The organism is Bacteroides sp. CACC 737, from assembly GCF_013874375.1.
GTDB lineage: Bacteria > Bacteroidota > Bacteroidia > Bacteroidales > Bacteroidaceae > Bacteroides > Bacteroides uniformis.
Map to the genome: position 1 here is coordinate 1,266,165 of NZ_CP059408.1, position 115,343 is coordinate 1,381,507.

Annotated in this window: 104 protein-coding genes and 2 pseudogenes (2 of these 106 cut by a window edge); 68 read left to right on the forward strand and 38 right to left on the reverse strand. The window is 46.0% G+C overall.

Annotated elements, in window-relative coordinates; all coding sequences use genetic code 11:
• Both H1A11_RS05475 and H1A11_RS05480 read right to left on the reverse strand, forming a co-directional pair.
• Nucleotides 1–1,142 carry the 5' portion of a hypothetical protein gene (locus H1A11_RS05475; RefSeq protein WP_181757851.1) on the reverse strand. 427 nt of this gene lie to the left of the window's left edge, so only the first 1,142 of its 1,569 coding nucleotides appear in the window; it begins with the start codon at nucleotides 1,140–1,142; the stop codon falls past the left edge of the window.
• 254 nt (nucleotides 1,143–1,396) lie between these two features.
• The gene (locus H1A11_RS05480) at nucleotides 1,397–2,752 is read right to left on the reverse strand and encodes a site-specific integrase (RefSeq protein WP_181757852.1); all 1,356 of its coding nucleotides are present in this window, start codon (nucleotides 2,750–2,752) and stop codon (nucleotides 1,397–1,399) included.
• Between the two features lie 581 nt (nucleotides 2,753–3,333).
• On the opposite strand from H1A11_RS05480, the gene H1A11_RS05485 reads away from it, so the two are divergent.
• The 5 genes from H1A11_RS05485 to H1A11_RS05505 are packed head-to-tail and all read left to right on the forward strand — an operon-like array spanning nucleotide 3,334 to nucleotide 7,777.
• Entirely contained in the window at nucleotides 3,334–4,329 is a 996-nt protein-coding gene (locus H1A11_RS05485) for a flavin reductase (protein WP_181757853.1), read from the forward strand.
• Between the two features lie 11 nt (nucleotides 4,330–4,340).
• A complete protein-coding gene (locus tag H1A11_RS05490; RefSeq protein WP_117599480.1) occupies nucleotides 4,341–5,156 on the forward strand; it encodes a carboxymuconolactone decarboxylase family protein in 816 nt (271 codons plus the stop codon).
• Nucleotides 5,157–5,164: 8 nt separating this feature from the next.
• Nucleotides 5,165–5,728 carry a sugar O-acetyltransferase gene (locus H1A11_RS05495; RefSeq protein ID WP_181757854.1) on the forward strand — a complete coding sequence of 188 codons (564 nt, stop codon included), beginning with the start codon at nucleotides 5,165–5,167 and terminating at the stop codon, nucleotides 5,726–5,728.
• 16 nt (nucleotides 5,729–5,744) lie between these two features.
• Nucleotides 5,745–6,611 (forward strand): DUF3737 family protein, encoded by an 867-nt coding sequence (locus tag H1A11_RS05500; protein ID WP_117964406.1) that lies wholly within the window; start codon nucleotides 5,745–5,747, stop codon nucleotides 6,609–6,611.
• Nucleotides 6,608–7,777: a MalY/PatB family protein gene (locus tag H1A11_RS05505; RefSeq protein WP_117599483.1), complete on the forward strand. Its 1,170-nt coding sequence runs from the start codon at nucleotides 6,608–6,610 to the stop codon at nucleotides 7,775–7,777. The genes H1A11_RS05500 and H1A11_RS05505 overlap by 4 nt, the downstream gene beginning before the upstream one ends.
• On the opposite strand, the gene H1A11_RS05510 is transcribed toward H1A11_RS05505, so the two are convergent.
• Entirely contained in the window at nucleotides 7,754–8,173 is a 420-nt protein-coding gene (locus H1A11_RS05510; protein WP_117599484.1) for a pyridoxamine 5'-phosphate oxidase family protein, read from the reverse strand. The two genes, H1A11_RS05505 and H1A11_RS05510, sit on opposite strands and share 24 nt — an antisense overlap.
• Nucleotides 8,174–8,266: 93 nt before the next feature.
• The gene (locus H1A11_RS05515) at nucleotides 8,267–9,151 is read right to left on the reverse strand and encodes an AraC family transcriptional regulator (protein ID WP_181757855.1); all 885 of its coding nucleotides are present in this window, start codon (nucleotides 9,149–9,151) and stop codon (nucleotides 8,267–8,269) included.
• A gap of 153 nt (nucleotides 9,152–9,304) precedes the next feature.
• Here H1A11_RS05515 and H1A11_RS05520 point away from each other — a divergent pair, with 153 nt between their 5' ends.
• A complete protein-coding gene (locus H1A11_RS05520; protein WP_117599486.1) occupies nucleotides 9,305–10,522 on the forward strand; it encodes a sugar MFS transporter in 1,218 nt (405 codons plus the stop codon).
• On the opposite strand, the gene H1A11_RS05525 is transcribed toward H1A11_RS05520, so the two are convergent.
• Together H1A11_RS05525 and H1A11_RS05530 are read right to left on the reverse strand one after the other, a co-directional pair.
• Nucleotides 10,514–11,038, reverse strand: coding sequence for a chromate transporter (locus H1A11_RS05525; RefSeq protein ID WP_117599487.1), 525 nt, complete (start codon nucleotides 11,036–11,038; stop codon nucleotides 10,514–10,516). The genes H1A11_RS05520 and H1A11_RS05525 overlap by 9 nt on opposite strands.
• Nucleotides 11,035–11,586: a chromate transporter gene (locus tag H1A11_RS05530; protein ID WP_119961885.1), complete on the reverse strand. Its 552-nt coding sequence runs from the start codon at nucleotides 11,584–11,586 to the stop codon at nucleotides 11,035–11,037. Before H1A11_RS05530 ends, H1A11_RS05525 begins: the two co-directional genes overlap by 4 nt.
• Nucleotides 11,587–11,779: 193 nt before the next feature.
• On the opposite strand from H1A11_RS05530, the gene H1A11_RS05535 reads away from it, so the two are divergent.
• The 5 genes from H1A11_RS05535 to H1A11_RS05555 all read left to right on the forward strand — a co-directional run bounded on the left by H1A11_RS05535 (nucleotide 11,780) and on the right by H1A11_RS05555 (nucleotide 16,264).
• On the forward strand, nucleotides 11,780–12,175 hold the full coding sequence (locus tag H1A11_RS05535; protein WP_117599489.1) for a hypothetical protein: 396 nt from the start codon (nucleotides 11,780–11,782) through the stop codon (nucleotides 12,173–12,175).
• A 2-nt stretch (nucleotides 12,176–12,177) separates the two neighbouring features.
• Nucleotides 12,178–13,467 carry a DUF3440 domain-containing protein gene (locus H1A11_RS05540; RefSeq protein WP_087332529.1) on the forward strand — a complete coding sequence of 430 codons (1,290 nt, stop codon included), beginning with the start codon at nucleotides 12,178–12,180 and terminating at the stop codon, nucleotides 13,465–13,467.
• Complete coding sequence (locus H1A11_RS05545; RefSeq protein ID WP_117599490.1) at nucleotides 13,464–13,997, forward strand: ParB/RepB/Spo0J family partition protein; 534 nt, start codon at nucleotides 13,464–13,466, stop codon at nucleotides 13,995–13,997. The genes H1A11_RS05540 and H1A11_RS05545 overlap by 4 nt, the downstream gene beginning before the upstream one ends.
• A 165-nt stretch (nucleotides 13,998–14,162) precedes the next feature.
• Nucleotides 14,163–15,098, forward strand: a complete 936-nt coding sequence (locus H1A11_RS05550) for a UDP-glucuronic acid decarboxylase family protein (RefSeq protein ID WP_117964401.1) — start codon at nucleotides 14,163–14,165, stop codon at nucleotides 15,096–15,098.
• A gap of 41 nt (nucleotides 15,099–15,139) precedes the next feature.
• Nucleotides 15,140–16,264, forward strand: coding sequence for a response regulator (locus tag H1A11_RS05555; protein ID WP_117599492.1), 1,125 nt, complete (start codon nucleotides 15,140–15,142; stop codon nucleotides 16,262–16,264).
• Nucleotides 16,265–16,366: 102 nt separating this feature from the next.
• Here the strand turns inward: H1A11_RS05555 and H1A11_RS05560 are convergent, their stop codons facing one another.
• From H1A11_RS05560 to uvrB, 4 genes are all read right to left on the reverse strand, one after another.
• Complete coding sequence (locus H1A11_RS05560; protein WP_138346063.1) at nucleotides 16,367–19,261, reverse strand: PD-(D/E)XK nuclease family protein; 2,895 nt, start codon at nucleotides 19,259–19,261, stop codon at nucleotides 16,367–16,369.
• A gap of 44 nt (nucleotides 19,262–19,305) precedes the next feature.
• Nucleotides 19,306–22,647: an exodeoxyribonuclease V subunit beta gene (locus tag H1A11_RS05565; protein ID WP_181757856.1), complete on the reverse strand. Its 3,342-nt coding sequence runs from the start codon at nucleotides 22,645–22,647 to the stop codon at nucleotides 19,306–19,308.
• A gap of 133 nt (nucleotides 22,648–22,780) precedes the next feature.
• Nucleotides 22,781–23,836 (reverse strand): linear amide C-N hydrolase, encoded by a 1,056-nt coding sequence (locus H1A11_RS05570; protein ID WP_117599726.1) that lies wholly within the window; start codon nucleotides 23,834–23,836, stop codon nucleotides 22,781–22,783.
• Nucleotides 23,837–23,922: 86 nt separating this feature from the next.
• A complete protein-coding gene (gene uvrB / locus H1A11_RS05575; RefSeq protein ID WP_117964397.1) occupies nucleotides 23,923–25,983 on the reverse strand; it encodes an excinuclease ABC subunit UvrB in 2,061 nt (686 codons plus the stop codon).
• A 116-nt stretch (nucleotides 25,984–26,099) separates the two neighbouring features.
• Here uvrB and H1A11_RS05580 point away from each other — a divergent pair, with 116 nt between their 5' ends.
• The 5 genes from H1A11_RS05580 to H1A11_RS05600 all read left to right on the forward strand — a co-directional run bounded on the left by H1A11_RS05580 (nucleotide 26,100) and on the right by H1A11_RS05600 (nucleotide 29,704).
• Entirely contained in the window at nucleotides 26,100–27,398 is a 1,299-nt protein-coding gene (locus tag H1A11_RS05580; protein ID WP_174646025.1) for a phenylacetate--CoA ligase family protein, read from the forward strand.
• A gap of 44 nt (nucleotides 27,399–27,442) precedes the next feature.
• Nucleotides 27,443–27,868 carry an amino acid-binding protein gene (locus H1A11_RS05585; RefSeq protein ID WP_057098070.1) on the forward strand — a complete coding sequence of 142 codons (426 nt, stop codon included), beginning with the start codon at nucleotides 27,443–27,445 and terminating at the stop codon, nucleotides 27,866–27,868.
• A 196-nt stretch (nucleotides 27,869–28,064) separates the two neighbouring features.
• Entirely contained in the window at nucleotides 28,065–28,883 is an 819-nt protein-coding gene (locus tag H1A11_RS05590; RefSeq protein ID WP_009038614.1) for an outer membrane protein assembly factor BamD, read from the forward strand.
• Between the two features lie 24 nt (nucleotides 28,884–28,907).
• Complete coding sequence (locus H1A11_RS05595; protein ID WP_005825356.1) at nucleotides 28,908–29,243, forward strand: DNA-directed RNA polymerase subunit omega; 336 nt, start codon at nucleotides 28,908–28,910, stop codon at nucleotides 29,241–29,243.
• On the forward strand, nucleotides 29,243–29,704 hold the full coding sequence (locus tag H1A11_RS05600; RefSeq protein WP_005825355.1) for a DUF4293 domain-containing protein: 462 nt from the start codon (nucleotides 29,243–29,245) through the stop codon (nucleotides 29,702–29,704). The genes H1A11_RS05595 and H1A11_RS05600 overlap by 1 nt, the downstream gene beginning before the upstream one ends.
• Nucleotides 29,705–29,873: 169 nt before the next feature.
• On the opposite strand, the gene H1A11_RS05605 is transcribed toward H1A11_RS05600, so the two are convergent.
• Complete coding sequence (locus tag H1A11_RS05605; RefSeq protein WP_008663316.1) at nucleotides 29,874–30,575, reverse strand: porin family protein; 702 nt, start codon at nucleotides 30,573–30,575, stop codon at nucleotides 29,874–29,876.
• 73 nt (nucleotides 30,576–30,648) lie between these two features.
• The gene (locus H1A11_RS05610) at nucleotides 30,649–32,439 is read right to left on the reverse strand and encodes a LysM peptidoglycan-binding domain-containing protein (RefSeq protein ID WP_117599497.1); all 1,791 of its coding nucleotides are present in this window, start codon (nucleotides 32,437–32,439) and stop codon (nucleotides 30,649–30,651) included.
• A gap of 189 nt (nucleotides 32,440–32,628) precedes the next feature.
• On the opposite strand from H1A11_RS05610, the gene uvrA reads away from it, so the two are divergent.
• The 3 genes from uvrA to H1A11_RS05625 all read left to right on the forward strand — a co-directional run bounded on the left by uvrA (nucleotide 32,629) and on the right by H1A11_RS05625 (nucleotide 37,603).
• Nucleotides 32,629–35,460, forward strand: a complete 2,832-nt coding sequence (uvrA, locus tag H1A11_RS05615; RefSeq protein ID WP_117599498.1) for an excinuclease ABC subunit UvrA — start codon at nucleotides 32,629–32,631, stop codon at nucleotides 35,458–35,460.
• 25 nt (nucleotides 35,461–35,485) lie between these two features.
• Nucleotides 35,486–35,965 (forward strand): Cys-tRNA(Pro) deacylase, encoded by a 480-nt coding sequence (gene ybaK, locus H1A11_RS05620; RefSeq protein ID WP_005825350.1) that lies wholly within the window; start codon nucleotides 35,486–35,488, stop codon nucleotides 35,963–35,965.
• Nucleotides 35,966–36,082: 117 nt separating this feature from the next.
• Nucleotides 36,083–37,603, forward strand: a complete 1,521-nt coding sequence (locus H1A11_RS05625) for a peptide MFS transporter (RefSeq protein WP_005825349.1) — start codon at nucleotides 36,083–36,085, stop codon at nucleotides 37,601–37,603.
• An 89-nt stretch (nucleotides 37,604–37,692) separates the two neighbouring features.
• Here the strand turns inward: H1A11_RS05625 and H1A11_RS05630 are convergent, their stop codons facing one another.
• Nucleotides 37,693–38,190: a GNAT family N-acetyltransferase gene (locus H1A11_RS05630; RefSeq protein WP_005825348.1), complete on the reverse strand. Its 498-nt coding sequence runs from the start codon at nucleotides 38,188–38,190 to the stop codon at nucleotides 37,693–37,695.
• 107 nt (nucleotides 38,191–38,297) lie between these two features.
• Between H1A11_RS05630 and H1A11_RS05635 the strand changes: the two genes are divergently transcribed.
• The 20 genes from H1A11_RS05635 to H1A11_RS05730 all read left to right on the forward strand — a co-directional run bounded on the left by H1A11_RS05635 (nucleotide 38,298) and on the right by H1A11_RS05730 (nucleotide 57,750).
• The gene (locus tag H1A11_RS05635; protein ID WP_181757857.1) at nucleotides 38,298–39,758 is read left to right on the forward strand and encodes a monomeric [FeFe] hydrogenase; all 1,461 of its coding nucleotides are present in this window, start codon (nucleotides 38,298–38,300) and stop codon (nucleotides 39,756–39,758) included.
• 16 nt (nucleotides 39,759–39,774) lie between these two features.
• Complete coding sequence (hydE, locus tag H1A11_RS05640; protein WP_181757858.1) at nucleotides 39,775–40,833, forward strand: [FeFe] hydrogenase H-cluster radical SAM maturase HydE; 1,059 nt, start codon at nucleotides 39,775–39,777, stop codon at nucleotides 40,831–40,833.
• 52 nt (nucleotides 40,834–40,885) lie between these two features.
• Nucleotides 40,886–42,304: a [FeFe] hydrogenase H-cluster radical SAM maturase HydG gene (gene hydG / locus H1A11_RS05645; RefSeq protein WP_117588774.1), complete on the forward strand. Its 1,419-nt coding sequence runs from the start codon at nucleotides 40,886–40,888 to the stop codon at nucleotides 42,302–42,304.
• Between the two features lie 11 nt (nucleotides 42,305–42,315).
• Nucleotides 42,316–43,506 carry a [FeFe] hydrogenase H-cluster maturation GTPase HydF gene (gene hydF / locus H1A11_RS05650; RefSeq protein WP_181757859.1) on the forward strand — a complete coding sequence of 397 codons (1,191 nt, stop codon included), beginning with the start codon at nucleotides 42,316–42,318 and terminating at the stop codon, nucleotides 43,504–43,506.
• 222 nt (nucleotides 43,507–43,728) lie between these two features.
• Nucleotides 43,729–44,055, forward strand: a complete 327-nt coding sequence (locus tag H1A11_RS05655; protein ID WP_005825341.1) for a PadR family transcriptional regulator — start codon at nucleotides 43,729–43,731, stop codon at nucleotides 44,053–44,055.
• A gap of 76 nt (nucleotides 44,056–44,131) precedes the next feature.
• Nucleotides 44,132–45,241, forward strand: a complete 1,110-nt coding sequence (locus tag H1A11_RS05660) for a PspC domain-containing protein (protein ID WP_057281191.1) — start codon at nucleotides 44,132–44,134, stop codon at nucleotides 45,239–45,241.
• Nucleotides 45,242–45,783: 542 nt separating this feature from the next.
• Nucleotides 45,784–46,320, forward strand: coding sequence for a UpxY family transcription antiterminator (locus H1A11_RS05665; protein WP_005825336.1), 537 nt, complete (start codon nucleotides 45,784–45,786; stop codon nucleotides 46,318–46,320).
• A gap of 35 nt (nucleotides 46,321–46,355) precedes the next feature.
• Nucleotides 46,356–46,844, forward strand: a complete 489-nt coding sequence (locus H1A11_RS05670) for a UpxZ family transcription anti-terminator antagonist (protein ID WP_005829506.1) — start codon at nucleotides 46,356–46,358, stop codon at nucleotides 46,842–46,844.
• A gap of 13 nt (nucleotides 46,845–46,857) precedes the next feature.
• Nucleotides 46,858–47,880, forward strand: coding sequence for a UDP-N-acetylglucosamine 4,6-dehydratase (inverting) (gene pseB / locus H1A11_RS05675; RefSeq protein ID WP_005836599.1), 1,023 nt, complete (start codon nucleotides 46,858–46,860; stop codon nucleotides 47,878–47,880).
• Complete coding sequence (gene pseC, locus H1A11_RS05680) at nucleotides 47,877–49,040, forward strand: UDP-4-amino-4,6-dideoxy-N-acetyl-beta-L-altrosamine transaminase (RefSeq protein ID WP_181757860.1); 1,164 nt, start codon at nucleotides 47,877–47,879, stop codon at nucleotides 49,038–49,040. The genes pseB and pseC overlap by 4 nt, the downstream gene beginning before the upstream one ends.
• Nucleotides 49,037–49,894, forward strand: coding sequence for an aldo/keto reductase (locus H1A11_RS05685; protein WP_016273584.1), 858 nt, complete (start codon nucleotides 49,037–49,039; stop codon nucleotides 49,892–49,894). The genes pseC and H1A11_RS05685 overlap by 4 nt, the downstream gene beginning before the upstream one ends.
• 1 nt (nucleotide 49,895) lies before the next feature.
• Entirely contained in the window at nucleotides 49,896–50,678 is a 783-nt protein-coding gene (locus H1A11_RS05690) for an SDR family oxidoreductase (RefSeq protein ID WP_016273585.1), read from the forward strand.
• The gene (locus H1A11_RS05695) at nucleotides 50,672–51,379 is read left to right on the forward strand and encodes a cytidylyltransferase domain-containing protein (protein ID WP_016273586.1); all 708 of its coding nucleotides are present in this window, start codon (nucleotides 50,672–50,674) and stop codon (nucleotides 51,377–51,379) included. The genes H1A11_RS05690 and H1A11_RS05695 overlap by 7 nt, the downstream gene beginning before the upstream one ends.
• Nucleotides 51,380–51,461: 82 nt before the next feature.
• Entirely contained in the window at nucleotides 51,462–51,755 is a 294-nt protein-coding gene (locus H1A11_RS05700; RefSeq protein WP_178498601.1) for a nucleotidyltransferase family protein, read from the forward strand.
• 63 nt (nucleotides 51,756–51,818) lie between these two features.
• Nucleotides 51,819–52,130 (forward strand): hypothetical protein, encoded by a 312-nt coding sequence (locus H1A11_RS05705; protein WP_080650795.1) that lies wholly within the window; start codon nucleotides 51,819–51,821, stop codon nucleotides 52,128–52,130.
• A gap of 47 nt (nucleotides 52,131–52,177) precedes the next feature.
• Nucleotides 52,178–53,599: a bifunctional UDP-2,4-diacetamido-2,4,6-trideoxy-beta-L-altropyranose hydrolase/GNAT family N-acetyltransferase gene (locus tag H1A11_RS19030; RefSeq protein WP_255461540.1), complete on the forward strand. Its 1,422-nt coding sequence runs from the start codon at nucleotides 52,178–52,180 to the stop codon at nucleotides 53,597–53,599.
• Nucleotides 53,600–53,616: 17 nt separating this feature from the next.
• Nucleotides 53,617–54,909: a hypothetical protein gene (locus H1A11_RS05715; protein ID WP_081030666.1), complete on the forward strand. Its 1,293-nt coding sequence runs from the start codon at nucleotides 53,617–53,619 to the stop codon at nucleotides 54,907–54,909.
• Nucleotides 54,906–55,970: an ATP-grasp domain-containing protein gene (locus H1A11_RS05720; RefSeq protein WP_181757861.1), complete on the forward strand. Its 1,065-nt coding sequence runs from the start codon at nucleotides 54,906–54,908 to the stop codon at nucleotides 55,968–55,970. Before H1A11_RS05715 ends, H1A11_RS05720 begins: the two co-directional genes overlap by 4 nt.
• Nucleotides 55,971–55,997: 27 nt before the next feature.
• Nucleotides 55,998–57,035, forward strand: coding sequence for a pseudaminic acid synthase (gene pseI / locus H1A11_RS05725; RefSeq protein ID WP_016273592.1), 1,038 nt, complete (start codon nucleotides 55,998–56,000; stop codon nucleotides 57,033–57,035).
• Between the two features lie 7 nt (nucleotides 57,036–57,042).
• Nucleotides 57,043–57,750 carry a PIG-L deacetylase family protein gene (locus tag H1A11_RS05730; RefSeq protein ID WP_220186791.1) on the forward strand — a complete coding sequence of 236 codons (708 nt, stop codon included), beginning with the start codon at nucleotides 57,043–57,045 and terminating at the stop codon, nucleotides 57,748–57,750.
• 13 nt (nucleotides 57,751–57,763) lie between these two features.
• Here the strand turns inward: H1A11_RS05730 and H1A11_RS05735 are convergent, their stop codons facing one another.
• From H1A11_RS05735 to H1A11_RS05745, 3 genes are read right to left on the reverse strand one after another with little or no spacing between them, the layout of a single operon-like run.
• The gene (locus tag H1A11_RS05735) at nucleotides 57,764–58,177 is read right to left on the reverse strand and encodes an N-acetylmuramoyl-L-alanine amidase (protein ID WP_035448365.1); all 414 of its coding nucleotides are present in this window, start codon (nucleotides 58,175–58,177) and stop codon (nucleotides 57,764–57,766) included.
• A 2-nt stretch (nucleotides 58,178–58,179) separates the two neighbouring features.
• Nucleotides 58,180–58,287 carry a smalltalk protein gene (locus H1A11_RS19715; protein WP_005829485.1) on the reverse strand — a complete coding sequence of 36 codons (108 nt, stop codon included), beginning with the start codon at nucleotides 58,285–58,287 and terminating at the stop codon, nucleotides 58,180–58,182.
• Between the two features lie 39 nt (nucleotides 58,288–58,326).
• Nucleotides 58,327–58,812 carry a DNA-binding protein gene (locus H1A11_RS05745; RefSeq protein ID WP_005829481.1) on the reverse strand — a complete coding sequence of 162 codons (486 nt, stop codon included), beginning with the start codon at nucleotides 58,810–58,812 and terminating at the stop codon, nucleotides 58,327–58,329.
• A gap of 208 nt (nucleotides 58,813–59,020) precedes the next feature.
• Between H1A11_RS05745 and H1A11_RS05750 the strand changes: the two genes are divergently transcribed.
• Complete coding sequence (locus H1A11_RS05750; RefSeq protein ID WP_005829478.1) at nucleotides 59,021–59,239, forward strand: DUF4248 domain-containing protein; 219 nt, start codon at nucleotides 59,021–59,023, stop codon at nucleotides 59,237–59,239.
• 124 nt (nucleotides 59,240–59,363) lie between these two features.
• Here H1A11_RS05750 and H1A11_RS05755 read toward each other — a convergent pair whose 3' ends face one another.
• Nucleotides 59,364–61,139 (reverse strand): DUF3987 domain-containing protein, encoded by a 1,776-nt coding sequence (locus H1A11_RS05755; RefSeq protein ID WP_181757862.1) that lies wholly within the window; start codon nucleotides 61,137–61,139, stop codon nucleotides 59,364–59,366.
• Nucleotides 61,140–61,190: 51 nt separating this feature from the next.
• Complete coding sequence (locus tag H1A11_RS05760) at nucleotides 61,191–61,823, reverse strand: BT4734/BF3469 family protein (protein WP_181757863.1); 633 nt, start codon at nucleotides 61,821–61,823, stop codon at nucleotides 61,191–61,193.
• Between the two features lie 149 nt (nucleotides 61,824–61,972).
• On the opposite strand from H1A11_RS05760, the gene H1A11_RS05765 reads away from it, so the two are divergent.
• On the forward strand, nucleotides 61,973–62,116 hold the full coding sequence (locus tag H1A11_RS05765; RefSeq protein ID WP_016273597.1) for a hypothetical protein: 144 nt from the start codon (nucleotides 61,973–61,975) through the stop codon (nucleotides 62,114–62,116).
• Nucleotides 62,113–62,235 (forward strand): hypothetical protein, encoded by a 123-nt coding sequence (locus tag H1A11_RS19040; protein WP_255343536.1) that lies wholly within the window; start codon nucleotides 62,113–62,115, stop codon nucleotides 62,233–62,235. Before H1A11_RS05765 ends, H1A11_RS19040 begins: the two co-directional genes overlap by 4 nt.
• Nucleotides 62,236–62,734: 499 nt before the next feature.
• On the opposite strand, the gene H1A11_RS19720 is transcribed toward H1A11_RS19040, so the two are convergent.
• On the reverse strand, nucleotides 62,735–62,905 hold the full coding sequence (locus H1A11_RS19720) for a hypothetical protein (protein ID WP_370528718.1): 171 nt from the start codon (nucleotides 62,903–62,905) through the stop codon (nucleotides 62,735–62,737).
• 293 nt (nucleotides 62,906–63,198) lie between these two features.
• Between H1A11_RS19720 and H1A11_RS05775 the strand changes: the two genes are divergently transcribed.
• From H1A11_RS05775 to H1A11_RS05865, 20 genes and pseudogenes are all read left to right on the forward strand, one after another.
• Nucleotides 63,199–64,251, forward strand: coding sequence for an NAD-dependent epimerase (locus H1A11_RS05775; RefSeq protein ID WP_181757864.1), 1,053 nt, complete (start codon nucleotides 63,199–63,201; stop codon nucleotides 64,249–64,251).
• A 21-nt stretch (nucleotides 64,252–64,272) separates the two neighbouring features.
• Entirely contained in the window at nucleotides 64,273–65,583 is a 1,311-nt protein-coding gene (locus H1A11_RS05780; RefSeq protein ID WP_181757865.1) for a UDP-glucose/GDP-mannose dehydrogenase family protein, read from the forward strand.
• A gap of 194 nt (nucleotides 65,584–65,777) precedes the next feature.
• Nucleotides 65,778–66,443, forward strand: coding sequence for a CatB-related O-acetyltransferase (locus tag H1A11_RS19045; protein WP_255461541.1), 666 nt, complete (start codon nucleotides 65,778–65,780; stop codon nucleotides 66,441–66,443).
• Entirely contained in the window at nucleotides 66,433–67,863 is a 1,431-nt protein-coding gene (locus H1A11_RS05790) for a lipopolysaccharide biosynthesis protein (protein WP_181757866.1), read from the forward strand. Before H1A11_RS19045 ends, H1A11_RS05790 begins: the two co-directional genes overlap by 11 nt.
• Complete coding sequence (locus H1A11_RS05795; protein WP_181757867.1) at nucleotides 67,853–69,427, forward strand: hypothetical protein; 1,575 nt, start codon at nucleotides 67,853–67,855, stop codon at nucleotides 69,425–69,427. The genes H1A11_RS05790 and H1A11_RS05795 overlap by 11 nt, the downstream gene beginning before the upstream one ends.
• A 1-nt stretch (nucleotide 69,428) precedes the next feature.
• Nucleotides 69,429–70,406: a glycosyltransferase family 2 protein gene (locus H1A11_RS05800; RefSeq protein WP_181757868.1), complete on the forward strand. Its 978-nt coding sequence runs from the start codon at nucleotides 69,429–69,431 to the stop codon at nucleotides 70,404–70,406.
• A gap of 451 nt (nucleotides 70,407–70,857) precedes the next feature.
• Nucleotides 70,858–71,748, forward strand: a complete 891-nt coding sequence (locus H1A11_RS05805) for an O-antigen ligase (protein ID WP_181757869.1) — start codon at nucleotides 70,858–70,860, stop codon at nucleotides 71,746–71,748.
• A 24-nt stretch (nucleotides 71,749–71,772) separates the two neighbouring features.
• Nucleotides 71,773–72,861: a glycoside hydrolase family 99-like domain-containing protein gene (locus H1A11_RS05810; protein WP_181757870.1), complete on the forward strand. Its 1,089-nt coding sequence runs from the start codon at nucleotides 71,773–71,775 to the stop codon at nucleotides 72,859–72,861.
• A 9-nt stretch (nucleotides 72,862–72,870) separates the two neighbouring features.
• Nucleotides 72,871–73,671, forward strand: coding sequence for a glycosyltransferase family 2 protein (locus H1A11_RS05815; RefSeq protein WP_181757871.1), 801 nt, complete (start codon nucleotides 72,871–72,873; stop codon nucleotides 73,669–73,671).
• Nucleotides 73,664–74,920 carry a hypothetical protein gene (locus H1A11_RS05820; protein WP_181757872.1) on the forward strand — a complete coding sequence of 419 codons (1,257 nt, stop codon included), beginning with the start codon at nucleotides 73,664–73,666 and terminating at the stop codon, nucleotides 74,918–74,920. Before H1A11_RS05815 ends, H1A11_RS05820 begins: the two co-directional genes overlap by 8 nt.
• Before the next feature lie 128 nt (nucleotides 74,921–75,048).
• Nucleotides 75,049–75,825, forward strand: a complete 777-nt coding sequence (locus tag H1A11_RS05825; RefSeq protein WP_181757873.1) for a glycosyltransferase — start codon at nucleotides 75,049–75,051, stop codon at nucleotides 75,823–75,825.
• Nucleotides 75,825–76,717, forward strand: a pseudogene (locus H1A11_RS05830) (NAD-dependent epimerase/dehydratase family protein). The gene H1A11_RS05825 and the pseudogene H1A11_RS05830 overlap by 1 nt, the downstream one beginning before the upstream one ends.
• Before the next feature lie 286 nt (nucleotides 76,718–77,003).
• Nucleotides 77,004–77,666, forward strand: coding sequence for a transposase (locus tag H1A11_RS05835; RefSeq protein ID WP_181757874.1), 663 nt, complete (start codon nucleotides 77,004–77,006; stop codon nucleotides 77,664–77,666).
• Nucleotides 77,667–77,726: 60 nt separating this feature from the next.
• Nucleotides 77,727–78,110, forward strand: a pseudogene (locus H1A11_RS19050) (hypothetical protein).
• Complete coding sequence (locus H1A11_RS05840; protein WP_181757875.1) at nucleotides 78,104–78,424, forward strand: hypothetical protein; 321 nt, start codon at nucleotides 78,104–78,106, stop codon at nucleotides 78,422–78,424. The pseudogene H1A11_RS19050 and the gene H1A11_RS05840 overlap by 7 nt, the downstream one beginning before the upstream one ends.
• A 51-nt stretch (nucleotides 78,425–78,475) precedes the next feature.
• Entirely contained in the window at nucleotides 78,476–78,667 is a 192-nt protein-coding gene (locus H1A11_RS05845) for a hypothetical protein (protein WP_181757876.1), read from the forward strand.
• Complete coding sequence (locus tag H1A11_RS05850; RefSeq protein WP_181757877.1) at nucleotides 78,664–78,996, forward strand: hypothetical protein; 333 nt, start codon at nucleotides 78,664–78,666, stop codon at nucleotides 78,994–78,996. The genes H1A11_RS05845 and H1A11_RS05850 overlap by 4 nt, the downstream gene beginning before the upstream one ends.
• Nucleotides 78,997–79,108: 112 nt before the next feature.
• Nucleotides 79,109–80,005 carry an NAD(P)-dependent oxidoreductase gene (locus H1A11_RS05855; protein WP_181757878.1) on the forward strand — a complete coding sequence of 299 codons (897 nt, stop codon included), beginning with the start codon at nucleotides 79,109–79,111 and terminating at the stop codon, nucleotides 80,003–80,005.
• Nucleotides 80,006–80,102: 97 nt separating this feature from the next.
• Nucleotides 80,103–81,053 (forward strand): glycosyltransferase family 4 protein, encoded by a 951-nt coding sequence (locus H1A11_RS05860; protein ID WP_181758078.1) that lies wholly within the window; start codon nucleotides 80,103–80,105, stop codon nucleotides 81,051–81,053.
• Nucleotides 81,054–81,177: 124 nt separating this feature from the next.
• Nucleotides 81,178–82,740, forward strand: coding sequence for an ATP-binding protein (locus H1A11_RS05865; protein ID WP_035457980.1), 1,563 nt, complete (start codon nucleotides 81,178–81,180; stop codon nucleotides 82,738–82,740).
• Between the two features lie 78 nt (nucleotides 82,741–82,818).
• On the opposite strand, the gene H1A11_RS05870 is transcribed toward H1A11_RS05865, so the two are convergent.
• The 6 genes from H1A11_RS05870 to H1A11_RS05895 form a co-directional block, all read right to left on the reverse strand.
• Nucleotides 82,819–83,607 carry an N-acetylmuramoyl-L-alanine amidase-like domain-containing protein gene (locus tag H1A11_RS05870; RefSeq protein ID WP_035457982.1) on the reverse strand — a complete coding sequence of 263 codons (789 nt, stop codon included), beginning with the start codon at nucleotides 83,605–83,607 and terminating at the stop codon, nucleotides 82,819–82,821.
• A gap of 97 nt (nucleotides 83,608–83,704) precedes the next feature.
• Nucleotides 83,705–86,926, reverse strand: coding sequence for a glycoside hydrolase family 2 TIM barrel-domain containing protein (locus tag H1A11_RS05875; RefSeq protein WP_181757879.1), 3,222 nt, complete (start codon nucleotides 86,924–86,926; stop codon nucleotides 83,705–83,707).
• A gap of 8 nt (nucleotides 86,927–86,934) precedes the next feature.
• Complete coding sequence (locus H1A11_RS05880; protein WP_119961900.1) at nucleotides 86,935–87,822, reverse strand: alpha/beta hydrolase; 888 nt, start codon at nucleotides 87,820–87,822, stop codon at nucleotides 86,935–86,937.
• A gap of 18 nt (nucleotides 87,823–87,840) precedes the next feature.
• Nucleotides 87,841–89,832 carry an OPT family oligopeptide transporter gene (locus H1A11_RS05885; protein ID WP_117599522.1) on the reverse strand — a complete coding sequence of 664 codons (1,992 nt, stop codon included), beginning with the start codon at nucleotides 89,830–89,832 and terminating at the stop codon, nucleotides 87,841–87,843.
• Between the two features lie 182 nt (nucleotides 89,833–90,014).
• Nucleotides 90,015–90,410, reverse strand: coding sequence for a DUF1573 domain-containing protein (locus tag H1A11_RS05890; protein WP_117599729.1), 396 nt, complete (start codon nucleotides 90,408–90,410; stop codon nucleotides 90,015–90,017).
• 91 nt (nucleotides 90,411–90,501) lie between these two features.
• Nucleotides 90,502–91,209: a precorrin-2 C(20)-methyltransferase gene (locus H1A11_RS05895; RefSeq protein WP_171030463.1), complete on the reverse strand. Its 708-nt coding sequence runs from the start codon at nucleotides 91,207–91,209 to the stop codon at nucleotides 90,502–90,504.
• Nucleotides 91,210–91,332: 123 nt separating this feature from the next.
• Between H1A11_RS05895 and H1A11_RS05900 the strand changes: the two genes are divergently transcribed.
• The 6 genes from H1A11_RS05900 (at nucleotide 91,333) to H1A11_RS05925 (ending at nucleotide 97,674) form a co-directional block, all read left to right on the forward strand.
• Nucleotides 91,333–92,190 carry a helix-turn-helix domain-containing protein gene (locus tag H1A11_RS05900; protein ID WP_035448396.1) on the forward strand — a complete coding sequence of 286 codons (858 nt, stop codon included), beginning with the start codon at nucleotides 91,333–91,335 and terminating at the stop codon, nucleotides 92,188–92,190.
• Nucleotides 92,191–92,280: 90 nt separating this feature from the next.
• Nucleotides 92,281–92,871, forward strand: coding sequence for a DUF417 family protein (locus H1A11_RS05905; protein ID WP_119961903.1), 591 nt, complete (start codon nucleotides 92,281–92,283; stop codon nucleotides 92,869–92,871).
• A 214-nt stretch (nucleotides 92,872–93,085) separates the two neighbouring features.
• Entirely contained in the window at nucleotides 93,086–94,255 is a 1,170-nt protein-coding gene (locus H1A11_RS05910) for an ABC transporter substrate-binding protein (protein ID WP_119961904.1), read from the forward strand.
• On the forward strand, nucleotides 94,255–95,292 hold the full coding sequence (locus tag H1A11_RS05915; protein ID WP_034529853.1) for an iron ABC transporter permease: 1,038 nt from the start codon (nucleotides 94,255–94,257) through the stop codon (nucleotides 95,290–95,292). Before H1A11_RS05910 ends, H1A11_RS05915 begins: the two co-directional genes overlap by 1 nt.
• Nucleotides 95,285–96,304 carry an ABC transporter ATP-binding protein gene (locus tag H1A11_RS05920; RefSeq protein WP_117599526.1) on the forward strand — a complete coding sequence of 340 codons (1,020 nt, stop codon included), beginning with the start codon at nucleotides 95,285–95,287 and terminating at the stop codon, nucleotides 96,302–96,304. Before H1A11_RS05915 ends, H1A11_RS05920 begins: the two co-directional genes overlap by 8 nt.
• On the forward strand, nucleotides 96,301–97,674 hold the full coding sequence (locus H1A11_RS05925) for an MATE family efflux transporter (RefSeq protein ID WP_117599527.1): 1,374 nt from the start codon (nucleotides 96,301–96,303) through the stop codon (nucleotides 97,672–97,674). Before H1A11_RS05920 ends, H1A11_RS05925 begins: the two co-directional genes overlap by 4 nt.
• Before the next feature lie 81 nt (nucleotides 97,675–97,755).
• Here H1A11_RS05925 and H1A11_RS05930 read toward each other — a convergent pair whose 3' ends face one another.
• The 13 genes from H1A11_RS05930 to H1A11_RS05990 all read right to left on the reverse strand — a co-directional run.
• Nucleotides 97,756–98,436 carry an outer membrane beta-barrel protein gene (locus H1A11_RS05930; protein WP_117599528.1) on the reverse strand — a complete coding sequence of 227 codons (681 nt, stop codon included), beginning with the start codon at nucleotides 98,434–98,436 and terminating at the stop codon, nucleotides 97,756–97,758.
• On the reverse strand, nucleotides 98,433–100,328 hold the full coding sequence (cbiD, locus tag H1A11_RS05935) for a cobalt-precorrin-5B (C(1))-methyltransferase CbiD (RefSeq protein ID WP_181757880.1): 1,896 nt from the start codon (nucleotides 100,326–100,328) through the stop codon (nucleotides 98,433–98,435). Before cbiD ends, H1A11_RS05930 begins: the two co-directional genes overlap by 4 nt.
• 32 nt (nucleotides 100,329–100,360) lie before the next feature.
• Entirely contained in the window at nucleotides 100,361–102,214 is a 1,854-nt protein-coding gene (gene cobM / locus H1A11_RS05940; protein WP_181757881.1) for a precorrin-4 C(11)-methyltransferase, read from the reverse strand.
• 11 nt (nucleotides 102,215–102,225) lie between these two features.
• Nucleotides 102,226–103,494, reverse strand: coding sequence for a precorrin-6y C5,15-methyltransferase (decarboxylating) subunit CbiE (gene cbiE, locus H1A11_RS05945; RefSeq protein WP_181757882.1), 1,269 nt, complete (start codon nucleotides 103,492–103,494; stop codon nucleotides 102,226–102,228).
• Between the two features lie 99 nt (nucleotides 103,495–103,593).
• Nucleotides 103,594–105,003, reverse strand: a complete 1,410-nt coding sequence (gene cobJ, locus H1A11_RS05950; RefSeq protein WP_057098097.1) for a precorrin-3B C(17)-methyltransferase — start codon at nucleotides 105,001–105,003, stop codon at nucleotides 103,594–103,596.
• Between the two features lie 99 nt (nucleotides 105,004–105,102).
• Nucleotides 105,103–106,002, reverse strand: coding sequence for an AraC family transcriptional regulator (locus H1A11_RS05955; RefSeq protein WP_005829381.1), 900 nt, complete (start codon nucleotides 106,000–106,002; stop codon nucleotides 105,103–105,105).
• Between the two features lie 209 nt (nucleotides 106,003–106,211).
• Nucleotides 106,212–107,036 (reverse strand): sirohydrochlorin cobaltochelatase, encoded by an 825-nt coding sequence (locus tag H1A11_RS05960; protein ID WP_181757883.1) that lies wholly within the window; start codon nucleotides 107,034–107,036, stop codon nucleotides 106,212–106,214.
• Between the two features lie 34 nt (nucleotides 107,037–107,070).
• Nucleotides 107,071–109,140: a TonB-dependent siderophore receptor gene (locus tag H1A11_RS05965; protein WP_181757884.1), complete on the reverse strand. Its 2,070-nt coding sequence runs from the start codon at nucleotides 109,138–109,140 to the stop codon at nucleotides 107,071–107,073.
• 115 nt (nucleotides 109,141–109,255) lie between these two features.
• Nucleotides 109,256–109,588: a DUF2149 domain-containing protein gene (locus H1A11_RS05970; RefSeq protein ID WP_005836672.1), complete on the reverse strand. Its 333-nt coding sequence runs from the start codon at nucleotides 109,586–109,588 to the stop codon at nucleotides 109,256–109,258.
• Nucleotides 109,589–109,609: 21 nt separating this feature from the next.
• Complete coding sequence (locus tag H1A11_RS05975; RefSeq protein WP_181757885.1) at nucleotides 109,610–110,215, reverse strand: MotA/TolQ/ExbB proton channel family protein; 606 nt, start codon at nucleotides 110,213–110,215, stop codon at nucleotides 109,610–109,612.
• Nucleotides 110,216–110,248: 33 nt separating this feature from the next.
• A complete protein-coding gene (locus tag H1A11_RS05980; protein ID WP_181757886.1) occupies nucleotides 110,249–110,806 on the reverse strand; it encodes a hypothetical protein in 558 nt (185 codons plus the stop codon).
• 16 nt (nucleotides 110,807–110,822) lie between these two features.
• Entirely contained in the window at nucleotides 110,823–114,734 is a 3,912-nt protein-coding gene (locus H1A11_RS05985) for a cobaltochelatase subunit CobN (protein ID WP_181757887.1), read from the reverse strand.
• 15 nt (nucleotides 114,735–114,749) lie between these two features.
• Nucleotides 114,750–115,343: the 3' portion of a PepSY domain-containing protein gene (locus tag H1A11_RS05990; protein ID WP_181757888.1), read on the reverse strand. The gene runs 921 nt beyond the window's last position; only the last 594 of its 1,515 coding nucleotides appear in the window; its start codon lies beyond the right edge, outside the window; the stop codon is at nucleotides 114,750–114,752.

Here is a 115,343-nt window from a genome sequence, read left to right on the forward strand (position 1 = left end):
TTGAAGAAAACAGACATAGCTTTACTTACTTCTGATACATTCAATAGGAAAGCAAATGGAATATCTCTGCCACGACCTGTTATCCTCCGGTATTCGTCATATCTTTTTTGAACATATTGACCCAAACCTTGTTCTTTTAGCTGAGCAAGTATATGTTTGTATTCATCCATGTTTAAAAAGTCACTATTTATCATTTCAAAAAAACATTCCCAATTTTTATTGTTCAGCCAATAGTAATAAAAAAAGCATATTTCTATATTACTATTATTATCAATATCTATCCTTGCAAATATATTCAGTTGTCTTTCCATTAACACTTTGTTCAGCCATTGGTTGTAATGATCCTTAAACGAATTTGTAATCCAGACAAAGAACACCCAAACAATTCTACGTAGAGATAAAGGGAAAAATGAATTTAGATCCATTCTATCGGTAATGTGATATTTTACATATTCTTTCCACTGTAATTTACTTCCTTGAAATTCCATATCTATGTATTTTTGAATTCTATCATCATATTTATTTATAAACCATTCATAGAAATGAAGATCAGATTTCGATTCTTCATATTTATTAGCCATTAATTTTTTTTCTTTTTGGAAAAATAATTCAGGGAATAAACTCTCAAAAATTTTTTCTATTGAAATTATATCTATAAAGACATATATAACATAGATTATAAAAGCATAAAAATCTTCATCAGATGATTTGAATGTATTTTTCGGAAATTTGGTATAATTATCTGTCAATTTGGTGAATTCGGCTTGAATGACTGCCTTTGGCAAGATATTTTTCAAGTCATTTGGTAATGAATCAAGAAAACATGAAAAACGCCATGTTAATTCTTCATCTTTACTTGGCTCAAAATGGTCATAAGTATATACTTCCGCAAAAGTTCCTAAAAGGTCTCTGACAACTTCTCTTTTTAATGCAGGTTTAATAAATGTCTCTTTTAATTCTGGTGCAAGAAACAGTTCCGTTATCTCATTGCAACGTTGTAAGAAGGATATAAGTTCATCTCTAGTATAAACTTTGTTTTCTATGGTATATTCATTCCAATGTAAATCGTAATCTTCAATATTTATGTAAGGATAACCTAATATATCTTTAACGATTTGCTCAATAACTTCTTGTTTCTCCATTTTTATATTAAATTATTATTGGTTAAAAGTCTTTTAATAACGCCCTAATATTCTGGTAACTATTCAGCGAATATAAAAAAGCGAAATACTGAAAGGCTGCTACAAAAACATAACAAACGGATTTCGCCCCTAAAGCAGACAATTTAGAAAAAATATTGCCACACTTAACTCATAAACTACTGCAAATCAGCAACAATAAATTACTGAATACTAACCATCCCCGATTACTGCTTTAAATATATAAAAAAATTATATTACGCTATACTTTTTACATACTCAAAAAGCTGTTTTAGCTGTGCCGAGTTCATTTTTTCCATACTTTCTATGATTCCCGACTTATATTGATGCGTGTTCCATTTCTCCATTTGCATTTTCTGTGTCTCGTCAGCAACTTCAATGTAAGGTTTCATAGTGGCATAATCCGAATGACCTGTTGCTGACATTACGACACTGGCAGGAATACCAAGAGCCAACGAACAACATACAAAAGTTCTTCTTGCATCATGGCAGCTGATCTGTTCCCAAAACTTATAGGTATCCTCATGTCTGGTATTACCCTTGAAATAAACCTGGGATATTTCACGATCCAGCCCGGCAAGTTTGGCTGCTTCTTTCAGGTAGTCATTTAATTTCTGATTGCTTGGCACTGGAAAAATTGTATCACCTTTATACCATGAATATTTTTCAATGATCTGTTGGGCGTGTTCATTCAGAGCGATATGCAGTTTGTCATCGGTCTTTTCAGTACAGAAATCCAGACACCCATCCACCAAGTTAACTGGTTTGAGTGCGGCCAGGTCTGAATATCGTAAAGAAGTGAAGGCCATGAAGCAGAACATATCCCTTGCTTTTGACAGGTATTCTTTCTCCTTGGGAAATTCAAAATGGAAGAAGTGCATCAATTCCTTATATTTTAGAAAGGTTACGGTTCGAGGTATTACTTTCAGCCTGAGTTTAAATTCCAGTACGCCGGAATTTATTGTATATCCGTGCCTTGAAACCCACCGGAGAAACGATTTCAATATTCTGATTTGTTTCTGTATGGTACGGTTACAATAATCATTCTTTATATACCATCCGACAAGTTCCTGAACTTTTGCCTGATCTAGAGTTTCAAGTGTGATATTGGGGTCACAACTGCTTAACTGAGTCCACATCTGGTCATATTTCTCATGAATCTTATTCCCCCAATTACCTTCTTGTGGTCGAAGCAGTAAGAACTCGGAAAATATATCCTTCAACGTTTTCACCTTCTTGTCTTCATCCACCGTTTCTTGTTTTACCCTACCCAATTTCTCATTCACCAGCTCTTTCAGGTCAGTTGTCGTTGGTATTTTGGAATGAAGGTCATATTTGGCAAACACTTCCTCGATACAAACCAGAAAACTACGGATTGCATTGTTAATCTCACGGGCATAGACAATCTTTCCACCAATTTTATGGGTCGTATTACTTTTTACCAGTTGTTTGCCACTATCCCATTTTAGAGGATCGATAGTATAACCGACGGAAAAACCGACCTCATTCTTCTTGCTGTTCCATCTTACCCGGATCATTACCTGCCCGTTCTTCATTACATAGGCTCTTGTACTAAAATTTGTCTTTTTCATACGTTTTACTTAATTTTACCGCGAATCTAAAGAGAAGATTTTAAAGGAAAAATAGGCTGACATTACATGAATATACATGATAGTACAAACTACTTTCCCTTGTTCTATCCACCTAATTTCAAGAGCGAAGATACGAAGACTAATCAGGGGGAGTAACACCCTTTAACTACTCCCCCGATTTACGAGAGTATATAATATTGGTTGAAGTTATAAAGTTGATGAGATTTTATTATAATGTTGATTACTAATATTTTGTGGCTTCTTTAAAAATCAGACAATATCATTCAGAGACTCCCGTACGCACCGCGAAAGAAAATATCAAATTAAAGCAAAGCTCTGAAATTCAAGGATTTCAGAGCTTTTTTTCTGTATCGGCAAGAATAACGATTAAAAAATCATGCATGGGATTATTCGTGGGATTTCTGCCAGTCTTACTATACTCATCTGATGAACTTGAACTTTCTTGCGGTATAATCGGGAATTCGGGTACAAATATCCGTAAATCATATACACCTTCGCTTGTGCTATCGCGGTACCTTTGTCATCAGAAGTTTAACAAGAAAAATAGAGTAATATAGCGTATGGCAAAAATAATTTTAGGAGTTCTGTCACTGCTTGTCATAATGTCGTGCAGTATCCCAGTGAAGGAGAACACCGTTCAACCCAATATAATGGAAACGAACAAGAAAAATCTCGGAAATCTGTTGGCTCTCTATCCCAAGCCGATGACGGTTGTCGGGGCGGAGGTTGAAGGGAAAGTAAACTGGCTAGTGGTAGGCCATACGGGTGTTATTGGACATGACCGGATACTCATCAGCATGAGTAAAAGCCATTACACTAATCAAGGGATAAAGGCCTCAAAACGACTTTCCGTCAATCTAGTGAGTCGTGAAATATTGCCGAAAGCTGACTATGTGGGAAGTGTAAGCGGTTCGACGGTCGATAAGTCGGAGGTGTTTGCCTACCATATTGGCGAAAACGGTACCCCTGTTATAGACGCATCACCCCTCACCATGGAGTGTGAGGTGGTAGACATCTATGAAACTGAAGGTTTCGACAATTTCATTTGTGCGATAGTCAATACATACGCTGCTCCTGAAGTGCTTGATAATAACGGGAAACTTGACTATACGAAGCTGAAACCCGTATTGTTTGAATTTCCGACCTATTCCTACCTTGCCACGGGAGAGATTATCGGCAAATGCCTGAATCTGGATAAGCAGCCGGGTATGTGCGCTAAAGAGCCGATGAGTGCTGACGGTATCGTGCGGTTGTCGAAAATCGAAGTTTATCCGCAGTATCTCGACGAATATATGAAATACGCAACCGAAGTAGGCGAAATCTCTCTGCGCATCGAATCGGGCGTGCTGACTATGTATGCGGTCGGCGAGAAGGAGAATCCCTGCAAGGTGACTATTCTCGAAACCTATGCGAGCCGTGCGGCTTATGAAAAACATATTGCATCAGAACACTTTCAGAAATACAAGCAAGGAACGTTGCACATGGTCAAATCATTGGTCTTGTCTGACCAGACGCCACTTAATCCGGCTAACAAGCTCAATAACTTCATGCAATAAATAAAACGACTATGAACAAGATTTTTTTAATTTCAGTATTCAGCATTTTAACACTCAATATTATGGCACAAGAAAAGATAGTACAGACAGCAGGACGTACCCAGTTGGGTGAGTTTGCTCCTAAATTTGCGGAACTAAACGACGATGTCCTCTTTGGCGAGGTCTGGAGCCGCACCGACAAACTCGGTCTGCGTGACCGTAGTTTGGTAACTATAACTTCTCTTATCAGTCAAGGAATCACGGATAATTCGCTCGTGTTCCACCTTCAGTCGGCAAAAAAGAACGGCATCACCCGTACGGAGATTGCTGAAATCATCACCCATATCGGTTTCTATGCCGGTTGGCCCAAAGCGTGGGCAGCGTTTAATCTGGCCAAAGGCGTATGGGCAGAGGACACTGCCGGTGAAGATACCAAAGCCGCGTTCCAGCGTGAAATGATTTTCCCCATTGGAGAACCGAACACAGCATACGCACAGTACTTCATAGGTAACAGCTATCTTGCTCCCGTTTCACGTGAGCAGGTTTCCGTCTCTAACGTCACTTTCGAGCCTCGTTGCCGCAATAACTGGCACATACACCGTGCTACTAAAGGCGGTGGACAGATGCTTATCGGTGTTGCCGGTCGTGGGTGGTATCAAGAAGAGGGCAAGCCGGCAGTAGAGATTCTACCCGGTACGGTTATCCATATCCCTGCAAATGTGAAGCATTGGCACGGTGCTGCTTCTGATGGTTGGTTTGCCCATCTTGCTTTCGAAGTTCCCGGTGAGGATACTTCTAATGAATGGCTAGAACCGGTGACGGATGAAGAATACGATAAACTTAAATAGGAGAAACTATGACTACGAACGAATTCAAAGAATATGTAAAGACGCGTCAAGCGCTTAATACGGAGGAGATACACCGTTTTATGGACGAAATGAGCAGTGAAGCCAGGCGTATCACTTTCCGGCTGAACACCGCATACTATACGCCGGACGAAGTACGTGAGTTGCTATCCGAATTGTTCGGTTATCAAGTTCCGTCATCGTTCCGAGTATTTCCGCCGTTTTATGCCGATTTCGGGAAGAATATAACAGTGGGCGAAGGCGTATTTATTAATGCCTGCTGTCATTTTCAAGACCATGGTGGTGTGATAATCGGCGACGGATGCCAAATTGGGTATAATGTAGTCTTTGCAACGCTCAATCATGGTTTGCCTCCGGCTGAACGCCAAACTACCTATCCGGCACCAATTGTACTGGGCAAGAATGTCTGGGTAGGTTCTAATGCAACAATTCTTCAAGGAGTGACAATTGGTGACAATGCTGTGGTGGGAGCTGGAGCGGTCGTGACGAAAGATGTGGAAGCAAATACAATAGTAGGTGGTGTCCCCGCAAAATTGATAAAGAGAATAGAATAATAAAATTGAAAACAAGGTGAAAATAATATCAAATACAGCATTTGGCGGAGAAAGACCTTTGTTCGAATCGCATGACTTACGTTTGGAGAATGTAGTTATCCGTGCTGGAGAATCAGCCATCAAGGAATGCAGCAACATCGAAGCTGTTGATTGTCGGTTCGAAGGAAATTATCCCTTCTGGCATGTTCACGGATTTGTTATCGACCGTTGTTTTTTCGATGTCGGCGGGCGTTCGGCACTGTGGTATTCCGACCATCTGAAAATGACTGATACGCGTATCGATGCACCCAAAATGTTTCGCGAGATGCACGACATCGAAATAGAGAATGTAGAGATAAACGATGCCGATGAGGTGTTCTGGCGTTGTAAAAAACTGAATATCAAAAATCTGAAACTGCATGGAGGAACTTATCCGTTCATGTTCAGCAGCGACATCCGCATAGACGGATTGGAAAGCGACAGCAAGTACGTTTTCCAGTATGTGAAGAATGTGGAGTTGCGCAATGCCAAAATCACTACGAAGGATGCCTTCTGGGAGGTGGAGAATGTGACAATCTACGATTCTGAACTCAGCGGCGAATATCTCGGCTGGCATTCGCACAATCTCCGGTTGGTGAATTGCCATATAACCGGTGAGCAACCGCTCTGCTATGCCCACGACCTCGTACTGGAGAATTGCACCTTTGGTCCCGACTGCGACCGGGCTTTTGAATATAGTTCGGTGCAGGCAACCATCAAAGGAACAATAGGCGGGGTGAAGAATCCACGGACAGGCTGTATCACTGCCGAAAGCTATGGGGAAATCATTCTCGACGAAAATATAAAGGCGCCTGCCGATTGTGAGTTGAGGCTTTGGGATGGTAACTGGATTTATAAATTATGAAATACGATTTCGATACAATCATCTCGCGTCGCGGGACGAATTCTTATAAATGGGATATTCCCGAAGAGGAGAATGTACTGCCCATGTGGGTGGCGGATATGGATTTTCGTACAGCACCCGCTATTATCGATGCCTTACAAAAGCGGGTGGCGCACGGTATTTTCGGTTATACAAAAGTACCCGAAGCCTATTATGATGCGGTTGTCCGGTGGTTCGATGACCGGCATCGCTGGCAGGTTGATTCCCGGTGGATTATCTATACGAGTGGTCTCGTGCCGGCTCTGTCAGCCATTATCAAAGCCTTGGCCATGCCGGGTGATAAAGTCATCGTTCAGACTCCTGCCTATAATTGTTTCTATTCATCTATCCGTAATGACGGATGCGAGTTGTTTGCCAATAATCTCATTTATCAGGATGGCCGCTACGTAATCGACTTTGCCGATCTTGAAAGGAAAGCTTCCGATCCGAAAGCAAAAATCCTGCTGCTGTGCAATCCTCACAATCCGGTCGGACGGGTCTGGACTCCGGAAGAACTGCAGCATATAGGTGATATTTGTTTACGGAATGAGGTGTTTGTCGTGGCGGATGAGATTCATTGTGAACTGACTTACGAAGGATATGACTACACACCCTTTGCCTCCTTGTCTGAACGCTTTTTGCAAAATTCCGTTACTTGCGTTTCGCCGAGCAAGGCGTTCAACCTTGCCGGGTTGCAAATCGCCAATATCATCGCAGCCGATGAAGAGGTGCGCCGCCGTATTGACAGAGCCATCAATATCAACGAGGTATGCGACGTCAATCCGTTCGGCGTAATCGCCACAATGGCAGCTTATAACGAAGGTGGGGAATGGCTCGATGCCTTGCGGAAATATCTGCGGGGGAATTACGAATACCTCTGCCGCTTTTTCAAGGAACGGTTACCACAATATCCCGTGTTGCCACTCGAAGGAACTTATTTGGTTTGGATAGACTGCAGTGCCTCTGGTATCAACTCAGATGCTGTCGCCTTGCGTTTGCAAGAACAACAGCACTTGATGGTCAATTCCGGTACGATGTACGGTCCCGGTGGAGAGGGCTTTATCCGGCTGAATATCGCTTGCCCCCGGGCTCTGCTTGCTGATGGACTGGAACGGATGGCCCGTTTATTCTATCGTGAAGTCTTCTGATTTAAATCCGCTGTAATACCTACCGGCGAAGGCGGTGAACTTCAGGACACAATAATCGGGATCAGTCACTCCTTCGGGGTAGTACATAGTGTCGCCTTCCTGCCATATCATTTCCTTACTGGTGCTGTCCGTCAGTATCTCCATCGTGCCGCGCAGCATTACGCCCTTGAAGAAGCGTGTGTTGCAGACGTAAAGGCATGCCCGGTTATTTTTGAGAAATTGCGAAACGCGCATCGACGAGGTGTTCGTTGATAGGTAAATGTGTTTGATCCCTTCCCTTTTGCGGGTTTGCAACATGGCCTTGATGTTGGGAAAGCCTTCGGCATCCATCGAACCGACAAAGATGGTTTTTTCCTTGTCAATCATGTTTCCTACTGTTTTTTCTGCATTTCTCATTGTTTGTTTTTTTATGGGTTATTGTTTCAAGGGCAAAGATAGCCGGTAAGTGGAACTTTTGTACAATAAAAAAGAAGGAGGATATGTCACTTTTCACGGTTTCTCCATTTTCCGGTAGGCGAGGGGAGTATACCCTATACATTGTCGGAAACTACGTACAAAGTAGGAGACGGTTGAGAAATGAAGTTCAGAGGCTATTTCTGAAATGGGGAGGTCGGTGTAGGTGAGCAGACGCTGGGCTTCGTCTGTAATCTTGTTGAGTATGTACTGCTTGGCATTGATGTTTATGGCCGAAGAGAGGATTTCGTTCAGATAGTTGGGAGTGATGCATAGTTTATCGGCATAGAATTGTACAGAATGCTGCTCCCGGAAGTGCTCCCCAACCAATTCGAAGAATCGGCTGAGGTGGAAGCTGCTGATATCTTTATGTGGCTCCTTACCCGTCTCCGGAGGGATAGAGGTGCGGTAGGCACGGTTGAGTAGCATGAAGACTTCGTAAAGTAAGGCGCGTAATATGCCCGTATCGTGTGGGTGGAAAGAGTCGATTTCGACCTTTATGTCGTGCAGAAGTTGGAGTATCCGTGCATAGAGCCCGTTCGGCAGTTGGAGTTTGTCTGCCGTTTTTCCCATTCGGAAGAACGGGAGGTGCTGCACGAATAGTGGGTCTTTGAAGAAAGAGGTCAAAAAGGTATCCTCAAAAATTAGAGCATGACCGTTGCCGATACGGTCTGTGTCCCAACTGCGCACCTCACCTGGTTTGGAGAAGAATACATCACCGGGAGCTGCCAAGTGTGTCCGGTTACCGATAGTGAATTCTCCTTCTCCTTCTGTGATGAAGGTGATGTCATAGTAGGTCAGAATATGTACTTTTCCCTGGGTCAAGAATTTCCGGGTATACTGCAAATCAACGACATCTATCAGAAGTTCGCTTCCGTACTTAGTTTTGTAGAAATTGTATCGTGGGATGGCATTTTTCATGGCTTAACATTGTATGATGGCAGTAAAGTTAGAGAAAAAGCTGCTCCGTACAATAGCGAATAGGAAAATGTTGGGTAAAGACCGGGAGTTTTGTTTATCTTTGCACCCGCAATTATCAATCGCCTTGCAACGATTGTCTGGAATTATCATATTATGAAACAGAAACGAATACCATTGGTGGGCAGACAATACCTTGTGCCCTTCATTTTGATTACCTCTCTTTTCTTTTTGTGGGGATTTGCCCATGCCATTCTGAATGTACTGAACAAGCACTTTCAAGAGATACTGGATATCACGAAGACACATTCGGCCTTTATACAGATGACGATGTATATGGGATACTTCATTATGGCCATTCCTGCAGGACTTTTCATCAGTCGCTTCGGATACCGCCGGGGTGTGGTATTCGGTCTGTTGCTCTACGGCATCGGTTCGCTGCTCTTTATCCCCGGGCAGCATTATCTGTCTTTTAATCTTTTCTTGTTTGCATTGTTCGTGATAGGCTGCGGACTGACATTTCTTGAAACTGCCGCCAATCCTTATGCCACAGAATTGGGCGCAAAGGAAACTGCTGCCAGCCGACTGAATTTCGCACAATCCTTCAATGGTCTGGGATGTATCTGTGCGCCGGTACTGGCTGGACTGCTACTCTTCTCGAAGGATGGGCAGACGGGCTCGGGTAATGTCGCATTGCCCTATATCTGCATGGGGGTAATTGTGTTGCTGGTAGCGCTGGTCTTTTCAAGAATCAAGTTGCCCGAGATTGAACATAGTGTGGAGGTGGACGAAGCTGGTAATAAGGTCGGATTGTGGTCACACCGGCTTTTCATTTTCGGGCTGATAGCCTTGTTTGCCTATGAGGTCGGCGAGATTTCCATCAACAGCTTCTTCATCAATTACGTGGTGGAGCAGAATTGGATGAATGCCCGCGAAGCTTCCGTAGTGCTTTCTTTCGGTGGACTGGGATTATTTATGTTGGGACGTTTTGCCGGTAGCTGGATTATGGGACGTGTGCGTGCCGAGAAAATGTTGCTGGTGTGTGCTACGGGGACAGTAGTGACTACTTCGTTGGTACTGCTGGATGTAGGGATGATATCGCTTGCAGCTCTGTTGTGCGGATATGCGTTTGAGGCTATTATGTTTCCCACGATTTTTGCCCTTTCCTTGCGCGGGCTGGGCAACCATACCAAGAGGGCTTCCTCTTTCCTGATGATGTCTCCCGTGGGAGGCGTGGTAGGTCCGCTGTTGATGGGACTGGTGGCAGACCATACGACGATGGTGTGGGCGTTCATTGTACCGCTGGTTGCCTATTGCGTGGTATGGGCATATGCTCGCAAGATGGTGTCCGTCTCTACCGCTTCCTCAATATAGAAGGAATCCTGCGATTCCGGCAAGGATTATCAGTAAGATAGGGTGAAGGTGCCACTTCCACGTCACGCCGAAAGCGGCTGCAAAGATAAGTATGCTTTTGTAATCTATGAAATTTTCCTTGTTCATCAGCAATAGGGCAGCAGCAGCTATCAATGATACGGACATGGGCAGTAGTCCAGACATTGCCGCCTTGATGTATTTGTTGTCTTTGCATTTCACGAAGAAGTAAGAGATGAGCAATACCAGGATGAACGAGGGAAGGCATACTGCAACGGTGGCCACGACAGCTCCCCACACGCTTTGAGTAACTGCATAGCCCACATAGGTGGCACTGTTGATGCCTATCGGACCGGGCGTCATCTGCGAGATGGCCACCACGTCCGTGAATTGTTGCAGGGTGAGCCAGTGATGGTGGTCCACCACCTCGTATTGGATGAGGGACAACATGGCGTAACCGCCTCCGAAACCGAACATTCCGATTTTCAGATATACCAATATCAGCTGCCAATAAATCATATCTGTATTTTTCTCAGTTTATCTTTTAACCATAATGTATAGAGCATTCCTCCTGCAATTCCTGCAAGGACAATGTATACGGGGGATAGCCCGAATTGCCAGATGAGTATGGTGGCGATGGCTGGAAGCACCAGTTGCCAATACTTCAGCTTCAGCGCCCGTGCAGCCGAAATGCAGGGTATCACAATCAGTGCGACTACTGCCGGACGGATGCCATTAAAGATGCGTATCATTACCTGGTTGTCCTGAAAATGAGCGAAGGACATGGCTATCAGCATCATGATGACAAAAGAGGGGAGGATTGTGGCAAGTGCACACACCAGGCTGCCTTTTACTTTATGCAGCTTGTAGCCGACGAATATGGATATATTGACAGCAAAAACACCGGGAAGTGACTGGGTCAGTGCAAATATTTCCATGAAATCTTCTTTACTCATCCATCTCTTTTTTACGATTTCCCGTTCAATGAGAGGTATCATAGCGTATCCACCACCGATAGTGAACATTCCTATCTTGGCAAAGGTCATAAAAAGCAGTAAATATTTCATTATTTCTCTTCGGGTGACGTTCTTTTGCAAAGAAACCCAAATTAATCAACATATACAAATTAGGGGTATAATATTTATTTATTGATATTTTATATTGTAGGGCTATATTCTTAAATCTATTTAAAAGGAGGATATTCCGTCGTAAATAAGCTTTATCTTTAACACGTAATTACAAATAATATAAAATGTAGGTATGATACAGATAGTGCAATTACATGGTACGGATAAGAAGCTGTATGAGCTTGTAGCCCCTTTGGTTATGAGTCCGGAAGTACTGAAACAGAACTACAATTATCCTTTCAGGACAGCGGAAGAGTACGAGTGGTTTGTTGCTTTGGATAATAAACATGTTGTAGGTTTTGTGCCAGTGGAGCACAAGAAGTATGAATGTGTCATCAACAACTATTATATTAAGGAAAGGAATGTTGACACTCTGAAATTGCTTCTGGAAAAGGTACTTGAGAAGCAGGGCAAGGAGAGTAGCCTGACGGCTGTTAGCTTTGTCGAAGATAGGGATGTCTTCAGCGAGCTGGGCTTTTTGGAAGACAAGGTATGGACCCGTTATGTGAAAATGAAGAAAAACAAATAATTATGGCTGCACCCAAAAATGTGTATGAACTGGCGCAAGAACGTCTTGATGTGATTTTTAGGGAGTTTGACACGATATGCGTCTCTTTTTCGGGAGGGAAAGATAGTGGAGTGTTGCTGAATTTATGCATAGACTATATCCGCCGGAACCGGTTGAACCGTAAACTGTGTGTATTCCATATGGACTATGAAATACAGTACAGCATGACCATTGATTATGTGGACCGGGTATTGGAGGCGAATAAGGATATATTGGAGGTGTACCGTGTTTGCGTGCCTTTCCGTGTAACGACTTGTACGTCGATGTACCAGAGCTACTGGCGTCCGTGGCAGGAGGATTTGGAGGACATTTGGGTGAGGAAAATGCCGAAAGGCTGCCTCACTAAAGAGACGTTTCCTTTCTACACTCCCGAAATGTGGGATTATGAGTTCCAGATGCACTTTGCCAAATGGCTGCATGAGAAGAAGGACGGAGTGCGTGCCTGCTTTCTCATAGGCATCCGTACGCAAGAGAGTTTTAACCGCTGGCGCAGCATTCATCTGAACCGGAAGTATCAGATGTACCACAATTACCGCTGGACCTCGAAGATAGGCAATGACATTTTCAATGCTTATCCCATTTATGATTGGAAGACGACGGATATCTGGACAGCCAATGGTAAATTCGGCTTTGACTATAACCATTTGTATGACCTATATTATAAAGCCGGGGTCAATATCGAACGCCAGCGTGTGGCAAGCCCTTTTCTCTGTGAGGCACAAGAGAGCTTGAAGCTGTATCGCGTCATCGACCCGAATACTTGGGGAAGAATGATAGGACGGGTCAACGGGGTGAATTTTACCGGTATTTATGGAGGGACGCGTGCTATGGGGTGGCAAACGGTCCGACTGCCCGAAGGGTATACGTGGAAGGGCTTTATGCAGTTCCTGCTTTCCACCTTGCCGGAAGAGACCCGGAGGAACTACTTGAAAAAGCTTACCGTTAGCATTGAATTTTGGCGTACAAAGGGGGGGTGTCTGGCTGACGAGACCATCCAGAAGCTGAGGGATGCAGGAGTGTCCATCGAAGTGATAAATACCACGAATTACAAGACGAACAAGAAACCGGTGCGCATGGACTATCTGGATGATATTGACATCGCGGAATTCCGGGAAATCCCCACTTATAAGCGGATGTGCATATGCATCCTGAAGAACGACCATGCCTGCAAGTACATGGGGTTTGCCTTGAACAAGGAAGAGGCATACAAAAGAGACAAGATAATGGAACAATTCAAAAATATGATGTTATGAGCGTAGATAAAAGTCCGGTATATAATGTAAAGGCAATTCCAATAGAGAAGATACAAGCAAACGATTACAATCCGAATGTAGTGGCACCGCCCGAAATGAAGCTTTTGGAGCTTTCCATTTGGGAAGATGGTTTCACCATGCCTTGTGTCTGTTACTATGATGAGGAAGCGGATAATTACATCCTGGTGGACGGCTACCACCGTTATCAGGTGTTGAAGACATCCAAGAGGATTTATCAGCGCGAAAACGGGTTGCTTCCCGTGGTAGTGATTGACAAGGAACTTTCCAACCGTATGGCATCCACTATCCGTCACAATCGTGCCCGTGGCACGCACAACATCGAGTTGATGTGCCATATTGTTGCGGAATTGGACAGAGCCGGCATGTCGGATGAATGGATAATGAAGAATATCGGAATGGATCGCGACGAAGTATTGCGTTTAAAGCAAATTTCGGGTTTGGCAGACTTATTTGCGAACAAGGACTTCAGCATTCCGGATAAGAAAGAAGAGTATATGTTGGATAAATAAATGAATGTTTCAGGGGTGGATTTTTTAATCTGCCTCTTTATATTCATTAATAAGTGAAATATTTCGTTGCAAACTTGCATAATTTAGTCAAATCGCCTACATTTGTCAGCATCAAAACAAACAGAATAGGTCTTATGTGCTTTAAGGCACTATAAAAAACATTACATGAAGAAAATTTTGGTTAGTGGTGGTGCTGGTTTTATAGGTTCTCACCTTTGTACCCGATTGATAAACGATGGGCATCAGGTGATTTGTCTGGATAATCTTTTCACCGGTTCGGAAGGAAATATCACTCATCTGAAGAGCAATCCCCGCTTTGAGTTTGTACTGCATGATGTGGAAACCCCTTATGATGCAGATGTGGACGAAATCTATAATCTTGCTTGTCCCGCTTCTCCCATCCACTACCAATATGACGCCATTAAAACTATCAAGACTTCTGTATTGGGCGCCATCAATATGCTGGAACTGGCCAAAAAGACGAATGCCAAGATATTGCAGGCCTCTACCAGCGAAGTGTACGGTGACCCCGTTATTCATCCCCAAGTGGAAAGTTATTGGGGAAATGTAAATCCAATCGGCCTCCGTTCTTGTTATGATGAAGGGAAGCGTTGTGCCGAGACATTGTTTATGGACTATCACCGCCAGAATGGAGTGCGGATCAAGATTATCCGTATATTCAATACGTACGGTCCTCGGATGCTGCCGAATGACGGACGGGTGGTTTCCAATTTCGTGGTTCAGGCATTGCAGAACCAGGATATTACGATATACGGTTCGGGCAATCAGACACGGAGTTTCCAGTATGTAGATGACTGTATAGAAGGTATGGTACGGATGATGAATACGGAGGACGATTTTATCGGTCCGGTAAACTTGGGAAATCCGAATGAATTCTCCATATTGGAACTGGCGGAAAAGGTCATCAGGTTGACGAATTCCAAATCGAAACTGATTTTCAAACCATTGCCTCATGATGATCCCAAACAGCGTCAGCCGGACATCACTCTGGCAAAGGAAAAGTTGGGCTGGGAACCGACTATAGAGTTGGAAGAGGGTTTACAGTATATAATAGAGTATTTTAAGGAATATCGTTCCTAACTAAATAGTGATTTTGATAACGGGAAAAACAATATAGAAAGATGAACATGGAAATAAATCCTTCCGAATACAAGATCCTCATCGTTGACGATGTGATGTCAAATGTTTTATTGTTGAAAGTGCTTTTGACAAACGAGAAATTCGCAATTGCTACTGCGAGTAACGGGCGGCAGGCATTGGAGCAGGTGGAAAAGGAAAATCCTGACTTGGTTTTGCTTGATGTAATGATGCCGGACATGAGTGGTTTTGAAGTAGCCCAACATTTAAAGTCAAATCCGCAGACTGCTGAAATTCCGATCATCTTTCTGACCGCACTGAATAGTACGGCAGATATTGTGAAAGGCTTTCAGGTAGGAGCGAATGACTTCATCTCTAAACCTTTCAATAAGGAGGAACTGATTATCCGTGTTACCCACCAAATATCTTTGGTAGCTGCCAAGCGGCTGATTTTGAGTAAGACGGAAGAACTGCAACGTACCATTGCCGGGCGTGACAAGCTCTATTCGGTGATTGCCCATGACCTGCGTTCTCCGATGGGATCCATCAAGATGGTGCTGAATATGCTGATATTGAACTTGCCATTTGAGAAAATAGGTGCTGAAATGTACGAGCTTCTGACGATGGCTAATCAGACAACGGAGGATGTGTTCTCATTGCTGGATAACTTGCTGAAATGGACAAAGAGTCAAATCGGTAAGTTGAATGTGGTTTATCAGGATGTGGATCTCGTCGAAGTGACAGACGGTGTCATTGAGATTTTTAGTATGGTGGCAAGTCTGAAAAAGATAAGAATCCGCGAGATGAAACCGGAGAGAATGATGGTTAACGCTGATATTGACATGCTGAAGACGGTAGTCCGCAACTTGTTGAGCAATGCCATCAAGTTCAGCAAGGAGAATTCCGAAATATTGGTGAAGATGGAGGAAGTGAATGGTATGGCAGTTGTTAGTGTTCAAGATCATGGCTGTGGCATCAGCGAGGAAGGGCAGAAGAAATTGTTGCATGCTGATACGCATTTCAGCACGTTCGGTACGAACAACGAAGAAGGCTCGGGACTGGGCTTGTTGCTGTGCAAGGATTTTGTCGTGAAGAATGGCGGTAAACTGTGGTTTACTTCCAAGGAGGGCGAAGGCTCCATATTCAGCTTCTCTATTCCGGTGAAGTAATGATAACGAAGAAAATAGAACGGATGGTCCGTTGAAGTAAAACAGACCATCCGTCAGACTCAAATAGACCGTCTGTTTCTTATGAACGGATGGTCTGTTTTTTTATCTCTTACACAGACTGCGGAAATCGCAATATTCACATTTCCGGGTATCCTCTGTTTGGCTGAATGTTTCTTCTTGGCTGAATATCTCCTGCAGGAGTCCGTGCAGCCGTTTGCGGAACTCGTCTTCGAAGAAAGCGAAGTTGTTGACCGGTACCTTGGGTTGTCGTGGCGCTCCCATTTCGATGATCGGGGAGTAGCTTTCGGAAGCTGCCCGGTGGATGTAGAGCAGGGAAGGGGCTACCTTCAGCGATTGCTTGCGGCAGAGGATGGCGGCGTACAAAAACGTCTGGAAAATATAGTTGGGACGGTTGTCGGCGGGAGTAAACAGTTGTTCTATATTTTCTGGAGTCTTGGGAGTACCGCCTGTCTTGTAGTCCACAATACGTAGCGTGTCTCCTTTGCTGTCCAGGCGGTCGATGGTACCGCCTATCTGTAAGGCAAGCTTTCCTTGCGGAGTATCTATTTCCATCGTTTCTCTGACGTCCTGTTCCATGCCCTCCATACGGAACGGGGCATATTGCAGGTCATTGCGCAGGAGCTGGCGCAGGTAAGAGGCGATGACTTTGGAATGGATGAGCTGCGTACCGTTATACTCCGGTTGCTCCGTAAGGGGCACATGGAAGAACTTTTCTTTGAAAGCATTGTCCACATAGGCTTGCAGGCGAACATCGTCTTTCAGTAATTGTTCCAGGTCATCTTTACGTATCTCCCGTCCGTTGGCTATCAGTTCGTTGTACACCAGTTCGGCAGAACGGTGGAAGATGGTGCCGAAGAGGGCGGAGTCTATCTCGGCGCTTACTTCATCGGGAGCTTTCAGGCCAGCTACGTATCGGTAGTAGAATTTCAGCCGGCAGTCCAGATAGGCATTGAGGGCAGAGGGGGAGAAGAACGCTTGGGGACGTCGGTGGATGTCGTAGGCATCGAACATCTGTTGCAACATCTCCGGTGTCTTGTGAATCTCAATTTCCCGGGCTTGCTGGGGGGATTGTCCGGCTTCAAGGTACTCAAGGGAGATGTTGTGTGGCGATTCTACCAGGAATTGCAGCATGAAGCGGGACATTTCCCCGCGGTTCAGTCCGTCCGAAGAGGTGTTATATAATAAGGTGACGTTTTCTGCCCGCTGGATGAGGCGGTAGAAGTAGTAGGCATAGACGGCATTTTTGTGCTCTATGGTGGTCATGCCGAAGGCTTTCCTTAGGTTGTAGGGGATGAAGGAGGACTCGCCTCCGGCTTTGGGCAATTGCCCTTCGTTGAGGGAGAGCATGATGAGATTGCGGAAGTCGAGGTTACGCGTTTCCAGCACACCCATTACTTGCATGCCGATGGCGGGCTCTCCGTGGAAGGGGATGTTGGCAGAGGTAAGCAGCCGGTTCAGCAGTCGCTTCAGCGTGTCTGTGCGCAGGCTACTCAGTTCCCCGGTCTCTATCAGATTGAGCAGGCGATTGACGAGAGTGTAACTTTTGAACAGAGACTCACGGTACAGCTGGTTGAAGATGTCTTCCACGTCTTTTTCCTGGCGGTAGAGGACGGCTACTTCGCGAAGCAGTTCGGTGAGGTAGCTGCATAGGGCGGCGATGCCGTTCTGTGGTGTAAAGACTTGTTCAAGGAATGCGTCCTGCTTCAGCTCCGAGGGAAGAGGATAGAAGCGATTGTCCTGCGTAAGCCGTCTTTCCAGTACTTCGGCATGGGAGGAAAGCTGCCGGGTATAAGGATGTTTCAGCAGGGTGAGTACGGTCTCGTAAGTATATCGTCCGGTACCTGTGTGGTAGCCGGTAGTCTGTAGTTCTACAAGGGCGTTGATGAAGCTGTATACCGGAGTTTGGGCAAGGGGGAATCCCATTGTGATGTTGACGTTCTTTACCTCTGCCGGAATGGAGTGGAGGACGGGAAGCAGTAGGGATTCGTTGCAGAGGACGACGGCAGTATCCTTTAATGAAGATTCTTCATTTCTCTGTTTTTCGTTCTCCCTAATCCATTGAGGCAAGTAACGGGCTTGTGCATTTTCCGTAGAAGCGGAGATAAAGCGTACATTCTTGGGTTTCCGCAGTACATCAAAGGATTTTTCGGGGAGCTGGTTGGGGAACAGCTTTAGGTTGCGGAGGATGAATTCGCCTGCTTCGTGGGTATAGGGTGGTTTTTGTTCGCGTGGGAGGCGGGTGTAGAATACGTCATAGTCCCAATAGAACATCGCTTTTCCGGCATTCTGCAAGAGCTGAAAGAAACGGGTTTCTACTCTATTCAGCACGTTGAAGCCGACAAATACATAGCGGTCGTAGCGTAGTCGGTCGGTGTTGAGTTGCTCCATGACATTGCGGTACATCATGCCTTCGTAGGCGATGCCAAGTTCCGTGAGGTTTCGGCGGTAGTGGCGGTAGATGTCGCCCAACTTATCCCAGAGGGAGATGAATTTTGCTTTCAGCTCCGTGCGCTTTTCTATGGAGAAATTTTGGAAGAATTGGCGGATGGCTTCTTCCTGCTCTTGGTCAAGGAAGTCGTAGCCGTCCATGATGTTCTTCAGTTCCTGCAGATTGCTGAAGAGCTTGTCGGCATCTACGAGGTTTTTGTCCACGTCGTCGAAGTCGCTGATGAGCAGTTCTCCCCAGAAGTAGAAGTCATCCAGAGTCTCTTCACTGTGGGTCTCTTCGCGGAACACCTTATACAGTTCGCATACCAGGCGGATGGGGTCACCGGACTTTAGTGGCGAGAGTTGCCGGAATAGTTCGCTGATGCTGACGTAGGCGGGCGACCACAAGGGGCGGTCCGTTTCGGCTGCCAGGTATTCGTTGAAGAACAGACTGGCACGTTTGTTGGGGAAAACGATGGCGGTGCGCGAGAGGTCGTTTCCTATTTTGGCGTAAAGGTCGTGGGCGACCAGTTGGAGAAATGTTTTCATAATTCAGTTGATAATTGATAGTTGATAGTGGATGGAGAGTGAGTTTATACCGGTTCTATGTTGTTCTCCTCTACATACCACAAGTAGCCCCGTATATTTTCTGCGGCATACCCCATGCGGACCAGCAGTTGCATGTATCTCTGTACTTGCTTGTTGTACTTCTTATTCGGCTTTCCGAACTTGAAGTCTACCACTACGATTTCTTCACCACGCATCATCACACGGTCCGGGCGGCGTGTCCGCAGTTCGCCGTTTTCCTGCCAGATGATGTCGCATTCATTGAACAGCCGCCACGTCCCCGAATACCAGTCCTTGACTTGGGGCAGGGAGAAGGCGCGTTCGGTGAGGTCGCGTATTTCTTCTTCCGTCTCACTTCGTCCAATTACTCCTTCAAAGACGAGCTGGCTGATGGCATTGTCAATATCTTCTTCGGTTTCGATAGCAGAGAATAAGGTATGCAGCAAACGTCCCCGGTTGATGAAACGCTGGCTGGATTCTGCTTCGTCCACTCCTGCTATGAAGTCTGCCGAACGGTTGGATTGCCGGAACTCGATGTCGTGGAGCATACTCTCCATGTGGACGGGCAGTTTGACCGGCTTTTGCGAAAGTCTGTTGACCGGTTGCTGTTCATAAACCTCAGGTTTACGTTCGCAGTATAGAGGTTTCTGTTCGTAGCATAGAGGTTTGGCTTCGTCATCAGTAGGGTTGTCTGCGTCGTGCTGTGAGACGGGGATGGAGGAGGGACAAATCTTGCCGTTCTCGTATATGGCAGCTTCTTCGTCCCAACTGCCTGCTCCGTCTTTGGCTATGCGGGGCAAGGTGTTGGCAAGGAGTTCGGACATGGTTCCCTTCTGTTCCTTCCGGCTCCAGAGGATGAGGTTCTTGCCGGCACGGGTAAAGGCCACGTACAGCAGATTCAGATTGTCCACCCATAGCTGAAGCCGTTCGTGCAGATAGTCCTGCCGGTATATGGATTCCGCCATGGTGGTGGAATAGTTCACCGGCACTAAGCTGATGGCATTATAGGGCTCTTCCGGTGGGATGCACCACACCAGCTGGTTGTTGGTTTCGTTCTCCAGCTTCCAGTCGCAGAAGGGAATCAGTACGGAATGGAATTCCAGTCCTTTGGACTTGTGGATGGAGAGGATACGTATACCGTCCATCTCACCGCTGGGGATGGTCTTGCTGCAAAGGGTTTCGTCCCAGTAGCGGATGAAGCTGTCCAGCTCGGAAGAATTGCTTTGCAGATACTCCGTCACAGCATCGAAAAAGGAGAAGAGGTAGGCATCCTGCTTTTCAATGCAGCTCATGGTGAAGATGCTGAACAGTTCTTCCAGTAACTCATACAAAGGCATCAGGCGCAGCGTTTCCCGTCGGGAGGTAAAGGCTTCGGGAAGGGGAGTGGCTGTTGTGAATTCCGGTTGCTCGTCATTTGTCATTTGTAATTTGTAATTCTCCATCAGTGCAGCCTCCGCAATCTTGTTCTCCGGATTCGACAGGCAGCGCAGGGCATCCATCAGCATGCAGATGGCAAGGGAGGCATCCAGACGGAAAGCTTCGTCGGACACGACAGAGAGATGCAGCTCTTTGTCGAAATAGTCGGCTATCGGTGGGATATTCTTGTTCTTGCGGACAAGGATAGTGATGTCATTCAGTGTTACGCCCTCTTCCAGCAGCCGCTGTACTTCTTCTCCTAAGGCGAGAAGGGTCTGCTCTGTATAGTTGTGTTCATCGTCCGGTTCAAGGAAGGCAGCTTTTACGTAGCCGTACTCCGTGTTCTTGGGCGATTCCTGCACTACGTCGGCATAAGCGCGTTTCAGGGGTAGGCAATCCTCTTTCAGTTCGTTCAGGTGTAGCGCATTGAGGTAGTCTATGGCAGCGGTAAATACTTGGTTGTTGAAACGGATAATGTTGGTTTCGCTACGTCGGTTTGTTTTTAGGGTTTCCACACGGACGGGGAAGTTGTTTAATGGAGAACTTGATTCTCTATTCTCCATTTTCAATTCTTCATTGCCTAAACTATTCAGTATTCCCCAGTCCCCGTTCCGCCAGCGGTAGATGGACTGCTTCACATCTCCCACAATCAGACTGTCGGCTCCTTGCGAAAGTCCTTCGAGCAGCAGCAGGCGGAAGTTGTCCCATTGCATGCGGCTGGTGTCCTGGAACTCGTCAATCATGACGTTGCGTATGTTGGCGCCGATTTTCTCGAAGACGAACGAAGAGTCACCCTCGCGCACCAGTTTGTGCAGTAGGGCGTTGGTATCCGAGAGCAGAAAGCGGTTGTGCTCCCGGTTTAGCGTGCGTACCTCTTCGTCGATATGATTGAGAAGTTGCAGTTTGTTGAGGTGCTGGAGCGAGAGGCGGCAACTGTTTAGGGTACGGTTGCGTTGCGGACGCATTCTTTCGGCTTCCTGCAGTAGAGGCATCAGACTGGTTTCTGCCAGACGGATGATGTCGTCCTTTCGTGAGGATGTTTTCGTTGCCCAGTTTTTTGCATCTGTCAGGCTGTTTTGCAGGGTGGCGTTCAGCACATCCTTGTCAGAAAGTCTGCCATCGCGCAGCTTGCGGAAGTAACTGCCGATACCTCGGGCACCTCCTTTCAAGTCTTCGGGAGTAAGGGCATGCCCTTCCAGTTCGCCCTCAAACTGGTCGTAGAAGCTTTTCATCTGTTCCAGAGCCTCGGTTTCCATATCGCGCAGCACATCCCGGTAGAGTTTCAGCGTATTCGGAGTACGCAGGCATTGCCGTAGTTTTTCACCGCGTTCTATGTAGCTTTCATCGAAGATATTTCGTCCGAAACTTTTCACCTCGTTCGATACGTTCCAGCGTTTGTCGTCGCGGATATGCTCGTCGATGTAGTCCAGTAGCCACGCCAGCACGGGAGAAGTGGGGGTAAGTTTTTCGATGAGGCTGTCTACGGCATCACTCAGCACTTCACTGTTGTTCAGCTCTATGCTTAGGTTAGGACTCAGTTCCAGTTCGCGGGCAAGGTTGCGCATCACGGATTGGAAGAAGGAGTCGATGGTTTCCACTCGGAAACGGCTGTAGTCGTGCAGCATGTATTGCAGTGCCATGCCGGCCCGTTGGCGGATGTCTTCGTCCGTCAACAGCCGATTGTTTCCGTTTCCCGCCTTTTCATCTTTTATCCTTAACCCTTCATCCTTAATCCTTTCCAAATACGCTTTCGATGCGGGTTCTCCCTTCCAGATGCCGTAAAGCTGTGTCAGTATGCGCTCCTTCATCTCTGCCGTGGCCTTGTTAGTGAAGGTTACGGCAAGTATCTGCCGGTAAGCGCGTGGATTGATTATCAAATGCTTGATGTATTCCACAGCCAGCGTAAAGGTCTTGCCGGAGCCGGCGGAGGCTTTGTATACTAATAATTCCATGTAAGTTGCTGCATTGAGTATATATCTGCAAACGTACATAAAAATAATGAAAAAATGAATGCTTCCCTGCTTTCTCTTAATAGAAATAAGTGGGGAAGCATCCGTTATCAAGAGGCTATACGTATGGTCTATACTACATTACCGGTGTCTGGAATAGGAATACAAATCCCTTGCTGTCTTTCAAATCTTTTACGGCATCTCCTGCATAGATTTCTCCGTTCGTCAGCGAAAGCTTCTTGATGCTTGCATTCGGACTGAAATCAATTTTATTCAGGTCGAGCCAGAACAAGTTGGGAGTCATGGTAGATTCAAAATAATATACTTTGTTTTTCTGGTCGGATACAGAACGCCAACGGGTGGAGGAGATATGAGGCTTGTCCGGTGTGGTGATACCGAACGGTACAGAAACATTGCGCATTACGCTCAATACACTGGGTACGGCAATCTTTGCATCTGCTGTTTGCGGAATGGCATTGATGTAGAATGATGCGCGTACAAAGCGGTCGCTGGAGCGGTTGGTTCCCGGTAACATATTCAGTCCGCCTACCTCTTTCCAATAGTCGTTGATACCCAGCTGGAGTTCATATTTGGGAGAGTTGGTCATTACTTGATATTGCTTTCCTTCATGTATCTCAAGGTTTCCGTCTATGTATTCCAAGACAGCCGTGTTTCCGGTTTCATCTGTGATGGCCAGATGCAGGGTGGAAGCGGCACCGTTGGGCAGGTCCGGTGCATCAATGCGGAAGGATTCTTTTTTCAGTTCATCTACAGCTTCGCGTACGGTTGCAAAATTGTCGAGTACGTATTGCGTCCAGATACTGATGCCCATAATCGGGCGGTTGTCTCCCGGTCGATGGTAAACGGACTCTGGAAGGAAGAGCAGGCTGGCAACCAGACCTTTCTCGTTCATACCGTCGCAGGTTCCTATGTCATAACCGGTGGCAATGACACTGCCGTACCTGGAAGTCCAGTTCACCGTATTTCCTTTGTTGTAACCTGCCCTCTGCATGCCTCGTGGGAATACATAGATGTTACTCATAAGGTCTTCTTTCCAGTCCATCGTACGTCCCGTAATGACTGTATTGTCAGGACCGATGTAGGTGGCGCGGGTACACGCTTCTGTTTGTTGTACACTCATGGCGGCTATGGCAGCCAGTGCAACAGCTATTGTCTTTATTGGTTTATTCATCTCGCTTTTGTTTTTATGATTAATACTCTGTTTCATAGAGTAACAAAAGGAGAGGAGTATAGTTTGAGGAAAAGAGGTGAAATTCCTTACTCGTCTTTTTCTTTCAGCAATTCTTCCATTTTCAGTACTTCGTCACGGTACTGGGCGGCTTCGATAAAGTCGAGCTTCTTGGCGGCTTCCTGCATAAGCTTCTTGGTACGTTCGATACTCTTTTCCAGTTGCTTGCGGCTCATGTACTGCACTATCGGGTCGGCAGCCAGCGTAGATGTACTTTCTTGTTCCACATAGGGACGGGGGGCACTGGAAGTGAACTTCTCGCCGCTGAGGACGGCTTCGCCGGCAGCCTCGTTGGTGGCAAACACATTGAGGTTCTTCGCTTTCTTGATTTGCTGGGGCGTGATGCCGTGCTCTTCGTTGTACTTCAACTGTTTCTCGCGACGGCGGTTGGTTTCGTCGATGGTCAGTTGCATGCTGTCCGTTATCTTGTCGGCATACATGATGACCATGCCGTTCACGTTACGGGCGGCACGCCCGGCAGTCTGTGTCAGTGAGCGATGGGAACGGAGGAAACCTTCCTTGTCTGCATCGAGGATGGCAACGAGAGAGACTTCGGGCAGGTCGAGGCCTTCACGCAGCAGATTGACGCCGACAAGTACATCGTAAACGCCTTCGCGCAAGTCACCCATAATCTTTACACGCTCCAAAGTATCTACGTCGCTGTGGATGTAATTACACTTCACGTTGTTGTTCAGCAGATATTCCGTCAGTTCTTCCGCCATTCGTTTGGTGAGGGTGGTGACGAGGGTACGCTCGTTCTTCTCGATGCGCAGCTGTATCTCTTCCATTAGGTCATCTATCTGGTTGTGGCTGGGACGTACCTGGATGATAGGATCCAAGAGTCCGGTCGGGCGGATGACCTGCTCTACTACGATGCCTTCGGATTTCATCAGCTCGTAATCTGCCGGTGTGGCGCTGACATAAATCACTTGCTTGGCCATCTCCTCGAATTCATCGAACTTCAGCGGGCGGTTATCCATGGCAGCCGGCAAGCGGAACCCGTACTCCACCAGGTTTATCTTGCGGGCACGGTCACCTCCATACATGGCACGTATCTGCGGAACGCTGACATGGCTTTCGTCAATGACTATCAGGAAATCTTCGGGGAAGAAGTCCAGCAGGCAGTAGGGGCGGGTACCGGCAGCACGTCCGTCAAAGTAGCGCGAATAATTCTCAATGCCGGAGCAATGCCCCAATTCGCGTATCATTTCCATATCGTAGGTCACCCGTTCCTGCAAGCGTTTGGCTTCGAATGGGCGGCCTTCGTTTTCAAACCATTGTACCTGCTTGTGAAGGTCGTCCTCTATTTCGTGGATGGCACGTAATGTGGCTTCTTTGGTGGTCATGAAGAGGTTGGCGGGATAAATCTTATAAGCGTCGAACTTGGCAACAGTTACGCCGCTCAGAGGGTCTACCTCTTCAATGCTATCCACCTCGTCTCCCCAAAAGGTGACGCGCAGCAGGTTGTCGGCGTAAGCCAGATAAATGTCCACCGTATCGCCTTTCACGCGGAAGTTGCCACGGTTCAGGTCAATGTCGTTGCGTACATAAAGACTGTCCACCAAGCGTCGCAGGAAGACATTGCGACTGAAATTCTTGCCTTGCTGCACTTCGATGACGTTGTTATAGAAGTCTGCCGGGTTCCCCATGCCGTAGATGCACGAAACGGAGGATACCACCACTACGTCTTTTCTGCCCGAAAGCAGGGCCGAGGTGGCGGCAAGGCGCAACTTGTCTATCTCGTCGTTGATGGCAAGGTCTTTTTCTATATAAGTGTCCGAAGAGGGCAGATAGGCTTCGGGCTGGTAATAGTCGTAGTAGGACACATAGTATTCCACAGCATTGTTCGGGAAGAATCCTTTGAACTCGCTGTACAACTGGGCGGCCAGCGTCTTGTTGTGGCTCAATATCAGCGTTGGTTTGTTGATGTTGGCAATGACGTTGGCTATGGTGAATGTCTTTCCGGACCCGGTGACACCAAGTAATGTCTGTGCGGGAAGCCCCTCGCGCACGCCTTCGGTCAGCTGTGCGATGGCCTCCGGTTGGTCACCGGTGGGCTGGTAAGCGGATGTCAGTTCGAATTTGTTCATTTTCTCTTCTTAGAAGCGGCAATATTCGGTAAAATCTTTGAGATAAACAAAATTTTTTTGTTTACTTTGCAGCTATATTGATAATAACCATTAATAATTGTAATACAACGAAAAACATGATTTGGAATGAAAGCATCGAATGCATGGACCGCGAAAGCCTTCGTAAAATCCAGAGCATTCGTCTCAAAAAGACTGTGGAACGTGTGTATCATGACACTCCTTTTTACCGTAAGAAAATGCAGGAACTGGGAATTACTCCCGATGACATAAACAGTATAGATGATATTGTAAAACTGCCTTTTACCACCAAGTATGACTTGCGGGACAATTATCCCTTTGGCCTCTGTGCCGTACCTATGAGCCAGATTGTGCGTATTCATGCCTCTTCCGGCACTACTGGAAAGCCCACTGTAGTAGGCTATACCCGGAAAGACCTTTCAGTATGGTCCGAATGCCTTTCACGGGCCTTTACCGCCTATGGTGCCGGTAGTTCGGATATTTTCCAGGTGTCCTACGGTTACGGACTTTTCACCGGCGGACTGGGTGCGCATGCCGGTGCCGAGAATATCGGAGCTTCTGTCATCCCGATGTCCAGCGGTAATACAGAGAAGCAGATTACACTGATGCATGATTTCGGTTCTACCGTGCTTTGCTGCACACCCTCATACGCCCTCTATCTGGCAGATGCCATCAAGGACTCCGGCCTTCCCCGAGAAGATTTCAAGTTGAAAATAGGAGCCTTTGGCGCCGAGCCATGGACCGAAAATATGCGTCGGGATATTGAAACAAAGCTGGGAATCAAGGCTTTTGATATTTATGGACTTAGCGAGATTGCCGGTCCCGGTGTAGGTTACGAGTGCGAGTGCCAGCACGGCACTCACCTCAACGAAGACCATTATTTCCCCGAGATTGTAGATCCGAAGACCCTCGAGCCGGTTGCTCCCGGCCAGACCGGCGAATTGGTGTTCACTCACCTTACCAAAGAGGGTATGCCGCTGTTGCGCTATCGTACCAAGGACCTCACGGCCTTGCACTACGATAAGTGCTCCTGTGGACGCACACTGGTCCGTATGGACCGCATTTTGGGACGTAGCGATGACATGCTGATTATCCGTGGTGTCAATGTATTCCCCACCCAGATCGAGTCTGTCATTCTCGAAATGCCGGAGTTCGAACCTCACTACCTCTTACTGGTAGATCGCAAGAACAATACCGATACCATGGAGTTGCAGGTTGAAGTTCGTCCCGAATACTATTCCGACGAAATCAACAAGATGCTGGCTTTGAAGAAGAAGCTCGTAGCCCGCCTGCAGAGCGTACTCGGTCTCGGTGTAGATGTCCGTCTGGTAGAACCACGCAGTATTGAGCGCAGCGTAGGCAAAGCCAAGCGCGTCATCGACAACCGCAAATTGTAATTGCCAAATTGTAAATTGTAAATTGTCAAATAGTAAATGAACCTATGGTAGCAAAACAACTTTCCATTTTTCTGGAGAACAAGTCCGGCCGCCTCACAGAGGTGACTGAAGTTCTTGCAAAAGAAGGTGTCAACCTTTCTGCTCTATGTATTGCAGAGAATGCCGATTTCGGTATCCTTCGTGGTATTGTTTCTGAACCGGATAAAGCATATAAAGCTTTGAAAGATAATCACTTCGCTGTGAATGTAACGGATGTGGTAGGCATCAGTTGTCCCAATATTCCCGGCTCATTGGCGAAAGTGCTCCGCTTCCTCTCCGATGAAGGTGTCTTCATCGAGTACATGTATTCCTTTGCCAACGGTGAAACGGCCAATGTCATCATCCGTCCTAACGACATGGATAACTGCATCCGTGTATTGACAGAAAAAAAGGTTGATTTGCTGGCGGCAAGCGATTTGTATAAGCTGTAAAATGTAAAAATAGTGATTAGCGATTAGTGGTTGGTGGTTGCGCTATTACTCCGCATGGCACTAACCGCTAATCCCTAATTCCTAACCATTAATCCTTATTTCCTGCCCGTTCGTCTGGTTTTTGAAAAATTAAGGCTCGTATCGTTGCTTTATTCGATGCGAACCCCTATCTTTGCGCATTATTTGAACAAAAGTAATGAAGAAGAACATCCTAATAACTCTGCTTGCAGCATTGCTGCTCTCCTCGTGTGGAGAATACAACAAATTGCTGAAAAGCACAGATTACGAATACAAGTACGAAGCGGCAAAAAATTACTTCGCAAAAGGTCAGTATAACCGTGCTGCCACTTTGCTCAACGAATTGATTGCTATTCTCAAAGGTACTGATAAGGCAGAGGAATCCCTCTATATGCTGGGCATGAGTTACTATAACCAGAAGGATTATCAGACTGCTGCGCAGACTTTCATTCAATACTACAACGTTTATCCCCGCGGTACATTCACAGAACTGGCACGTTTCCACGCCGGTAAAGCTTTGTATCTGGATACTCCGGAGCCGCGTTTGGACCAATCCGGCACGTATAGCGCCATCCAGCAGTTGCAGATGTTTATGGAATACTTCCCGCAAAGTTCCAAGAAAGAGGAGGCGCAGAACATGATATTTGCCTTGCAGGACAAGCTGGTGATGAAGGAGTATCTGTCTGCAAAACTTTATTATAATATGGGTAATTATCTGGGTAACAACTATCAGGCTTGCGTTATCACTGCGCAGAATGCTTTGAAGGATTATCCCTATACCAACCTGCGTGAAGATTTATCCATTCTTATCTTGCGTGCCAAGTATGAGTTGGCTGTATACAGTGTGGAAGACAAAAGGGCAGAACGTTACCGCGAAGCTGTGGATGAATGTTATGCCTTTAAAAATGAGTTCCCCGAAAGTAAGTATATGAAGGAAGTCGACCGAATCTTTAAGGAAGCACAGAAAATGCTGGGAGAAGGAAGTGAAGAGCAATAATATAATAATACAATAGATAAATTTATGGATTACAGAAAGACAAATGCTCCTACTACTACGGTGACCCGTGATATGATGGAGTTGTGTGAGGATACCGGTAATGTATACGAAAGCGTAGCGATTATCGGAAAACGTGCCAACCAGATTAGTGTGGAAATCAAGAATGACCTTTCCAAAAAGCTTGCTGAGTTTGCCTCTTACAATGATAATTTGGAAGAAGTGTTCGAAAACCGGGAACAGATTGAGATTTCCCGCTATTACGAAAAACTGCCGAAGCCGACATTGATTGCAACACAAGAGTATGTGGAGGGTAAGATTTACTATCGTAACCCGGCTAAGGAAAAAGAAAAATTACAGTAATGATACAACGTATTCAATCTGTTTATTTGTTGTTGGTAACTATCCTGTTGGTTGTGGCAATTTGCATGCCTGTAGGACAGTTCATCGGAGCGGACGGAGTGACGGCGCATGTTTTCAAACCTCTGGGAGTGGCTTTGGCCGACGGAGGATTTCAGTCTACTTGGGGCTTGTTCGGGATATTGTTGCTCAGTGCACTTGTTGCCTTCTGTACGATATTCCTTTTCCGTAACCGTATGTTGCAAATACGCATGACGATTTTCAGCAGCATTCTGCTGATAGGCTACTACATAGCCTTCTGTGTATTTATGTTTATTTTGAAGGGTGATTTGGATGCAATGACTTTCCAGTTAGGATGGGCGCTTTGCCTTCCGGTGGTAGCCATCATCCTTAACTATCTGGCCTTCCGTGCCATCTACAAAGATGAGGTGATGGTGAAGGCGGCAGACCGTTTAAGAAGATAAGAAGGTTTATCTACTTGATAATAACAAAAGGCAGACCACGTATTTCATTCGGAATACGTGGTCTGCCTTTTGTATCGTTTCCGCTTGAGGTTACAGCCGTTCCATTATACTGTTCCCATTAGAGGAAATTGTCGTTCCTATATGTGGAAACGGGTGTCTCCTATAAGCATTACTTCTTCAAGTCGAAGAGATAAGTTATCTTGGCCGTAATGACTCCGTGTGCGGAGCGTGAGAAAAAGTCTTTCTTGGTGCTGCCATAGAAATCGGATAAAGCATAGTAGTATCTTCCTTCTACGATGAAATTGCCTGCCTTGGTGCGCAGCTCTATGCCTGCTCCGCCTGCAATGCCGTAGTCGAATTTGTTGTCTATGGCCTTGCCGTGCTGTTCCACGGTGATGTTGGTGTAGGATTCTGCTACAGTGCCGTCCCAGTCGCCGTCTATTTTTTCGCTGTCGCCAAGCAGGAAACCTATCTGCGGACCGGCATGGATGAAGAATTGCAAACCGCGGTCCTTGCCGAATGCCAGATGTGCCAGGAACGGTATTTCCACATAGTTCATGGTGCGGGTGTAGCTCAGTGTGGGATAGTCCTCGTAATACTCGTCCCAACCGTGTTGTGAGAAGTTCAGCTCGATTTGTGCACCGCAAATCATACTGAAGTATTTTTCGGAAATGTATCGGGCTGTTACACCGCCGTTGATACCCATCAGATTCTTCTGCTTGACAGAGGGAGAGAAGCTTACGCTATTCAGATTGATGCCTCCATTGACGCCCACAGCGAAGTTGTGGCGTTGCTCGCCCACCTGCGCATGCAGGGGCAATATACATGCACACACCAGCAGGGCGAATATGATGATTGTTCTCAGGTTCATGTTATAAGTTATAAGTTACAAGCTACAAGTTAATAGTTATATAGTGGATTATCAGATTATTAATCCTTAATCCCTAATCAAAGTCCAACTTCACCAGCTCAAAGTTCTTGGTGAAGTGCACGAAGAACACCTTCTTGTTGATGAAGCCTCCCCAGTTGTTTACCCGTTGGAACTTGAAGCCGGTCTGGATGGGAATCAAATCCAGTCCCTGCATGTTCTTCTCGAAAGAAGAGCCATAGCGCGCAAGTCCTTTCAGGAAGAAATAACCGGTATCGAAGCCCAGCATTCCGAATTTGGGATAGCGCTCGTCCATCTCCTTGCCATACCATCTGCGGTAGTTTTTGGTAAAGTTGATGGCGGCAGGCAGCAGGTTGTTGGTATAGAAAGAGGAATAGAAATAGGTGTCCAGTTCAAAGAAGGCTTCCAAGTGGTCTTTGGTGTAGGTCTGCCATTCCGGATAGCCGAACAGATGGATACGGCTTTCGGGTTGTTCGCGCACCAATAAGGTCAATTGGGGAAGTATCTTAATCAATGTCAGGTTACTGCCGGATGTGGGGATAAAGATATTCTCACGGTCCGTGCGTAATACTGTTTTCAGGGATTCTACGGTGACATCCTCTTTCAGGCTCTTCATCGGGATGGAACGGTTGCGCAGTTCATCTTTCAGTCCCTTGATGAATTCTGCCTTGTCCTTGGTGCCCTGGCTGGCTTCAATGAAGATGACGTTGGCATTGGGGAACTGGCGCACAAAGTGGTCGTACACCTCGGAGTACAGATAGGATTGGGGGGTATTTATCTGATAGACCGCCGGATTCTGGAATACCGTGTTGTCTTTCGATGTGAATGGTATCACCAGGCGTGTGTCTTGTTTCTTGGCAAACTCGGCCAGAGGTTTGATGTGCTGTTGGTACAGAGGCCCGAAGATGATGTCCATGTCTTTCATCTCGCTTTTGCCCAGGATGGAGTTCAGCGAGGCACTTTCGGGACCAGAATTGTAAGTGTACAAGTCAATGGAAGTGCCAGTACGTTTCAAGCTGTCTACGGCCATCAGCAGGCCTTCGTAGTATTCCACCATACGGGAAGACTCGCTCTTTGATACCCCGTCCAGGAAGGGAAGGATGACGGCAGCCTTGATGGTGCTGAAGCGTTCTGTCTTTTTCCGGTTTTCACGGAACAGCTCGCTGTCGGTAGGTATTGCCTGCGACTGGATATTTTGCTCCGTCTGTGCTTTGGGATAGGGAATGCAGAGGAAGGTTCCCTTCTTTATTTTGTTTTCGCCTTTTAATTCCGGGTTGGCGGCTATCAGTTCGGCTTCGCTGATGCCGTATTCACGGCTGATGCTGAATACGGTTTCTTTCCGCTTCACTTTATGCATGTCACGGCATCGTGACTCTACGGGGCCGAGAATATTGTTGTTGGCAACCACAGTGCTGCTTTGTGTCTCAACCGGGACCATGGTTTGGGGCTCGGTTGTGGAAGGGATACGGATTACTTGTCCGATACGGAAATTCTCGGCGCTCAGTCCCGGGTTGGCGTCACAGATGGCTTTGGCAGATACATTGTATTTCACGGTCAGTCGGTAAAGGGTCTCACCGGTTTCGATGGTATGGTATGTTTCTTTTTGTATGTTGGCAGCGCTGCGTGGAATACGCAATGTGCGTCCGATGAATATTTTCTCGTCACTGCCGGGGTTCAGTTTGATGATGTCCGACTGGCTGACGCCGTACATGCTGGCGATGGAGTAGAGACTTTGTCCTTTTTCGATAGTATGCAGAAAATAAGATTGATTCTCTTGTGCTATTGCACCGATACTGCATGCACTGGCAAGCAGCAGGGAGCAGATAATGCGGTTAATCGTTTTCATTCAGTAATCGTTGGTTTATGTTTACAATTTCCCAAAGTAGCTGCAAAGGTACGAATATTGTGGCATTCAAACCAAAGGATTGCGTTAAGAAATAATATTGTGCATTTCAAAACTGAAAAATAGCGCTTTTCGGCTGATATTCGGGGGGAAACAGTTATTTTTGCAGTTAAAACGATAGGATAAATCAACATGCAAGAAGAAACAGAATATATCAATGTATATGGTGCGCGCGTGCACAACCTCAAGAATATCGATGCCGAGATTCCCCGTAACAGCCTGACTGTGATTACAGGCCTGAGCGGAAGCGGCAAGTCCTCTTTGGCATTCGATACTATTTTTGCCGAAGGGCAGCGCCGCTATATCGAGACCTTTTCAGCCTATGCCCGTAACTTCCTGGGAAATTTGGAACGTCCGGACGTGGATAAGATAACGGGACTGAGTCCGGTTATCTCCATCGAGCAGAAAACCACGAATAAGAATCCACGTTCCACGGTGGGTACAACGACAGAGGTTTATGATTACCTTCGTTTGTTGTATGCCCGTGCGGGAGAGGCTTATTCTTATCTCTCCGGCGAGAAGATGGTGAAGTATACCGAGGAACAGATACTTGATCTTATCCTGAAGGATTACAAAGGAAAACGCATTTATATCCTTGCTCCGCTGGTGCGCAGCCGTAAGGGGCATTACAAGGAGCTCTTCGAGCAGGTGCGTAAGAAAGGCTATCTCTACGTACGTGTGGATGGTGAGGTGTGCGAAGCCTTGCCAGGCATGAAGCTGGACCGCTATAAGAACCATGATGTGGAGGTGGTGATAGACAAGCTGGTGGTGACGGACAAGGATGACACACGCCTGAAGAACAGCGTGGCCACTGCCATGCGTCAAGGTGACGGATTGCTGATGATACTCGATGCGCAGACGGATAGCGTGCGTCATTACAGCAAACGGCTGATGTGTCCCGTGACGGGGTTGTCCTATCGGGAACCGGCGCCGCACAACTTTTCCTTCAATTCGCCGCAAGGTGCATGCCCTAAGTGTAAGGGATTGGGGGTGGTCAGCCAGATTGATATTGACAAGGTGATTCCCGACCGTGAGCTCTCCATTGCCGGAGGTGCCATCGCACCGTTGGGGAAAGCCAAGAACAGCATGATCTTCTGGCAGATTACTGCCTTGCTGGAGAAATATGAAGCAACGCTGAAAACACCGGTCAAAGACTTACCGGAGGATGCCATCGACGAGATTCTCTACGGCTCGGACGAGCGTATCAAGATAAAGAGTTCACTGATAGGCACCTCTTCCGATTATTTTGTGACGTTTGAGGGGGTTGTAAAGTATATCCAGATGTTGCAGGAGAAGGATGCTTCTGCCACGGCACAGAAGTGGGCGGACCAGTTTGCCAAGACTGCCGTTTGTCCGGAGTGTCATGGCGCCAAGTTGAATAAGGAAGCGCTTTCATTCCGCATTCACGACAAGAACATCTACGAATTGTCTACGATGGACATCAATGAACTGTATGACTGGCTGGTAAACGTAGACCCGTATCTTAGTAGCAAACAACAGCAGATTGCCGGTGAAATCCTGAAGGAAATCCGTACACGGCTCAAATTTCTGCTTGATGTAGGTCTGGATTATCTTTCGCTGAACCGTAGTTCCGTCAGCCTTTCCGGTGGTGAAAGCCAGCGTATCCGCCTGGCTACGCAGATAGGTTCACAGCTGGTGAATGTGCTGTATATATTGGATGAGCCGAGTATCGGCCTGCACCAACGCGACAACCAGCGCTTGATACACTCTTTGAAGGAACTGCGTGACATTGGCAACTCCGTCATTGTGGTGGAGCATGACAAGGATATGATGCTTGCCGCCGATTATGTCATTGATATGGGGCCGAAAGCTGGTAGGCTGGGAGGGGATGTTGTCTTTGCCGGTACTCCCCGTGAAATGCTCCGGACGCATACGCTGACTTCCCAATACTTGAATGGTGAGCGTGCCATTGAGGTGCCTGCCAAGCGTCGCGAGGGCAATGGACACAGTCTGTGGCTGCGTGGCGCCAAGGGTAATAATCTGAAGAATGTGGATGTGGAGTTCCCGCTGGGCAAGCTGATTTGCGTTACCGGTGTTTCCGGCAGTGGCAAGTCCACGCTTATCAACGAGACGTTGCAGCCTATTCTTTCGCAGAAGTTCTATCGTTCACTGCAGGATCCTTTGGACTATGACAGTATTGAAGGGCTGGAATATATAGACAAGGTGGTGAATGTGGACCAGTCTCCTTTGGGACGAACGCCGCGTTCCAATCCTGCCACTTATACCGGTGTGTTTTCCGATATCCGCAATCTGTTTGTCGGCTTGCCCGAAGCGAAGATACGTGGATATAAGGCGGGACGCTTTTCCTTCAACGTCAGTGGCGGACGCTGCGAAGCTTGCCAAGGCAATGGGTACAAGTGCATTGAGATGAATTTCCTGCCGGATGTGTATGTGCCTTGCGAGGTATGTCACGGCAAGCGTTACAACCGAGAGACGCTGGAAGTGCGTTTTAAGGGAAAATCCATTGCCGATGTGCTGGATATGACCATCAACCGTGCGGTGGAGTTTTTCGAGAATGTGCCTCAGATATTGAACAAAATTAAGGTTATCCAGGAAGTGGGATTGGGTTATATCAAGTTGGGCCAGTCTTCCACCACGCTCTCCGGAGGTGAGAGCCAGCGCGTGAAGTTGGCTACGGAACTTTCCAAACGTGATACGGGCAAGACTCTGTATATCCTTGACGAACCTACTACCGGACTTCATTTCGAAGATATCCGCGTTTTGATGAACGTGTTGAACAAACTTGTAGACAAAGGGAATACCGTCATCGTCATAGAGCATAATCTCGATGTCATCAAGATGGCGGACTATATCATCGATATGGGGCCAGAAGGCGGTAAGGGAGGGGGAGAACTCCTTTCCTGCGGAACCCCGGAAGAGGTTGCTAAAAGCAAGAAAGGCTATACGCCTAAGTTCCTGCGTGAAGAATTGAATATCAAGTGATAATTATCTCATCATAGAGAATATTATGAAAATCAATAAGACGAATGCAGCAAGGCTTCTCGACAAGGCCAAGATTGCGTATGAGCTCATTCCCTACGAGGTGGATGAGAACGACTTAAGTGCAGTGCATGTAGCTGCCAGTTTGGGTGAGGACATCAATTGCGTGTTCAAGACGCTGATTCTTCACGGTGATAAATCCGGTTATTTTGTCTGTGTCATCCCGGGTGAGCACGAAGTGGATTTGAAGCTGGCGGCAAAAGCGTCAGGAAACAAAAAATGTGACCTTATCCCGGTTAAGGAACTTTTACCTCTGACTGGCTATATCCGGGGTGGGTGTTCACCCATCGGCATGAAGAAACCTTTCCCTACCTATATCCATGAAACGTGCCTGCGGTTTCCGTATATCTATATCAGTGCCGGACAACGCGGTTTGCAGCTTAAGTTGGATCCGAAGGATTTGGTAAGGGAAGTGCATGCAGAGGTTTGTATTCTTTTTAATGAATAAATCTTCTATTTCTGCCGAGATATTTTAATTTTATAAGGAAATCTTCAATAGAATTTATATATTTGCAGGAATTATTCAAGAAATCAATCCAATTACTAATTCTAAAAACTAATTTTTATGTTCAACAAACACCCTAAAGGTCTGATTGCCGCATCTTTTGCTAATTTGGGCGAGCGTTTCGGCTTTTATACCATGATGGCCATTCTTGTACTTTTTCTGCAAGCCAAGTTCGGACTGGATGGAAAAGAGGCAGGTTTGATCTACTCAACATTTTATTTTTCTATTTACATTCTAGCATTGATAGGTGGTATTATTGCCGACAGAACCCGTAATTACAAAGGTACCATCTTTGCCGGTATTGTTTTGATGGCGGTAGGTTACTTGATGCTGGCCATCCCGTCTCCTACACCGGTTGCCAATAAGACCTTGTTTCTGGTGATTACTTGTGCAGCCTTGTTTGTCATTGCTTTCGGAAATGGTCTTTTCAAGGGAAATCTTCAAGCGCTCGTAGGGCAGATGTACGACAATCCTCAGTACTCCAGCATGCGCGATTCCGGTTTCTCCTTATTCTATATGTTCATCAATGTAGGTGCCATCTTTGCCCCGTTTGCCGCAGTAGGCGTGCGTAACTGGTGGTTGTCCACATTCGGCTACAATTATGATGCCGACCTGCCTGCCCTTTGCCACGGACATCTGGCAGGAACGCTGACTCCCGAGGCTGTGGACACTTATAGCGCATTGGCAGCCAAAGCCACTATTTCCGGAACACCCGTAACGGATATGACGGTATTTGCCAATGAATATCTGAACGTGTTCACCACTGGTTTCCATTATGCATTCGGTGTAGCTATCCTGGCTATGGTTCTCTCTTTGGTAATTTTCGTCATCAACAGAAAGAAATTCCCCGATCCCAGCAAGAAGGTTGCTGCAAAAGCGGGCGATGCCACTGCAGTGGAGATGAATGCACAAGAGGTAAGACAGCGCATGTATGCATTGTTTGCCGTATTCGGTGTGGTAATTTTCTTCTGGTTCTCGTTCCATCAGAATGGATTGACACTGACTTATTTTGCCAAGGAATATACAGATTTGAATTTGTTCGGCATGGCTATTTCAGCTGAGCTGTTCCAGTCTTTGAACCCGATTTTCGTTGTGTCTCTCACTCCGGTCATCATGGCTGTCTTTGCAGCACAGCGTGCCAAGGGTAAAGAGCCTTCCACTCCGCGGAAGATTGCCATCGGTATGGGTATTGCTGCCACTGGCTTCCTTATAATGGCTATCGGTTCTTATGTAAGCAACTTGCCGATGCACAAGGATATTATCGCTTTGGGTACCTCTCCGGTGAAGGTGACTCCGCTGTTGCTGATGGTTACCTATCTGATATTGACTGTTGCCGAGTTGTACATTTCTCCGTTGGGCATTTCATTCGTATCCAAGGTGGCTCCTCCCAAATATCAGGGTATCATGCAGGGCGGTTGGCTCGGTGCTACTGCCATTGGTAATCAGTTGCTCGTTATCGGTGCTATCCTCTACGAAAGTATTCCTATCTGGATGACGTGGACGGTATTTGTAGTAGCGTGCTGCATTTCCATGTTCACCATGCTGTTCATGCTGAAATGGCTTGAAAAGGTGGCGAAGTAATCGGAAACGAAAGATAAAACTAAAGGCTGCGCAATGTTCGTAATGAACTGCGCAGCCTTTAGTTTTTGGAGGGCTTTTAATGCCGGGACTCAGATTTCCAGTCCCATGATGTAGTCATTCATGTAATATCCGTTTCCTATCGGGAAATCCCCTTCACGGAGTTTTCGCATTCCCATATGTTCGTAAAACTGCAGTGCCTTGTTGTTGCGGTTTACATTCAATTCCATCAGACAAGGGCCGGGATGTACTTCCTTGATGTACTTGATGGCTTCTCGAAAGAGGAAACTGCCGCAATGTGCACCCTGGTAATAGGGGAGCACATAAATCTTTTGCAGGTGGAATAAATCTTCTCCTTGCTGCTGTACGGACACATAGCCCGCCGCTTCACATTCTTCGTAGGCCAGGAAGTAGACGTGGCCTTCCTCTTCCATTTGCTTGCGGATATTGTCCAATGAATACATCCATTCCATCATGTAGTCGGTCTGTTCGGGAGTAAGGATATCCTTATACGTGACGGGGAATATTTGCTGCGCAAGTTTCTGAATCAGTGCGCAGTCTGCTGTCGTTGCTTTTCTTATGGTAAACATATCGGTTGTATTTATACTGTTTGGGGTGTAAAGTTAAGCCTTTTTTGTGAAACAATCGTTATCTTTGCAGACCGTTACCGAACTAACTAATTTTGATTTTAAAAATTATGGCATTTACGAGCAACATTATGATTGTCCGCCACAGATTACTGAAGGAACTGGTAAAGCTGTGGAATAACAACGAACTTGTGGATAAAATAGACCGGCTGCCCATCGAGCTGAGTCCGAAGAGGTCCAAGCACGCGGGACGCTGCTGTGTGCACAAAGAGCGCGTGGTGTGGAAGTACAAGTCATTGCCGCTTCTGGGACTCGATATGGAGGACGAGACGGATGAGCTGACCCCCTTGTCGGAGTACGCTGCCCGTGCACTGGACAGAGCGGAAAATGGCAGGCCGAAAGACAACATCATGTGTGTGATTGACGAAGCTTGTTCGGCATGTGTGCAGATTAACTACGAGATTACGAACCTCTGCCGCGGATGTACGGCACGCAGTTGCCAGGTGAATTGTCCCAAGAAGGCAGTGCATGTCAAGGAGAGCGGTCAGGCATGGATTGACCATGATGCATGTATCAGTTGCGGCATCTGCCATAAGAGTTGTCCCTACCATGCCATTGTTTATATTCCCGTACCTTGTGAGGAAGCTTGTCCCGTGAAAGCCATCAGTAAGGATGAGAAGGGGATAGAGCATATTGACGAAAGCAAATGTATCTATTGCGGAAAGTGTCTCAATGCATGTCCATTCGGAGCAATTTTCGAAATATCGCAGGTGTTCGACGTGTTGCACAGAATCCGCAAGGGTGAGCAGGTGGTGGCTATCGTGGCTCCGTCCATCCTGGGGCAGTTCAAGACGACTATTGAACAAGTATATGGCGCATTGAAACAAGTCGGTTTTACGGATGTCATTGAGGTGGCTCAGGGTGCGATGGATACCGTCAGCAACGAGGCGCACGAGCTGATTGAGAAGCTGGAGGAGGGTCAGAAGTTTATGACGACTTCCTGTTGTCCGTCTTATATAGAGTTGGTGAACAAGCATATTCCTGCCATGAAGCCTTACGTGTCGGGCACCGGTTCGCCAATGTATTATGCTGCCCGCATTGCTAAAGAGAAGTATCCGGATGCGAAGGTGGTCTTCATAGGTCCTTGCGTTGCCAAGCGCAAAGAGGCGCAGCGCGACGAGGCGGTGGACTTTATCATGACTTTCGAGGAGGTGGCTTCCGTGCTTGCCGGGCTGGATATTCAGATGGAGCAGGCAAAGCCCTATTCCATGAGTTTCACTTCCGTGCGCGAGGCGCATGGTTTTGCGCAGGCAGGAGGCGTGATGGGTGCCGTGAAAGCCTATCTGAAGGAAGAGGCAGATAAAATCAATGCCGTACAAGTGGCTAATCTGGATAAGAAGGCTATCGGTGCGTTGCGTGCTTACGCCAAGTCGGGCAAGGCTCCGGGGCAATTTATTGAAGTGATGGCTTGCGAGGGCGGTTGTATTACCGGGCCATGTTCGCACAATGAAATAACTGCCGGAAAGCGCCAGCTGACGCAGGAGTTGGCAAAGAGGAAAGAGACGTATTAGCCCTTTGTCCGTTTATATGAAGCATTTGATTGACAAACTGCGGAGCAACCGCAGGCTGGATGCCGAAGAGTATAAAGCCATGCTTCTTTGCCGGGACACAGAACTTGCAGCCTACCTGCAGGAGCTTGCCCGGGAAGAAGCGCTTGCCCGCTTTGGCAATAAAATCTTCATTCGCGGACTGATTGAGATAACCAACCGTTGCCGCAATAACTGCTACTATTGCGGCATACGGAAGGAGAACCGGAACATAACCCGTTATGAGCTGGCGCAGGAGGAGATTCTTTCGTGTTGCCATGAAGGCTATCGGTTGGGCTTCCGTACCTTTGTGCTGCAAGGGGGCGAAGCGCCGGCGGTGAAGGATGAGGGGATGGTGGAGACAGTTGCCGCCATCCGGCAATCCTTCCCGGATTGTGCCATTACCTTATCTTTGGGCGAAAAATCGCGGGAAGCCTACGAACGTTTCTTCCTGGCAGGTGCCAACCGCTATCTGTTGCGGCACGAAACCTGCAACGAAGGGCATTATCACCGGCTTCATCCTGCTGAGATGTCCCTTTCCCATCGGTTGCAATGCTTGGACTGGCTGAAAGAGATAGGCTATCAAGTGGGAACCGGAATCATGGTAGGCAGTCCTTACCAGACGGTGGACCATCTGGTAGAAGATATTCTCTTCATCGAACGGTTTCAGCCGGAGATGATAGGCATGGGACCTTTTCTTCCGCATCACGATACTCCGTTTGCCTCTTTTCCGCCGGGAGATATGGAGTTGACGCTGAAGTTGCTTTCTATCTTCCGGCTGATGCATCCCGCGGCACTGATACCTGCTACCACTGCCCTGGCCACACTTGCTCCGGACGGACGGGAACGGGGAATATTGGCTGGCGCCAATGTCGTGATGCCTAATCTTTCGCCTTCTCATCAGCGGACGAAGTACTCCCTTTATGATAACAAAGCTTCTGCGGGTGCCGAAGCGGCAGAAGGTTTGCAAAAATTGGAGGAACAACTGAAAGGGATAGGCTACGAGGTATCAAAAGAGAGAGGAGATTATGAGAATGGAGAATTAACCGTTGATAATTGATAATTTTCAAATCTTCATTCTTTATTTTAATTACCAATTATCAATTTACGAAGTGTATAACATAAAGTCAAGACAAGCAGAAGAATTCATCAATCACCAGGAGATATTGGATACATTGGAGTATGCGCAGGCAAACCGCAACAACCGTCCGCTCATTGAAAGTTTGATTGACAAGGCTGCTTTGTGCCAGGGGCTTTCCCATCGGGAGGCGGCCCTGCTGCTGGAATGTGACGAGCCGGAACTGGTGCAGCGCATCTATCATCTGGCACGTGAAATCAAACGGAAATTCTATGGCAACCGCATTGTGATGTTTGCCCCGCTTTACCTTTCCAACTATTGCGTGAACGGTTGCGTCTATTGCCCGTATCATGCCAAGAACCGTACCATCCCCCGCAAGAAACTCTCGCAAGAGGAGATACGCCGCGAGGTTATCGCCTTGCAGGACATGGGACATAAACGCCTGGCGCTGGAAGCCGGAGAAGACCCTCGAAACAACCCTATCGACTATATCTTAGAGTCCATTCGCACCATCTACAGCATCCACCACAAGAACGGGGCCATCCGCCGGGTGAATGTTAACATAGCCGCCACTACAGTGGAAAACTATCGGTTGCTGAAAGAGGCAGGTATCGGCACTTATATCCTTTTTCAGGAGACTTACAGCAAAGAGCATTACGAAGCCTTGCATCCCACGGGACCGAAAAGTAATTATGCCTACCACACCGAAGCGATGGACCGCGCTATGGAGGGTGGCATCGACGATGTAGGTATCGGTGTATTGTTTGGTCTGAATACCTATCGCTATGACTTTGTAGGACTGCTGATGCATGCCGAACATCTGGAAGCTACCTTTGGCGTGGGTCCGCATACCATCAGCGTGCCGCGTATCTGTCCGGCAGATGATATTTCGACCGAGGATTTTCCTGATGCCATCTCGGATGAGATGTTCTGCCGTATTGTGGCGGTTACCCGCATTGCGGTGCCTTATACGGGAATGATTATTTCCACCCGTGAGTCGGAAGCCGTACGCCGTCGGGTGCTCGAACTGGGCGTTTCGCAGATAAGCGGCGGTTCGCGCACCAGCGTGGGAGGCTATGCCGTGCCGGAAGCCAAAGAGGAAGATTCCTCCCAATTCGATGTGAGCGACCGGCGCACGCTGGATGAAGTGGTGAGTTGGCTGCTCGACCTGGGGCATATCCCCAGCTTCTGCACCGCCTGCTATCGCGAGGGACGTACCGGAGACCGCTTCATGTCGCTCGTCAAGCGCGGACAGATAGCAAACTGCTGCCAGCCCAATGCACTGATGACATTAAAAGAATATCTGGAGGACTATGCCTCCTCCGAAACCAAGGAGAAGGGCATGCGGCTGATTCGTGAGGAGATGGAGCATATCCCGAACCCCAAGATACGGGCGATAGCCGAACGTAATCTTCAGGAGATAGGGGAGGGGAAAAGAGACTTTAGATTTTAGATTTCGGATTTATGAATAATACACCTCGTTCCAACCGCCTGCACATTGCCGTCTTTGGACGACGGAACAGCGGAAAGTCCAGCCTTGTCAATGCCTTGACCGGGCAAGACACGGCATTGGTATCCGCAACGCCCGGCACTACTACCGACCCCGTGACCAAAGCCATGGAAGTATATCCTTTGGGCCCGTGCCTTTTTATCGATACTCCCGGTTTTGATGACGACGAAGGCGAACTGGGCGGTATGCGCGTGGAGCGTACCTTAAAGACGGTGGAGAAAGCGGACATCGCCCTCTTGCTTTATGAAGCTGACGGAACGCTGGAACAGCAATGGCTAAAGCTGCTGGCAGCGCGCGAAATCCCCGTGATACTGATACTGAATAAAGCCGATTCCCGTCAAGACACCGCTTCCGTGGTTCTTCGGATTGAAAAGGAGTGCGGGCAGGCTCCCGTTGTGGTCAGTGCCAAAGAGGGTACCGGCATTCAAGGCATTTTCGATGCTATCCTCGAAAAGCTTCCCGAGAATTTTGGTGAGCAGACTATCACGGGCGATTTGGTACGTGAAGGAGATGTCGTCCTGCTGGTGATGCCCCAGGATATACAAGCCCCCAAAGGTCGTCTCATTCTTCCGCAAGTGCAGACCATCCGCGAACTGTTGGATAAAAAGTGCTTAGTGATGAGCTGTACCACCGACAAGCTGCAAGTCTCCCTGCAAGCCCTTGTCCGTCCGCCTAAGCTGATAATCACAGACTCTCAGGTGTTCCCCATCGTCTATCAACAAAAGCCTGCCGAGAGTAGTCTTACTTCCTTCTCGGTTCTTTTTGCCGGTTACAAAGGAGACATCAATGCCTTTGTAGAGGGAGCTGCCGCTATTCATAGCCTGACACCCCAATCGCGTGTGCTGATAGCCGAAGCCTGCACCCACGCCCCGCTGACCGAGGACATCGGCACCGTCAAAATTCCCCGCCTGTTACGAAAGCGCATCGGCGAGGAATTGCAGATAGACTTTGTATCTGGAAATGACTTTCCCAAAGACTTGTCCCGATATGATTTAATTATCCATTGTGGCGCTTGCATGTTCAACCGGAAGTACGTTCTCAATCGTATAGCCCATGCCTGCGCACAGCACATCCCCATAACCAACTACGGAGTAGCAATTGCGAGTCTGACCGGTATATTGGATAAAATTGTTATCCATCAGTAAATATCCCTCTTCCTCTCTGTTCACGTTACTGATGTTATAGAGTAGCGTGAACTACTTTTCTTGTTAATAATGTTTAATATATGGTACTTTGTAATGCAAGGTACTGATATAATACATATATTTGTGCCATACAAGGAACAACAATAGAATGAATAAGGATACTCATTACTCTATTGTGCAGCCAAATAGTAAATCGTAAATTGTCAAATAGTAAATACCATTATGGATGTAAACAATGTAAAGTCGCAAATGCGCAAGGGCATGCTTGAATATTGCATCATGCTGCTGCTTCACAAAGAGCCGGCTTATGCTTCGGATATCATTCAGAAGTTGAAAGAAGCCAGACTGATTGTGGTGGAAGGTACACTTTATCCGTTGCTCACCCGCTTGAAGAACGACGACCTTTTGGGGTATGAATGGATTGAGTCTACGCAAGGTCCTCCCCGTAAATATTACCGGTTGACGGAAAAAGGAGAAGTCTTTCTCGGTGAACTGGAAACATCCTGGAAAGAGTTGAACGAGACGGTGAATCACATCAGCAATTCTTGAAATAGCCGAAGAGAATATACCGTAATTCGCCGGATGGTAAATCGTAAATAGTAAAATTGTAAATAAATAATGTGTTATGAAAAAGACATTAACTGTAAATTTAGGTGGAACCGTTTTCAATATTGATGATGACGCATACCGTCTTTTGGATAATTATCTGAGTAATCTCAAGATGCACTTCCGCAAGGAAGTCGGTGCCGACGAGATTGTAGATGATATTGAACGCCGTATTTCCGAACTCTTTGCCGAGAAATTGTCGGCCGGTTCGCAAGTAATCACGATAGCCGATGTGGAAGAGGTGATTGCCCGCATGGGAAAGCCGGAAGATATGGAGGCGGAAGGAGAGAGTGCTAGTGCCGATTCCGGCAGCACGAGTGCCGGGGGCGGCTATGGTGCCGGTGCTTGGAACAGCAATACCGCTTATGGCACTACACGCCGTCGTCTATACCGCAATCCGGATGACAAAATGCTGGGTGGTGTCATCAGTGGAATGGCTGCCTACCTGGGATGGGATGTAACTTTACTTCGACTGTTACTGCTTGTCATCTTGATTTGTGGGGTAGGGACATTGATACCGGTCTATATCGTGTGTTGGCTGGTTATACCGGAAGCCCGCACAGCGGCCGAGAAGTTGAGTATGCGTGGCGAGGCCGTTACGGTGGAGAATATCGGAAAGACGGTGACGGACGGTTTTGAGAAGGTTGCCAATGGGGTGAATGATTATATGAGGTCGGACAAACCCCGTACTTTCTTGCAGAAGTTGGGAGATGCATTGGTGATGATTGTCGGCTGGTTCTTGAAAATCTGTCTGGTGATATTTGCCATTATCTGCAGCCCGGTATTGTTTGTATTTGGAGTGGTATTTGTGGCGTTGTTGTTTGCTGCGATAGCGGTGGCTGTTGGTGGCGGTGCGGCTCTCATTTCCTTTTTCCCGATGGCTGATGTGGTACTGCCTACTTCTCCGTTGTCTGCCATTGTGATGTACATTGCAGGAATCTTGCTGGTAGGAATTCCTTTGGTCAGTCTTGTATGGGCCATCTTCAGTCAGATATTCAAATGGCAGCCGATGAATTCCGGTTTGAAGTGGACGCTGGTTATTCTTTGGATTGTAAGTGCGGCTTGCTTCGGAATCTGTTTTGCAGTGCAAGGGGCTACTTTCCCGGAATTGGGTATCTTTAACTTCTGAGAATAGTAATTTCTTTTTTAATTGATATCGTGTTTGTAGGAATCTGATTTCTATAAACACGATATTTTTTATTTCAATGTAATTATTTGTTATACAGTGGAATATTTCGTTTGGAAAAGGTGTTTTTTAAACGTTCGTTTAATGAACGCAAAGATAACGTGTATTTTTGAATCTCGCAAAATGTTTAATAAAAATATTCTATAAATTTCTTTTTAGTGAGTATAATACTTTGTCAGTAAGCCTATTGCATTGTATTTCTCTAACTTCTTCCTTTTACTAATTTTTAAGTAATCTTCCCTCTTTAGTTTTCTTAAATATTGACGTTCAAAAAACGAACGTCTATTGAACGCTTTTTGCTTGCAATAGATTCGTTTACAGCATTTTACCTGACAGGTAATGAATGACTGCAAAAAATCTGTTGACAAGAAGGGCATAAAGCTTGTCGTATTCTACATAAAGTGTCCGCAAGTAATTGAATTTCAAGTGTATGCAAGAGGTTCAAAGCCCCAGGAGAACACCCTTGTCTGAACAAAAGCATAAAAATGGGAATAGAGAAAGAGGTCGAAATCTGGTATGCTATGCGTGCCACCTACCGCAGAGAACCAGATGCCATGCATCTGCTCAAGAAAGAAAATTTGGGCTGTTTCATTCCTATGCAATACAAGATATGTATAAAAAAAGGGAAAAAAGTCCGTGCTCTGGTTCCGGTCGTTCATAATCTGCTTTTTGTCCATGCCCGTCCTTCCGATGTGCAGCGTGTAAAATCTCAAGTCACTTATCTGCAATATATCACCGATACCCGCAGTGGGCAGAAGATTATTGTCCCAGACGGTCAGATGCAGCGTTTCATTGCCGTATCCGGCACTTACGATGATCATCTTCTTTATTTTCAACCGGATGAATTGAACTTGTCCAAAGGCACCAAAGTCCGGATTACCGGCGGTGAATTTGAGGGGCAAGAGGGTGTGTTTCTGAAGGTGAAAGGCGCACGTGACCGTCGCGTGGTTATCGAAATACAAGGTGTCATAGCTGTTGCCATGGCCACTATCCATCCCGATCTTATAGAAGTAATCGGCTGAACTTTAATTTTTAATTCTTAATTCTATAATTGCTTATGTCTCTTTCCGAAGAAGCAATCACTCTTCAGCGTGCTGCGCACGAACTGATGTATTTGGGTATGGACGGCAGTCCCGTCTATAGCGATGACTTGTCACGGCGGAACGGTGAGGTCTACCGTCTTACCATGGCTTTATACCGGTCGGGTGTAAAAGGCACTACCATCGAAGAGCAGGCAAATGTCTGTCTTGCCCTTCTTATGGGTTACAGCGCCTCTTTTGTGGACCATGGCGAAAAGCAGCAGCATGTCCAGGAAGTGCTGGACTGTTGTTGGGATGTGCTCGACGCCCTTCCCGCTTCCTTACTGAAGCTCCGTCTGCTTACCGCCTGCTACGGTGAAGTGTTCGACGAGTCTTTGGCCGACGAAGGCCGTTCCATCATCGCCTCCTGGGATTCCTTATCACTTACTCCCGAACAGCAGGAAGCGGTTGATGAATTTCAGAATGTGACAGACAATCCCTATCCATGGGAATATATCGATGAATAAAACTTTTCATATAATGCTTAACAATAAATCCGTATTGATTACCGGAGGAACGGGTTCCTTCGGAAAGAAGTTTGTGGAAACCATTCTCCGTGATTATCCGCAAGTAAAGAAAATTATTATTTACTCCCGCGATGAGCTGAAGCAATTTGAGCTGAAACAGAAATATCCCGGTCATAAGTATCCGCAACTGCGTTTCTTTATCGGTGATGTCCGTGACCTCGAACGCCTGACGCGGGCTTGCGAAGGAGTGGACGTGATTATCCATGCAGCCGCCATCAAGCAGGTGGATACCGCTGAATACAATCCCGAAGAGTGCATCAAAACCAATGTACACGGTGCGCAGAATGTGATAAAGGCTGCTCTTGCCACCGGTGTACAGCATGTGGTGGCCCTTTCTACTGACAAGGCTTGTGCCCCCATTAATCTTTATGGCGCCACCAAGCTCACTTCCGACAAGCTGTTTACTGCCGCCAACAATATCAGCGGTTCCAAGGACATCAGGTTCTCCGTAGTCCGTTATGGCAATGTGATGGGTTCCCGCGGTTCCGTAATCCCTTTCTTTATCAACAAGCGTGACAACGGGGCGAAGGAACTTCCCATAACCGATATGCGCATGACCCGTTTCAACATTTCACTGGAAGCCGGTGTCGCTTTGGTCATGTATGCCATCGGACATCACCTGGGTGGTGAAATCTTTATTCCTAAGATTCCTTCCTATCATATCCAGGACGTGGCTACCGCCATTGCACCCAATCTGCCGCAGGTGGAAGTGGGCATCCGTCCGGGAGAGAAACTGCACGAGGAGATGATTACTGTAACCGATGCTCTTGATACAATCGATTTGGGCAGATATTATGTCATTCTTCCTTCCGTATCTTTCAAGCACAGTCGCGAAGAGTTCATCAGACATCACAATGCAGTACCCGTTCCCGACGGTTTCCACTACAGCAGTGACAACAATACGGAGTGGGAGACAGTAGAGACTATGCGCGAGAATATCAAGAAATACGTTGACCCTAATTTCGAGGTGAAATGATAAGCAAGCCTATTCCATACGGTCGTCAGCATATCACAGATGAGGACATCCGGGCAGTCATCGATACCCTGAAAAGCGATTACCTGACACAAGGTCCCAAAATCAGGGAATTTGAAACGAAATTTGCCGAATATGTAGGTGCACAATATGCCGTAGCGGTGAACAATGCTACTTCGGGGCTTCATCTTGCAGCTACCGCACTGAATGTAAAGCCGGGTGACAAGGTGATTGTCACTCCCATGACCTTTGCTGCCAGTGCCAACTGCATCCGCTATTGTGGCGGCGAGGTGGTATTCTGTGATATTGACAAGGATACTTACCTCATGGATATCCGTAAACTCGAAGCCATGCTTAAAGCTTCTCCCCGCGGTACTTACAAAGGTATTGTTCCGGTTGATTTTGCAGGCTATCCTTTGGATCTGGAAGAGTTCAGAAAGCTTGCCGACGAGTACGGTTTGTGGATTATCGAGGATGCCTGCCATGCTCCCGGCGGCTATTTCATGGACAGTAAAGGCAAGAAACAACATTGTGGTAACGGTCGTTTTGCCGACTGTGCCGTATTCTCTTTCCATCCCGTGAAACATATCGCTACGGGTGAGGGAGGCATGGTGACCACCAATAGCAAGGAGCTCTATGACAAGCTTTGTCTTTACCGTACGCATGGCATTACGAAAGACCCTGCTTTATTGCACGAGCATCATGGTGGCTGGTATTACGAGATGCAGGAGTTAGGGTATAATTACCGTCTGACTGATTTTCAGGCTGCCTTGGGTATTTCTCAGCTGGAGCGTGCGAAAGCAGGTCTTGAACGTCGTCATGAAATCGTAAGACGCTATAATGAAGCGTTTTCCGGAATAGATGGTATCAAGACTCCGTTCAATACTGCCGATGTCTATCATGCTTATCACCTTTATATCATTCAAGTAGCTGACCGCTTGGGTCTTTATAATTATCTGCACGAGAACAATGTCTATGCGCAGGTTCATTATGCTCCGCTTCATCTGATGCCTTACTATCAGCAGTGGGGCAATAGGAAAGGCGATTTACCTATAGTAGAAGAGTATTACGAACATTGTCTGAGTCTTCCGATGTATCCCACGCTGACGAACGAGGAACAGGAGTATGTGATTAAAAAGGTTATAGAATTTGTAGCGAAATGAATTGCGTAAACAAGCTTGTTCTCGGTACCGTACAGTTCGGACTTGACTATGGAATAAATAATCAGTTTGGGCAGGTACACCAAGATGAGGTTGGGCAGATATTGAGGTGGGCAAAGAAAAGCGGAATTAATACGTTTGATACCTCCTCTGCCTATGGAAGTAGTGAGAGCGTTTTAGGAAGGTCTCTTTCTGAAAATAATCTTCAGTTTCAGATTATTTCCAAATATCCCCAGTCTAAAGAAAATGTTGCTACCGTATTCGCTTCTTCTATAGAGAAGCTCCATCAACAGAAGTTATATGGTTATCTTGTTCATCATTTTGAGTTCTATCAATCCCATCCCCAATTATGGGAAGAGATGAAGCAACTCAAAGCAGAGGGAAAAGTAGAAAAAATTGGTTTTTCGCTTTATGATATCAATCAACTGCAATATTTGTTAGATAATAGAGTAGAGTTTGATATTTTACAATTTCCTTATAATCTCTTCGATCGGCAGTTCGATGTTTATCTTCCTCAACTTAAGCAGTCTGGGGTAGAGATACATACTCGTTCTGTATTTTTGCAGGGACTTTTTTTTAAGGATCTGGGTAGCCTTAGTGGGCAGATGGAACCATTGAAACCTTATTTATTGCAGATTAGATCCTATTGTGCAGTGCATTCTATCACCATTGAACAATGTGCATTAAGTTTTGTGCTTCGAAACCCCTTTATTGATGGTGTATTGATAGGGGTTGATAATATAAGTCAGTTGCAGAACAATATCAATGTGGCCATCTGTACGAAAGAGGTTGAGGAGTTGGCTAAACAGATAACTGTGAAAGAAACTTATTTGTTGAATCCTTCTAATTGGTTATAATATGAATGTTTTAGACTTTTTCTCTTTGGAGAATAAAGTAGCCATTGTCACTGGCGGCTACGGTTATTTGGGAAAAGCTTTTGTACAGTCTCTTAATGAAGCAGGGGCAAAAGTTGTTGTGGCCGGTAGAGATGAACAAAAGTTTAAATTGGCTTTTCCCATTGTTTCCAATATCTATTTCTGCCCTTTGGATATTTCGAACACAGAGAGCATCAAAAAATGCTTTGCTGATGTGAATAAAACATATGGTAGTATTGATATTTTGGTGAATAATGCAGTATATCTGTCCGGTCAATATCCTGAAGAAGTTAGTGACAAAGATTTGGCTTATTCATTTGATGGTATTATAGGTAGTGTTTACAAGTGTATACGCGAAGTAATTCCTTATATGAGAGGACAAAAGTCTGGAAATATTGTGAACATCGCTTCTATGTACGGTGTGGTGGTTCCTGACTTTAAGGTTTACGACGGTGATTGCAAACCAAACTTTAATCCTCCTCAATACGGAGCCTCCAAAGCCGGAGTCATTCAACTGACCAAATTCTTTGGTGAATATCTAATAGGTGATAATATTCGTGTAAATGCCATTTCTCCAGGACCTTTTCCTTCACCTTCTGTACAAAAGAATGAAGAGTTCGTGAACTGTTTGGCTGGTAAAAATCCTTCCCGGCGTATTGGCAATCCTGAGGATTTAAAAGGTGCATTGCTTTTTTTGGCATCAGATGCATCAAAATATGTGGTGGGACAGAATATTCAAGTAGATGGAGGGTGGACAATATGGTGAATACACTTTGTATTGTGCAAGCACGTTTGACTTCATCAAGACTGCCGGAGAAGGTATTGATGGAGTTGGGAAACAGTGGGCTTTCAATCCTCGAACATGTTAATATGCGTCTCAATAAGTCCTTGAAGATAGATAAGGTTGTATTTGCTATACCGGACACTCCCTTAAATGATAAATTGGCCGATTTTTTGGATAATAAGAAGATAGAATATTATCGAGGTAGTGAAAATGATGTTTTAGGGCGCTTTTATCATTGTGCAGAGAGATATAGCCCGGAATTGATTGTTAGGGCCACTTGCGATAATCCGTGTGTTGATTGGCATTTGGCTGATGAAATGATAGAAAACTTGGGTGATGTGGATTATATGTATTGTAACGAAACCCCATTGGGTACTTCTGTGGAGGTATTTACAAAGCATGCTTTAGTAGAAGCTTATCACCATGCTAAAACTCCTGAAGAAAGAGAGCATGTTTGCCCTTACATAGTTCGTAATGAAAAAAATATTTGCAAGCAATATCCTTATAATAAGCTTAGTTATCGTTTGACTGTTGATGAAGAAGCCGATTTTTTGCTGATGAATGAAATCTATGAGCAGCTTTACAAGAATACTCCTATTGAGAATAAGATGATTTATGAATACTTGGAGAAACATCAAGAACTATTGGGGATTAATAGTAAGGTAAAACAAAAGTTTCTCTGATTAGGAGCCGATTTTTCATGATTCCGGCCAGTTTTTATTTTAGTTTCGATATTTATCTTTGTGTGTAGTAAAAAAAAGAGACATGAAGGCAAAATCTGAATACATCACTCTTTTGCGTAAGTACATGGCCGAAAATGCTTCTAAATATGGCATTATGCGTATGGGAATATTCGGTTCTGTAGCGCGTGATGAACAAACTGTTGAGAGTGATGTGGATGTTTATGTTGAATTGCAAACGCCCAGCATGTTTAGTTTAGTTCACATCAAAGAAGAGCTTCAATACTTGTTTGGCTGCGCGGTGGATATCGTAAGATTGCGTGAAGATATGGACGGAATATTGAGACTGAACATTATGGAGGAAGGTATTTATGCATAAAGAAGAAGCACTCTTCTTTTGATGTTTTCTTCATTTGTTTTTTTGTAGCAAAAGAAACTGTATATGGACGAAAAAGAATGCTTGAGTAAGTTGTCACCCTTTTTGTTTTGGGACATTGATATGTCTCAAGCTTCTATGGATGCCTGCCCTCAACAAGTGGTTCAGCGAGTACTTGAGTATGGCAATCTTGATGATTGGCGTTTGATACGTGCGTATTATGGTTTGCATCGCATTGTAGAGTTATGTAAGCAGATGCGGACACTTGATCCGGTTTGTCTTTCTTATATTTGCCTCTTGTCCGGCACGTCAAAAGAAGAATATAGATGTTATCATACGGTACAGTCGAGGCCCACACTCTGGAACTCTTGTGCCTGATGTGGTGAAGAATTTCCAATAATTTCAATTTAATTCATTTCATTTTCTTGAAAAAAATCTATTTCCGTGCCGATGCAAGTGCTACCATCGGCTACGGTCACTTTATTCGTACTCTGGCTTTGGCCGATATGCTGAAGGACGATTTTGATTGTACCTTCTTTACTTGTCATCCTACCTCATATCAGGTAAGTGAGATGGAGAAAGTATGTCCTTTCATCCCCTTACAGGAAGAATCACATTATGATGAGTTCCTTTCCCTTTTGCAAGGTGACGAAATTGTGGTACTTGACAACTATTTCTTTACTACTGATTACCAGCGTGCCATTAAAGAAAAGGGATGCTGTCTGGTGTGTGTGGATGATATGCACGACAAGCATTATGTGGCTGATGTTGTGATAAACCATGGGTTAACGGATGAATCCTTGTTTGATGTAGAGCCCTATACCAAACTCTGTTTGGGGGTTGATTGGGCGTTGCTCCGTCATCCGTTTATCGAAGCTGTAAAAAAACAGCGTTGTCATACTATAGGGGGTATAGAAAAAGTTACTATTACATTTGGCGGTTGTGATGATTTTGATGCAACCGGTTACTATGCAAGTAATCTTCTTGAGAGCAAAAATATTAAATCAATAACCGCAGTTGTAGGTGATGCCTATAAACCAATCCACCCTATATCACAAGATAGACGCCTTACATATTGTTCAGGCCTTTCAGCTGAACAAATGGCTGATTTGTTTAGGCAGTCAGATCTCGTTATTTGTTCAGCAAGTACAGTGTGCATTGAGGCTTTGTTTTGTAATACAAAAGTTGCGGCAGGGTGGTTTGTAGATAATCAGATGGATTTCTATAATCTTGTCACTGCTAAAGGATGGGTAATCGGTTTGGGCAATGTGGAGCACCCCTATGTAGATATGGATGCTCTTAATGCATCAACGGTTCCTTGCGCATCTATAGGGAAAGACATTCGTCAAAACTATTGCCAGCTATTTCATAACTTACAAGATGGTTATTACCTTAGGAATGTACGTTTTCAAGATTTAGATTTGCTGTTTCATTGGGCCAATGATTCTACTGTTCGTAACAATGCGTTTAATACAGATCCTATTGAATATAGTGGTCATTGTCAATGGTTTGCCAATTGTATGCAAAGAGATGATGTTCAAATCTTTATTCTAGTTAAGAATAGTGCTCTTGTTGGTCAAGTCCGATTCAATATTGAAGAGGGTAAAGCTGAGATTGATTATTCTATATCATCAGAAAGTCGTGGAAAAGGTTTGGGTAATGTTATTATTCGATTGGGCATAGAAGAGGCAAACCGGATGGGTATTAAAGAATTAATAGCAAAAGTTAAAGACAAGAATATACCGTCGCAAAGAGTGTTTTTGAATAATGGCTTTATGTGTAATGAAGATATATTGACATTTGAGGGAGTAAAGAGCTATAACTATTTGATGCGGGAACCGTATTGAAATTTTAAACTGTTTTTATGAATAAATATCTGTTAGATTTTCCGTTTTATACCAAGGATCCCGATACGAAAAGTGCATTGGATAGTGAAATCCTAAGATTAGTCCATGATTATGGAACCCCATTCTATTTGTTTCATGAAAAAGATTTTTGTGAAAACTTCCAATCATTATGTGACTCTTTCCGTGCTGTTTACGATAACTATATTCCTTCTTACTCTTATAAGACCAACTATACCCCCTACATATGTAATTTAGTTAAACAGATGGGGGGATATGCCGAGGTTGTGTCCGATATGGAATATACTTTAGCAAAAAGATTGGGCTATCCGGACAGTCAGATTATTTATAACGGACCTTGTAAAGGCCGTTGTATGGAGGAGCATATTCTTAATGGGGGCATATCTAATATAGACAGTGAGGATGAAGCTTTACGTGTCGTTGAAATATCCCGCATTCATTCAAACAAGATTATAAGGGTCGGTATCCGTGTTAACATGGATATTGGTGCTGGATACATTTCACGTTTTGGTCTGGAAAAAGACAGTGAATCTTTCCGACGTACGATTGATTGTCTAAAGGCATGCGGCAATGTCGTTTTGAGCGGTGTACACTGCCATATAAGTCGTGCACGGGGATTAGAGGCTTGGCAAAATAGAATTGACGGTTTATTGGATGTCATCTCTAACTATTTTGACGGAGCCGTAGACTACGTTGACGTTGGAAGTGGTATGTTCGGACAAATGGATCCTTCTCTCGCTATTCAGTTTGGGGATCATGTTCCGACTTATGATGATTACGCCCGCGTAGTGGCTGGAACTATGGCGCAGTTCTTTTCTGGTTCAGAAAAGAAACCTATTCTGTTTTCAGAACCGGGTACTACCCTCATATCAAAGTTTATATCACTGGCAACCCGTGTGGATAATATCAAGTCTATTAGAGGTAAACAATTTGTAACCGTGGACAGTTGCTATTACAATGCCGGTGAAATTTGCAAGTTCAAGGAAGTGCCTTATCGAGTGGTCCATTCTGCAGGTTCTGTCAATGCGAATTATAGTTCGGGAATCACAGATATTATGGGATACACTTGTTTGGAACAAGATTGTTTATATCATGACTTTAAGGAACCAGTTTCTGTAAGTGACATTTTGCTCTTTGGTAATGTGGGGGGCTATTCAATCGTATCAAAACCACCGTTTATCCAACCGGATTGCCAAATGTTGTGTTATTCGCAAGATGGCACGATTAAGGTAATCAAACGGGCAGAAACTTTTGATGATGTGTTCAACACTTTTATAACAGAGAAGCAATGAAAGACCTCACAGTATTAATTTCCGCCAGTGGCTCACCATCTATTCCCGGCATCATAGCTTGCTTCAAAAATAATGGAGAACGTAAAATTAGGGTAGTAGGTGTGGATATGTCTGATGAACCTTCTGCCAGGTATATGGTTGACGCTTTTTATCAAGTACCTGCAGCTACTCATCCTGATTATTGTAACATATTGCTCGATATTTGCAAGAAAGAACATGTAGATATCTATTTCCCGGGAGTTTCGGCGGAAGTGAGTGCATTGGTGAAACGATCGGACGATTTCAAGCGGATAGGGGTCACTTTGTCGGTTTCCAACAGCAATTCTGTAGATGTGGCAAATAACAAGCTTAAGACATACCAAATGCTTGCAGAGGCAGGGATACCGGTGCCTGAATATTATCCAGTCCATACAGTCAATGACTTTGTTGAAGGGTGTAAGTATATGGGTTATCCCCAAAAACCTGTATGCCTAAAAATAGTCAATGGCAGTGGAAGCCGTGGTGTGAGAATTATTGATGCGAACAAGTCCCGTTATCAGCTATTCGCCCATGAGAAGCCCAACAGTTTCTATACTTCTTACGATGATATGCTGAGTATTTTGAAAGAAGTGGATGTGCTGGATGAACTTATGTTGGTGGAGTTCATGCCAGGTAATGAATACACAGTTGACCTTTTGGCTCATAAGGGTACTGTAATCTATCAGGTAGGCCGTGAAAATGTCGTTAGCCTTATGAGTATTGCACAGGAAAGCGTATTGGCTTATGACAGGCAAGCTTATAAAATATGTAGCGATGTGGTGCGCTTGATGCACATGGATGGTAATGTGGGTTTTGACTTTATGCGCAGTGCAGATGGAACGGCAGTTTTAATGGATATTAATCCTCGTTTGACGGCTACGGTATCTGTAATTGCAGCAGGTGGAGTAAATTTGCCTTATCTCCGCATTAAACAATTGTTAGGCGAACCATTGCCCCATGTCTCGCCTCAGTTTGGCACCCGTATGAAACGTAGATACTTGGAGTATTTTACTAACTCTGAAGGAGAACTCATCAAATTCTAAATATAGTATATTTGCATAGATATAGATATGGTAGAAATCAATTTTGATAAACTGGACAGAACGCTGGTTTTGGCAGAACTGTCTTGTAATCATTTGCAGAGCTTTGATATTGCTGTCCGTACCATCGAGGCAATGAAAAAAGCAGGTGCCGATGTTGTAAAAGTACAGAATGACAATCCAGACGGAGGTATTACCATTGATTGTGATAATGAATATTTTCAAATTGGTGGAGGCACTTTGTGGGACGGGAAGACATTGAACAAACTCTATAAGGAAACATACACGCCTTGGGAGTGGTTGCCCAAATTGCAGAAAGTTGCCCATGATTTGGATATGGAGTTCTTTTCAGCACCATCAGATTTGGAAGGAGTTGATTTTCTGGAAAAGATGAACGTTCCTGCTTATAAAGTTGCAAGTTTCGAGATTACAGATACAGCTCTTGTTCGCAGAATGGCCTCAAAAGGCAGGCCTATTCTTATTTCTACAGGAATTGCCGAGATGACTGACATACAAGAAGCCATTGATATTTGCCGTAGCGAGGGTAATAATCAGATTGCTCTTCTGAAGTGTACATCTTCTTATCCCACTCCTTTAGAAGAAGCTAATGTCTTGACAATTCCCGATATGACCAAGCGCTTTAAAGTTGTGGCGGGCCTTTCAGACCACTCTATGGGACACTCTGTTGCTGTTGCCGCTGTGGCATTAGGAGCAAAGATTGTGGAAAAGCACTTCATTTTAAGTAGGGCAATGGGAGGCCCTGATGCTGCTTTCTCAATGGAGCCGGATGAGTTCAAGACGATGGTAGATGAAATCCGTAATACAGAAAAGGCTTTAGGCACTGTACAATATGAACTAAACGAACATGCACGGTTCAATAGAGGTTTCGCTCGTTCTTTGTTTATTGTTGAGGATGTGAAAGCCGGCGAAACGCTTACGGCTAATAACTTACGCTCTATTCGGCCAGGGCAAGGATTGCATCCGCGATATTTGGATGAACTTCTAGGTAGAACTGTCAATCGTGATGTCAAACGTGGTACTCCAATGAAAATGGAGTACGTTCAGTAATATATTTATGTCTCTATTTACAAATAAACGTATCATGGTTGTTGCCGCCCATCCCGATGATGAACTGCTGGGCCTAGGCGCTACCATGCACAAACTAGTCAAGACACAAGGAGTACAGACCCGGGTCATCATTTTGGGAGAGGGGATTACTTCACGCTCAGATACCCGTGACACGGAACAGTGGAAGGAAGTCTTGGAAAGGCATCATCAGAATGTGGAGACGGCGCGGCAGTTGATAGGCTATCACAGCGTGCAGGCATATAATTTTTCCGACAACCGTTTTGACAGCCATGCACTGCTTGATATCGTAAAGGTAGTGGAGCATGAGAAGGAACAGTTTCGTCCGGACTTTATCTTTACTCACCATGGTGGCGACCTTAATATTGACCATCAGATGACTTTTCAAGCAGTGATGACTGCCACACGCCCTATGGAGGACGAACCGGTGAAGGCTATTTTTACATTCGAGACCCCATCAGCCAGTGAGTGGCAGGCTACTTGCGACCCACGCCATTTCACGGCCAATTTCTATATGGAAATTTCGGAGGATGATTTGAAAGCAAAATGTGCTGCGATGGCAGCCTATGAGTTTGAGAGCCGTGCTTTTCCGTATCCGCGCTCTTCGGAGGCATTGAAAGCCCTTGCCCGGTTTCGCGGCTATACCGTAGGCAAACATTTGGCCGAGGCATTTCAGATAGTGCGGATGATAGAATGAAGAAGGGAGCCTTTTACAGCCCCCTATACTCCCTTTCCGCATCGAAACACGGACAAGCTTTCGCTGGATTCAAATCATGGTGCCCCACAATCAGCGCCCGTGGAAAGATACGCTTCAACTCACGTAGCAGTGCCAGTAACGAAGCTTTCTGTTCCAATGTACGGGTATCGGCAGGAAAACTTGCAGCGTCCAATCCTCCTTCATAACAGATGCCGATAGAATGGCGGTTGTGATTGAGGCAATGCGCACCTATTTTTTCCAACGGGCGGCCGCGGTGTATTTCGCCGTTGCGGGTCAGATAGAAATGATAGCCGATGTCACGGAAGCCGCGGTGGTGGATGTGGTCGCGGCGGCAATCCTCAAAGCCCAGGGCCACGCCTTGAGGCGTGGCTGAGCAATGAACAATGAGCAGGGTAATCGTACGCATGGCTATTTGCAAGCGCCTAGACCTAAAGCTCCCGCTATGGCGGTAGCTACGGTGATGATTACTTTGAGGACAATGCCCCACACGGATTTTGACTTTTTGTCTTCACTCATGATGATTGGTAATTGATAATTAGTAATTTGTAATTATTCTCATCCTAACGGATTCTCGCCCTGATTGCCGTCACTTCCTCCGGAACCGCCGTCGGAACCACTGCCATCGGGAGCTTTTCCGCCTACGGTGTACAGGGAAGATTCCTTCAGCTGTCCATCCAGGTTGATTTGGGCATTACTCAGTTCGCCGGTGGCACGGGCGCGGAGCTTCAGCCCCTTCACGTTGTTGGCCAGCGAGAAGTCGGCAGCGGATTGCGCCCCTTTCTTGCTGACGATTCCTACGGAGAAGATGGCAAGGTCATCCAGTTTCACGTTCTTGCCGTCCAGAATCAATTCTTTGGTGCAGGAAACCATGTCTGCCAGTACCCCCTTGATGACACCACTCGAATAGGGGGTGTTGTGATTGGACATGTGCTTGGCCAATTTTTCGATGTCGAAGGTTTCTTCGATTACGGGGCGTGCATACCAGAGGCCTTTCAGTGGGCTGTCTTCGCCCGTCACTTGATACTTTTTGTAACGAATCATACAATTAAAATTTAGAAGTTAAAGGATAAAAACATTTGCTGTGTTGAACTCAACGATGCAAAGATAAGGCTGTGGATACGGGCGTTTGTCGGTTTTTGCAGGTTCTCGTCTGTTTGGGTCTGTTTTAGTCGGTTATTTACGCTTGTAAGTTTGATAATGTCATGATTTATAGTTACTTTTGATGAAATATAAATCGTAACTGTCAACTATGGATTCTTTTGTCATACGTACATACGGACGTACCGAATTGGCCCAAATCTATTGTCCCAATCTTTGTCCGGAGGCTGCCTTCCGCAAACTGAAACACTGGATAGACCTTTGTCCCGATTTGCGTGACGGACTTTCCGCTTTGGGCGGTTCTTCCCGTTCTCGCTCTTATACGCCTGCCCAAGTGCGGCTGATAGTGGCTGCACTTGGAGAGCCTTAAACTTGAGGTTGGATGGCGTAAAGGTCAGGTCGGGAATCGTAAAGGTGAGGTTGGTACACTTGGTACAGAGGTTCATCCATCCTTTCGCCTCACACACATACGCGTGCGTGAAGCGAAGTGAATGTCAGACTTTGGGTTTCCGGTAGTTTCCCTTGCCATCTACATTTTCCACCAGCCCGTGTTTCTGCATGCGTTTGAGCCAGGTGGAGGCGGTTTCCGATTTGATGCCCATCTCTCCGGCTTTCTGCAGGAAAGAGGCCCGTGTGAATTCTTCTTCCATGCTGTCTACCAGCGCATCCCGGTCGGCATTGCCGCGGCTTGTCACTTCGGTGTTGGGCAGGAAGGAGAGGATATGGGTGGTATGCCGGTAAAGGCTTTCGGCCAGTGAGAGTACGGCATGAAAGTCAGCGGAAGCAATGAGGAGATTCCATCGGCTGACAATGTGGTCTTTCAGATTGTCTGTGGCTGTGTGAGGGTCGGGCGACACGTAAGGCGAGGCGGTGATTTCCCCTTGTTCCATTGCGCGGAGCATGGCCACCACTTCCATGATGCGGCAGATGTTGATGGCCAGACGTGCCACGCTGCTTGACATCTCGTTTCCGTTGGCCAGTCCGGAGCGTATGAAAAGCCGGGAGAAGAGCCGGTTGAATTCATCTTTCTGTCCGTCCGTAAGGTGAAGGGTGAATATTCCGTTCATGACAATGGTTTTCAGTTTGTCCTTCCATTCCATGCCCAGCGCCTTGAAGGTATCTTCAAGATCGCTGTCATTGCGGTCGAACTGGTTTTGCCAATGATGTATGGCAGGCATGTAGTAGAATACCTGGCGAGAAAAGAGCCCGTTCTCAGCAGTGGGAATCAGTGGTTTCACTTGTGAGGGGGTGCCTGACAGAAGTACGGAAAGATAAGTTTTCTTTACCTCTCGGTATTCGTGGTCGGTGCGCCGGTTGTAGGACAGTCGGTCGTGGTCGAATGCTTTGCGCATGGTGTCGCTCCAGTGTCCGTATTCCGAACCGATGGCGGTGGAGATGGTGTCGGCTTCGCTTTCGCATATCAGTCCGGTACCGTCGGAGTCCATCAGGTTTTGCAGGATGCCGGTTCCGGTGTTGTTGCCCGAGATGAGGAACATCTTGTTGAGAGGCATTACGGGAGTCTCCGTTTTTCCACGTTCCTTGCCCAGTGTGTCGTATTTTGCTTTTTCGCGGCGGTAACATGCCATGCTTTCGTCTACCTGCCCACGTATTTCATCGTGAATGGGCTCGGCAAGCAGGCGTACCAAGGAGAGCACTCCTTTGCCGGATGCAGGTAGGGCTACTACAAAGGTTTGCAGGCAGGGGGACATCATTTTTCCTCCGTAGGAACATCGGACGTGTTTTCCCATACTGGCACCCAATACGGTGATGGCACCCAGTAGCAGTACATCGTATTGGGCGAGGGAGGTTCCGCAGCTCATGATGCGATTCAGGGGATAAGGCCAGTGGAGGTGTTCGTCGAAAGTGGGTAATGGAGACAGTGGTTCAATGCCCGATGCGGACTCTTCCTCGCGTGCGCGTGTGTGTGAGGTAGAAGAGAGGGGTGAACTTTGTGTACCAAGTGTACCAATGGCGGGTGCGGCTTCATGCTGAATCTTCACGCCGCAAAGCTCGGCCAGATGAAAGGCGGTTCCCAGATGCACGTCCTTACGGCCGGTCTTCAGGGCATTGCTGAAGAGCTTGTCGGCTGCCCTTTGGTCGTACTTGGACGACAGGCTGCACAGACTTAAAAAATCATGCCGTCCTGCTTCTCCGCAGTCGGTGGCAATGGCAAATGCCAGTTGTATATATTCTTGATAGGTTGGAGCAATGTCTGCTCCTGCATTTCTGACTGCTTCGGCCAGAAGGTGCAATGAAGATAGTGGTTCCATCGGATTTGGTAATTTATAATTAGTAATTTGTAGTCGGTGATTTGCAATGACTCATAATTCGAAGTTCACAACTTTTCTGAGCAGTGCTTTCGGGTCATGGCAGAGGAAACAGGCGCGTACGAGGTCTTTCCCCGAAGTGTCCACTCCTTTTCCGGGTTGTGTGTTTTCGGCGTCATACATGCAGTGGACGTAATTCATGGCCCATTGTATTCCTTCTGCAGGATTCTGTCCGTGAAGACAGGGAACAAACGCTTTTACGCCCCGTCCGGTGGGGCTGATGAACACCAGCGCAGGGCATAGATAGGGGTCATCGAATAGTTGTTGTCGTAAGTTTTCCGTTTCTTCTGCGGATTCAAGGTGGTCGATATCGACTACAACCAGGCCGGAGGATTCCGTGAGGGAGTCGCTTCGTCGTCGGGTGAATACGCCGCAGGGAGTGACGTAGGGTAGTGTCTGTTGTTTGAGGAATCGTGCGGTAGTTTCGTCTCCTTGTGCTGCGGCATTTCTTATGGCGAGTGTCAGTTCGGCAAGTCTCTGGTCGGAGGTGATAAGACGGTGTACTTCGTCAATGCTCATTGTCCTGAATGGGGTGAGTGTGGCACTTTTTACGGTTTTTCCGGTGTTTTCGTCTTTTATCGGTGATATGGGCGGCATGAAAAGTGACATTTTGAATAGATTTTCCATTTTGTTGTTTTAAAGATTTTGTGCGAAGTTAGAGCTCTTTTCTCATTAAATATTTTCTGTATATGGAAAATATTTTAAATGTGAGAAACCTAAAATAACGTTTAATAACATGTACTTTTTTAATTCTGATAACATAATACAAGACGACGATGAATGTAAACAGTGACCACCCTATATTGGGTGCTTTATTTGAGAAATGGCGTAAAGAGAAAGACTTGAATATTAATACTCTTGCCAAAGAAGCCCATATTTGTACCATTACGTATGGAAAAATAAAAAAGGGCTGGATGTGAGATTAAGTGCTTATCAGTCACTTTTTTATTACTACTCCATGGATTTGGAGGATGATGAAATCAGGCAGATGGTGAATGAGTGGCTGGAGGAATGGCTGAAGGTGAGAAAGAGGGAGTAAGAGAAGGTTTAATTTGCATATCAGCTGGGGATGCTAATTGTTAGTGTTCCAAAATGATGTATAGGATAAATGTAATAAAAGTTAGAACTTTGCTTCGGTTAAACCAATGGCAAAGTTTATGTATAGTTGCCATGATTTTGAGCGTCTGTTTGTTCGCTATAAATTAGAAGGAGGCCCTTCCGGTGTTTCGATTGAGAAATTCTGCCTGTCGAATAAAGCTCCTTATAACCTATTTGCCAATGGTACAAGGATACGCGAAAGAAGATAATACCAGTTCGAGTTTTGGGTGTTCCCTCTCCGATAGGATAGGGCACAAAAGCCTTTACACCCCGTCCAGTGGAGCTGATGAATACTGGTACTGGCGCGAGGTAAGGATGCTCGAACAGTAGTCGCTTCGGCGTCGGGTGAATATGCTGCAGGGAGTGACGTAGGGTAAGGTTTGCTGTTTCAGCATCCGGCAGTTGTTATCATCGCCTTGTAGGGCAGTTTTGCGGATGGCTTAGGTCAGGGTGATCAGCCGTTTGTTGGCAGTGGTGAGTTGGTAAACTTTGTTCACTCCCAAAGTACGCAGGGGAGTAGGCGTGGCGCTTTTCACGTTTTCCTCGGTCGCTTCGTCCTTCATCGGCGAGATGGGTGGCATGAAAAGCGACATTTTAAAAGATTTTGGCATATTATATGTTTAAATAGTTGGTTCCAAGGTATTTATTCTCTTTCGTTGAATCTTTTCCACATGTGAGAAAGATTTTAAAGGAACAAAGTAATTAATAATAGTATTCTGCCTAATTACTTAAAAATTATCTAAATGGGCAAAAACTTTATTCATCCTTCATTGGGCTTTTTTATCGAGTGAACGAGAAAACAGAGTGAAAATGATTTTTTAGGGCTCTTTTCAATGACCCTAAAAATGAAGGATGACTATTTAAAGGATATGCTTTTATTAGAGCATTAGTTAACAAAATTAATATGAAGATTTTAGTGACCGGTGCAGCCGGATTTATAGGCTTTTATGTCTGTAAAGGTCTTTTGAATAGGGGAGATATTGTAGTAGGATTGGATAATATCAATACATACTACGATGTAAGTTTGAAGTATGGTCGCCTTTCTGCTTTAGGCATTCAGCAGGAACATGTGGATTGGTACAAGTTTGTCGAAAGCAATCTTTTTAGGAATTTCCGCTTTGTCCGCATGAATCTAGAGGACAAACAAGCCATGCGGATGCTTTTTGCCAATGAGCACTTTGATAAAGTTGTGAATCTTGCCGCTCAGGCGGGCGTACGTTATTCCATAGAGAATCCGTGTGCATATGTAGAAAGCAATGTGAATGGTTTCCTGAATGTGCTGGAAGGCTGCCGTCATTATCAGGTGAAACATTTGGTTTACGCCAGTTCCAGTAGCGTTTATGGCCTGAACGGAAAAGTTCCTTTTTCAGAAAAAGACAGCATCGCACATCCTGTAAGCCTGTATGCGGCGACTAAGAAATCAAATGAATTGATGGCTCATACGTACAGCCATTTATATGGCATTCCTTCTACAGGTTTACGCTTCTTTACGGTTTATGGTCCTTGGGGGCGTCCGGACATGTCGCCTTTCCTTTTTGCCGATGCCATATTGCACGGGCGGCCGATAAAGGTTTTCAATAACGGTGACATGCTGCGCGATTTTACTTATATTGATGATATTGTTGAAGGAATACTTCGGGTGATAGACCATATTCCTACTTCTAATCAGGATTGGAGCGCTCAAACCCCTGATCCCAGTTCTTCCACTGCTCCATATAAAATATATAATATAGGTAATTCTCATCCGGTGAAACTTATGGACTTTATTCAGGCAATTGAAGAAGCTATTGGACATCCCGCAGAGAAAATATATCTTCCGATGCAACCGGGAGATGTTTATCAGACAAATGCGGATACTTCAGCTTTGCAGAATGAGTTGGGATTTAAGCCTGACAAACCTATTAAAGAGGGAGTTAAGGAAACGATAGATTGGTATCGTTCTTTTTATCAATTGTAATTAAAAGTAAACTGAAATAATATGAAAATAGCAATAGTTGGTACCGGCTATGTCGGTTTGGTGACAGGTACCTGTTTTTCGGAAATGGGGATTGACGTGACTTGTGTGGATGTGCAGGAAAGTAAGATAGAAAATCTGAAGAAAGGTATTATTCCCATTTATGAGCCGGGCTTGGAAGATATGGTTCATCGTAACTATACTGCTGGTCGTCTGAAGTTTACGACGGACTTGAAGGAGTGTCTGGATGATGTAGAGGTTGTATTTAGTGCAGTTGGTACTCCTCCTGATGAGGATGGCAGTGCTGATTTGAAATATGTACTTGAAGTTGCGCGTACTATTGGACGCAATATGAGTAAGTATGTACTGGTTGTAACTAAGAGTACGGTTCCTGTGGGTACTGCACAAAAGGTAAAGTCTGCCATTCAGGAAGAACTTGACAAGCGTAATGTAAGGATAGGGTTTGATGTGGCTTCCAATCCTGAGTTTCTGAAAGAAGGTGATGCGGTAGATGATTTTATGAAACCCGACCGTGTGGTAGTCGGTGTGGAGTCAGAAAAGGCTAAAGCCATAATGGAGCGTCTTTATAAGCCTTTTATGATGAATAACTATCGGTTGATATTTACTGATATTCCAAGTGCCGAGATGATAAAATATGCCGCAAATTCCATGTTGGCTACGCGAATTAGCTTTATGAATGATATCGCTAATCTTTGTGAGCTGGTTGGTGCTGACGTAAATATGGTCCGTAAAGGTATCGGTGCGGATAGTCGTATTGGCAGTAAGTTTTTATATCCCGGCTGTGGATATGGCGGCTCTTGTTTCCCGAAGGATGTGAAGGCGTTGATAAAGACCGCAGAGAAGAAAGGTTATTCAATGCGTGTATTAAAGGCTGTTGAAGAAGTGAATGAGAGTCAGAAAAGCATTCTCTTCGAGAAGTTATTGAAGCATTATAATGGAGATTTGAAAGGTAAGCAAATCGCTTTGTGGGGGGTGGCTTTCAAGCCTGAAACGGATGATATGAGGGAGGCTCCGGCATTGGTATTGATTGATAAGTTGGTAGAGGCCGGCGCACGCGTGAAGGTTTATGATCCGATTGCGATGGATGAATGCAGACGTAGGATGGGGGATAAGGTTGTCTATGCTAGGGATATGTATGATGCTGTATTGGATGCAGACGCTTTACTGCTTGTAACGGAGTGGAAGCAATTTCGTATACCCAGTTTTGGAGTGCTGAAGCGTACTATGGTTCGTCCTTTGGTGATTGACGGGCGGAATATTTATGATAAGAATGAGTTAAAGGAACTGGGTGTGGAATATGATTGTATAGGGTAAATGAAGATAAAGCAACAGAAATATTTGATGGATGTGGTTAGTTATTAGGTTGGTACTTATCTTTTTATTAGTGTTCTACCATGCCTTTGCTATCTATTCTGGAGCTTGTAGCAATCTCTTTCCTGCATGTCAAGTAAATGCGGTCGATGTTCCGTTATATAGTTCTATGGCCAAACCTTTAATAGAATATTTTTATGTTTAAGAAGATTGTTAGATATATTATACTTCGGTGTAGAGGCGTGAATATTGACTTTAATTCTGTACTTACGTATAAGGTTCATTTGAAGAAAGGTTTTGAGTCTTGTCAGATAAGAAACTCTAAACTTGAGTTATTACAGTTAGGAAATGGCTGCTTTATTGAAAATGCAATTGCATATGGAAGAATCGAATTAGATGATAATGTTTCTATATCCGGACCAGGCACAATTCTGCATGCTGTAAACGGAAAAATCAAAATAGGTAGATTTACAAGTATAGCACAGAATGTATCTATTCAAGAGTTTAATCACAATATGGACATCCCTACAACTTATGCTATTCAGCTAAACTATTTTAGCAAACGTTTTGAGGACGATGTAGTAAGCAAAGGTGATATTATAATAGATGAAGACGTATGGATTGGATCAAATTCGGTAATATTGTCAGGTGTTCATATAGGTAGAGGTGCTGTCATTGCAGCAGGAGCTGTGGTAACCCATGATGTTGAACCATATTCTATAGTAGCAGGAATACCTGCAAAGAAGATAAAGATGAGGTTTACGGAGAAGGGAGTGAAAAAAATGGAAGAATCAAAGTGGTGGACGTGGGATAGAGAGAAAATACAAAATAATAAGATTTTTTTTACGCAAAATGTCGAATAACAGTAAGGCTCTAAGAGCAGGTCTTTGGTATACTGTATCAAGTATTACACTAAAGGCCATAAGCATATTTACTGCCCCTATATTTACAAGATTGTTAACGCCTGAAGATTATGGGAAGTTTAATGTTTTTTTTTCTTGGCAAACCATTTTTGCGTGTATATTTGGTTTATGCCTCAGTTACTCGATAGGCCGTGCAAAAATAGATTACGAAGAAGACTTTGATGGTTTCATTGCCTCGATACAAACACTTTCTGTATTCGTCGGAATATTGCTATTTTCTTTTGCACTTCCATTTTTAGGTTCTATCGCGTCTTTTATGGAGTTGGATAAAGGCCTCTTAATATCATTGATAGTAATGTTGATTGTATCTCCATCTATTGATTTTATGCAGTCAAAATTTAGATTTGAATATAGGTATAAGGAGAATATAATAATAGCTATTATTAATACCATTGGCATTATAGTCTTATCTATCTGCTTTATATTACTAAGTGAACTTGAAGAAAGATATGTGGGGAGAATTATGGGCACTGTTGTGCCGACATTCCTTCTTGGTCTTTTTGCTATAATATATCTTTATATTAAGGGAAAAAGAATAATTCAAACTGAGTATTGGAAGTATGCTTTACGGTTGTCACTTCCAATGATTCCTCATGGACTTGCGATGGTTGTATTGGCACAAATTGATCGCATTATGCTAATAAAGTTGGATAGTTTTGAAGCGGCAGGTTTATACAGTTTTGGCTATTCTTATGCACTTATGATTTCAATATTTACAAATGCAATTATGAATGCTTGGCAGCCATGGCTTTATGATAAGGTTCATGAAAAAAAATATGATGAGATAGTGAGTTCAAATAAGCAAATAAATATACTTGCTTTTTCAATATCTATTGCCTTAATTACTATTGGACCAGAGGTTATAATGATTCTAGGTAGTGATTCCTTTTGGACTGCTAAATGGATGGTTGCGCCAGTAATAGCTAGCTGCTTTTTTCAGTTCCTATATGGTTATTTCTCATTAATGGAATTGTATAGTAAACGTACAGAGCTTATTGCATTAGGATCTGTGGTAGCTGCAGTTTTAAAAATTGTGCTAAATCTTTTTTTTATTCCAAAATTTGGTTTTGTCGGAGCTGCATATTCCACAATGTTAGCTTATGCGGCCTTGTTATCTTATCACTGGCTTGTTTTTCGTCACATATTTAAGCATAAGATATTTGCAGAAAAACAAATCCTATTTCTTGTTCTTCTTTCGATAATGTGTACAATAGTATTGGAAATGTCTTACAATACTTACTTAATACGTTATGCTCTATTGATAATTATTTTAACTCCAATAATAATTATTTATCGCGGACTTATAAAAGAATTATTTAGAAAATATTTTTTAAGAAATAATGCACAATATGGAATTTAAGGAAAAACGAATAATGGTGGTATGTAAAGAGACATACTCGTATCCTCTTTATTTTTTGGCAAGAAAATGGCTAGTAAATAATAAGGTAGCAGCTTTTTTTTTCAATCCTATTGAAACAATGTATAGCAAATGCCTTCTTAACGACACTACTTATTATGCTTACAAGAAGCTGGAAGGATTAAAACTATATACATCTAATCGGATTGCAAAAGAGTTTACGGACAAATTGTATTCAAATGAATATGATTATGCATATGTTGACATGATAGAGAAAGATTACACTCATTTTATGAACCTCAATATGCAGATTCTGTCAACTCAATTTTTTACTCGTCATTATCACTATCGTAACTATATGCATACATGCACATATGCACAACAATTACTGTGGTTAGAGCTAAATTATAAAAATATAATCAGCATAATTGATGATTTTGAGCCGGATTTTATATTGGATACAGATAGTGCCGAATTGGCAAGAACCATATTAAGAGAAGTGTGTTACAAAAAGAATATTCCTTATGTATCTATCGAATATCCAAGGTATGAATTCAATGTTGGCTATACTTACAGCCTTGGATATTCACTCATGCCAACGTTAGTGAAATCATATAGATACTATGAGTCCTTAGGAAATGATTCTTTAAAGGATGAGATAGATTACGTTGTGGATTTTAGAAATAAGTCCAGTATTATGCATGATCAATATAAAGGTGACGTTACATCTCAATACAAGGCAAATGGATTACTAGTAACTTTTAAAAGACTGTTGGGGGATATTAAATATTTTTATATTGATCAAGATGTTAAAGCTGGGTGTAGAAAATTAAAAAAATCCAATCCACTATTATATAATAGTTCATTTGAGTTTATTAAATTTTTTATTCGTTACGAGTATACAAAACAAAAACTATATAGAAAGAATAAGTATTTTCAGAATCCGATTGATGGTGAAAAGTATGTATATATGCCGCTTCATTTAATACCAGAATCATCAACCTTTACATTAGCTCCAATTTATATAAATGAGCTATCGATTATAGAAGCTGTATCTAAAAGTTTACCAGCTGGATGGTGGCTTTATGTCAAAGAACATCAGGCAATGTTAGGGGAACGTGGAGAGGCTTTTTACAAAGCCGTGAATAAATTGCCTAATGTAAAAATGGTACAATTAAACTACTACCAAGACCCGAAGCCATGGATTATAAAATCGCAGGGTGTTGTTACTATATCAGGAACGTCTGCTTATGAGGCCGCAATGCTTGGAAAACATGCAATTGTTTTTAGTGATGTTCCATTTTCTTTGATAGAGGGAGTTCATAGATGTAAATCTTTTGAGGATTTACCAGCAATTATATCTTTATTTAATAATGAACTAGATAATATAAAATCTTGTGCGTCTTACATAGCAGCGGTAAAACGGTATAGTTATCCAATGAACTTAAAGTTAATGCTAAATCAAGGCCTTCATATATTAAGGGGAAAGGCGGATTTGGACAAACAGTATCAGGCAAGTCTGGATAGTTTAGAGAAATTATATTTATTAGCTATAGAAAACTATTAAAATGCCTAAGGTAACTGTCATAGTACCCGTTTATGGGGTCGAAAAATATATAGAACGCTGTGCTATAAGCCTCTTTGAACAGACACTAGATGATATTGAAATTATCTTTGTGAACGATTGTACACCTGACCGTTCTATGGAGATATTAGATCGTATAATTGAAAAATATCGGTTCCTCTTCGAGGAGAAGAAATATATAGTAAGAACTGAAAGCATGCTCACGAACAGCGGGCAAGCCGCTGTTCGTGAGCATGGAACAAAGTTGGCCATAGGTGATTACATCATTCATTGTGATAGTGATGACTGGGTAGAGAAAACTTGGTTAGAACTTATGTATGAAAAAGCTGATAACGAAAATATAGATGTTGTCTTTTGCGATTATTATAGGGTAATAGACAATAGAAAAGTAGTATGTGAAAACAAATGTGATGATGGATGCAGCAATGATTATTATATTCGACGTCTTTTGACTAAACAATGTTGTACTTCTGTGTGGAACAAGTTAGTTAAGAGAGGAATTTATCAAAGTAGGGATTTTTTGTATCCACAATGTAATATGTGGGAGGACTATTATATTTCCACACAGCTCTTCTTTTATGCAAAGAAAATTGGCTATTTGAACAGACCTTTATACAATTACTTTTGTAATAGGCAATCTATATGTTATGCTAGCGATTATGAAAAAAAACTAGAACAAGTGGTTGTCAATTGTGACGGAATATTATCTTTTTTAAAAGAGCATAATCTAGATATGCAATATTCAGAAGAAATTATTGTTTTGAAAAATAGTGCCAAAAGAGAAGCATTATCTAGTTTTTGGGCAACTGATTTTTATAGATTGTGGAAAAATATTTATCCTGGCATTGGTGGTAAATACCTACTTAGTAGAATTGTATCATTAAAAGATAAGTTTCAGTACTTAATTATTATGTTGGGATTGTATCCTGCGTGGATAAAATTGATGAATAGAGCTCAATGATAGTCAGAAATAGCGTTATTAAACTTTTTATTATACTCTGCCTAATTCTATACTCTGGTGAAAGATTGAGCGCGCAATACTATGAATATGATATAAAAAATCTAAAAGTAAATGTTGTATCATGAATATACTCTCAATAAAGGATAAAAAGACAACTCGATTAATAATTGAATATTATTATTTTATCGTTTTTGGAGTATATTTTGGAAGCATCTTTTCCCCTTATATTAGGACGGGTGTTACAATGACGTTTTTTTTATTCTTCTTATTCTTAAATAGTAGGATTCAGAACATCGGCAATAACAGATCTTTTATTTTGTATATCTTTGCTATATATTGCCTTCTATCAATAATCGGATACACCTACAATGATGTTAGTAGTGTAGTTCCATATTTTGCAGATATCTCGAATCAGTTACTTCCGATGATGTTCTTTTTTATACCACCAGGAATGATTGATAAAGAAAAGTTCTTTAATATGACGGCACTTGGAATAGCTCTTTCATTGATCTTTGGTTTGTATTTTTTGTTTACGAGTCCGTCTTATTATGTAGATTTTATTTCGAGAGTAGCATTTGAGGATTATGAAAGAACTTTAGGTACTGTCGGACTTCGTTTTCAATCAATATATGGTAGTATTATTACAGGAACTTTATGTTTGTATCTAATCATTCTATCTTCCTATAAAATTTTTTATACAAAGTTGACTTCTAAAAGTCTAATCGTGAATTTAGTATACTTTGTTTTAGGAGTTTCATGTGCATTTATGTCGCAACAACGTTCTGCTATGGCAATAACCTTTGTTCTTCTGTTGGCACCTTTTTCAGTTTATTTTTTCCGTGCTCCTAAACCAAAGAAGTTGTATACTGTAATTGTTGTGGGTGGGATTGTGTTTATATGTACATATTTGGTTGTTGTAATTCCTGACTATATTGATCGCTATATTTATAGATTAAGTGAAATAGAGTCTGGTCTTTCTGGTAGAGATAATCAATGGAAAACAGCAATAGAGAACAATCCGAATCTTATTACAGGAATAGGCTTGGGGTCAAGCGGACATAAGGCACAAGGTTACTATCAGTATTTAGTTTTAGATGGAGGCTATTGGAAGATATTGAACGAGGTTGGTATTGTTGGTTTCACTATCTTTATATTGCCTATATTCGGAATCTTACTTAAGCATATTAGGAGTTTCCCAAAATTGTATAGATGTTATATGGTAGTTTTGTGTGTAATGGTGCAAAGCGTGGCTTCCAATACAATATGTTTCATGCTTACTTTACCTATGTTTTGGTTCGCACTTCGAACCATAAATCAAGAAGGTCAACAATGTAAAGCATAAGCTATTATAAGATATATGTAAGAAATGAAAAATGAGATTAAAATAATCTCTTTTTACTTACCACAGTTCCATGTTATTCCTGAGAACGATGAGTGGTGGGGAAAAGGGTTTACGGATTGGAATAATGTCCGAAAAGGGTTTGTATATTTGAAAGGTCAAGAACAACCAAGAGTTCCTTTAAATGATAATTATTATGATCTAACAGATATTGATACTTTAAGGTGGCAAGCTGACTTAATGGCAAAATACAATATTTATGGACAGTGCTTTTATCACTATTGGTTTGATGGAAAATTATTGTTAGAAAAACCTTCAGAATTATTATTGGAAAACAAAGATATTCCTATAAGATTCTGTTTTAGCTGGGCAAACGAGCCATGGGCTAGAACCTGGGACGGAAAAAATCACTGTGTCCTAATGCCACAGAAATATGGTGGAAAAAAAGATTGGCGAAAACATTTTGACTATTTGCTGCCATTTTTCAAAGATGAAAGATATATTAAGGAAAATGACTGTCCGATGTTCATAATTTATAAATCTTCTAGTATTGAGGATTGTGGAGAGATGATGGAAAATTGGAATCAATTGGCTGTCAAGCATGGTTTCAAAGGTATTCATTTTGTGCAAACGTTACGAGGAAAAGGAGACGAAAAGAGAAATTTGCCTTTTAAAGCTAAAGTTGAATTTGAGCCATCTCGCACTTTTTATAAAATTCCTTTTATTGATTTGACCATGCGAAGAATAAGAAGGTTACTAGTGGCTAATATCAACCGCATATTTAATACTACTATACCTTTGTCAAAAGCATGGGCATTCTCGTATATTGCACATTATTCTTTGTCTAGAAAATCTACTGAAGGAACGTATGCTGGAGCATTTGTTGGATGGGATAATACAGCTAGAAAAGGTATAAAAAGTACAATTGTGCTTCCTGCAACAGAGGACGAATTTGAGGAGTATTTATCAGAAAAAATTCGTATTGCAAAAGAAATATATAAAACTAATTACTTATTTATTAACGCATGGAACGAATGGGCTGAAGGAACATATCTTGAACCTGATACTTCCCATCAATATTCGTATCTTGAAGTTATAAAAAAGATTTGTAAATAATTACTTGAAATGAAATTATTAATTGTTTGTGTTAATTATAATTCATATTCGGAGCTAACATCATACTTAACGAGCATTAATTTTGCGGCTTCTAAGGTGCGCAATATCCAAGTTGATATAAGTATTGTTGATAACTCAACCTGTGTTGAAGAAGTAACCTATGACAGTTATTCATATGTAAAAGTATCAGTAACTAAATTGAATAATGTAGGGTATTTAATAGGTGCTCAAACCGTAATTAATAGTATCGCTAACATATTAGATTATGATTATGTTGCAATTTCAAATGTGGATATAACAGTAGCAGAGAATTTTTTCATTAATCTTGAAAATATAATTATAGCGCAAGATGTAGCTTGGATTGCTCCCAAAATATTCTCTAAAGTTGAGAATCGTGATCGCAATCCTAAGGTAATTAGTCGTTATTCAAAGAATAAACTGCAACTTTTGTATTATATGTATAAAATTCCCGTTCTTTACTATCTTTATACGATGTCCGCCTATCAGTGTAAAAAACTACAGGTTAACTATCCTGAGATTGATATTTATGCTGGCCATGGTTCTTTTATGCTTTTAACTCGAAGCTTTTTTGAATCTAATAGAAAGATAGAGTATCCGATTTTTTTGTTTGGAGAAGAATTGTTTCTTGCAGAAATTGTTATGAAGGCTGGCAAGAAGGTGCGCTATGTTCCAAACCTTGTGATTGAGGATAATGAACATATATCGACATCTACACTTAAGAAAAAGACTTATTTCAAGTACAATAGAGAATCAATTAAGTACATCTTAGATACATTCTATCATGAATAAATTGGAAGAATTTGTATATCATAAAGTTAAGAATAATCCCGCACTCAAACAGTTTATCCGTAATGCGTATCAAGGTTGCTATGATATTTTTCCTAGGCCTAAAGACTATTTTTCCAGTGATGTAGATTATCGAGAAGGGTATTACTTTGGTTTTCATGACGTATCACCTTTGAATGGGGATGATACAAAGTGTCTTGCTCATAAATTAGCAGTTGATTTACGTATGCCAAAAGCTAATGAGGGAGAAGGAATCGGATATTTTGATATTGAAAATGGAAAGTTAGGAGATTTTCACAAACTTGATGATACTTATGCTTGGAACTATCATAAAGGTTGTAGATTACAATGGTTAGATAAAAATAGGATTATTTTCAATACAGCAATAGGTGGCAAGATTTGTTCGAAGAGTATTAATATTATCACTAAAACAGAAAAAATATATGATTGGCCTATTGATGCAATTAATAGTAATGGAACTCTAGCTACAGCATTTAGTTACGAACGACTTGAAAGGTGCATGCCTGGGTACGGATATCCTTATTCTGACGATTCATATCTTGATAAAGATATTTCAGAGGAAACGGGGCTTTATATTGTTGATTTGATCAATAACACTAGAAAGCTTGTCGTGCCCTTGACAGAATTAGCTCCTTTAGCAGGCGAGAAATACACTAGGGGGTATTTACACTTTGTGACTCATACTGAATTTTCAAAGGATAATCGTTATATAGCATTCTTATATAGATGCATTCCTCGCGATGATGACTATATGAAACGTCATACTATGATGGTTGTATATGACATCAAAGAAGATAGACTCATTCTTTTGCCGACACAAGAGTCTGGTTCTCATTATGTTTGGAATAATAGAAATCAACTAGTGGCTTCTGTTGTCTTGAATGGAAAATCGTGTCATGCTATCTTTGATGTGAATAATTTAGATAATGTACAAATCATTGCTGGAGAAAAACTAAATTCAGATGGGCATCAATCATTCGTGACTGACGATTTATTTGTTACAGATACATATCCAGATTCACGTCGAATGGCGAAAATATACATGGTAGATACAAACGAACATAAAGTGACTCCAATTGTCAAGGTTTATTCCCCGAAGAAATTCCAAACAAAGGATTTCAAGTGTCATATTGCTTGCGATTTACATCCACGTGTTTCAACATCTGGACATTATATCTGCTTTGATTCTCCAAGGACAGGTAAAAGGGGAATATATATTATGAAAATATAGTGAATCCCTCTACGGTCGCTTTTGGTCAAAATTTGGGAAAAACATATACCCATATTTGTTCTCTTTGACACTTTGAAATGATAAAATTTACATGAAATCACATAATGGATTAAGGATAATAGTGGCTTATGAAAGAATACGGTTTAGTGTCAATTATTACACCTAGTTATAATAGTACAGAATTTATTAGTGAAATGATTGATTCCATTTTAGCTCAAACCTATAAGAATTGGGAACTTCTTATTACCGATGATTGTTCGACTGATGATTCTGTGGAGGTCATACAAAGATATGTAAAAAAAGATAGTAGGATAAAACTCTTTTGTTTGGAAAAAAATGCAGGAGGTGGTGTTTCTCGAAATAATTCTATCAAGGAGGCAAAAGGTCGGTTTATTGCATTTTGCGATAGTGATGACTTGTGGACACCCGATAAGTTGGAGAAACAAATTCTGTTTATGATTGAAAAAGATGCTGCTTTTTCATATGGTTCATATATGCTATGTGATACAATTGGGAAAGAGATAGGAATAAATATCTGCCTTAAAAAACTCACCTACGCAAGGATTGTCATGGATAACTTTGTGGGGTGCCTTTCTGCCGTATATGATACAGAAAAGATAGGCAAGATATATATGCCTACGATTCGCAAACGCCAAGACTGGGGCTTGTGGATTTCTGTACTAAAGAAGTGTAAGATTGGATATGGCGTGAAGCAGCCGATAGGATATTACCGTATTCGGGAAAATTCTGTTTCTAGTAACAAATGGGTGCTAATTAGATATCATGCTATGCTGTATCAGCAGATGTTGAATATACCATTATTTTTAGGCTATTGTATGTATTTCTTTGTGAATGTTCCTACATTTTTATTCAAGACTTTAAGAACAAAGATTATTAACTTGTAATGGAAAATTTACTTTTTACAGGAGGAACGGGCTTTTTAGGTAAGAATGCTCGCTCGGCATTGGATAAGATGTATGGGGTAACTACTTGTGGTATCGCTCCTGATGATATAATCAAAGCGAATCTGGCGAAAGAGGTTCCTATGTTAGATCAGCATTATGATGTGGTGCTGCATGCTTGCGGTAAGGCGCATATAGTACCTAAAACGGAGGCAGAGAAACAAGCGTTCTTTGACGTGAACTATCAGGGAACTATAAATTTGTGTGCAGCCCTTGAAAAGGTGTACCTAAGGCTTTGGTATTTATCAGTACGGTGGCGGTGTATGGATGTGAGAGTGGCGAATTGATTACCGAAGAGCATCCGTTGGAAGGTGATACTCCATACGCAAAGAGCAAGATTATGGCAGAGATGTATCTAGCGGATTGGTGCTCTCGCAATGGCGTGGCCTTAGGCATTTTGCGTCCATCGTTGCTTGCCGGTATTGGTGCTCCTGGAAACCTTGGGGTTATGGTTAATGGCATACGCAAGGGATTCTATATGAATATTGTCGGTGGTAAAGTAATAAAAAGCATTTTGATGGCAGAGGACATTGCTCGTATTATACCTATGTTGGTAGAGAAGGGTGGCATCTATAATGTATGTGATACGTGTCAACCTTCGTTTGGTAAGTTGTCAGAGTCTGTGGCTCGTCAGATGGGTAAACGTAAACCTATCTCAATTCCGTATTGGATAGCTAAGTGTATGGCGTTGGTGGGTGATCTTTTGGGACCGAAAGCACCTATCAATAGCTATAAATTGGAGAAAATGACAAAGTCGTTGACCTTCAGCAATGAGAAGGCGAGACGTGAACTTGGCTGGGAACCTCTAGATATATTGAAGAACTATACAATCTAATACATAAGCCTTTTTAAAACTAATATAGCCAATCATTTATCATTTTTAGTACTTCTGTAACATCTCAGCAATGAGATGGTTGTTAGCGTCCAAAAATGACGTATAGGATAACCGATAAAGCTATGGAGAAGGATTCCATCGTTGACTGCGACGAGACCCGGTGTAAGGTAAAGGTGTGGGACACCTGCCGCAAAAGATATGTCCGGTGTCCGGTCAACCGTGAAGAGAAGATTGTCATTTACTGTTATGAGGAAGGTTTTCGCAGCTGTGATGTCTGCAGAATATTTTGGGTGACCTGCAGCGCCTTGAGCTGCAGTCGGACGGTTACAATGTGTACATGTATTTGGAGGGCAGACTGTATAACACGGAACACCTGTGTTGCCTAGCTTATGCGCGCGCCAAGTTCGTGTATGCATACGAGCAGGGCGGTGACCTGAATGCGAAACGGATGTTGGAGTATATCGGGTGGTTGTACGGTCAGGAAGACAGCTGTCGCCAGTCCGGCCTTTCTGCGGAGGAGATAACCCGGCAGCGAAACTCCCTGCGGACAAAGGATGTCATCGTCCGTATGTACAGTTTCCTGAATGTGCTGACTTCTGAGGGGCATCCTCCTCGGGGAGATCTGATGGAAAAGGCGGTCAATTACCTGAAGAACTTCTGGAATCAGCCATTCGCTTACTTGAAAGACGACCGCTACAGCATCGACAATACCATTGCGGAGCGTTTCATCCTCCCTTTGGCGGGTGAGCGGAAGAACCCGTTGTTCTTTGGCAGCAACCGGATGGCGAATGTGTCAGCCGCCTATCATACTTTGATATCCACCTGTCGGGCTAACGGTATCTCTGCTCTGGCTTATTTGAAGAGTTTTTTCTGGGAAGTGGTCAAAGGACGCAGGGATTATGAGAATCTGCTGCCGATGACCATCGGAATCCATACTAACAAACTTTAAAAATCAAGTCCGGTTTTTGAAAACTTTAAGAGGAAAGCTTCCCAAAGCGGTTTTCCCTATGTGGTATGTCAAAATTGGACGCTTACATATAGCAGTGAAGATCTTGAACGTTTTTACTTTCAATATCAGATTGAGACCCTGCCTCATGGATAATTTTTCCTGTTATTTTGCGTAAAGTACAAAGTTCCTTATAACATTTTTCAACAATGGTATAAAGATACCCGTCAGCAAGTGGGATTGTAGTGAAAGCTGATGGGGGATACCTGTTCCTGAAACAGGGAATCGCCTAAGCCAAATATTAGCCTCATAGTGCATTAGGAAACGTCAGCAGTCCTGTTCACATCAGGATTGACATCCACATAAGCAATTGCTTACATTTGTCCAGAAAGAATTTAAGCTACCGGGGGAGTACAGATGATAGAGAAACTGGAGGTTTTATGTTGAATGTTACTGGTCTTAATCATTTTTATTATGTTCGTGATTTTACCGATATCCATTGCAAGCATAGTAGGGTACTTTCCGTTATACGCGAGCGTCTTCGCAATGAACCCATTGATGGCGATGTGTTTATAGTCATGTCCCACAATCGGAGCATAGTCCGTATGTTTTCATTCGATAATCGGTCATGCAGTCTGTTTGGAAAGAAGTTTGTGGCAGGTTATCAATTCATGGAGTTTCCCGGAATAGGTGAGGATTATGATGAAGATGATATGCTGTTTGTGAAGAAGTTGTATATGAAGACGCAAATGGGAGATTGATTATTAGGTTATCTCAAAATCTCTGAGTATTTTTGTAGAAAGATTGGATTCATGAAGAAGAACAAGCTATATAAGGAACAAGAACCGATGGTGCCGAATGTTGGTGAACCGGTAGTTGTATATACGGGTAATGAGAATAATCCGAATGTCGTTATGGAAGGACGTGATGACATGAGGCGTGCCATTTCCGGTGAAGAATTATTGGATAGACTTTGCCCTCGTATAAAGGCTTTGTTTGAATGAGAGTCGTATTTGTCCCCGAAGTAGAAGAAGATTTGTATGAGCTTATAAAAATACTTGTTGAGAAGGAGTATTTGGGTACTTATCCTTTTGCTATTTCTTATGTCGAGGAACTGATAGCTTATATCCAACAGAATATTCATTCTAAATTTAAAAAGAAAGCTCCCGCTTTTTTTGAACGTTATGGTAAGGATATGTATTACATCACTTACCAGCGTAATTCTAATACGACGTGGTATATATTTTTCTCTGTCATTGGAGATACTTATTTTATCAAATACATAACCAATAACCACGTTTCCAGTCAGTATATTTTTAGCATATTTCAATGAACATACTTATCACGGGGTTCACGTTTTTATGGGGCTAATTTTGTTATTGTCCGAAAAGGACGTCATTGTTTTATTTCCTTTTTTTGAATAAATCTTTTCTTATTTGTTTTTTATGAAGTTCTTATTTGCAGGAGCTTTCGGGTTCTTGGGTAATAACGTGCGTCCTTTTTTGGAAAGGATGTATGATGTTACCACTATAGGTTTGCTGCCGCAGGATGATTATACTGTAAACATTGCGAAAGAGATTCCTGATTTGGGTGAGCGGTATGATATTGTTCTGCATGCGGCAGGAAAAGCGCATTCCGTGCCCAGAACTGAGGTGGAAAAACATATGTTCTTTGATGTGAATTTGCAAGGTACAAAGAATCTTTGTACTGCATTGGAGCGGAGAGGCGTACCACGGGCTTTTATTTTTATTTCCACGGTGGCAGTTTACGGTTGTGCTTATGGTGAGAATATTACGGAAGACCATCCTTTGGATGGAGACACACCATACGCTATGAGTAAGCGTCTTGCGGAGGAATATTTACAGGAATGGTGCAGAAAGCATAATGTTATTTTAGGTATTATTCGTCCCTCCTTGATTGCCGGTCCCAACCCTCCAGGAAATCTGGGTGCTATGATTCATGGTATCCGCAGTGGGAAATACCTCAGCATTGCTGGCGGTCAGGCACGAAAGAGTGTATTGATGGTGCAGGATATTGCGAAGTTGGTCCCTCTGTTGGCAGAAAGGGGAGGCATCTACAATGTATGTGACAGTCATCACCCGACTTTCAGAGAACTTGAGGCTGTCATTTGCAGGCAGTTGGACAAGAAACTACCTTTATCAATACCGTACTGGGCGGCTAAGTGCATGGCTTTGGCAGGTGATTGCTTGGGAAGGAAAGCTCCAATCAATTCCTTGAAGTTGGATAAGATTACGAAATCCTTGACCTTCAGTAATGAAAAGGCAATACGTGAATTGGGATGGAAGCCGACCAATGTATTGGAAAACTTCAAGATAGGATGAATATATATTTAGGTGTCATATTGATAGGGATGGGTATTGTATCTTTAGGATTTACATGTATTCAGCTCTGGTTTTACTGGATAATCAAAAACAGATGATGTATTATTTGATGGTCTTGGTTCTGCTGTTTTTGGCAGAACTTTTTTATTTTAGGATAGCTGATAAGTGCAATATCATCGACAAGCCCAATGAGCGCAGTTCCCATACGAAAGTGACTTTACGCGGTGGTGGAATTATTTTCTATTTCGGGGCGTTGGCTTGTTTCCTGACGAGTGGTTTTGAATACCCCTTTTTTCTGCTTGCCTTGACACTGGTGACGTTCATCAGCTTCGTGGACGATATAAAATCCACCGGACAAATGACAAGACTGCTTTTCCATTTCTCTGCTATGGCTATGATGTTTTATCAGTGGGGGCTGTTCTCCTTGTCCTGGTGGTGGATAGTCATAGCCTTGATAGTCTGTACGGGCATCATCAATGCCTACAACTTTATGGATGGGATTAACGGCATAACCGGCGGTTATTCTCTGGTTATTCTTGCTGCGTTGGCTTATGTCGATAAGGAGGTCGTGAGTTTTGTAGAAGCGGATTTCATCTATACCGTTATCTGTTCCGTTCTAGTTTTCTGTTTCTTCAATTTCCGTAAGAAAGCCAAATGCTTTGCGGGTGATGTGGGTTCGGTGAGCATTGCCTTCATCCTTCTTTTCCTGATAGGCAGGCTCATCATTGAAACGGAAGATTTCAGCTGGATAGTCCTTTTATCCGTTTACGGTGTGGATAGTGTATTGACTATCATTCACCGCCTGATGCTTCATGAGAATATCGGTTTGCCGCATCGCAAGCATCTGTATCAGATTATGGCGAATGAGTTGAAGATTCCTCATGTAATGGTTTCTTCTATTTACATGGCGGTGCAGGCAATCATAATCGTAGGATATATAATGTGTTTAGGTTACGGTTATTGGTATTTGGCAGGTATAATTCTTTTGCTTTGTTTTCTTTATATCTGTTTTATGAAGAAGTATTTCGGATTGCACCAGTCTACGTGAGTAATGCTGAAATGATGATTAGTAAAATAATGAAGGGCGATGGAGACTAAAATCTCCATCGCCTTTCGTCTTTTTTTGAAATATAAATCGTACCTTTGTGATACACCAATCAGGTTATAATAACATGGAACAGATGCGTAAATTGCCGATAGGCATACAGACTTTTGATAAGCTTCGTGAAGGGAATTTTCTTTATGTAGATAAGACGGCTATGATTTATCAAATAGCATCTACTTCTACTCCTTATTTCTTGAGCCGTCCCCGTCGTTTTGGCAAGAGTCTGCTTCTTTCTACCTTTGAAGCCTACTTTCAAGGGCGTAAAGACTTGTTTCAGGGCTTGGCCATCGAACAGTTGGAAACGAAGTGGGAACAGTATCCTGTTCTACATCTTGACTTGAATGCCCGGAAATATGAAACTGCTGCTGACCTGACGGCTATGCTTAATCAGTATCTGGAGAAATGGGAGCTGCTCTATGGCCAGGAGAAGGAAGACCGTAGTCCGGAGGAGCGTTTTGCTTACGTGATAGAGCGGGCATGCACGCTGACGGGAAAGCAGGTTGTTGTGCTGATTGATGAGTATGACAAGCCATTGCTTCAAGCGGTCTTGGATGAGAACTTGCTGGATGAGTATCGGAAAATATTGAAAGCGTTCTACGGTGTCTTGAAGAGCGCTGACCGTTATCTTCGTTTTGTTTTCCTGACCGGAGTGACCAAGTTTGCGCAAGTAAGTGTATTCAGTGACTTGAACCAGCTGAATGATATCAGCATGAAGTCTCCTTACGCTGCTTTGTGTGGTATTACCAAAGAGGAGTTGGTGAAAACCTTTCTGCCGGAACTTGAGAGACTGGCTAAACGAAGAGGGATATCTTTACAAGAAGTGATTGATTTGATGGAACGTCAATATGATGGTTACCATTTTCATCCGGAAGGTGTAGGAATGTTCAATCCGTTCAGTGTATTGAATGCTTTTGATGCAGAAGAGATGGGGTACTATTGGTTTCAGACCGGCACACCTACTTACTTGGTTGACTTGCTGAAGCAGAGTGATTACGATATACGTCTATTGATAGATGGAGTGGAAGTGCTGGCTTCCGCTTTCTCTGAATATCGTGCGGAAACAAATAATCCTCTTCCGATGATTTATCAAAGTGGTTATTTGACCATAAAAGGGTATGATGATGATGTGAAGCTATACACTTTAGGCTTTCCAAATGATGAGGTTCGTTACGGCTTTCTGAATTTTTTGGTACCCTATTATACCAATGTATCCAATGATGAGACTGGTTTCCACATCGCTAAATTCATGCGTGAATTGAAGAGTGGAGATGTGGAGGCGTTTATGGAGCGTCTTAAGATATTCTTCTCCGGTATTCCGTACGAGTTGAGTGATGATACGGAACGTCATTATCAGGTTATTTTTCATGTAGTGTTTACTTTGCTGGGACAGTTCATCCGGTCCGAGGTTCGCAGCAGCCGCGGCCGTGCGGACGCAGTAGTTCATACCCCTACCGCTATTTATGTTTTTGAGTTCAAACTGGACGGTACGGCCGACGCAGCTCTGAAGCAAATAGATGAGAAAGGTTATCTGATTCCTTATACCTTGGATGGCAGGAAATTAGTGAAAGTAGGTGTGAACTTCAGTAAAGAAACACGGAATATTGATGAATATATTGTCGTGGAGGAATAGGAACGAACAATCCTATATACGGAAAAGGCGATGGAGAATCAAATCTTCATCGCCTTTTCCATATTATAGTATTTCATTTTATTTCTTCATCCTCAGCACCCGTATTCCCGTCCACTTATTATTGTCTTTCAGCATTTGGGACAAGGGGACTTTGGAGACGACCACTTTCTTGTCGGTAGAGGAAGCGTGTACCAGCAGGAGTTTGCTATCCGCATAGAAAGCGATTCCCATGTGGGCTACGTCCAGCCCCGGAGTGTTGGTGGTGATGGCTATGATATCGCCGTCTTTAATCCACGGGAGACCATCGGCGGGAAGTTTGGCTTTGGGAAGATAGTGAATTTCCTTGCCGGACAAGGATTGTTCAATCTTCTTCATTTTGGCTATGTTCTCCGGAGAATTTGCCAGCTGCTTGTAGAGTTGGGGGTGGGAAGACATGTAGGAGATGGACAACCGTTCGGTGTCGGGACTCATGGCGCCCGTTACATCTTGAAGGAAGCCGTTGCGTACGCCATTGTTTATCCAGTCGGCAATATAATGCAGGCGGGAAGTGTACCCGTCGATTTTACCGTCACGGTAACGGATTTTTTGCAGGTTATCGGCGAAAGCGCTTTCCGAGATGTCTCCGTCGGCCAATTTGGGGGTGAGTGTCTCTGCCAGTACATATTCCACCAGCGTGGTACAGTCTACTTCATCGCAGTTGATGACGAGTTCTTCGGGACCATCAGCCTCCAGCGTATGGGCTACGTATGGCACATCCAGATACTTTATTCCATTGCTCAACATATCTTTCCCTCCCTGGGCAGAAACGGAAGTTACCATGGCTGCGGCGCAGAGGGCGCTGAACATAAATTTAGTCATTGTTTTCATTTTTCTTTCTTTTGATTATTATTGTTCTTGAACGTAAAAAGGATGCAGCAAATTTACTACATCCTTTTTATAAAAGCTTAATCCGGAGGGATTAAATTCAATATTGCCGGATTAAATATTTATAATCCTCCTTTTTATCGAACGGAACAAGGGAGAAACCGTATTCAATGGCGTTCTCTTTGCCCGGACGAATCAGATAGGGCTCATGGGCGGTTGCGCCCCAACTGTCGTCTCCACCGACACCCATCATGCGGTAATCAATGAACAAATCGACCATCTTTTCCGGCAGAGGGTCGGTGAGGTGGCGGTGATGGGTCTTTTCGGTACGCGGAGCGCTGTTGTCAATCGTATCGCCGCTGTCCATACTTTCCAGGGGATAGTTGGAGGTGTTCAGCTCAAAGGTGCGGTCGGCGATGAGCAGCAAACCACGTTGCGTCTTATCGGTAAGGGCGCACCAATAGATGTCCGTGCGATGGTTGTTCTCCTGTGGGCGGACATACGGCTCGTACATATCCTTGACCGGGATGGCGTACTCTCCGATGAACTGGGAGGTACGGCGGTCTCGGTAATTCTCTTTCGGACCGCGACCGTAGTAGGTCAAGTCTGTAAAGCTTTCCGGCAACTGCATCCGCAGGCCCACACGCGGTATCATCGGAGCTTGGTCTCCTTCGGCCACGAACCGGTTGTCTACCTTGATGACTCCGCTGGCATATATCTTATAGGTGATGTCCCAACGGGCATCTGTCTGTGGAAAACGGTAGGTCACCTTTATTGTCGTGGCATTGCTGCCCGGAGTCACTTGGAAACTTTCGGCTTTTGGTTCTTGATAGCTTGCCTCTTTCCAGGCTTTGAGGCGGACGGGGAGGTTGGCTCCATAATCATTGTCCGTCGGTGCACGCCAGAAGAATGGGCGGGGACCTTGACCGTTCAGTATGTACTCGTGCTTCTTGTATAAATAGGAGGTGAGCAGACCGCTTTGCTTGTCGAAGGTGGCTTTGAAGTCGGGACCGGAGAACGCCACCAAATTTCCCTCTTCCTTAGAAGTGGCGGGCTGCTGTGCCGTAGCCTCTTTCTTGTAGAAAGTATGGACGTAGGTCTGTTCGCGTGCGATGACCGTGCCGGCCGGGAGGAAAGGCTCTGCCGTCTTGATGGCTGCATAGAACTCGATACGCACATCTCCCGTTGTCTGTTTCTCTTTGGGTATGCCGTTCAGGAAGCCGGTGGTTACCGTCTTGCCCGGTGCGGCATGGATATTTTCAATCTTGCCACGGTAGACTTCCTTTCCGTGGTCGCGGATGATGTAGTAGAAGTCGTACTTGTCGAGATTGGTGAAGGAGAAATCATTGCGGATTTTCACGGTGGAAGTCTGCTTGTCGAAATCAAGGAACTTGATGTTCTGGTATACTTTTCCCATCTCTTCTGTCTGCGGCTTGACACTGCGGTCGGGGTATACCACGCCGTTGATGCAGAAATTGCCGTCGGAGGGCGTGCCGTTCTCGCCATAATCGCCGCCATAGGTCCAGTATTTACGGTCGTCGTCTGTCTTGGCGGCAAAGCCCTGGTCTACCCAGTCCCAGATACAGCCGCCCTGGAGGATAGGATATTTCTCGATGATGTCCCAGTAGTCCTGGAAGTTGCCGAGGCTGTTGCCCATGGCATGGGCATACTCGCAAAGAATGAGGGGACGCGTCATCTCCTTGTTCCGGGCATACTTTTCCAGATAGGAAGGGGAAGCGTACATCGGGCAGTAGATGTCCGTATTCCATTCCAACAGTGCGCGTTCATACTGGATGGGACGACTGTCGAGCGTCTTCAAGGTGTTGTAGGTAACGTAGAAATTCAATCCGTTTCCGGCTTCGTTGCCCAGCGACCAGATGATGACTGACGGATGGTTCTTGTCCCGTTCGTACATATTCATGGTACGGTCGAGGTGGGCATTCATGAAGAGCGGATTGTTTCCCAGCGTGCCGCCTACACGCAGGTCGTAACCCATGCCGTGGCTTTCTATATTGGCTTCGTCGATGACGTAGATACCATATTCGTCACAGAGTTCGTAGAAACGTTCCTGCTGGGGATAGTGACAGGTGCGGACGGTATTGACATTGTATCTCTTCCAAAGCTCGAAATCTTTCTTCATCAGTTCTTCGGAGACATAGTGACCGGTATTCTCGTTGTGTTCGTGATAGTTCACGCCTTTCACGAGGATAGGTTGTCCGTTTACCAACAGTTGCTTGTCCTTGATTTCCACTGTACGGAAACCTACTTTGCAGCTTGTCGCTTCAATCACATCTCCGTTCGGGCGCTTCAAGCTGACGACGAGGGTATAGAGGTTGGGCGTTTCGGCTGTCCATTGCAGGGGTTCCTGGATGGTCTTCTTGGTGAATTCCACTTCCGTTTGGTCACCGCTGACCTGAGTAGAGGACTGGGCTATCTGCTGGTCGTTCTTGTCCAGCAGGCGGTAACCAACGACAAATGGGGCGTTTTGTCCGCTTTCATTGGTAAACTGCACCTTTACCTTGAGGATACCGTTCCGGTAGTTGTCGTCCAGAGGAGCTTCCACCTTGAAGTCTGTGAGATGGATTTGAGGCTGGGCATATAAGTAAATGTCCCGTTCGATACCACTGATGCGCCAGAAGTCCTGGCATTCCAGATAGTTGGCATCGGAAAAGCGGTGTATCTGAATGGCAATGACATTCTTCCCTTTCTTGGCAATGGCGCTGACGTTGAAACGCGCCGGAGTCTTTGCATCTTTACTCATGCCTACAAACTTGCCGTTAAGGTAGTAGAAGGCTGCCCCGCGTACACCGTCGGCACTCAGGAAAATCTCCTTATCGTCCCAGTCTCCCGGAAGGGTGAACTCGCGGCGATAGGTGCCGGTGGGATTCCATTCCTTGGGAACGTACGGAGGGTTGGGCTTGTCCCAATAAGGAGGATAGCCCGAAGAACAGAACTCATAGGGATGGTTCACGTAGATGGGCGTGCCGAATCCTTGCAACTCCCAGTTTCCGGGTACATTGATGTCCGGCCAGCGGCTGGCGTCCACACGGTCCATCATGAAGTCCGTGGGGCGGTCGGCGAAGTTTTCCACATAATGGAATTTCCATTTCCCGTTAAGGGACAAGCGGAAGGTTCCGTTCTTGCGGTCATTGATGACGGCATCGGCCTCCGTGACGTAGGAGGTGAACGTGCTGCGGGCAGGCTCCCGGTTGATGCTTGTCAGCTTGGGGTTGGTAATCTCTTCGTAGCGATTGTTCTCCTGAGCAGTCAGGGCAAAGGGAAAAGCTGCGAGGCAAGTGAGTAAAAAATACTTTTTATTCATAATTGCTTTTATTTCTTTGTGGTAGGTTCAGAGACCGGGAATACGAGCCCTTCACGCAACCACTTCTCCAGTTCTTCCGTCCATTGACGCTTGTAGGTGAAGTTGTCCCGGAATCCCCAGCCATGTCCGCCGGTAGGGTAGGCATGCAGGCTGGCAGGCACTTTGTGGTCACGCAAGGCGAGGAAATAGCCAATGCCGTTGATGGGTGGCACTGCGTCGTCGTCCGAAGAAAGCATGATAAAAGCCTGCGGAGTGCGTGGGGACACTTGTCTTTCGAGGGAGTATTTTTGTTCCAGCTCCTGAGATGGATTTTCTCCGATAAGGTTCTGGCGGGAACCTCCATGGGTAACGCCTTTCTGCATGGAAATCACCGGATAGAACAAGATCTGGAAGTCGGGACGGGTTTTGTCACTGCTGTATAGTGTGGCAAGCGAAGCTGCCAGATGGCCGCCGGCAGAAGCGCCCATGATGCCTACGCGCTGAGGATTGACACCCCATTCAGCGGCATGTTTGCGTACCATGCGGATGGCTTGTTCGGCATCGGAAAGGGGCACTTCATGGTGCCCGTTGGGCATACGGTATTTCAGTACTGCATAGGTGATGCCTTGTGTGTTGAACCAGGGAGCCATGTCGTGTCCCTCGTGCTTCATGGCCAGCCCTCCGTAGCCACCTCCCGGACACATGATGATGGCCATGCCGTTGGGGTGGGAGGCAGGATACACCGTAAGGGTAGGGGTGGTGACATCGGACACCCATTCGTTGTTATGGTTCTGTCCGGAATTGGTCAGTTCGTTGTTATTGGGGGCACCGTTGGGCCATAGGGGCAGCTCAACGGGCTTTTGTGCAGATAACATGGTCGTTGCAAATAGAAAAGATAAAAGTAGAATCTTTTTCATGTTCTTGGTATTTAAAGGTTATTTGGTTTTCATGGAAGCTTTGATGAGGTAGAATATCAGAATGGCATAAGCACCCAGCGCCAGCACTTCAGACCAAGTGTTTTGCAACCATGCATCGTTCACGAGGTTGATTCCTCCGAAGCGCATGGCAGCGCTTACCACGCCCATCAATGCACCGCCGGCAATGAAACCGGAGGCAAGCAGTGTGCCTTTTTCCCCGCGTTCGGCATTGAGAGCGGCATCCTTGCTGCGGCTGGTCACGTACCAGTTGACGGCACCGCCCACTACTAACGGGACATTCAGTTCCAATGGGATGAACATACCCAATGCAAATGCCAGTGCGGGAATCTTGCAGAAGTTGAGGATGACGGCCAGCACTGCACCGATGCCGTAGAGCAGCCAAGGAGCACCCACACCGTTCATCAGAGGTTCGATAACGGCTGCCATGGCATTGGCCTGCGGAGCGGCCAGTTGTCCGCTGGTGAAACCGTATGTCTTGTTCAGGATAATCATTACACCACCTACGGTAGCGGCAGAAACGATGGTTCCGAGGAACTTCCAGGTCTCCTGCTTGGCAGGCGTGCTACCCAGCCAGTAACCGATTTTCAAGTCTGTGATGAAGCCTCCCGCCATGGACAGTGCCGTACATACAACACCACCCATCACCAGTGCCGCAACCATTCCTCCGGGACCTTTCAACCCTACGGCTACCATGACTACGGATGCCAGAATCAATGTCATCAGCGTCATTCCGGATACGGGATTTGTGCCCACAATCGCAATGGCATTGGCTGCCACGGTGGTGAACAGGAAAGCGATACCTGCTACCAGCAGGATGGCTACAATGGTATGTGTCAGGTCACCTTGCATCACATCGAAGTAGAAGAACAGAACAACCAGCAGCAATGTGATGATGGAGCCGATGGCGATAATCTTCATGGAGATGTCTCGTTGCGTGCGCTTCACGCTGGTCTCTACATTGGATTTACCGCCCATTTCCTTGGCAGCCAGCCCTACGGCGCTCTTAATGATGCCCCAGGACTTGATAATGCCGATGATACCTGCCATGGCTATACCACCGATACCGATGCTCTTGGCATAGTATTTGAAAATATCTTCCGGAGCCATAGCGCCTACGGTTGCTGTGATTTCGGGGTTCCATTGGTTCAGTACGGAGTCTCCCCAAATCATGGACATACCGGGGATGATAATCCACCATACGGCCAGCGAACCGGCACAGATGATGGACGCGTATTTCAGTCCCACGATATAGCCCAGACCGAGCACAGCAGCACCCGTATTAACCTTGAATACCAGCTTGGCTTTCTCGGCCAGCATTTCGCCGAGGCCGCATACGCGGGTAGTGAAATTCTCGTTCCACCAGCCGAAGGTTGCCACGATGAAGTCGTATAGACCACCGATGATACCTGCCATGAGTAATGGTTTTGCCTGGCTGCCGCCCTTTTCACCGGAGACGAGCACTTGTGTGGTGGCTGTTGCTTCGGGGAAGGGATACTTGCCGTGCATGTCGCTCACGAAATATTTACGGAAGGGGATAAGGAAGAGAATACCCAGCACACCTCCCAGCAGAGAGCTGATAAAGACTTGTGCAAAGGTAACAGTGATTTCTTTCGGATAGGTTTCCTGAAGGATATAAAGCGCCGGAAGGGTGAAGATGGCACCTGCCACGATGACGCCAGAACTGGCACCGATAGACTGGATAATGACGTTTTCGCCCAATGCGTTCTTGCGTTTGGCGGCACCTGATACGCCGACGGCAATGATGGCGATGGGGATGGCGGCTTCGAATACTTGCCCCACCTTTAGCCCCAGATAGGCGGCTGCGGCCGAAAAGAGAATGGCCATCAGAATACCCCATGTCACCGACCAGGCATTTACTTCTGAATACTTCTTGTCCGGGCTCATCAGAGGGTTGTACACTTCTCCCGGTTTCAGTTCACGGAACGCATTTTCCGGCAAGCCGGTGATTGGTTCTTCTTCTTGTTTCATAGGTTTTGTAGTTTTATGTTTTTCTTTAATAGACTTCAAAGATAGTGCAAACCGAATGCTGGATAAAATGAGCAAGCTCATTATTATTCTGCTGAGGTGCAGCCTATCTTCGCATTTTAGGCAAAGAAAGCAAAAAAAAAGGAGATTTAAAAAAATCTCCTTAATTCTGTATGGTAAAATGCTTATTTGGCATCTTTAGCGGTCATGTCCCCTTCGATAAACAATCGCATGATTTCCGTTTTGGCATTGGTGCGCAGGGTGATGGATTTCTTGAAGTGTCCGGGGTATCTTCCGGTTCCATTATAGGTTACTTTCACTGTTCCTGTCTTTCCCGGTGCTATCGGTTCTTGTGAATATTCGGGAACGGTACATCCGCAGGAAGCTACAGCTTGATGGATGACAAGCGGAGCATCGCCTACGTTCGTAAACTTAAAGGTGTAGCTGACTACCGGACTGTTTTCGGAGAATGTGCCGAAGTTGTGGGTGGTCTGTTCGAATTTGATGTCTGCCTTTCCTTGTGCATAGGCATAACCGATGCTCATAACCAGCATCATCATATAAAAAACGACTTTCTTCATGTTCTTATCTTTTTTATATTTCAACGGCGCAAAGGTAACCCATTTTCATTAAAATAATGCCTATGGTGTGCGAAATTGTATTAAATCGGGCTCAAAAGGCCTCTGGGCGAATGATAAGCAGGGAAAAATAGGGGAAGCGGATGGCCGCTATCCGCTTGCTGTCATTGATATACTTCTCTTCCGGAGTGCCAACATTCTCAAAATAGTGATACCGGTATTCGGGATGCAGGCGGATGCAGCGGTGAATCTCATCGGTGCATCTGGACAGCTTCATGATGACAACCGCACTGTTTTCGCTTGTCAGTCTTTCTATCTCTTCTGTCGTGACGATGCCGGGTATCACCGTCAGCCGTTCTTCCTGGCTGGCTACATGGAGCCCGCCCAATGCGCCGGCGGCAATGAAGGCGGGGATACCGGGGATGTGCTTCACGGGGATGCCGTCTGCCTGCAATTTGTCATATACATAGTGTATGGAAGAGTAGAATCCGGCATCTCCTTCGGCAACGATACAGACCTTCTTTCCTTGTTGCCGGAGGGTGGAGCTCTCCATATAGACCTCGTCGTAGGCGCTCAGGGCTTTTTCGCGCTGTTTGCTCATGGGGAGTGGAAAGCGGTGCACCGTGTTTTCCGGAATGTCGAGTTGCAATAGGATGTCGGCTGCGCGTGAAACTCTGTTTCCATCTTTGGCCAGTGTCTCGGGACAGAATATACAGTCGGCTGTCTGCAGGGCTTTCAAGCCTTTTACGGTAATCAGTTCCGGTTCGCCGGGACCGAGAGATACAAATATGACGGGGAACATTTGCATGAAGACATTAAAGGTTAAAAATTAAAGAACAGCAAAACGGCTACAAAAGTGGGGAAATAATCAGTAGCAAACAAGATATTCGCTATCTTTGTTATTTACTAAAACAATCTGTTTTTTATGGATTATCAACTGAACACCCGCTTGAATGGCAACATAGCCATGACTTCCAGCTACCATGAGCGTGCGTCGCTGCAACGTGACAAGACTCTGTATAAATTCATTTGGGTACAGAGCGGTACGCTCACTCTGGAAATAGACCATATCTCCATGCGCTTGGAAAAGGACGAAATCGTGACCTTGACCCCGTTGCATCACCTGGAGGTAAAAGAGGTGGACGGTGAATACCTGACGTTTGTATTCAACAGCAATTTTTATTGCATCTATGGACATGACAACGAGGTCTCTTGCAACGGATTCCTTTTTTATGGCTCTTCCAAGGTGATGAGACTGGCGCTTTCTGCCGGGCAGTCTTCCAACCTGCATGACATAGTCCGCATTTTCCGGCAGGAATCGGTCATTCATGACAATCTGCAGGAGGAGATGCTGCGCATTGTCTTGAAACGTTTCATCATTACCTGCACACGCATTGCGCGCCAGCTTTTCGGGGTGGGGCAGGAGAAGGAAAAGACGTTTGACATCATCCGACAGTATTATGTGCTGGTGGACCGGCACTTCAAGGAGAAGAAGCAGGTGCAGGATTATGCCGATATTCTTTGCCGTTCTCCCAAGACACTTTCCAATCTGTTCTCGGCCTGCGGGTTGCCTTCCCCGTTGCGGGTGATTCATGAGCGCATTGAGGCGGAAGCCATGAGACTGCTGTTGTATACCCGCAAGAGCGCCAAAGAAATCAGCTCCATTCTGGGCTTTGAAGACTTGCCCGCGTTCAGCCGTTTTTTCAAGAAAATGACCGGCGAGAGTGTCTCGGACTACCGGAAAAGAGTGAAACGGGAAGAATTGCCAACTGTTGCGGAATAATTGCCATTTCGTACGTGGTGGAAAACAAGGAACTTTGCAAAAACAAAAATCAAGTCATATTACTGAAACCATTTAAAAAGTAGAACAAAGATGAAAACGAAATTGCAAAACTTGTTTATGGCTGCGTTGACGCTGGCCGCTTCCACTCAAAAGTTGGGTGTTAATTTGATCCGTGTAGCTATCCTGGTTATTTTCGTATGGATTGGTGGATTGAAATTCTGGAATTATGAGGCTGAAGGGATTGTTCCTTTTGTGGCGAACAGCCCGTTCATGAGCTTCTTTTATACAAAGAATGCCCCGGAGTACAAGGAGTATAAGCTGAAAGAGGGTGAGTTCAATGAGGTGAAACATCAGTGGCACGTGGAGAACAATACGTATGGTTTCTCCCAAGGTCTGGGCATTCTGATTATGACCATCGGCATTCTGACATTTCTGGGGATATTCTCTCCGAAAATCGGACTGGCGGGAGCCGCACTGGCCATTGTCATGACAATAGGTACCCTCTCTTTCCTGGTGACAACCCCTGAAGTGTGGGTACCCGACTTGGGAAGCGGGGAGCACGGCTTTCCGTTGCTGACGGGGGCAGGGCGCTTGGTCATCAAGGATACGGCCATTCTTGCCGGTGCCATTGTCGTACTGTCTGACAGTGCAAAAAGAGTATTGAACCAATTAAGGAAATAGACGTATGAAACCGGAAGCACGCAAGAAGGGATTGAATATAAGAGGCAACAAACTGCCGGTCTTTACACATCCCAGCATGAGTGAAGCACTGAATGACCTGATGGGCTTTTAAAGATTATTTAGGCACAATATCCGTCAATTTGCAGGAAGAGCATTTGCGTATCTCCCCAAAAATGACGAATATTGTGCCCGAATTCTATAAACCCTGATAATCATGATCCGGATATCTGCCATAGGCATTGCACTGCTGTGCGCTTTATGCGTAACCTCTTGCAGTTCAAAATCAAAACAGACTTCTACAGCATCCTCTTCAGAAAAGAGTCATTTGCCAGTTGCGGCAGATACGGCGGCTGCCATTGTCCCGCTTTATGCTAAAGGCTATACGGTGAAGTACTTGCCGGACCATGTCCGCCTAGTGGATATACACGACCCTCAGAAAGAAAATGGCAACACCTTTCATTACGCACTGGTACCGAAAGGCATAAAACCCGCCGGTGTACCAGATGATTATACGGTGATAGAAACGCCGGTGGAGCACGTCATGTGTATGACATCTCTGCAACTTTCCAACTTCATCCGTCTGGATGCCTGCGATTGTGTGGTGGGTATCACCAGTACGCGCCATCTCTTCAACAAGGAGATGAACGACCGTTTGAAGTCCGGCGAGACTGTGAAGATTGGTATCGAAGGGAACTTTGATAATGAAGTGATAATGAGCATGAATCCGGATGTTATCTTTATCTCTCCTTTCAAGCGGGGCGGGTATGATGCCATGCGGGAAATAGGCATCCCACTGGTTCCCCATTTGGGGTACAAGGAGATGACCCCGTTGGGGCAGGCCGAATGGATAAAATTCATCGGCATGTTCATTGGCCGGGAAGTGGAGGCGAATGAAAAGTTTGCTGCGATAGAGAAGCGCTATAACGAATTGAAGGAACTGGCTGCCAATGTGAAGAAGCGTCCGGTGGTATTCAGCGGCGAGATACGGGGTGGCAACTGGTATGCAGTGGGAGGAAAGAGCTTTCTTGCCGAACTGTTCCGTGATGCCGGTGCGGATTATTTCTTGAAAGACGACCCCCGTTCGGGAGGTGTTACGCTGGACTTTGAAACCGTATACAGCCAGGCAGAGAGTGCCGACTACTGGCGCATTGTCAACAGCTACGACGGGACATTCACGTATGATGCCTTGAAGTCCCTCGATCCGCGTTATGCCGACTTCCGTGCGTTCCGCGAGAAGGGAGTGGTATACTGCAATATGCGCGAGAAACCCTTCTACGAAAGTATGCCCATGCAGCCCGAAATAGTATTGGAAGACCTGATACATGCTTTCCATCCCGATTTGTTGCCCGACTATAAACCGACTTACTACGAACTGCTGAAATGATAAAAAGACCCGTACTTCCGTTGATGTTGCTGACACTGGCATCTATCTTTCTTTTTTTCCTGCTGAACCTGCTTTTGGGGTCGGTTCACATTCCTCTGCGCTCTGTGTGGAATATATTGTGGGGAAATACGGATGAATCCGTTATTTGGCAGAATATCATCTGGAAGTCCCGCGTGCCCCAGGCGTTGACGGCATTGGTGGCGGGAGCAGGGCTGTCAGTCAGCGGTCTGCAGATGCAGACGGTGTTCCGCAATCCGCTGGCAGGGCCTTCGGTATTGGGCATCAGTTCAGGTGCCAGCCTGGGTGTGGCTTGTGTGGTGTTGCTGTCCGGGGCGATGGGCGGTGTGGCGTTGAGCCGTTTGGGGTATATGGGCGAGGTTGCCTTGTCGGTTGCCGCCATTATCGGTGCGCTGGCTGTGATGGCACTCATTGTCTACGTCTCCCAGAAGGTGAAGGGTAACGTGACGCTGCTGATAATCGGTGTGATGATAGGCTATGTGGCAAGTGCCGTCATCGGCGTATTGAAATATTTCAGTGTGGAGGAAGATATACGTGCATATGTCATTTGGGGATTGGGTAGCTTTGCCCGTGTCTCGGGCGACCAGATGGTGCTGTTTGTCTGCATCATGGCTGTGCTGCTTCCGTTGTCCTTCCTGCTGATAAAGACGATGAATCTGTTGCTGCTGGGCGATGGCTATGCACGCAATCTGGGACTGAACATCAAGCGGGCACGCCTGCTGGTTATTTCATGCTCCGGTGTGCTGGTGGCGATTGTAACGGCCTATTGCGGTCCGATAATGTTTATCGGATTGGCGGTTCCTCATTTGTGTCGTGCCATCTTCCACTCTTCGGACCATCGGGTGCTGATGCCTGCCACATTGCTGGTAGGCGCTTCCCTGGCATTGGTCTGCAATCTGATAGCCCGTATGCCCGGCTTCGAGGGAGCTTTGCCGGTAAACTCGGTGACGGCACTGGTAGGTGCGCCGGTAGTGGCTTCTGTACTTTTTAGAAAACGGAAAGGAGAATTGAATGAATAAGGAAACCATACATATAGAGAATCTTTCCATCGGTTACCCCGGTAAGGAGGATGTGAAAGTGGTGGCAGACGGCATTTGCGCCAGAATCAACAGTGGTGAGCTGACTTGCTTGTTGGGAGCTAATGGAGTGGGGAAGTCCACGCTGCTCCGTACGTTGTCCGCCTTCCAGCCTAAACTTGGAGGAAACATATTTATTGAAGGAAAAGAGATAGGGGACTATACCGACAAGCAGCTTTCGCGCGTCATCAGTGTGGTGCTGACAGAGAAGTGCGATATACGCAATATGTCCGTCGTAGAACTGATAGGTCTGGGGCGCAGCCCCTACACCGGTTTCTGGGGAACTCTTTCGAAAGAGGACAAGACTGTGGTGGACAAATCCATCGCCTTGGTAGGCATTCCCCATCTGGCACACCGCATGGTGCATACGCTGAGTGACGGTGAACGGCAGAAGGTGATGATAGCCAAGGCGCTCGCCCAGGAAACTCCCGTCATCTATCTGGATGAACCGACAGCTTTCCTCGATTTTCCCAGTAAAGTAGAGATGATGCAACTGCTTCACCAGCTCAGCCGGCAAACGGACAAGACGATTTTTCTTTCTACCCATGACCTGGAACTGGCCCTGCAGATAGCGGACAAAATATGGTTGATGGACAAGGCGAACGGAGTGACCATCGGCACGCCCGAAGACCTATCGCTAAACGGCAGCTTGAGCAATTTCTTTGCCCGTAAGGGTATTGCCTTTGATTTGGAAACGGGACTGTTCAGGGTAGCCAATGAATATACCTCCCAGATACGCTTGGCGGGTCACGGACAGAAGTATGCCATGGTGCGCAAGGCATTCCAGAGAAACGGGATTCTGGCAAACCGGAATGTTGAATCGGAGATCTATATCGAAACCGGAGATTTGAAGGGAGACGGCAGCTTCGTGTTCCATCGGCCGGGTAAGGAGCCGGTAACGGTGTACTCCATTGAGGAATTGCTTCAAATAGTTTTGTCATTCCATTCACTATGATACATCATTCTACAAAAGATAATTATGTCCACTTGACGACGGCTCCGGTCCCCCGGCTGATTACGTCATTGGCTGTGCCAACCATCATCAGCATGCTGGTGACGTCCTTCTACAACATGGCAGATACCTATTTTGTGGGTAAAATAAATACCCAGTCTACGGCTGCCGTAGGTATCGTGTTTTCTGTGATGTCCATTATCCAGGCTGTGGGATTTTTCTTCGGTCATGGTTCGGGGAACTACATCTCCCGTAAGTTAGGGGCGCAGGAAACGGTGGATGCCGAGAAGATGGCATCCACCGGCTTCTTTTTTGCCTTGTTTGTCGGGGCGGTTCTGGCTGTGTTGGGATTGCTGTTCCTTACACCGCTTTCCCTTGCTTTGGGGTCAACGCATACCATTCTTCCGTATACGGAGCGCTATTTGGAAATCATTCTGCTGGGGACTCCTTTTATGACCGCCTCATTGGTGCTGAATAACCAAATACGCTTTCAAGGTAATGCGGCGTATGCCATGGTGGGGATTGTGAGTGGAGCGGTCATTAACGTGGTGCTCGATCCTATCCTGATTTTTGTATGCGATATGGGCATATCCGGTGCCGCACTTGCCACGGTAATCAGCCAGATATGCAGTTTCATCCTTCTTTTATGTATGGGGCGCAGAGGAGGGAATATACGTATACGTTACAGAAACTTTACGCCTACACTGGCTTTCATCAAGGAAATTATCGGGGGTGGAACTCCGTCACTCACCCGCCAGGGACTGGCAAGCGTGGCAACCATTTTGCTGAACGTGGCGGCCGGTGCGTATGGTGACGCAGCTATTGCAGGGATGTCCATTGTGACGCGTATCTCTATGTTCATCAATGCTTTCCTGATTGGTTTCGGACAAGGCTTCCAACCGGTATGCGGATTCAATTATGGTGCCGGGCTGTATGCTAGAGTGCGCCAGGGATTCTGGTTCTGTGTGAAGGTAGGCTTTTTCTTTTTGTTGGTTTGTGCGGTGGCAGGTATGGGATATGCCGAGGAGATTGTCTCTATCTTCCGCAAGGGAGACCCTGCTGTTGTAGCTACCGGTGCGGCAGCATTGCGCTGGCAGTTCATCACTTATCCGTTGGGTGCATGGATTGTGGTCAGCAACATGATGCTGCAGACGATCCGCAAGCCCGTACGCGCTACGATACTTTCCTCTGCCCGTCAAGGGCTGTTCTTCATCCCCCTCATCTTCATTCTTCCTTATTTCTTAGGACTGAAAGGGGTGGAAATGTGCCAGGCGGCGTCGGACATGCTGACCTTCTTCCTCGCCATTCCATTGACCTGCGGGGTGCTGGCGGAGATGAAGAGGAAGGAGGCGGAACAACTGCAACAGCGGTAGTCTTGAGTATCTTATTCAATGCTTACGGGACTATCAGTTGCCGCTTTACTTTATCGAGGGGAGCTGCATGGTATTCGATGCCTACGGATACCAGAACCGGTACCCCAGCGTGAAGAATGCGGCGAAGTTCTTGGGGAAATATCCTCCTTCTTCCGAATAGTCTATCATCTGGTTTATCTGCTCATTGATTTTTACCAGTCCCACCTGCATCTCTGTACCGATGATGAATCTTCTGTATTCAAAAGTAAGTCCCAGGGCAATACCTGCATCGAAACGGTTGTTACCCATTTTCCCGTCTACCATGCTGCCGAAAGTGTCTATCTTGAACTGGTATCCTCCCTGCATACTACTGCTGCTATAATCGTAGGTCTCGCCGGAGGTCTTGCCTGCCACGCCTATGGCCGCATAAGGGCCGACGCTCAGCGAGGCATGATAATCCCTGCCCAGATGGAGGCGGGCCCCTATCATGAGGGGGATTTGCAGATACAGTTCATGCATTTTGGCCTTGCCGATTTGGCTTATCTCGTCTTTACCGCCGATGGACACGAACTCCAATGCGGATTGCAGCACCAAGGTCTTGTTGAGGACATATTCTGCACCGACACCAGCTTTGTAAGCTATTTGGGTGTCACTGCTGGAGTGTTTCCCATGAAAATGGGAGGTACCGATTCCAGCTTTTGCATGAAAGGACAGCGGGCTTTGTGCCAGACCGGTCAGTACGGTCATTGCCATACAGACGGTAATGATTATCTTCTTCTTCATGAGTAAATTTTTCCGTTTTCGGTTATGAGTAATACTGTTAGTTCGCCATTGGGCAGCAAGGGGGTACAGTGCCGGTGACAGAGCTCAATCAGTGCCTTGCCAAACTTTTCCAGCAGCTCTTCGGGAATGATGTCCCAGAGTTCGCGCGCCAGGTTCATCTGTCCGATGGCGGCAAGTGTTTCTTCGCTGCATCCCGTCTGGCGTGCCAGGTCTTGGATGAATTCCTTGTTCATGGTCACTTTCTTGCTGTGGGTATCCAGATTGCCTTCGGCCAGTTTCACGGCCTTTCCCATCATCACGCCGAGGGTGACGTGCGGTACTTGCTCTTCGGCTGCTATTTTCAAGGTTTCGCCGATAAAGTTGCCGTAATGTACGAAAGCCTGGGCAGGGAGGTCGGGATAATACGCCTTGATGAAACGTTCGCTCTTTGCGCCGGAGCTGATGACGATACGAGGGCTCCGGGTCGCCTTTGCCACTTCCATGGACTTCCGGATGGAATTGACGAAGGCTTCCGAGGAGAATGGCTTCACGATGCCGGAGGTCCCGATAATGGAAATGCCTCCTTCGATACCGAGGCGGGGATTGAAGGTGCGTTTGGCTATCTCTTCTCCACCGGGGATGGAGATGGTAATGAGAATAGGACTGGGCTGTTTGGCAATATGGAGGCGTTCAAGACATAGCTTGACGTTCTTCTTTATCATTTCGCGTGGGGTGTCGTTGATGGCAGAGCTACCGAGCTCAAGTCCCAAACCGGGCATGGTGACGACACCTACGCCTTCGCCGCCGCAGACGATGATGTTGTAGTCATCCTGGGGAGTGTCTTCCGGCAGCGGGTCGTCTGTGCGGAAAGGTACGGCTATATTGGCCACAACTTTCATCCCGTTGGTGATGTCCGGGTCGTCGCCGGCATCCTTGATGACGGTAGCGCTTGTCTCGAACATGCCGTCGCCGTTTTCCAGAAGGTCGGAGTGGGGAATATGGTGCTGCGGCTCTACGGGAACCTGGATGGTTTCTCCGTTGGGGAGGACTACCGGAAATTCCGTAGGACGCTTTTTGAAGTAGATATTGAATACATCCCAGGTGGCGGCTACGGCGGCAGCGGCGGCACATGTTCCGGTGGTCAGTCCGCTGCGCAGGGGGAAGAAGTCGGGTAAATGTTTCTCGACTATGCGGCGCAGACCGTGCTCACCGTTTACACAGATAAACTTGCCGGATGTCTTGGGGCGGCAGATGGCAAAGATGCGTATACCCAGTTGCCGGGCAGCTTCCACCTTCTCGCAGAATCCGCCGGACATTCCGCTCTCTTTGAGGAGGATGGCTTCGGGATGAAGCTGTTTCATCAGGACTTGCTCGTCTTCTCCGGGCGTGTAGTAGTAAAGGTTCTTCTCGGAGAAGCCCTGTTCCCGGGCGAGCTTGCGCGAGCTGTCGCGGTCGAGGATGCGGAAGTAACAGCAGGCATTCTGCCACAAAGGTTTCAGTTTGCCTATGGTCTGTACGCCGGTCAGTGCAAGTAAGATGAAAATCTTTTCTTTCTGTATCTTCTCGATGGCATCGTCATAATCCCTGCACCAGATGATGTGTTCCTCATCGCGTTCCGGGAAGATACGCTCGAAACGGATGACGGGGATATTCGATTCCACAGAGACTTGTTCCAGAGTCTCATGTAGCTGTGTGGCAAAGGGGTGCGCGGCGTCTATCAGCAGCTTTATGTGATGCTGTGCACAGAATGTTTCTATTTCTATTGCATCCATCGCGCCTTGCAGGCGGATGCCATTATGCAGAAGTACGTCCTGCTCATCCCCTTTGGTAGAATAGTAGAAAGTTTTTCCGGCTTCTTCAAGGGTTTGGATGGCTATGCGTCCTTCGGTGGTTCCGCCAAATATTAATATCATGTTTGAATGTTTATGGGTGATTAATCGTTGATTTATTTCCGGTACAGATGTTTGAACTCGTGTGCATAGAGCCGTGACAGACCTTCACGGTTGCCGATGGCTTCGCCTACGACAATCATGGTTGTCAAGGTGAGGTTATTTTCCTTCACTATCCTGGCAAGGTCTTTGAGTTCCCCCCTAAATATTTGTTCGTCTTTCCATGTCAAGTGATAGCAGACAGCTACAGGGGTAGTTTCCGGATATTCCTGCAACAGTTCTTCCTGCACCTGCTCCGCAATGCTTGCACTGAGGAAGATGCACATGGTACTTTGTGAGCGTGCCATGAGATGTAGCTTTTCGCGTTCGGGCATGGGCGTGCGTCCTTCTCCGCGTGTTAGGATGATGCTTTGCACTTTTTCCGGAATGGTGAACTGCGACTTCAAGGCAGCTGCCGCCGCCTGGAAGGAGGATATGCCGGGGGTGATGTGGTAGCTCATATCGTGCCGGTCAAAGTAGTTCATCTGTTCCTGAATGGCACCATAGATACATGGGTCACCCGTATGCAGGCGTACGATGAATTTTCCCTTGTCATAGAACTTCTTCATCACTTCAAATTGTTCTTCCAAATCCATGGAAGCGGAGCTGAGTACGGTAGCCCCGGCCTTGGCACAGAGAGTCAGCTCCCTGGGAACGAGACTGCCGGCATACAGAATGAGGTCGGCGCGTTCCAGCATTTGGCGTCCGCGTACGGAAACCAGGTCCGGGTCGCCCGGGCCGGCACCCACTATTTCGATGTGGCCCTGGCGCACAGTTCTTATGTCGAGGGCGGCGGCCACGGTATAGTTCTCTCCTTTCTTCTTGGGCACCAGCAGCCGGGAGTTGTTTGCACTCAGCAAGGCGGCGGCTTCGCTGACGCTGGGGGTGCCCATGTGCTTCATGACGGTTTTGCTGGGATGGGGCACCTCTATCTCTGCCAGTTCCTCGGCTGTATAGAAGTAGACCGGGAACTTCTTTTGGAGCGCTTTCACTACCGGTTCGTCACTTTTGGCTTTAATCGTGGAGATGGAGGCGATGCTTTGGGGCATGATACCGTATTCCTTCAGCGTGTTCATAATCTCTTTCTCCACTTTCCGCACAGGGCCTGCCAGCCGGGCAAGGCCGATGCCGAGGTGTACGACACAAGGCACGTAGCATATCATAGGCATTTCCGGGAAGTTGGGGACTTGGGGAGATACGCACAGAATCAGTTTGAAGCGTGAAGGGTTGATGTCCTGCACCCGGTAGAATACTTCTACATGAGGCGGCAGGTGCGCCTCCATCCAGTCCGTGCCTTCATTGCGCACCGTGAGCAACAGGGCGGTGGGCTTGCCGGAAACGAAGAGGCTGATATGCTCGTTCATGCATACTCTTTTTTTCTCTTCGGGCGTCTTGGCAAGTTCTGCCAGCAGGAGGGTGGAGGGTTCGGCGTTGATGACCGGAAACCACCCGAAACGTTGGGGCAGGGTATCGAGTCCCCATAGACCGGTGCAGTCGCTTTGCGTGGTGACTACCGGTTCGGCCCCGAGGATATTCGCTACCTGGTGGGTCAGTTCGTTGGCTCCTCCGATGTGTCCGGAAAGTACGGAGATGGCAAATTTACCGGTACTGTCCACGCAAACCACGGCAGGGTCGGTATATTTGTTCTTCACGCAAGGAGCGATGGTGCGGACACAGATTCCCATGGCGCCAATGAAGATAAAGGCATCATAGCGGTTGAAGTTTTCCGCCGTAAATTTGCCGGCAGATTCTATATGTGTGCATCCCTCTTCGTGCCTGAGGGTGAAGATTTCGGAGTCGGGAAGTTCGTTGAGCAGTGATTGGGCTATGCTCAAACCGGCTTCGGAGATTAGAATAATAGCTGTTTTCATAATGGGTATGTTTAAGAAAGCGTGGCTTTCATAATTTCAATGGGGTTATATTCGTTCAAGGCGATGTGGGTGGAAGGGTGGAGCACCATTCCGTTCCGCTCGATTCCTCGGAGGAACGCCTCCTTGCTTTCTGCCGATACGGAGTTGAAGACGATGCAGCCTTCGGGGTGCAGCACTTGTTTCACTTTCTCTATCATTTCCCTCAGATGTCCGCCGTGTCCACCGATGAAGACGGCATCGGGGCGGGCAAAGGGAGTGAGGTCGGTGTGCAGGAAATCTCCGGTTATCGCCGTAATACCCGGCGCGCCGAAGCGGCGGGAGTTGGTGTCCATCAACTCTTTTCCTTCGGGGCGTATCTCGAAGGAGATGACGGCGAGATGGGGGAATTGCAGGCGGGCTTCGATGGAGACGGAACCGGTACAGAAACCGATGTCCCAGAAAACGCGGCGGCGGTTCAGTTCCAATGCCTGCAGGGTGAGCAGGCGGATGGGAGCCTTGGTTATCATGCGGGCGCGTCCGTCAAGATGTGCAAACTCTTCATCGGGGATGCCGAAGGGACGGACTGGAAAGTCCGGGGCTTGTACGCTGCCGTGCAGGGAGTTTGTGCGGCATTGTCCGGGATGGCTGTCCAGCAGCAGGCAGTTGGGATGTTCGAAGTCGCCGGCAACCGCTTCCCGGGGTGTCATCCGGCGTATGCGTTCCTTTTCGGGATTGCCGAGATGCTCGCCGATGTATAGTGTGTAGTGGGAGTACCCGTATTCCAGCATGCGGGCGGCAATGGTGGCCGGGGTATGTTCGCGGTCGGTGAGGATGCCTATTTTGGGGGCACGCTCTATGAGGGCACGGTCGAACTCCTGCCAGGGGCGTCCTGTCAGGGAGACGGTGCGCATGTCGTCATACGGCATGACGAGGCGGTGTGCCAATGTCTGCAAGGAATTGAAAGCGGGATAGAGCAGAATGTCTGCCCCGGGAAGCTTGCGCTTTATGGTATTGGCAAAACCGAAGAACAACGGGTCGCCGGAAGCGAATACAATGATGGAGTCGTCCGTCGCCGTCTCTTCGAAGCGGGCAAATATTTCTTCATAACGGGAAAAGACGCGGTCCAGCGGTACGGTGATGGAAATCCATTCGGCCCCGGCAGGCAGCAGAGGACCGACAATCTCCTTATGCCGTATGCCACCGGAGAAGACCTTCCCCTTCCGTATCTGCGCCAGTGCTTCCGGTGGAAAGAAGGGGGAACGGTTGTCATCCATTCCTATGATTATAAATCTGTGTTTCATTCAACGGGTAATCTTATGAAAATATCAAGTAATGTAAAGGGGCATAACAAGTAATGTTATCGGTCGTAACAAGTAATGTTATGGAATGTCTCTTTTCACTTACACATCCCTGCCCGGGCGCAACTGCTCCGCATCGTTGTAGCACAACACGGAGTTCACCAGCGTGGCAGCCAAGTTGCTGCCTCCCTTACGTCCTTCTACGATAATCTTGGGTATTTCCGTAAAGGGTTTCACCATGTGTTTGGACTCCTGCACATGCACGAAGCCTACCGGTGCAGCAACAATGCCCGCCGGATGTGCCTTGCCCTTACGTATCAGGTCGCAGAGTTCCATAAGTGCCGTAGGTGCATTGCCGAATACAAAGAAAGCATCGGGATGCTCCTCCACAGCCAGGCGGATGCCTGCCTGGGTACGGGTGATGCCTTTCTCTGCAGCCATCGTCGCTGTGCGCAGGTCGCCAAGGTAACATTTCACCTCTACGCCCAGCCGCTGCAAAGCTCCTTTGCGGATACCGCTGGCTGCCATCGTGACGTCTGTGACAATGGTCTTGATTCCGCCTTTCTCGATGGCTTGATACAAGGAAGCCACGGCACCTTCGTCCGTATGCAGCAGATACTCCATTTCAAAATCGGCGGTGGTATGTATGGCATGGAGTAAAGCCCATTTATGGTCGAGGGGAATATGTTTGTTCTTCAGTTCCTTTTCGATGGTACGGAAACTGCGAATCATGATGTCTTGCCCGATGCCCGTGGCTTCGGTATTCGTGTCCCGGTAATAGCCGCGCGGAGTGATGAAGGCTCCGTTCCATTCGTAGGACTGTGAGTTGCCTATCAATATGACTGTAAACATATCCACCTCTTCGGGATTGAAATCTCCCAGCGTGGTGATGTGTACCGCTTGTTCCGGGCGTCCTGCCTGGCGTACATATCCCACGGGCGTTTCCGGTGAGCGTCCTTCCTGTAGAAAGAGTTCTTTCAAGCGGTAAAGCTGCCAGTAGCGTCCTTCACTTTTGGGGTTGTAGACTGCCGTCACGAAGTCGGCGGCAGCGGCTGCGATGATACGCCTTTCAATACGCTCCCAGGGAGTCATCAGGTCTGAAAGGGAGATGACACAGAAGTCATGTCCTACGGGAGCTCCCAGCAGTGAGGCTGCCTTCTGGAAAGCGCTGATGCCCGGCAGCGAAACGATTTCCACGTCGCTGTTCCTTTCCCGCTTCATCTCGTAGACAAGCGGCGTCATACCATAGATGCCCGCATCCCCGGAACTGATGACGCAGACCGTCTTTCCCTGCTCTGCCAGCTCGAAAGCCTGCTCGGCACGGGCGCGCTCACGCTTCATGCCGGTATCTATGCATGTTGTTGAGGGGTGGAGATAAGGGGTTACAAACTGGAAATAATACTTATATCCCACCACTACATCTGATTCTTGCAAAGCGGAAATTACGGCGGGAGTTATATCCGATTCATTGCCCGGTCCGATGCCGGCAACAATTATTTTGGGGTGTTTCATATCCATATGTTCTATTGGCATACAAAGATAGAACTTATATTTGATGAAACCGAAAAAACTCTGTGTTAATCCGCGTAATCTGTGGTGAATCCTTATTGTCTAAACCTGTAAGTGCCGGTATTCGCTCGGAGTATAGCCTACGTTCTTCTTGAACACGCGGTTGAAGTGCTGCGAATACTGGTATCCCAGCTCATAGGCAATCTGGCTGACCGTCTTCCCGCTTCCTATAATCATTTCTTTGGCCAGGTCGATGATTTTGTTCTGGATATATTCCTGCGCCGTCTTTCCGGTTTCCTTCTTCACCAAATCTCCGAAATAGTTGGAGGAGAGGAACACTTTGTCTGCGAAGTATTTCACGGAAGGCAGTCCTTCGGTCTGCGGTTTGTCGCTCTGGAAATAGTCGTCTATCAGTGCTTCGAATTTCATCAGGATATCTTTGTTGGCTGCCGAGCGGGTGATGAACTGGCGTTCGTAGAAACGCATGCAGTAGTCCAGCAGCAGTTCGATGTTGCGTGCAATCAGACCCTTGCTGTGCTTGTCGATGGGGCGTTGGATTTCCATCTTAATCTTCTTCAGACAGTCGAGGAAGATTTCTTTCTCGTCTTCGGACAAATGCAGTGCCTCGGTAGAGGAATAGGAAAAGAAGGAATACTGCTTTATTCCCTGTCCCAGCGAGGTGCCTTTTATCAAGTCGGGGTGGAACAGCAGGCCGGAGGCGCTGGGCTGCATACCTTCCAGCATGTTGACCTCGGTCACCTGGCCCGGGGCGAAGCTGGTTACTGTGCCTTCCTGGTAATCGTAAAACTGTTTTCCATAGCGTATATCTCCGCATTTGGTGTTTTTGAGGAAAAGGGCGTATACGCCATAGTTCAACGTGAAATGTCTGGGGTATCCGGTGGCTTCGGACAAGTCGACTACGCTGACCAGCGGGTGCAGGGTTTCGAGACCGAACATCTTGTTGTATTGGTCTACTGCATTGAGCTTGATTACTTCTTCCATAAACGTTCCTGTTAGTTTTGTACAAATGTAGAGAATAATCCGGAAAGTTCCATATCGCAGGAGGAGGAATCCGTAATATGGTTACAAATGTCCGTAATCTGTGTACATTGAAAAGAGCTACACCCTTTGTCCGGAATGGTGTAGCCATCCGGAGCAAAGGGTGTAGCCTTGGTATGTAAAAGGTGTAGCCCTTTTACGCTTGCTGGTTATCAATCTTTTAGCATGGCTTTGATGTGTTCCATATAGAGCTGGCGGATGGCTTTGTTTTCGCCCAGTCCCTGCATGCGTACATTCACTTGATAGCCTTGCTTTTCAAGTTCCGTCTTCCACACGCCGGCAATGTCTTCCTTGGTATGGTTGCCGCATACCAACAGCAACGGAACCAATGTCACGCTCTTGGGGCGTGTCTCTTTCAGTTGCAGCAGGGTTGCGTCCAGGATAGGATATCCTTCAATGGTGCTGACGTGGAAGTTCTTCAGTCCATGGGCTTTCATCATGAAGTCGAGCATGGCGTAAGTAGCCGTGCTGGGTAGCTGGTTGCCGTGCCCCACATAGACAATGTCTTCTTTCTTTTCCGGCTGTTCGGCGGTCAGTATACCGATTACCTTCTCGCAGTCTTCGACGGAGTAGAGCAGGGGATTTCCCACTTTTATCTCCTTGAAGAAGGGACGGAGCTTGTCTGCATCCCTGCGGACGGAGGTCATCTCACTGCCTTCTATCAAGGTGGTGCTCTGGACGTAGATGGTCCGGTAGCCTTCGGCGCGAAGTTTCAGCAGTGCATCCGTAGGGCTGTCTTTGTACACACCCTCCTTGGCAAGTCTTTTTCGTACAATCGGCGAGATGTATGCTTCGCGCACTGTAAACTGCGGAAAGGCTTCTTGTGCCTCACGGGTCACGACGTCGAGCGTCAAGGCACGTGTCTGAGGGTCCGAACTGCCATAATGGGTGATGAGCAGAGCCGCCTTCTCCTCTTGTTGTGCGGAGGAGAAGAGGCTGATGCCGAGTAAATAGAGAGTGATGAAAAAATGTTTCATAATTGTTGTTGTTTCTAAATGCGTTATGGAGAGATTATTTTAGTCTGAGTGCCAGGCTGATTACTACCGAACGTCCCGGAGAATACAAGGCGAAGTTCTTGTTCAGCGGGCGGTTGTCCTTCTTGTTGAAGATATTGTCTATGCCGATGCCCGGTTCGATGACAAAGTTGCGGAAGCCGTCGAAGGTATGGCGGGTATTGAGGTTCCAGATGCCGTAGCCCGGAGCATTGCCGTCCGCGTCACCCGGATAATAGACTTTGCTTTGCAGACGACCGTTCAGGTTGAGGTTCAAGGTATAGTCGCTCCAGCTGTGTGTATAGTTTCCGGTGATGGTGGCTGTATGGCGTATGCTGCGTTCGATGTTTTGCCATTCGCCTCCTTCGTTCAGACCGCGTCCATAGGCGTAGGTATAGTTTCCGGCCAGGGTGAAGCCCGGGAACAGATTGCCGTTCAAGTTCACTTCAAAGCCTTTGACGGTAGCTTTCTCGAAATTGAAGTAGTTCTTGACACTTAGGTTTTTTGTGGATGAAAGGTCACTGATTTCGGGGAACTCTTCACGCAACTGGTTCTGCTCTGCTTCCGGTAGGTCATCGAATTTAGTGGATTTGGAAGTTACCATGTTCTTTACATAGTTCAGGTAACCGGTGACGGAAGCACTGAAACGGTTGGTGCGGTATTCCATGTTGATGGAGTAATAGTTGCTGTGTTCGGGGTCGAGGTTCTCGTCACCCAATGAGATGGTGGCTCGTGTACCCATTGTCTTCTTGAACATGTGGTAGTAGAGCTCGTCAATTCCCGGAGCGCGGAATCCGGCAGCATAGGTGGCACGTACATTGAAGTTGCCTATGTTGTACATGGCTGCCACTTTGGGGGTGAAGCGTCCGCCCGTCTGTTCGTGATGGTCGTAGCGTACACCCACAACACCGGTCAGATGGTTCCATAGCTTCACTTCATGCTGGCCGTAGGCTGATGTCGTATAGACACTTTTGTCCAAATCGGAGTCGGGACGGCGGAGCACTTCACGGCGATAGTCCACACCGAACACCGTAGTGCTGTTGGTTGTAAAACCGAAGATACCTTTCAACTCGGCATCATGGAATTTCTGAAGCTTGGTAAGCGCATACTGTCCGGGCAGGTATCCGCTGTTTTCTATCAGGTATTTGTAGCGTGATGCGTAATTGTTTCCTGAATAGTCGAACTGGATAACGTTGCGTTTACTCAGTTTGTATTTGGCGCCTGCCCCCCAGTTGTAACCTTCGTAGGTAGTGTTGTACTTGCTTCCGCCGGTAATGTCTTCGCGTTCTACCGGACGTTCGAGTCCGCGGTTATAGTATCCGCCGTTGGCATAGAAGGAAAGCTGGTCCGTAGCATCATAGGTAAACTTCTGCGAAAAGTTATTCGAGCTGTAGCCTAGGGAGAGCGGGGCAATCGTTTCGATGATGTCTTCTCCGTCTTCTGTCAGACGGCTGTTTTGCCAACCGTCGGAGTGGTCGTATTTATAGGAAGTATAGGACCCTATTTTTCCTTGGGCGATGTCCAGATTCAAGCCTTGGGAGAATTGATTCTTTCTCGTATAGCTGCTATTGCTGCTGAAGGCTACCACATCTTTAGGCTCGTTGGTAATGATATTGATTACACCGCCGATGGCATCCGAACCATAAAGGGAAGAAGCGGCTCCGTTCAGCACCTCGATGCGCTTGACGCGGGTCATGTCTATTTGGTTGAGGTCGATGTTACCGGTGATGTCTCCCGTGACCTTGCGTCCGTTTACCAATATCAGCACGTGCTTGTTGGAGAGTCCGTTCATCATCAGATAGGACCCCATCGCGTTCGGACGGAAGGAGAGCGAGGGTACCATCATGGTCAAGGCCTGCTGGAAGTCGGTGATACCGGCACGCTTTATCTCGTTGGCAGTGATAACCGATACCGGAGACGGAGTGTTCTTCAGTCGCTGATGTGTACCCGTACCCGTTACTACGACCGGGTTCAACTCGTGAGTTTTCTTGGTCATATCGTCGCTGTCACCTTTTTCTGCTTGTGCATAGGCACCGGTGGCGATGATTCCTCCCATAAGGAGAGCTGTGAGAAGTCTTTGCTTTATCATATATTGTTTTATTTTATATAACGCTGCAAATGTACATACCATTATCGGAGGGTGAAATACTTAATAGTTGTTATACTGCGATGGCCAAATAGCTATTAATAGGTACTGTATTCCCTTATTCCGGCACATAGATAATCTCTCCATTTTCAAGCTGATAGGCAACTCCCACTTTCTTTCCTCTTTTACCGGAGGTCTTTGGGTCTTCGCTGGGAGTGTATTTCTTGATTTCCTGCCCTTCTTTGGTAATGATTTCCATATTTTCCTTTCCGGGATTCTTCACCATGGTGAAGTCTTCTTTAGAAAACATCTCCGTCATATTGAAGCGGGAGACGAGAGCCACCATCAAGGCTACGGCAAAGACCATTGCTACGTCAAAAAGATTGGCTACCGTACCCATGGGGTCGGAGTCCGAATCGCTGTGCAGTAATCTGTTTCTCTTACTCTTCATAGTTTTCGTATCGTTAGTCCGTTATTCCTTTTCGGCCGTTTGGCGGCTTATCACTTTGTACAGATATTCCAAGTCGTTCATTTCGCGGGCATACCAGCGTTGTTTCACTTGCAGGGTAATGATGCCGACAGCAGCAATGACCAAACCTACCACTGTAGTGGCAAAAGCCACCTGCATATTGTAGGCCATGGAGGAGATGTCTCCTTGTGCCAGCCCCACCAGTGCGGGACCCATCGGGATGAGGGTACCCATCAGTCCCAACATGGGACCCAGTTTGATGAATGTACGCGAACGTTCCAACTCCTTCTCGGCTTCCACTTCATAGTTGGCAAGCAGGTGTTCGCAGTAGGCAGCGTCGTCCCGGTGTGCGGACAATTTGGACAAGCTGCGGAGGAGAGGGGAGTTGCCTGCCGATGGGAGTTGCTGCAGCAGTCCGTCTATATTCTCTGGGATGATGTTCTCCAGTGTTTCAGTGAATTGCTTCTGTAATTTCATCCGTTGATAGAACTCCCCGAAGAAACCTCCCGCAAGGAGAATGGCACGTAGAAAGAATAGCAGCAGCAGGACTATGACGGGAACCAGCAGCCCGTTCGAAATCCAGAACAGTGTGTTTGAGATTGTTTCCATATATCTTTTTAGTTTTTAATTCTTTAATTCGTTTCAATAGCCCGTGGCAATGATGCTCAATATAACAATGAAAATATTGACAATGAACAATACTTCCAAGCGCAGCGGCTTGTCACCGATAGCATATCGCAGCAAACGGCTACCGGCACAAACTGCAAAGAAAGTAACACCGGCTGCTATCCATGAGAGACTGCCGAAATCTATTCCGGGAAAAGTGAAAAGCAGCAGTGCCAGGACATAGCATATTACTCCGCCTATCAGTATGCCGGGGTATAACTTCAGGAAGAGGGTGACCGCTTGTTTGAAGGCCGTGTTGCGGGTACGCATTTCTGCGAAACAGTCGAAACAGAAAGTTATCATTACGGCGGCTTCCAGAGTGACACATACCGACAAGTTCAACATCTGTGGACGGGAGGCAAAGAAAGCTGCCACCACGGTCTTGGACTGTTCCGTCATCCATGGAGTCACCAGCCACGCAAAAAAGGCATAGCCTGCGGCAACCGTCCACATTCCCCAGCGTGGATAGAACCCCACCTTTAATAGAAAATTGAGGGCGATGAATAGGGCTAACAGATGAATGGCGTATTCCATAATACTCTGTTTCTATTTATTCTTTTTTTCTTTTCTTCAACAGTACGACCAGTCCGATGAAGGTGATGACGACAAGACTGCCTGCAATCACTCCGTTCACCCTGTTCTTACGTACCGTTTGTTCGGAAGCCAGTTTGTGTTCTTTCAGTACGACATCCTTGCCATCGGTTGCGGATGCTTCGTGTACCTCCTTCATGTTCTGGGTATAGGTCTGCTTCTCGCTATTATCCAACTGGTCGGCAACGAACGACTGTAGCTTGTCATTGTCGCAAACGAATTCGGTACAAGCGGCACCTTTTTCGCGTGTGATTTGTGCATGCAGGGAAGCAGTGGTTTTCAGTTGCTCATCAGATGCTTTCCAGTAACCTTTGCGGGCGCTTTCCAGCATGACGGCTGTCATAGCCTGGAATGCGGCGGGATTGACGCGGAGGAAGTACTCGTGAATGCCCAGCTTATTCTCATCCTTTATATACATTCTATACAAGTCATTGAACAGTTCTTTGTCCATGGCCGACGGACGCATGACGTGCCAGCCGAAGATGTTGCGGAAGATTTCGCCGAACATCTGCGCCGAACCTTCCCCGCCTTTCATCCGCTCTTGTATAAAGGTAGGGTTCAAGATGGTGGAACGTGTCTCTACGGCAATGGCCTCTTTGGCATCCTGCATGCGGCGGTTGGTCCGGTTGCGGTAGTCTGCCATATAAGCATCCGGTTCCTTGCCGGTCACGGTTTTGACGGTGAGCGAGAGTCCACCCGTAAATTCGTATACATGATCCAGGGAGATGGGGCCCCATGTGTTACTTTGACGGGGCTGGATGACAACATCCGTTTCGGACAGTGCCGAGGCAAACAAACCTTCCTGGACGTCTCCCCAATTTCCGTCGTCCCCATAAGAGGCACCCATATTGTTGAGGTATCCTTCGGCTATCTCCTTTTCGCTTTCCCACGAGCCGCTGTGCTCGGTATAGGCCATCATACCGGTACTGTATCCGCTGTTGATCGGTCCGAATACACGCATCACAGACATTTCACGGGCACGTTTGGGGGAAGCCCCTTTTTCTACCAGTAATTTTTCCTGCAACAGTGTACCCGATGCCACATAGTTGGGATAGGTCTCATCTCCGGCTTCCGATGCCAGACGTATAGCATCGGTCAGTAACTTCAAGCGGGAACCGGCTATGTCGCGTAGCTGTCCGGACACTTGTACCAGCACATTGATGCGCGGACGCCCCAGTTCTTCACTGGGCACCAGTTTCAGGTCAACCACTCTGCCTTGGGCGTCGCGTACGGGTTCTACTCCCAGCATCCAGAATACTTGAGCGAGTGTGGCTCCTTCCGTATTGATGAATTCGCCTGCCCAGAAGGTATAGCTTACTTTCCGGGGATATTTGCCGTGCTTGCTGATGTACTGTTTTAAAGTCGCTTCTGCCAATCGCTTCCCATCTTCCCAAGCCCTTGGGTTGGGAGTATTCTCGGCGTTGATGCTGTACATGTTGCGTCCGGTGGGCAGAACGTTCGGGTTCAGTACGGGGTCACCTCCCGGAGCGGGAAATACGGTCCCCCCGCTGAGTGCACGCACCATGGCATTTTGCTCGTTGGCGGTGGAGGCCAGCAACTGTTCGCGATAGAGCAGGGCGGGGCGAAGCTCCGGTGCTACAGATGCAGTATCTTTGGGTGGATTCTGGAGTAAGGTAGTCAGTCTTTTCCTGGCAGCAGGCAAGTAGTGGTGGGCTATATAGGTAAAGTCTTGCAACTGCTTTGTGGTGATTTTACCTTTATCGCGGTCCTTGCGGGCCGTTTCGTATGCCAGCGGGTCGGCAGCGACGGCGAGAGTGGTAGTCAGCAGGTCGCGGTCAGAATAAGGCTCGTTCATGGTGTAGTACGCACCCAGTATCTTTTCGTTGGCTATCTCTTCGGTGAAGGCATCCAGACGTTCCAACTCCTCGGCTGTATAGGGTTCGCCGGATATGGAATCCAGATTGAGGTCGCGGTGCAGCCCCAGGCGCATGGCCTCTTTTTTGATGTTCATTCCCAGAGCCCGGTGTTTGGCAGTCCCTTCGTCCAGCACTTTGTGAATATCTTCCAGCAAGGCCGAATAGCGTTGGCGCATACCGCTCTCCACGTAGGGCGGAGTGAGATGGGTGACCAGTACGGCATGTGTTCGGCGTTTGGCAATGATACTCTCGCCTACGTTTCCGGTGGTATAGAAGTAGAAGTGGGGGAGGTTACCAATCAGTACATCCGACCAGTCGGCCTGCGACTGTGCCACATTCTTTCCGGGAGTATATTCCAGGTTGCCGTGGGTGCCGAAGTGAATCACCGCATCTGCTTTGAAACCTTTTTGCATATACAGATAAGGAGCCAGATAACTGTGGGGCGGCGCCACCGGCATACCGTGCACCAGTTTGAACTCATCATCTCCCAATGCCGGGCGGGGCTGGGGGAAGAGCAGGATATTGCCGAATTGCAGGCAGGCAATGGCGATACTATCTTCTGTTGCCAGCAGATTGCCGGGCGCATCTCCATATCTGTCCGTCACTTCCTGATATTTCTCGGGAAGGAGTACTTCGTGTGCCCATTGTTCGTATTGCTTGGTAGACAACCATACCGGGTGTGCTGTTTTCAAAAACTGTTCTTGCGCTCCTTTGGCATACGAACCCATGACGGCACCGTCACGATGTATCCGCTTGCCGAACTCCTCTACAGTGGCAGGCAGTCCGCCGACGTCGTACCCTTCCGAGTGCAGGCGTTTCAAGAAGTTGTAGAGTGAAGGAATCACTTCCATTCCGCTTGCCAGCAGAGCGTCTTTTCCCGGAGTCTTGAAGTAGCAGATGGCAACACGTTTTTCTTTGTTGGACATGTTTCTCAGGGACATATATTTGGTAATATGGTCCACTACAGCATCTATCCGTTCATTCTCGGCGGTGTACAGATAATATCCCTGCTTGTTTTTGTTTTGGGTGGCGATGCAGAGGGGCAGCATGCCTCCGTCTATCTCCGGCACCACTATACGGGCAGTCAGCGTACCGCCGCTGACGGGGGTATTGGGGTTCAGCCATTCCTCGTGGGGCTGAATCAGCGGGAAAGGCATGAATAAAGGAATGTTTTCCTGGTGCAGCCAGTTGATGAGTGAGTCATTGCCCAACCGTCCCATAGGCAGGTAGACTACTGCATCGGGATGGAGGGTACGTATCATATCGGCACGCGGTTGGCCTCCGGCAGTGAAAGGGTAGACATTGAAGCCTGCTTGTGTCAAGCGGGAGATGAGGGAATCTACGTGGGCACGGTTTCCTTCCATCGGAAAGTTGAGTCCGGAAATCAGGGCAAGGTTGCGTCCGTCCTCATGGTAGAGATTTTTTTCTTTCAGATAGGCAGTTACCTCTTGCGGAGTACTGAAGTAGCGGCCGTATTCGCGGTGGTAGAACATGTTCTCTAGCAATGGGATGGGAGGCTCGTAATCTTGGTGTCCCCACCGGTGGGGAGTGGCAATGTGGCGCAGGTAGAGTAAGGCATTCCGGTAGTTGTGTTTGTTGCCGTTCTTGAGGTACTCCCGCAACGTGTGCTGTTGCTCGTTGGTGATGTTATAGTTGATGGAGAAAGCGGAGTTTCGTAACGTATTGGTAAAGACCGGTACTCCGCCGGCACCCACCCGTTCCACTTCGGCAACTTGGCTGTCATCGAGATACAAGCCCCTGCTGTACATCACGATGGCGTCATAGCCGGAAAGGTCCTTCACATCTTCTTTTTTGATGCAGTTGACTTCTATCCGGGCACAGTCATTGTTCAGGGCAATGTCGGCAGCTTGTGCCAGGGTTGCGTTGATAATAAGTATACGTGTAGGAGCAAGCCAGTATTGATAGGCCGCAAAGCTGCAGACAATCAATAGGGCTATGCTGCCGAGGAATATTCCAAGTCTTTTCTTATTCATACAAGTTTATTCTCGTTAATAGAGTTTTTGTCTTTTGCAACATTTTCTTCTTATATAATTCACACTTAACGCCACACCCGTGATGCAAACGGCTGTACCTCCAAGCAGCAATACCCAAAGCACAGTCTTGCGCAGGGTGGCATTGGAGTTCAGACCGGGCAGACGCATGCGGTGCAGGGCTGTATAGCTCCAGTATTTCCAGCGGGAGGAAGTGTCTGTATGGCGGATGATTCCCGTTTCCGGGTGAATGTAATAGACGCTCCGGTCCGGGTCGTCCACCGTAATCTTCCACACGGGAAGCTGGGGGCGTCCGCGATACATATTGCTCATGTCGCGATAGTAGGTCTCGAAATGTTCGAGCCGGGAGATGCGTATGCCGGGGATATGTTGTGAAGAATCACGCCGGGAGGCATAAATGCTTTCCACGCCTTTCAGGATTTCTTCTTCGGAGAGTTGCAACGGACGCGGCAGGCTGTCGGTGGCATCGATGTAATATTCGTTTTTGCTGTCTTTTACGATGTAGTAGGGATGTTCGCGGAAGTTGCGCCACTCTATCTGCAAAGCTTGGGGATAGGCGGCTATGATACGGCGGTAGTCCAGGGGGTAATC

Excerpts from the sequence above, each read along its gene's own strand:
- H1A11_RS05480 (WP_181757852.1), bottom strand. The coding sequence starts at position 2,752 with ATGAAAAAGACAAATTTTAGTACAAGAGCCTATGTAATGAAGAACGGG.
- H1A11_RS05485 (WP_181757853.1), top strand. The coding sequence starts at position 3,334 with ATGGCAAAAATAATTTTAGGAGTTCTGTCACTGCTTGTCATAATGTCG.
- H1A11_RS05490 (WP_117599480.1), top strand. The coding sequence starts at position 4,341 with ATGAACAAGATTTTTTTAATTTCAGTATTCAGCATTTTAACACTCAAT.
- H1A11_RS05495 (WP_181757854.1), top strand. The coding sequence starts at position 5,165 with ATGACTACGAACGAATTCAAAGAATATGTAAAGACGCGTCAAGCGCTT.
- H1A11_RS05505 (WP_117599483.1), top strand. The coding sequence starts at position 6,608 with ATGAAATACGATTTCGATACAATCATCTCGCGTCGCGGGACGAATTCT.
- H1A11_RS05510 (WP_117599484.1), bottom strand. The coding sequence starts at position 8,173 with ATGAGAAATGCAGAAAAAACAGTAGGAAACATGATTGACAAGGAAAAA.
- H1A11_RS05515 (WP_181757855.1), bottom strand. The coding sequence starts at position 9,151 with ATGAAAAATGCCATCCCACGATACAATTTCTACAAAACTAAGTACGGA.
- H1A11_RS05520 (WP_117599486.1), top strand. The coding sequence starts at position 9,305 with ATGAAACAGAAACGAATACCATTGGTGGGCAGACAATACCTTGTGCCC.
- H1A11_RS05525 (WP_117599487.1), bottom strand. The coding sequence starts at position 11,038 with ATGATTTATTGGCAGCTGATATTGGTATATCTGAAAATCGGAATGTTC.
- H1A11_RS05530 (WP_119961885.1), bottom strand. The coding sequence starts at position 11,586 with ATGAAATATTTACTGCTTTTTATGACCTTTGCCAAGATAGGAATGTTC.
- H1A11_RS05535 (WP_117599489.1), top strand. The coding sequence starts at position 11,780 with ATGATACAGATAGTGCAATTACATGGTACGGATAAGAAGCTGTATGAG.
- H1A11_RS05540 (WP_087332529.1), top strand. The coding sequence starts at position 12,178 with ATGGCTGCACCCAAAAATGTGTATGAACTGGCGCAAGAACGTCTTGAT.
- H1A11_RS05545 (WP_117599490.1), top strand. The coding sequence starts at position 13,464 with ATGAGCGTAGATAAAAGTCCGGTATATAATGTAAAGGCAATTCCAATA.
- H1A11_RS05550 (WP_117964401.1), top strand. The coding sequence starts at position 14,163 with ATGAAGAAAATTTTGGTTAGTGGTGGTGCTGGTTTTATAGGTTCTCAC.
- H1A11_RS05555 (WP_117599492.1), top strand. The coding sequence starts at position 15,140 with ATGAACATGGAAATAAATCCTTCCGAATACAAGATCCTCATCGTTGAC.
- H1A11_RS05560 (WP_138346063.1), bottom strand. The coding sequence starts at position 19,261 with ATGAAAACATTTCTCCAACTGGTCGCCCACGACCTTTACGCCAAAATA.
- H1A11_RS05565 (WP_181757856.1), bottom strand. The coding sequence starts at position 22,647 with ATGGAATTATTAGTATACAAAGCCTCCGCCGGCTCCGGCAAGACCTTT.
- H1A11_RS05570 (WP_117599726.1), bottom strand. The coding sequence starts at position 23,836 with ATGAATAAACCAATAAAGACAATAGCTGTTGCACTGGCTGCCATAGCC.
- uvrB (WP_117964397.1), bottom strand. The coding sequence starts at position 25,983 with ATGAACAAATTCGAACTGACATCCGCTTACCAGCCCACCGGTGACCAA.
- H1A11_RS05580 (WP_174646025.1), top strand. The coding sequence starts at position 26,100 with ATGATTTGGAATGAAAGCATCGAATGCATGGACCGCGAAAGCCTTCGT.
- H1A11_RS05585 (WP_057098070.1), top strand. The coding sequence starts at position 27,443 with ATGGTAGCAAAACAACTTTCCATTTTTCTGGAGAACAAGTCCGGCCGC.
- H1A11_RS05590 (WP_009038614.1), top strand. The coding sequence starts at position 28,065 with ATGAAGAAGAACATCCTAATAACTCTGCTTGCAGCATTGCTGCTCTCC.
- H1A11_RS05595 (WP_005825356.1), top strand. The coding sequence starts at position 28,908 with ATGGATTACAGAAAGACAAATGCTCCTACTACTACGGTGACCCGTGAT.
- H1A11_RS05600 (WP_005825355.1), top strand. The coding sequence starts at position 29,243 with ATGATACAACGTATTCAATCTGTTTATTTGTTGTTGGTAACTATCCTG.
- H1A11_RS05605 (WP_008663316.1), bottom strand. The coding sequence starts at position 30,575 with ATGAACCTGAGAACAATCATCATATTCGCCCTGCTGGTGTGTGCATGT.
- H1A11_RS05610 (WP_117599497.1), bottom strand. The coding sequence starts at position 32,439 with ATGAAAACGATTAACCGCATTATCTGCTCCCTGCTGCTTGCCAGTGCA.
- uvrA (WP_117599498.1), top strand. The coding sequence starts at position 32,629 with ATGCAAGAAGAAACAGAATATATCAATGTATATGGTGCGCGCGTGCAC.
- ybaK (WP_005825350.1), top strand. The coding sequence starts at position 35,486 with ATGAAAATCAATAAGACGAATGCAGCAAGGCTTCTCGACAAGGCCAAG.
- H1A11_RS05625 (WP_005825349.1), top strand. The coding sequence starts at position 36,083 with ATGTTCAACAAACACCCTAAAGGTCTGATTGCCGCATCTTTTGCTAAT.
- H1A11_RS05630 (WP_005825348.1), bottom strand. The coding sequence starts at position 38,190 with ATGTTTACCATAAGAAAAGCAACGACAGCAGACTGCGCACTGATTCAG.
- H1A11_RS05635 (WP_181757857.1), top strand. The coding sequence starts at position 38,298 with ATGGCATTTACGAGCAACATTATGATTGTCCGCCACAGATTACTGAAG.
- hydE (WP_181757858.1), top strand. The coding sequence starts at position 39,775 with ATGAAGCATTTGATTGACAAACTGCGGAGCAACCGCAGGCTGGATGCC.
- hydF (WP_181757859.1), top strand. The coding sequence starts at position 42,316 with ATGAATAATACACCTCGTTCCAACCGCCTGCACATTGCCGTCTTTGGA.
- H1A11_RS05655 (WP_005825341.1), top strand. The coding sequence starts at position 43,729 with ATGGATGTAAACAATGTAAAGTCGCAAATGCGCAAGGGCATGCTTGAA.
- H1A11_RS05660 (WP_057281191.1), top strand. The coding sequence starts at position 44,132 with ATGAAAAAGACATTAACTGTAAATTTAGGTGGAACCGTTTTCAATATT.
- H1A11_RS05665 (WP_005825336.1), top strand. The coding sequence starts at position 45,784 with ATGGGAATAGAGAAAGAGGTCGAAATCTGGTATGCTATGCGTGCCACC.
- H1A11_RS05670 (WP_005829506.1), top strand. The coding sequence starts at position 46,356 with ATGTCTCTTTCCGAAGAAGCAATCACTCTTCAGCGTGCTGCGCACGAA.
- pseB (WP_005836599.1), top strand. The coding sequence starts at position 46,858 with ATGCTTAACAATAAATCCGTATTGATTACCGGAGGAACGGGTTCCTTC.
- pseC (WP_181757860.1), top strand. The coding sequence starts at position 47,877 with ATGATAAGCAAGCCTATTCCATACGGTCGTCAGCATATCACAGATGAG.
- H1A11_RS05685 (WP_016273584.1), top strand. The coding sequence starts at position 49,037 with ATGAATTGCGTAAACAAGCTTGTTCTCGGTACCGTACAGTTCGGACTT.
- H1A11_RS05690 (WP_016273585.1), top strand. The coding sequence starts at position 49,896 with ATGAATGTTTTAGACTTTTTCTCTTTGGAGAATAAAGTAGCCATTGTC.
- H1A11_RS05695 (WP_016273586.1), top strand. The coding sequence starts at position 50,672 with ATGGTGAATACACTTTGTATTGTGCAAGCACGTTTGACTTCATCAAGA.
- H1A11_RS05700 (WP_178498601.1), top strand. The coding sequence starts at position 51,462 with ATGAAGGCAAAATCTGAATACATCACTCTTTTGCGTAAGTACATGGCC.
- H1A11_RS05705 (WP_080650795.1), top strand. The coding sequence starts at position 51,819 with ATGGACGAAAAAGAATGCTTGAGTAAGTTGTCACCCTTTTTGTTTTGG.
- H1A11_RS05715 (WP_081030666.1), top strand. The coding sequence starts at position 53,617 with ATGAATAAATATCTGTTAGATTTTCCGTTTTATACCAAGGATCCCGAT.
- H1A11_RS05720 (WP_181757861.1), top strand. The coding sequence starts at position 54,906 with ATGAAAGACCTCACAGTATTAATTTCCGCCAGTGGCTCACCATCTATT.
- pseI (WP_016273592.1), top strand. The coding sequence starts at position 55,998 with ATGGTAGAAATCAATTTTGATAAACTGGACAGAACGCTGGTTTTGGCA.
- H1A11_RS05730 (WP_220186791.1), top strand. The coding sequence starts at position 57,043 with ATGTCTCTATTTACAAATAAACGTATCATGGTTGTTGCCGCCCATCCC.
- H1A11_RS05735 (WP_035448365.1), bottom strand. The coding sequence starts at position 58,177 with ATGCGTACGATTACCCTGCTCATTGTTCATTGCTCAGCCACGCCTCAA.
- H1A11_RS19715 (WP_005829485.1), bottom strand. The coding sequence starts at position 58,287 with ATGAGTGAAGACAAAAAGTCAAAATCCGTGTGGGGCATTGTCCTCAAA.
- H1A11_RS05745 (WP_005829481.1), bottom strand. The coding sequence starts at position 58,812 with ATGATTCGTTACAAAAAGTATCAAGTGACGGGCGAAGACAGCCCACTG.
- H1A11_RS05750 (WP_005829478.1), top strand. The coding sequence starts at position 59,021 with ATGGATTCTTTTGTCATACGTACATACGGACGTACCGAATTGGCCCAA.
- H1A11_RS05755 (WP_181757862.1), bottom strand. The coding sequence starts at position 61,139 with ATGGAACCACTATCTTCATTGCACCTTCTGGCCGAAGCAGTCAGAAAT.
- H1A11_RS05760 (WP_181757863.1), bottom strand. The coding sequence starts at position 61,823 with ATGGAAAATCTATTCAAAATGTCACTTTTCATGCCGCCCATATCACCG.
- H1A11_RS05765 (WP_016273597.1), top strand. The coding sequence starts at position 61,973 with ATGAATGTAAACAGTGACCACCCTATATTGGGTGCTTTATTTGAGAAA.
- H1A11_RS19720 (WP_370528718.1), bottom strand. The coding sequence starts at position 62,905 with ATGCCAAAATCTTTTAAAATGTCGCTTTTCATGCCACCCATCTCGCCG.
- H1A11_RS05775 (WP_181757864.1), top strand. The coding sequence starts at position 63,199 with ATGAAGATTTTAGTGACCGGTGCAGCCGGATTTATAGGCTTTTATGTC.
- H1A11_RS05780 (WP_181757865.1), top strand. The coding sequence starts at position 64,273 with ATGAAAATAGCAATAGTTGGTACCGGCTATGTCGGTTTGGTGACAGGT.
- H1A11_RS19045 (WP_255461541.1), top strand. The coding sequence starts at position 65,778 with ATGTTTAAGAAGATTGTTAGATATATTATACTTCGGTGTAGAGGCGTG.
- H1A11_RS05790 (WP_181757866.1), top strand. The coding sequence starts at position 66,433 with ATGTCGAATAACAGTAAGGCTCTAAGAGCAGGTCTTTGGTATACTGTA.
- H1A11_RS05795 (WP_181757867.1), top strand. The coding sequence starts at position 67,853 with ATGGAATTTAAGGAAAAACGAATAATGGTGGTATGTAAAGAGACATAC.
- H1A11_RS05800 (WP_181757868.1), top strand. The coding sequence starts at position 69,429 with ATGCCTAAGGTAACTGTCATAGTACCCGTTTATGGGGTCGAAAAATAT.
- H1A11_RS05805 (WP_181757869.1), top strand. The coding sequence starts at position 70,858 with ATGATTGATAAAGAAAAGTTCTTTAATATGACGGCACTTGGAATAGCT.
- H1A11_RS05810 (WP_181757870.1), top strand. The coding sequence starts at position 71,773 with ATGAAAAATGAGATTAAAATAATCTCTTTTTACTTACCACAGTTCCAT.
- H1A11_RS05815 (WP_181757871.1), top strand. The coding sequence starts at position 72,871 with ATGAAATTATTAATTGTTTGTGTTAATTATAATTCATATTCGGAGCTA.
- H1A11_RS05820 (WP_181757872.1), top strand. The coding sequence starts at position 73,664 with ATGAATAAATTGGAAGAATTTGTATATCATAAAGTTAAGAATAATCCC.
- H1A11_RS05825 (WP_181757873.1), top strand. The coding sequence starts at position 75,049 with ATGAAAGAATACGGTTTAGTGTCAATTATTACACCTAGTTATAATAGT.
- H1A11_RS05840 (WP_181757875.1), top strand. The coding sequence starts at position 78,104 with ATGTTGAATGTTACTGGTCTTAATCATTTTTATTATGTTCGTGATTTT.
- H1A11_RS05845 (WP_181757876.1), top strand. The coding sequence starts at position 78,476 with ATGAAGAAGAACAAGCTATATAAGGAACAAGAACCGATGGTGCCGAAT.
- H1A11_RS05850 (WP_181757877.1), top strand. The coding sequence starts at position 78,664 with ATGAGAGTCGTATTTGTCCCCGAAGTAGAAGAAGATTTGTATGAGCTT.
- H1A11_RS05855 (WP_181757878.1), top strand. The coding sequence starts at position 79,109 with ATGAAGTTCTTATTTGCAGGAGCTTTCGGGTTCTTGGGTAATAACGTG.
- H1A11_RS05860 (WP_181758078.1), top strand. The coding sequence starts at position 80,103 with ATGTATTATTTGATGGTCTTGGTTCTGCTGTTTTTGGCAGAACTTTTT.
- H1A11_RS05865 (WP_035457980.1), top strand. The coding sequence starts at position 81,178 with ATGGAACAGATGCGTAAATTGCCGATAGGCATACAGACTTTTGATAAG.
- H1A11_RS05870 (WP_035457982.1), bottom strand. The coding sequence starts at position 83,607 with ATGAAAACAATGACTAAATTTATGTTCAGCGCCCTCTGCGCCGCAGCC.
- H1A11_RS05875 (WP_181757879.1), bottom strand. The coding sequence starts at position 86,926 with ATGAATAAAAAGTATTTTTTACTCACTTGCCTCGCAGCTTTTCCCTTT.
- H1A11_RS05880 (WP_119961900.1), bottom strand. The coding sequence starts at position 87,822 with ATGAAAAAGATTCTACTTTTATCTTTTCTATTTGCAACGACCATGTTA.
- H1A11_RS05885 (WP_117599522.1), bottom strand. The coding sequence starts at position 89,832 with ATGAAACAAGAAGAAGAACCAATCACCGGCTTGCCGGAAAATGCGTTC.
- H1A11_RS05890 (WP_117599729.1), bottom strand. The coding sequence starts at position 90,410 with ATGAAGAAAGTCGTTTTTTATATGATGATGCTGGTTATGAGCATCGGT.
- H1A11_RS05895 (WP_171030463.1), bottom strand. The coding sequence starts at position 91,209 with ATGTTCCCCGTCATATTTGTATCTCTCGGTCCCGGCGAACCGGAACTG.
- H1A11_RS05900 (WP_035448396.1), top strand. The coding sequence starts at position 91,333 with ATGGATTATCAACTGAACACCCGCTTGAATGGCAACATAGCCATGACT.
- H1A11_RS05905 (WP_119961903.1), top strand. The coding sequence starts at position 92,281 with ATGAAAACGAAATTGCAAAACTTGTTTATGGCTGCGTTGACGCTGGCC.
- H1A11_RS05910 (WP_119961904.1), top strand. The coding sequence starts at position 93,086 with ATGATCCGGATATCTGCCATAGGCATTGCACTGCTGTGCGCTTTATGC.
- H1A11_RS05920 (WP_117599526.1), top strand. The coding sequence starts at position 95,285 with ATGAATAAGGAAACCATACATATAGAGAATCTTTCCATCGGTTACCCC.
- H1A11_RS05925 (WP_117599527.1), top strand. The coding sequence starts at position 96,301 with ATGATACATCATTCTACAAAAGATAATTATGTCCACTTGACGACGGCT.
- H1A11_RS05930 (WP_117599528.1), bottom strand. The coding sequence starts at position 98,436 with ATGAAGAAGAAGATAATCATTACCGTCTGTATGGCAATGACCGTACTG.
- cbiD (WP_181757880.1), bottom strand. The coding sequence starts at position 100,328 with ATGATATTAATATTTGGCGGAACCACCGAAGGACGCATAGCCATCCAA.
- cobM (WP_181757881.1), bottom strand. The coding sequence starts at position 102,214 with ATGAAAACAGCTATTATTCTAATCTCCGAAGCCGGTTTGAGCATAGCC.
- cbiE (WP_181757882.1), bottom strand. The coding sequence starts at position 103,494 with ATGAAACACAGATTTATAATCATAGGAATGGATGACAACCGTTCCCCC.
- cobJ (WP_057098097.1), bottom strand. The coding sequence starts at position 105,003 with ATGAAACACCCCAAAATAATTGTTGCCGGCATCGGACCGGGCAATGAA.
- H1A11_RS05955 (WP_005829381.1), bottom strand. The coding sequence starts at position 106,002 with ATGGAAGAAGTAATCAAGCTCAATGCAGTAGACCAATACAACAAGATG.
- H1A11_RS05960 (WP_181757883.1), bottom strand. The coding sequence starts at position 107,036 with ATGAAACATTTTTTCATCACTCTCTATTTACTCGGCATCAGCCTCTTC.
- H1A11_RS05965 (WP_181757884.1), bottom strand. The coding sequence starts at position 109,140 with ATGATAAAGCAAAGACTTCTCACAGCTCTCCTTATGGGAGGAATCATC.
- H1A11_RS05970 (WP_005836672.1), bottom strand. The coding sequence starts at position 109,588 with ATGAAGAGTAAGAGAAACAGATTACTGCACAGCGATTCGGACTCCGAC.
- H1A11_RS05975 (WP_181757885.1), bottom strand. The coding sequence starts at position 110,215 with ATGGAAACAATCTCAAACACACTGTTCTGGATTTCGAACGGGCTGCTG.
- H1A11_RS05980 (WP_181757886.1), bottom strand. The coding sequence starts at position 110,806 with ATGGAATACGCCATTCATCTGTTAGCCCTATTCATCGCCCTCAATTTT.
- H1A11_RS05985 (WP_181757887.1), bottom strand. The coding sequence starts at position 114,734 with ATGAATAAGAAAAGACTTGGAATATTCCTCGGCAGCATAGCCCTATTG.